The organism is Nodosilinea sp. FACHB-131 (assembly GCF_014695395.1).
Classification (GTDB): Bacteria; Cyanobacteriota; Cyanobacteriia; order Phormidesmidales; family Phormidesmidaceae; genus Nodosilinea.
Genome location: NZ_JACJOF010000021.1, coordinates 1 through 112,665, shown reverse-complemented (window position 1 = coordinate 112,665; position 112,665 = coordinate 1). Strand labels below are relative to the sequence as shown.

Here is a 112,665-nt window from a genome sequence, read left to right as displayed (position 1 = left end):
CGGGGTCGGCGAAATGGCCCTGCTCCCGGTCTAGCACCAGGGTATCGGTCTGCCAGCTCTCCCACAGTTGGCAGGCTACGTCTAGAAACTCATCGGCGCGATCGTAGCGCTGGTCGTGCTCCAGATGGGTTTTGACCCCGAAGTTTTGGGCCTCACCATCGTTCACTGAGGTGACGATGTTCCAGGCGACGCGGCCGTGGGTGAGGTGGTCGAGGGTGGCAAAGCTGCGGGCCACGCTGTAGGGGTGAGCATAGGTGGTGGAGACGGTGGCCCCCAGTCCCAGGTTCTGGGTGGTAGGGGCGATCGCCGCCAGCAGCGGTAGAGGATCTAGCCGCAGAGCATCCTGGTCGCCGTAGCGCACCCCCACCTCAAAGCTATGGCCGTAGCTCTCAGACACCGCCAGCCTATCAGCAAAAAACAGCAGGTCAAACTTACCCCGCTCCAACACCTGGGCAATTTGCTGATAGGCCTCGGGCCGCAGAAAGTCGAAGCGCGACTGGGGGTGCCGCCACAGCGCGTGGCTGTGGGCCACAGGCCCCGCAATCATAAATGCCGCTAGGTGGAGTTGGCGCATTGGTTCTTGACTCTGGAGTCCGGCTGAATTCCTAGGAATAAAAATCGGGGGTGGGCAGCTCCCGGTTCAGCGCCCAGTTGCCCACCGAGCGAATTTTGTAGTCGACCGGGTCGTGCAGGGTAAAGGTGCGGAGATTGCGCCAGTAGCGGTCAAAGCCGTAGTCGGCGCTAGTGGCCCGGGTGCCCATGACATCAAAGATTTTGTTGACCAGAGCTAGGCCGTTTTGGGTGACAAAGGCCTTGGCGGTAGCGATGGCCACGGCGCATTCGCCCCGTTCTTCGGCGGTGAGGGCATAGCCTTTTTCCCAGGCGGCCTGCACGAGCGCGGTGGCGCGATCGGTGAGCAGGGTGGCGGCTTCCAGGGCGATCGCCATTTCGCCGTAGTGTTGCAGGATGTAGGGGTCTTCGGTGGCCGATTCGACCTTAGACCCTGGCCAGGCTCGCGTCTGGCTGCGGGTGTAGGATCGCGCCGCCTCAAATGCCCCCTGGGCCACCCCCAGATAGATGTTGGTGAAGGTGATTTGGGTGAGACAGGAGCGAAAGGTGCGAAACACCTCATTGCCTGCGGGGGGTGCCAAAATTTCGTCGGCGTCCACCCACACGTTGGTAAAGCGAATGCTGCCGCTGTCGGTTTGCCGCTGGCCCATGTTGTTCCAGTCGCCCTGCACCTCAACCCCCTCGCGCTGGGTGGGCACGATCGCAATCCGAAAGCCCTCCACGCCGTCCTGCACGGTGCTGAGCGGAATCACATCGGAATCGACGGAGCCCGAGCAAAAGCTCTTGGTGCCGTTGATGCGAAAGCCTGCCCCATCGGGGGTAAGCGTCACCCGGCGATCGAGCGGGTTAAAGCCGTTGCACCAAAACCAGTTGTGCTGGGCGGTTTGGCTATAGTAATGGGCCGCCTGCTCGGGGTTGCCAAACACCTGGGGGGCCACCACTCCCAAATGCTGGTACGAAAACAGGTGGGCAATGGAGCTATCCACCTGGGCAAAGCGGCGGGTAATGCGCAGGGCGGTTTCCCAATCGGCCCCGAGGCCGCCGTACTGAGCTGGGATTACCAGCTTCAGTAGGTTGCTCTGGCGCAGGCGATCGCGCTCGGCCTGGGCGGTGCCCCCCTGGCGATCGCGCTCTACCGCCGTGGCGGCGAATTCATCGACCAGGGTGTCAACCCAGGCATCGATAGGGTGAGCGTTAGCTTGAATGTCGAGCTGAGGTGAGGTGAGCAGCGGCATAGATAAAGATGTTGAACAACAGACTCAATGTAGTGCCCGCCTAGACGGCCGTGAGCACAGCGGGGAGCGATCGCACCAGCCCGTCCAGCGAACTTTGCAGGCGCGCTCTTAGCTCTGGGTCGTTGAACTCAATGCCGCCCGTCTCTAACCGCTGAAACTGCGTATCGACCAGATACACGCCCTGGAGAATGTGGGTGGCACCGAGCACACCCAGCACCGGGTTGAGGGCGTAGTCGATCGCCAGCAGGTGCGCCAGGGTTCCTCCAGTAGCAATCGGCAAAACCGGCTTGCCCACCAGCGCCTTCTGGGGCAGTAGATCGAGAAAAGCCTTGAGAATGCCCGTGTAGGCGGCTTTGTAGACGGGGGTCGAAATAATTACGGCATCGGCGGCAACCACCTGGGCGGTAGCGGCATTGATCACCTCGCTGTCAAACCTGGCGTGCAGCAGCTCAGCGGCGGGCAGGTCGCGCACCAGCAAAATTTCTAGCTCAACCCCCTGATCCTGCAAAATCTTTTGGGCCTCCTCTAACACTGAGTAGGAGCGAGAAGGATGGGACGGGCTACCGGCGATCGCAACAATTTTCGTCATGGTTAAACCTCAGTAAAATTTGGACTTTGAACGTTAGAAGTTTGCCGAGCTAAAGATGACAGGTGAATGGGGGTTTAAGGTTCAAGGTTTAGGGTTTCAGGTTGGTGACCTGCCTTAAACCGGATACCTTGGGCTCTGAACCCTAAACCGCTAGAACTGTCTCATCTCCCTACCCCCCACCCCCTACTCCTTTACCCCCTTCACCGCTTCACCAAATCCAGTTCCGGCGTCAGATCTAGCTCCCCAATCAGCTGCTCCTTCAACCGCTGAAACTCCAGGCTGGTGCGGCGTCGGGGGCGGGGCAGCTCGATCGCCAGCTCGCGGTGGATGCGGCCTGGGTGGGGCCGCAGCACGATGATGCGATCGCTCAGCACCAGCGCCTCTTCGACGTCGTGGGTAACCAGCAGCAGGGTGGGATGGTCTTCCGCCCAAATATCCAGCAGGTGGTCTTGCAGCTGGGTGCGGGTAAAGGCATCGAGAGCGCTGAAGGGTTCATCGAGCAGCAGAATGCTGGGCTGGGTGACTAGGGCGCGGGCGATCGCCACCCGCTGCGCCATCCCCCCCGAAAGCTGCCGTGGCAGGGCCGTCGCAAAGTTGGTCAGATGCACCTTCTGCAACACCTGCTCCGTGCGCCACTGCTGCTCTAGCCGAGGCAAATCCTTGAGGCCAAACTGAATATTCTCAGCCACCGTCAGCCAGGGCATCAGCCGGGCCTCCTGAAAGATCAGCCCCACTTTGGGGTGCGGCGCGGTAATCACCTCCCCATCGATCAGCGCTGCTCCCAGGGTCGGAAACTCCAGCCCCGCGACAATCCGCAGCAGCGTACTTTTGCCGCACCCGCTGGTGCCCACCAGGCTGACCACTTCCCCCGGTTTGATCGCTAGATCAATGCCTTCTAGGGCTAGTAGGCCGTTGTCGAATTGCTTATGGACGTTCTCGATGTGGAGCATTGGGGGGTGGGCGGGTAGGCGGGTGGATGGGTGGATGGGTAGGCGGGTGGATGGGTAAGGGGGGAGTGAGTTGGGCAGTTGCCGGTTGAGGGACAACATTTGATGAAGGGCTAGATTCGTGGCCAGGTTGGCGCGCGATCGCAATCAGTTTGGACACATTTAGGAAAGCAGGGTGAAAACGTCAATAGCCGAACTATCCCGTAACTCCCTCACCCATCCACTCATCCACCCTCCCACTCCCCACCCCTCTACCCCGCACCATAGGAATCCTGCCAATACAGCAACCGCTGACTCACCGCCGACAACCCGGAATCGGTCAGCTTTCCGAGCAGCGCAAACAGCACAATGCTGGCGATGATCACGGCGGGGCGGCCGGTGGTTTGGCCGTCGATCAGCAGGTAGCCCAGTCCCTGGCTGGCTCCCATGAGTTCGGCGGCGACTACAAACATCCAGCCCAGCCCTAGCCCGTTGCGGAGCCCGACTAAGTAAGCCGGCAGCGTAGCGGGGAGGAATACCCGGCGGACGAGCTGTAGCTGGCTGAGGCGATAGATTTTGCCGACTTCTACCAGCTTGCGATCGACTCCCTGAATGCCGCTCATCAGGTTGAGGTAAACCGGGAAGAACACCCCCACCGCAATCAGCGTCACCTTCGAGCTTTCATAAATGCCCAGCCAGAGAATAAACAGCGGCACCCAAGCAATGGAGGGAATGTTGCGCAGGGCTTGCAGCAGCGGATCGAGGTAGGCATGGGCTGTGCGGGAGTAGCCAGTCAGCGCTCCCAGCACCGTCGCCACCAGGGTGCCAATGCCAAAGCCGAGCACGACTCGGTAAAGGGTAATGCCCACGTGGCGAAACAGCTCGCCGCTGCGAGCTATGACCAGGATGGTTTGCAACACCGTGGTTGGGGCAGGCAGCAGGTTGGGGGCCACGAGCCCAAGCCGAGAGAGCAGTTCCCAAGCCACCACTAGCGCGATCGGCAGTAGCCAGCCCTGGAGGGAGCGGGGGATGGCGCGGTGCGGTTTGGTCGAGCGGCGGGGGAGAGAGAGGGAGGACATAGGGTGGATGGGTGGGGAGTGGCAGGGTGGATGAGTGGGGGGTGATGGGGTAGCAATTTAAGTTTTGAATTTTGAATTTTAAGTTTTGAATTCGTGCTCTAAACCTGAAACTCAAAACTCAAAATTGAACGCTTAAAACTTTTTCTTCCCCTATCCACTCCTTACCCACTTTCTACCGAGTGAATCCCGGCTATGAGCTGCTGCCGTAGGCGGACAAACTCTGGCATGGTGCGCAGTTCAGTGGTGCTCATGTGATCGAGCACGTCGCGGAAGGGGTTAGGGATTTGCTGGACGATGCGGCCGGGGTGGGCGTGCATGACGACGATGCGGGTGGCCAAAATTAGGGCTTCTTCGACGTCGTGGGTGATGAAAAAGATGGTCTTTTGGGTTTGCTGCCAGATTTTGCGCAGGTGCAGCTGCATCGATTCACGGGTGAGGGCGTCGAGGGCACCGAAGGGTTCATCCATGAGCACAACGCGGGGGTTGGCGGCTAGGGTGCGGGCGATCGCGGCGCGCTGCTGCATCCCCCCAGAGAGCTGGTGGGGCAAGCGCTGGCTGGCATCGGAGAGCCCCACCAGGTCAAGATAGTGGGCCACTCGCTGTCTGAGCGTAAAGTCGGGTTCGCCCTGCATCTTGGGGCCAAAGCCCACGTTGTCGGCAATGGAGAGCCAGGGCAGCAGGTTGGGTCGCTGAAACACGACTCCCACTGCAGCATTAGGGGCACTGTGAGATTTGCCGTCGATGTAAACCGCCCCGGCGGTGGGGGGCTGGTAGCCCGCCAGCACCCGCAGCAGCGAGGTCTTGCCGCAGCCCGATGACCCTAGCACGCAGACAAAATCCCCGGCGACGAGGTCGAGGTTGATGCTTCGTAGGGCCTCGACCTGCTGAGCACCGTTGCCAAAATGTAGGTTAATATCCCGCAGAGCAACGACGACATCTTGGGACAAGGACGGGCTTTGACTAGTAGCTGGGCTGACGGTGCGGCTAGAGAACGACATGGTTGGTTGCCTTAGGACTTGAGTGTGTCGTTGCGCAGGTGTTGCTGAAAGGTGGTGATGTCGGCGGCCCGATCAATTGCCTTTTGCTTCACCAAAAAGTCGGCAGAATCTTTCAGCACATCGGCAAAGTCACCGGGCTGGTCGGGAGTGCCCAAAAACTTGGCATCGGCCTGCTCTGTGGAGGTGAGCCAGATGATGCCCTTGGAGCTGGCCAGCGATTCTTCCGGCGTCAGCCCCAGTTCTTTGGCTAGGGCCTCAGCCGCCTGATCGGGATTGGTGCGGTAAAACTCCACCGCTTCATCCAGCACGGCGATGTACTGGCGCAGCGCATCGGTATAGTTTTGGGCAAAGTCTTTGTGCACCAGGCCCACGTCGGCGGTGAGTACGCCGCGATCGGCCAAATCGGCGGAGGTGATGAGAACCTGGCCGCCATCGCTGACCAATCGGGTGAGGTGGGGCTCCCACACGTAGGCGGCATCGATGTCGCCCCGCTGCCAGGCGGCCACCAAATCCTGGGGCTGCAGGTCGAGCAGCGTGAGACTGGCCGAGTCAATGCCGTCTTGCTCCAGCAGAGCCAGCAGGCTGAAGTGGGTGGTAGAGCCAAAGGGTACCGCCACCTTCTTGCCCGCCAAATCCTTTGTGCTGGCGATGCCGTCGCGCACCGCTAGCGCCTCGGCATCGCCGATCACGTCGTGAATGAAATACACCTCGTAGGGCAACCCCTGGGAAATGCCAACGGCTACAGGCACCGACCCTGCCAGCCCAAAATCAATACCGTTAGCGGCAAAGGCGGTGTTGACATCCCGCCCCGAGTCAAAGCTGGAATACTGAACCTTGCTGCTGGGAAAGGCTTTTTCGGTCAGCCCCAGGGCCTTGGCTAACAGCTCAGCGTTGGGAATTACCTGGTAACCGATGCGAATTGTTGCCGGAGCCGCGACGCCGGAGCTACCCTCAGCATTCGCCGGATCAGCGGCGCTATCAGCCGGAGCCGTGGTAGTGGTGGGCGCGCAGCTTGCCGCAATCAGCGGCAGGCTAACACCGGCTAATCCGTAGAGAAAATGGCGTCGTTTGAGGGGCATGGCGTGTGTCCTTTTTGAGGGGTAGGGGGTGGATGGGTGAGGGGTAGGAGGGTGGATAGGTGAGGAGTAGGGGGTGGATGGGTGAGGAGCAGGGGAGTAAATTCAAAACTTAAAATTCAAAATTCAAAACTTACTCCCTACCCATCCACCCATCTACTCCCCACTCCCTACTCCCTACCCACCCAGGTCAGGTGCGATCGCATCACCCAGCGCAGCAGCCAGTCCAGCGCTACGGCAATGCCGCCCATGATGAAAATGCCGACAAAGATGACATCGCTGCGCAGGAATTTGCTGGCGTCGAGCACCATCCAGCCGATGCCAGAGACGGCAGCGACCATTTCGGCGGCGACCAGGGTGGTGTAGGCAAAGCCGATCGCCGTGCGCAGCCCGGTGAATAAATCTGGCAGCACCGAGGGAAAGATTACGTAGCGAAAGATTTGCCAGCGGTTGGCCCCCAGAGATTGGGAGCCGAGGATGCGATCGCGAGGCACTCGCTGCACTCCCGCCACCGCCGCGATGAACAGGGGCGCAAAGGCCGCTAAAAAGAGCAGAGCAATCTTCGAGGTATTCTCAATGCCCAGCCAGATTACCAGCAGGGTGTAGTAGGCCAGGGGCGGCAGGGGGCGATAGAACTCGATCAGCGGCTCAACTACGGCTCGCAGTTTGTCAAACGCTCCACAGGCCATACCCAGCGGCACCGCAATCAGCACCGCCAAAATCAGCGCTACCCCCAACCGATAGAGGCTTTCCCAAATGTGAAAGAGCAGCGGCACGCCTTTGTAGCCATTCACCACAATGTCCACAAAGGCTTTCAACACCGCCTCTGGGGTCGGCAAAAACAACGGACTCACCCAGCCCGCGTGGCTCGCCACCCACCACAACCCCAGCACCGTTGCCACCGAGGCCAGAGAAATCCAGCCGTCGCCAGCCAACCACCGCCGCCGAGTGGAGCGGGCTGAGGTGATTGAGGTTGGGGAGGCGGGGGAGATCATTGGGGTAGGGGGTGGATGGGTAAGGGGGTGGGGGAGAGAAGTGTTGAGTGTTTAGTTTTGAGTGCTTAATTCAAGGCATAAACTCAAAACTTTCTTCCTACCGGGCTGCAACTTTTTCGATAAACTGCGGGTCGACTAAGGAATCCACAACGGCATTCACGTCCGTGTTAGCGGGCACCACACCGCTCTTTTTCAGCACGTCTCCGGCGGCGGTGATGGTGTCTTTGTGGATGGTGCCAATCACGCTATTTGACAGGTCGGTGCGCTCGAGCTGTTTGGCGGCCACGTTTTTCTCTAGACCCGCGGCTTCGGCCAGAATTGATTCGAGTTCTGCCGGGTTTTCGAGCGACCACTGCCGGGCTTTTTCGTAGGTGGCTAGCACTCGTTCAACGTAGGCGGGGTGAGCGTTGGCAAACTCCTCCCGCACGTTGAGAAAGCCATAGGTGTTGAGGTCGGGGTTGCGGAAGAAGAGTTTAGAACCCTGCTCTAGCTCGGTTTTGGCCATGTGGGGGTCAAGGCCAGCCCAGGCATCGACATCGCCGCGCTCTAGGGCTGTTCTGCCGTCGGCGTGCTGCAGCTGCACGACTTCGATATCGCTCTCAGAGAGCCCGACCTGATCGAGGGCGCGCAGCAGGAAAATGTGGGGGTCGGTGCCCTTGGTGGCGGCCACCTTTTTGCCCTTCAAATCTTCGACTTTGCTGATGCCGGTATCGGCACGGGTGACTAGGGCCGTCCACTCGGGTTTGGAGTAGATATAGACTGACTTGATCGGGTTGCCGTTGGCTTTGCCCAGCAGGGCAGCGGCCCCGGCGGTAGAGCCAAAGTCAATGCTGCGGCTGTTGAGCAGTTCTAGAGCTTTGTTGCTGCCCTGGCTCTGCACCCATTCCACCTTGACGTTGTCTTTGGCCAGGTCTTCTTCTAGCCAGCCTTCGGCTTTGAGCACCAGACTGACGGGGTTGTAGTAGGCAAAATCGATTCGCACTACGCTGGGCGCGGCGGCAGCAGTAGTCCCTGAGCTGGCGGCGTCGCTGCTGGGGGAGGGTTGGGCGCAGCTATTCAGCACCGCTACACAAAAGGCGGTAGTGATGGCTAACATGCCTCGCAGCCACTGTCGCCTACCCACCCGGCTCAAGGGACGCTGTAGGGACAAAAACCGAAGGTTACGGAACCGAAGCATTGCTACACCTATACTGGGTCGAAACATGAAAGCGAAATTAGAAAATGCCAGGGCTGAAAAATAGCTAGATTTCCCGGCAGTACTTGCGGTACTTAGCGAAAGAGCTGGTCATACTCAGGGCCGACTTGCCAACCAAAAGCTTTGGTGAGTCGGTTAGAGAGGCCAAACTGGGCAGCAATTTCAGCGGCTTCGAGAATGGCGCGATCGCTCAACCCCACCGCCCTCAGCGGCTCTAGCTCCGATGGCGCCAGGTCGCGGGCGAGCTGGCTAATGGTCACCGCAAAGTCGGCCAGGGCTTGTTCACGTGGGGTCAGCTCTAACTCTTCGCGATTGGTCACCAGGTCGTCGGCAAAGGCGGCATCGCCGGTCACTTCTCGCAGCGCCGCCTTGTGGGTGGTGACGCAGGACTGGCAGTGGTTAGTGGCGGAGGAGACTACGGCAATAATTTCGCGCTCTTTGGCAGAGAGTTCGCCCTCGCCATACATCAGCTCTTTGTAATAGTTGAACCACAGCCGCAGGTGGTCAGGAATCAGCGAAAACCCTTTGAAGTAGGGATGCACCAGGCCAAGCTTTTGCCGCTGATCGGCAAAGATCGCCTGAATATCGGCGGGCAGGCTAGACTCATCGGGCACCTCTAGCCAGGAGGTCGGGTTCGCGAGAATTGGGGCGGGTGGGGTGAGGGATTGAGTCATGAGTTCTCTCCTGAAGGGGTGGGGAGTAGGGGGTAAGGGGTAAGGGTTAGGAATATTGGGTGGGGGTGGGGTAGACGCCGTTGAGGAACCAGTTGCCGGTGTCGCGCAGCTTGTAGTCGGCGGGGTCGTGAAGGGTGAAGGTGCGCAGGTCGCGCCAGTAGCGATCGAAGCCGTAGGCGGTGGCGGTGGCGCGGCTGCCGGTGACTTCAAAAATGCGGTTGGCGACCTCTAGCCCCACTTTGCTGGCAAAAGCTTTGGCGGCCCCGACTCGCACCGCTACTTCTCCCCGCTCCTCGTGGGTGAGGGCGTCGCCTTTGTCCCAGGCAGCCTGCACCTGCTGGGCGACGTTGGCGGCGAGCTGGTTGGCAGCCTCTAGCTGCACCCACAGGTCGCCGTAGTGGTGCAGAACGTAGGGGTCGAGGGTGATGCCGCTGACTCCAGAGGTAATCCAGGGGCGGCTTTTGGCCTGGGTATATTGGCGGGCGGCTGCAAGGGCGGCTTCGGCAATGCCCAGGTAGACGTGAGTTTTGCCAAGCTGGGCCACGGGGCCGGGCAGGGTGGCAAAGGCCCCTTCGGGATCGGGGGCGGGGCCATAGATTTCGTCGGGTGCCACCCATACGTTATTGAAACTGAGGCTGTTGCTGGCGGTGCGGCGCTGGCCAACATTGTCCCAGTCGTCTTGGATGGTAACGCCGTCGCGATCGCTCGGAATCGCCAAAAACAGAGGCAGCTCCACGCTGTCCTGCACCGCCGAAAATACCCAGCGCTCGGCGGCGGGAATGCCAGTGCCAAACCCCTTTTCGCCATTTAGCCGAAAGCCCTCGCCGTCGGGGGTGAGCTTGAGCCGCTCGTCACGGGTGTTGATGGCGTTGCCCCAAAACCACTGGTGCTGGGCGGTACCGCGATAGTCGCGCTCTTTTTGCGCCACGGTGCCCAGAGAGTGGGCCAGGGTGACGAGACCGATGTGGTTGACGTAGAGCTGGCCAATGGAGCCATCGGCCTTGGAGAGTTCTTTGACCACCTGATACAGGGTGACTAAATCGGCCCCGGCCCCGCCGTATTCCTGGGGCACAACCAGGGACAGCAGGCCGAGGTCTCGCAGGCGAGACACTTCGTGGGTGGGAATGCCGGCGGTGCGATCGCGCTCCACGGCACTGGCCGCTAGCTCCTGAGCCAGGGCCGCAGCGGTGGCGAGAATGCTGGATTGGTCGAGGCGTTCGAGGACGGGCATGGGGGTTAGGGGGTTAGGGGGTGGATGGGTAGGCGAGTAGGGGGTGGATGGGTAGGGGGTAGAGGGTGGATGGGTTAAGCGAGTAAGCAACTCATCCACTCATCTACTCATCCACCCATCCACTCCCCACCTAGCTGGCTGGAGCAGGCACCTTATCGTTGGCCATGATTTCGCCGAGCGGGCTGACGTAGCGGCTGGGGGCTGCTGTGGGCAGGTTCTCCAGGGGCAGTTTGGGGAATACGAGTTCGGCGAAGCGGTAGGCTTCTTCGAGGTGGGGGTAGCCGGAGAAGATGAAGGTGTCGATGCCCAGGTCGATGTATTCCTGCATGCGTTGGGCGACGGTGTCGGGGTCGCCGACTAGGGCGGTGCCGGCTCCGCCGCGCACCAGGCCGACGCCGGCCCAGAGGTTGGGGCTAATTTCGAGGCTGTCGCGGCGGCCGCCGTGGAGGGCGACCATGCGGCGCTGGCCTTCGGAGTCGGCGTGGGCCAGGGCTTTTTGGGCGGCGGCGATGGTGTCGTCATCCAGGTAGCGAATCAGGTCGTTGGCGGCATCCCAGGCTTGGGCGGTGGTTTCGCGCACGATGACGTGGAGGCGAATGCCGAAGCGCAGGGTGCGCCCGTGGGCTTCAGCCAGCTGGCGCACTTCGGCGATTTTTTCGGCCACCTGGGCGGGGGGTTCGCCCCAGGTGAGGTACAGGTCGACGTGCTTGGCGGCAATTTCTTTTGCGATCGGTGAGGAACCCCCGAAATACAGCGGCGGATAGGGGTCTTGCACCGGGGGAAACAGCAGCTTTGAACCTTTCACCGTCAGGTGCTTGCCCTCAAAATCCACCACCTGCTGCTGCATGACGCCGCGCCACACTTCGAGAAACTCATCGGTGAGTTCGTAGCGCCCCTGCTTGTCGAGGTGCAGGCCATCGGCGGCCAGCTCGTAGGGGTCGCCGCCGGTGACAACGTTGACCAGCAGTCGGCCCTTGGAGATGCGATCGAAGGTTGCGGCCATGCGGGCGGCCATGCCGGGGGAGCTGATGCCGGGGCGAATCGCCACCAAAAACTTCATGCGCTTAGTGACGGCAATCAGCGATGCGGCGGTAATCCAGGCGTCTTCGCAGGATTTGCCGGTGGGCAGCAGCGCCCCGGCGTAGCCCAACTGATCGATCGCACCGGCTAGCTGCTGTAGATAGTCGGCGGTGATGGCGCGACCCCCCACAGCGGTGCCCAGGTAGCGGCCATCGCCGTGGGTCGGTATAAACCAGTGAATGTCGAGGCTCATAGCAGTGAAAAACGCAGAGAGAACAACGAAGAGAAAAGACGTAGGAGAGAGTCAGAAGCGCATGCGCAGTGTTTGAGCTGTATCGGCCCTACGTCAAGCTTTAGTGCCTTGGTTAGGCATTACCTAGCCGTTCCAAATGACGGTGGATACATCAATTTCTTTGGGTATCAGCTGTAGGTCATAGAAGGTGTCAGCGATGTCTTGCTGGTAGGTCACCACCTCGTCGGTGATGGGCTGAATGCCGTAGCCGCGCCGACTTTCCACCAGATCCAGCACGTCGGTGGGAATCCCCAGCTCGTTGGACAAAAACTTAGAGACCTCAGCGGGGTTTTCTTTGGCAAAGGTGCTGATGGTTTCGGCCTCTTCTAAAACCGCCTTGAGTACGTCAGGCTGGCTATCAGCAAAGGATTTAGTGGCGAGGTAGAAGCCTCGATTCCGGGCGATGCCTTTGCCGTCGCGCAGAGTTCTGGCTCCCAACTGCTTTTCTGCTGCCCCCTGGAAGGGATCCCAGATCACCCAGGCATCGACGCTATTTTGCTCAAAGGCCGAGCGGGCATCGCCGGGGGGCAGGTAGGCCGTCTCGATGTCGCTGTACTGCAAACCCGCTTCTTCTAAGGCTTTGACCAGCAGGTAGTGGACGTTGGAACCCTTATTGAGGGCCACCTTTTTGCCCTTCAGCTCGGCGACGGTCTGAATCGGCGAGTCTTTCTGCACGAGGATGGCTTCGGCCAGCGAACCGACGTCTTCCCAGGCGACATAGACCAGGGGAGCGTCGGCAGCCTGGGCAAAGATCGGCGGGGTTTCACCCGTGTAGGCAACGTCAATGCTGCCCACGTTGAGGGCTTCGAGCATTTGGGGGCCAGCGGCAAACTCGTTCCAGGTGATGGGGAAGGCCTCGGCCTCAAAGCGCTTTTCGAGGAGTTTTTGGTTCTTGAGCAGGTTCAGCACGGTCGATGACTTTTGGTAGCCCACCCGTAGCTGCTTGGTGGCAGCGGGGGCAGCACCACCGGCACCGGCTTGGGTCGCCCCAGTCTGGGCTTGGGGTGTAGACTCGCTGCTGCAAGCTCCCACTGCACCGGCCAGGGCCATACCCCCTAAGAACAGGCTGCCCTGACGCAGAAATCGGCGGCGGGAAGCCAACCCTCGCAGCGTTGAGGGTTGCGCCTGGCTATGGGAGTGGTTATAGCGACGCACAATCTGCAAAGCTTTTTCAAACTCCGGCTTTTCAAAATTCATGAATGGGCTCAACTTTGGTGAATGGCGATGGGGAGTTAGGCGAGGAGGTTGGCAGCAGGGCGCTTTAGCCGGGCCGAGGCCGCTGAGCTGGGGGTCCAAATCACGTCTTGCACGCGCACCGCTTTGGGAATTAGCTCTAGCTCGTAGAAGGCGTCGGCAATGCGCTGCTGCTCTGCGATCGCCTCCGTCTGCACCGGGTCAAAGATCCAGCTGCGGCGGCGGGTGACCACATCTAAAATCTCCGGCTCTAGGCCGGTAATGGGAGCTAGCACCTCCACCACTTCGGCGGGGCTGTTGTCGGCCCACTGGGCAACTTCAGCGGTATCTTCGAGCAGGGCCACCAGCAGTGCTTCGTTGTCGGCCACGAAGGCTTTGGAGGCCAGGAAAAACTCTCGGTTAGGGGCTAGCCCTTCCCCGGTGGTCAGGGTGCGCGCCCCTGCCTGCTTTTCTGAAGCCGCGTAGAAGGGGTCCCAAATGCCCCAGGCATCGATGTTGTTTTGCTCAAAGGCAGAGCGGGCATCGGCGGGGGTGAGGTTCACCGGCTCAATGTCTGACCAGGCCAGCCCGGCTTTTTTCAGCGCCTGCACCACCAAAAAGTGACCGCTGGAGCCGCGCTGAAAGCCCACTTTTTTGCCCTTGAGATCGGCCAGGGTTTGCACCGGCGAATCGGCTTGCACCACAACGGCCGAGCTTTTGGGCCGGGGTGCACCGCTACCCACATAGAAAAAGGGCGTATCCGCCGCTTGGGCAAAAACCGGGGGGGCATCGCCGGTGCGGCCAATGTCGATGCTGCCCACGTTGAGAGCTTCCAGCAGGGGCGGCCCCGACTGAAACTCAATCCACTCGACGCGCGTACCAAAGGCCTTCAGCCGTTCCTCTAGTCCGCCCCGCGCTTTAATCAAAATAAATGGGTCAAACTTTTGGTGGCCAATGCGCAGCACCTTGGCCTTGGCGCTGGTGGCGGTGGCCTGGGGTTCAGTGCTGGTGGTGGGGTCGCTGCTACAGGCGGTGACCGCTGCACTCAGCCCCATGCCGCTGGCAAATAAATAGGCAAACGACTTTAGCGACTGTCGCCGAGTAAGCCCCCAAGCTGGGCGATGCTGTGCCATGGCTGTGCCTCCACAAATGATCCTTCCTGGCACAGACCTGACCTTGCAGCAATTGCTTAAGGTCGGTACTAAACCAGAAAACTACGGTAAGTCGGTAGAAATACCGCTGTTTGCTGGCGCAGTATGACATGCGGGTTAAATGAAGTTCAAGTAAACTCAGTTACAAATGAAATTTAAGTTCATTCAATATTTTGGTCAAGGGGTTGGACTGATGGGTACAGACCTTTAGGTGAAAGGCATGGTTGGCAAGAGGCTTATCGCGCTTGAGCTATGCCGAATGTGGATGTATTGCCGCCGTTGATTTAGTTAGGACACGTCACCTGTCCCAGCTAGTGAACGCATGCTATATCGGCGAGAAGCCGCGCGACTTCAGGAAGATGATTGAGGAGCATCCCGGCTCAAGGGGCAAGGTGAAGCGGTAAGCCGTCTTGAAAGACGAGCATTTCACCGGGCTGGATGGGAGTCCAGGCCTCGTTATCGGTGAGGGAGGTGGTGGCGATCACGGCGACGCGATCGCTGGGTGTGGTCAGCTCTTGAAAATCTACCGTAATGTCTTCGTCAATCAAGTGGGCCGCCGCAAAGGGGGCCTGGCGCACGATGTAGCAGAGCTTGGTGGAGCAGTGGGCAAAGCAGTGTTCGCCATCCGACAACAGATAGTTGAAAATGCCGTGGGGGGCGATCGCGGCCGTGATCTCTCGCAGGGCCAGGTACAGGTCTTGAATGGGGGGCTTGCGATCGGGGAACCGCTGCCGAATGTGGTTGAGCATGAGGCAAAAAGCCTGCTCGCTGTCAGTTTGCCCCACCGCGCGGTAGATGCCCTGGTGGTCAAAGGGCAGCGTCGGCAGGTCGCCGTTGTGGGCAAACACCCAGTAGCGCCCCCACAGTTCTCGCTTGAAGGGGTGGCAGTTTTCTAGCTTGACTGGCCCAATGGTGGCCTTACGAATGTGGGCGATCACATTCATCGATTTGATCGGGTATTGCCGAATGAAGGCGGCCACGGGCGATGAGCTAGACGGGTTGTCGTCGAGAAAAACGCGGCAGCCTAGGCCTTCAAAAAAGGCAATGCCCCAGCCGTCTTTGTGGTCGTCGGTTTTGCCCCCCCGCGCACAGAACCCCTCAAAGGAGAAGCAAATATCCGTGGGCACATTGCAATTCATCCCCAACAGCTGGCACATAATGACGTATCTTCACGAGTCTTTCAGTAGCTCTAAGGCTACCTCCGTTACCTCTGCGATCGATACATCATCGACAAACGATGCCCTGTGATGGCACTGACCTCCTGTGCAATTGACGCTGCAAACGGGGCAGTGTTGGTGGGGCTAATCGACCTGCTCCAGCAGCCGGTACTCTCTAATCAGCTGCCTAGCCAAGGTTTTGTAGCCCATTTGATCAAACAAAATCACGATCTTATCGCCCTCGTAGCGCATCACAGTACCCTCACCCCACGTTCGGTGAGCCACGCGACTATTCAGTGCGAAGGGCTGCCAGGCACCCTCGTCTTCGACCACGATGCCTGCCTGACAGTTGTCGCAAAAGCCGCAGGGCTGATCGCGCGTCTCCCCGAAATAGTTGAGCAAATATCCGCGGCGGCAGTCGCGCAGTTCAGCATAGCCGCGCATCATTTCTAGGCGCGATCGCACGTGGTTTTGATGCCGCTCTTGGGCCTCAACAGCAGCCTGAGAGGCTTCCTCCACGTCCGACAACTCACGGGCAACCACTTCACCCGTAGGTAGGGTCTCGACAGTATCCACCGCCTCTAAATGGCTGAGGGCAGCGGCCACCTTGGTTCGAGAAAGATTGGTTTTAGCCTGCAAATCCTGCCGCTTGATCGGGGCATCTTGCTCCTGAAGCACGGTGGCTACCTGGGTCACCTGCTCCACATCCACCTGGCCACCACTGGCCAAAAAGCGGCGAATATTTAAGTCGTCGGGGCAGTAGAACAGCAGCGCAAAGGCTTTTTCACCATCGCGCCCCGCCCGCCCAATCTCCTGGTAGTAGGAATCGACGGAATCGCTAATGTTGTGGTGAATCACAAAGCGCACATTGGGCTTGTCGATGCCCATGCCAAAGGCGGTAGTGGCGACCATGACCTCGGCCTCGTCGTTCATAAAAGCGGCCTGGGCCTGCTCGCGATCGCCAGCTTTCATGCCGGCGTGGTAGGCGATCGCGGCCACACCAGCTTCCTCCAGCGCCTCAGCTAGGGCCTCGGTGTTTTTGCGGGTGGCCGCATAGACAATGCCCGGTTTTTTAGCGCGCACCACCTGGTCGATTAAGGCTTCGGTCTTCTCGGCTTCGGTTTCAAAGCGCCGCACCTCTAGCCAAATGTTGGGTCGGTCAAACCCCTGCACCAGCACCTGAGCATCTCGCATGGCCAGGTGTTTGACAATTTCTTCTCGCACCGCCGGGGCAGCCGTAGCCGTCAGGGCCAATACCCTGGGGTGACCGAGGTCATCGATTATTGCGCCGAGTCTGAGGTAGTCGGGCCGAAAGTCGTGGCCCCACTCGCTAATGCAGTGAGCTTCGTCAACTACAAACAGCGAGGGCTTGGCCGCCCGTAAACGGTCTAGGGTTTCGGGATTGTTGAACTGTTCGGGGGCTAGAAAGATGAACTCTAGCTCGTCGTCGGCCAGCGACTCAAAGGCTGCCTCTCGTCGAGAGGCGCTCAGGGTAGAGTTGACCGCGGCGGCTTCGCCCACTTCCTGGTCGGCGATCGCGTCTACCTGGTCGCGCTGGAGCGCCACGAGGGGCGAGATCACGACGGTGCAGCCAGAAATCATTGCCCCCGCTAGCTGGTAGATGGCCGATTTACCCGACCCGGTGGGCATGACCGCTAAGACATCGTGCCCCTTAATCAGGGCGGCGATCGCCTCCTCTTGCCCCTCTCGCAGCTCTGCATAACCGAGCTTTGCCTGCGCTGTCTGACGAATCTTTTTCCTAGACACCGATTTTGATGGTTGAGCCATGCGGCTTGAAACCTGCTGGTAAAAATAGTTGAGCCGCTATTTAGCTAGCCATCGCCACTTCAAAGCTGCTGTTTTTAGCTTCTTTTGATCGAAGTGGCAACGGTCATAGAAGGCCTTGGTGCCTGTGTCAACCGCTAACGCGATTGCGATCCGCGTTGGGCTGAGATCACAGCGTTTTAGTCAATCTCGCCAATGGCCTTGCTGACATCAGCCGGGATTTCAAACTCTTCGTCAGACAGCCGGTCTAGGGTTGCGCAGACATTCTCATCGGCCCCCTGTTGCTTGGCATGGTCGACCACGTCTTGCTTGCTAGCGGGATAGTCTATCCCCTTCAAAAACTTCTGTACCTGGATCGGATTAACTTTAGCCATGTTTCCCTGTCTTTAAGTAGCAGCTGTCCTCAACCTAATGCCCGCTACGCTAGATTTTCCTCTGCCCCAGGTAGAACCTCCCCTCTGGCTATGGCATCGCTCGGCATAGATGGCAAAAGCAGGAATTATTAAGCGCGCCAGTGTCACCCAGGCGAAGCTGGGCAGGTCTGACGCGCCTGAATGCTGTCGGTTTCCTTTCAACTAGGACGCGACGGCCACCAGTCCGTTGTAGGCCGCAGAATCACCTTTGAGGGCGGTGCTGTGGGTTCCGCTGGGGCTGATGGGCAGGTCGCCAACCACGGTAACCCGCTGCACGCGGCGGGGGTAGTCGCCGTAGTCTGCGATCGCATAGTGCTGGGTGGCCCGGTTATCCCAAAAGGCGACATCGCCCAGTCGCCACTGCCAGCGCACGGTGTTTTCTGGGCGGGTAACGTAGCTTTGCAGAGTGCGCAGCAGATCCTCCGACTCGGCCTGAGAAAGCCCCTGAAAACGGCGCACAAACCCCCCGAGCACCAGCGATCGCTCCCCCGACTCGGGGTGAATGCGCACGACTGGGTGGCGAGTTTCAAACACCGTCGATTCAAATATCGCGCGGTTGTGCTTAAAAAAGTCAGATAGATTCGCGGCCCCAGTGCTGTAGTCGTAGGCGTTGCTGTGAATCGCCCAGAGCTGATCGGCCAAGGCGCGCAGCGGTGCAGGCAAATCTTGATAGGCGGTGACCGTATTGGCCCAAATGGTATCACCGCCCACAGGCGGCAATTCTACCGCCCGTAAAATTGAGCCCAGGGGTGGGCGATCGACGAAGGTGACATCGGTATGCCAGTAGTTGGCGTAGAGATGGTTTTGACCATAGTGCAGGTCGAGCACCTCGGGACGCTGCTCTAGGGGGGGCAGGGTTGGGTGGGCGGCGGTGAGGGGGCCAAACCGACGAGCAAAGGCGATTTGCCCCTCTGAGTCGAGCCGCTGCTGGTCGCGGAAGAAAATGACCTTGTGCTCTACTAGGGCCCGTCGCACGGCTTGAATGGTGTCGTCGTTGAGGGTCTCGCTGAGGTCCAGGCCAAAAATTTCAGCGCCAATGCGCCCGGCAATAGGACGCAGGTTGAGAGATAGAAAGCTCATAGCAAGGGGATTGTGAACAACTCGCCGCTAGCACCCACAGATTGAATTGGCCGGATTGGCCACGATCAGCGGTTACGGCGAACCGAGTATGCCACAGGCTATAGAGAACGTAAATTAAGTGAATTACAATTGCAAATAAACTACATTTTGCATAGGCTGCTCTATGTCATTCTCCAATTCTTCTCCTGCGATCGCCATCATTGGGGCTGGCTTTAGCGGGTCTCTGGTAGCGACTCACCTGCTCAAAACAGCCAACCGCCCCCTCGTTGTCAAACTGGTGGAGCGTCGTTCGGAGGTGGGCAAAGGGGTGGCCTACAGCACCACAACCAACGGCCACCTGTTGAATGTTTCGGCAGGGAAGATAAGTGCTTTTCCCGATGAACCAGGCCATCTGCTGCGCTGGCTCAACTACAACCGCAGCGCTTTGACCGGCTTTTTGCCCGAAGACTTTGACGCCAGCACCTTTATTCCCCGACAGGTTTTTGGCCTCTATATCCAATCCATTCTGGAGGAGGCCGAGGCGTCGGCCCCCAGCAATGTGCGGCTAGAGCGGGTAGAAGACGAGGCGGTGGCGATCGCGCCCCAGGGTCAAGGAGCGGTAGTGTCGTTGGCCAGTGGGCAAAGTTTTGCCGCCGACCGAGTGGTGCTGGCCATGGGCAATGCTCCGGCAGGGGTCGAAGCTGACGGCGGGCCCGCCTACCTGCGCCACGCCTGGGCGGCGAATGCCCTCGATGGCCTGGCCCCCGAGGCGCCGGTGCTGCTGGTGGGCACCGGGCTCACCATGGTGGATATGGTGGTGTCGCTGCGCGATCGCCGCCACCGTGGCCCCATCTACGCCCTGTCGCGGCGCGGGCTGGCCCCGTTGCCGCACCAGTCAACCAGGTCCTACCCAGCCTTTTTGACCCCCGATACCGCTCCGACCACCCTGCGCGGCCTGACCCAGCGGCTGCGGCGCGAGGTAGAAACGGCCCAGGCCTACGGCTACGACTGGCGATCGGTGATCGACTCGCTGCGCCCCATTACCCAGGAGCTTTGGCAGCAACTCCCCCGCCCTGAGCAGCGACGGTTTTTGCGCCACCTCAGCCCCTACTGGGATGTGCACCGCCACCGGATTGCGCCAACGATTGGCGAGATGCTCAAAACCCTGCAGCAATTTGGGCAGTTGACGATCGCCGCTGGGCGCATTCTGGGTTACCAAGCCATCCCTGACGGCGTGGCCGTTACCTTTCGTCGTCGCGGCTCTCAAGTGGAGGAGGCGCTCCAGGTGAGCCGCGTGGTCAACTGCACGGGGGTGCAGGCCGACTACCGGCGATCGCTCCAGCCCCTAATCACCAGCCTGCGCCAGCAGCAGCTCATTCGCCCCTGCGATCTGGGCTTGGGCATCGATACCACCGCCGACGGGGCTGTGCTCGATGCCCAGGGTCGTCGTTCTGCCCTGCTTTACACCCTCGGCACCCCCCGCAAGGGTCAGCTTTGGGAATCCATTGCCGTGCCGGAGCTGCGGGAGCAGGCTCAGCTGCTCGCCTCGACGGTGCTGCAATCGCTGCCGGTGCGGGTGCGTCCGCTGCCCACTCGGGTCTACGCCACTCCCCAACGCGTGGCCTTTGCCCAAGACTGCGGCGAACCTGCCCCGGTGCTGCCCCAGTCCACCCTGGTGTTTCGCCAGTTGTTTGACTCAGAGTCAAGCACCTACACCTATTTAATTGCCGATAGCCAAACCCAAGCAGCCGCCCTAGTCGATGCCGTGCTGGAGCGGAGCGATCGCGACCTGCAAATTCTCCAAGACCTGGGGTTGACCCTGCGCTACTGCCTCGAAACCCACATCCACGCCGACCACATTACGGGGGCGGGCAAGCTCAGGCAGCAGACCGGTTGTCAGGTATTAGTACCCCAAAACGCCGCCGCTCGCTCCGCTGACCACAGTTTGGCCGACGGTGAAATTCTCACCCTGGGGGCAGTGCGCATAGAGGCGATCGCTACCCCAGGGCACACCAATAATCACTTGGCCTACCTGGTCAACAACACCCACCTACTCACGGGCGATGCCCTGCTGATTCGCGGCTGTGGCCGCACTGACCTGCAGTCGGGCGATGCCGGTACCCTTTATGACACTGTGATTCAGCGGCTCTTTACCCTGCCCGACACCACCCTGGTCTACCCCGCCCACGACTACCAGGGCCGTACGGTTTCTACCATTGGCGAAGAGAGACGACTGAATCCCCGGTTTACCGATGGTCAAGGGCCAGCTGCGGGCTATCGCACCCGCGACCAGTTCATCACTCTGATGGCCCACCTGGGCCTGAGTTATCCCAAAAAGATCAATCAGGCCGTGCCCGCTAACGAGCACTGCGGCGATTTCATTCCTCCCAACGATCTAGAAACCAACTCAGATGCTCAGGCAGAACGCGATCAAACGGAGCAAAACCTGACCACCAATGCCGAAATTTTTGAGAGCTACTTCGCTATGTATATTTGAGCGCTGGGATAAAGCATCCAGACACAATGTCGAGGCTTGTAGCACCAACAACAATTGTTACCAAGCCTTACAAAGCACCCTATAGCTAGTAGGTAAAAGATCAATTAATTGTGATTGCAGAAACAAATAAATGACGATTTGGAGGATTTTTTGTAGTTGCAGAAACAACGGTGATCGCTAAATTTTTTGTAACAAAGTAACCTTCTAATTTGCTATATAAATAACTCAGGTTGGTTTTGCGAGCAGCCTTTGCTAATCAGAGTTGGCGAAGAGTTGCTGCGTTTATTTCACAGGCTTTGTCTGACAATCAATATAAGTGCAGGCTAAAGTCGGCACGCTAGGCTTTGCTGGGCATTTAGTATGCCTAATTTTGCACGAGCCTAGCTGAGACAGTTCAGTCATGGCCTTTGAGCGACGAAACCAATCCATTTACGTATTGATGAAATCAGTCTTTAGGAGACTCATGTTATGGCTTTTGATGTCTTTTCTAAGGTAGTTTCCCAAGCCGATAGCCGAGGTTCTTACCTTAGTGACGCTCAGGTTGATGCGTTGATTAACCTGGTCAAAGACGGCAATAAGCGCGTCGATGCTGTTAACCGCATTACCAGCAATTCGTCAGCCATTGTCGCGAGTGCCGCTCGCGAATTGTTTGCTGAGCAGCCTCAGCTCACTGCTCCCGGCGGCAACGCCTATACAAACCGGCGGGCAGCAGCCTGCCTGCGCGATTTAGAAATTATTTTGCGCTACGTAACCTACGCTATTTTCGCCGGTGATGCCAGCGTTCTAGAGGATCGCGCCCTCAATGGTCTGCGTGAAACCTACGTGGCTTTAGGTACCCCTGGCGCTTCGGTAGCAGCCGGCATCGAAAAACTCAAAGAAGCTTCCATTCGCATTGTTAGCGACCCCGCCAACATCACCCAGGGCGATTGCAGCTCGCTTGTTTCTGAATTGTCGGGATATTTTGATCGGGCGGCGGCGGCGGTAGTCTAGTGCTTCACCCAGCAAAAGTGACAGGTTACGGGCCAGGTTTTAGGTACAAAGCGTGAGGCATGCCATGAGCCTTAATCTTCTACACCTTTTGCCCCAGGCGCTCAAATCTAGCTTGCCACGATCAAATTCTGTTTTACCCCTTCACTTATTTACGTTTGAGGTAATCTTTCCATGACAAAAACACCCTTAACCGAGGCGATCAACACCGCTGATTCCCAGGGGCGGTTCTTGAGCAGTGCCGAGTTTCAGGTGGCCTTTGGCCGTTTTCGCCAGGCTGAAAATACCCTGGCGGCAGCTAAAACCTTAGCCAGCAAAGCCGATAGCCTAGCCCAGGCTGCTGCTAATGCGGTGTACCAAAAATTTCCCTACACCAACCAATTGCAGGGGCCGAACTACGCCGCTGACGATCGCGGCAAAGCCAAGTGCGTGCGCGACATCGGCTACTATCTGCGCATCATTAGCTATGGCCTGATCGTAGGTGGCACCGGCCCCATCGATGATTATCTGGTGGCTGGGCTAGCTGAAATCAACAGCACCTTTGAGCTATCGCCCAGCTGGTACATTGAGGCTTTGAAACACATCAAAGCCAATCACGGGCTCAGTGGCGACCCTGCCGTAGAGGTCAATACCTACATTGACTACGTCATTAATGCCCTCAGCTAGGGCATTAATTTAGGCGGCGGGCTCTCCTACCCAAACGCCTGTTTAACAACCAATCTAAATGCGTCAAACAATCATTTGTGTAGCATTCTGACCTGGCCCTGATCTTTATGGGTCTGCGGTCAAAGTCAGGTGCTACACAGGTGATTTTTTTGTTGGGTGGGGGTAGCAGATGCCCATGATTAACTCGAAGCTTCCCGGCCTGCTATAAACAATAAAGACGGCGATGGAGCTCGCCAAAACCGCCCTAGGCTATTGATGCTGAAAGGGCTGATGGCTCCTACTTATTCCGGCTTGGGGCGGAAGGGTAGGGGCTGTGGAGTCTTTGAACCAATGCCCCAGGCCACGTAACCGATTCAACCTGGGCGTGGCGACATGTTAGAAAGCGTGATCTGGATTTTGCTGATGGGCTTTTTCGTTGGGCAAATTGCTCGACGACTAAAGCTCCCCGCCCTGGTGGGTATGGTGCTGGCGGGTATTTTGCTTGGTCCCCAGCTGGGCAATGTGATTAGCCCGGAGGTGTTGGCCGCCGCAGACGGGCTGCGCACCATTGCCGTCATGGTGATTTTGATGAAGGCGGGGCTGGGCCTCGATTGCGAAAAGCTGGCCCAGCAGGGGTCGGTAGCGCTGCGGCTGGGTTTTTTGCCCGCCGCCTGTGAAGCGATCGCTATTGCTATCGCCGCTATGGGGCTATTTCACTTTGATTTTGCCACCGGGCTATTGCTGGGCTGCGTGCTGGGGGCCGAGTCACCGGCAGTGATTGTACCCGCCATGCTGCGGCTCAAGAGCCTGGGCTGGGGAGTCAAGAAAGGCATTCCCGACGCGATTTTGACGGGCAGCGCCCTCTCGAATGTGCTGCTGCTGCTGTTGTTTAGCCTGCTGCTGGCATTTCTGACCCAGAGCGCGATCGCGGTTACCCTACCCGGCGGTGTTATCCTGAGTCCGCTTCAGCTATTGCCGATGCAGATTGTTGCTCAGATTGCCGTGGGGGCATTGCTGGGGTGGCTGACGGCCCGCCTGCTGGTTTCGCTGCTGGCTCAGCAAAACTGGACTCAAAATGCGGTGCAGGATGCTCTGGTGGCAGCGAGCTTTGCCCTGTTGCTGGTGGTGATAGCAGGCGTTTTTCCAGTGTTTTCTGGCTACTTAGCGGTAGTGACCGCTGGATTTTTTCTAATTGAACTCGATGCCCCACTAGCGCGACGACTGCGGGGCGGCTTCGACAGCCTGTGGACGATCGCTGAAATCATCCTGTTTGTACTGCTCGGGGCGAGCATTCAGCTCAGCGTGCTGCAAGATACTCTGCTGGTCGGTCTGCTGGTGCTGGCGATTGGTATTCTCGTGGGGCGATCGCTGGGCTGGTATCTGTCTACCCTGGGCAGCAACTGGACCGGTCAGGAGCGGCTATTTTTGCTGCCGGCCAACTCGGCCAAGGCAACAGTGCAGGCGGCGATCGGCGCGATTCCGTTGGCTCAGGGCATCGAGGGCGGCGAGATCATTTTGGCGCTGTCGGCCCTCTCAATTTTGGTAACGGCTCCGCTGGGGGCCTGGGCGATTCCTATCTTTGCGCCCAAACTGCTGACTCGCGGTGAGGTCGACCCGACGAAGGTAGCGGTGGCCCGCGAGATTACCCTGCTGGCCGCGGTGGATACGTCGCCGCTGGCGATAGGGGTGCTGACCAAAGCTGCCGAACTCGCCCGCCGCAGCGATGCCGACGTGGTAGTGCTGCACGTGACGCGAGTTGACGATCCAGCGGCAGTGGAAGAACTGCGCCAGCGGACGAAGCAGTGTTTAGCCGACATTCGCCATCGGTTTATCACCACTTCAGGCCCAGTGCCGGAGGAGATCGTGCGGGTTGCCCAGGAGTGTGGCGCGGCTGAAATTGTCGTGGGCAAGCGCGGCGATCGCACCTTAGACAAAGTGCTGGTGGGGTCAGTTTCTCAAGCGGTGTTAGAGACCAGTCTGCTGCCGGTAGTTGTAGTTGCAGATGACGCCCTTGTACCGAATTAGCGTTGGAGTTTTCCTCCGAATTGGGTTCACCCCATAGAAAGATAACCCTACCGATCTCGGTCGTTACAGTGGGGCCAGACTCTCAAAAAAGCGAAATGTTGCCTCAGGATTGCCTATGAGAGGTCTGTAAGTTCTGGTGCCCGAATGAGTTCTCCCTAAATCACCTTGTAAGTGAGAAGTCGTCCCTAAATTTCTTCCCTTTTCACTGGCACTTGCGAATTTTCGTAGGGCAAGGAGCAACGGTTTTCTACACTCGATTGCCGCTCAGGGTTGGCTCAGAACGACGGCTAGCTGACTGGATAAAAACTTGGGTTCAGCGCAGGGTATACCGCCTTCGTAATCAATTCGTAACTAATCAAAAGGAGCAGCATCCATGACCATTACCCCCGATCAAATTCCCGCCCAACATCAAGAGCGCACCCCTGCTCTAGAGACAGAAATGGTGCCCAGACCGCAGTATGACGACCCTAACTATAAGGGCAGCGGCAAACTACAAGATAAAGTTGCCCTAATCACGGGCGGCGACAGCGGGATTGGCCGTTCCGTAGCGGTTCATTACGCTAAAGAAGGAGCCCATGTCGCTATTGTCTATCTTGATGAACACGACGACGCTAAAGAGACCCAGCGGGCTGTGGAAGACTACGGCCGCCGCTGCTTGCTAATTCCAGGTGATATTCGCGGCGAAGATTTTTGTCGTGAAGCCGTGCAGAAAACTATCGACGAGTTTGGCAAGCTTGATATTTTGGTCAACAATGCGGCGGTGCAATACCAAGAGCCCAGCCTTGACGAGATCGATGCGGCCCGACTGGGAGATGTTTTTGCCACTAACATCTTTTCCATGTTCTACTTTGCTAAAGCGGCTACTCCCCACATGAAGCCGGGCAGCTCGATCATTAACACTACGTCGGTCAATGCCTACAAAGGCAACCCTAGCCTGCTGAGCTATTCCACCACCAAGGGGGCGATTTTGGCCTTCACCCGCTCCCTGGCTACTCCTATGTTGGAAAAGGGCATTCGCGTCAACGGTGTTGCCCCCGGCCCAATCTGGACGCCGTTTATCCCCGACGCCTTTTCGGAGGATGATGTCGCCAATTTTGGCAAACAGGTACCGATGCAGCGGCCTGGACAACCCAAGGAAGTCGCGCCTAGCTTTGTCTTCTTGGCCTCTGAAGATGCGTCCTACATGGCGGGTCAGGTGCTGCACCCCAACGGCGGCGTCGTTGTTAACGGGTAAGGCAACGCCGGTAGCTAATCAAATTTAAGCCCTAGGGAGAGGCTGCGATCGCGGCCTCTCCCTTTATAGTGGCTTGGTTAACCGCTAGTACTCGACCAAACTGATTGTGACAGGCTTGGGCCGTATAGGGTTCCGGGTTTATGGTGTCGGGTTTAAGGCAGATCATAGACCTGAGACCTTGAACCTTAGACCCTCACTAACCTGTCACCTTGGGTTGGGCAGACTGCTGGGCTGGGTGAGAAATTGAGGCAAAAGCTATGGCTAATATTCCTGTTGAACCGGGTATCGACAGTACGCTAGGGCTGCTGCGCGACGGCTACAAGTTTATTGGCAACCGGTGCGATCGCATGGGAACCGATGTTTTCCAAACCCGGCTGCGGCTGCAAAAAACCATCTGCATGCGGGGCGCAGCGGCGGCGGAATTGTTTTACGACAACGACAAATTTTTTCGAAAAAAGGCTGCCCCTCCGCGGGTCAAAAAAACCCTCCTGGGCGAAGGCGGTGTGCAGAGTCTAGACGGAGCCAGCCACCGCCAGCGCAAACAGATCTTCATGGGGTTGATGACCCCTGAGCGACTACAGCAGCTCAGCGATCTCACTCTGCACCACTGTCGTCAGTACGCCCAGTCGTGGCAGCAGCAAGATCAGGTCGTGCTGTTTGAGCAAATCAATGAAATTCTCTGTCGGGCCGTCTGCGCCTGGTCGGGGGTGCCCCTCCCCGAAACTGACGTCGCTCGGCGCACCTTAGAACTGGCTGCCATAATTGACGGTGTGGGTGGCTTGGGGTTGAGATATTTGCGGGGTGTTCAAGCCCGCCAGCGGGTCGAAGCCTGGATCGCAGAGGTGATTGAGCAGGTGCGCTCTCAGCAGCTTCAGGTGCCTGAGCAGACGGCAACGGCAGCCTTTGCCCTCCACCGCGACGCCAACGGCAACCTATTGGACACCGCCGTTGCCGCAGTAGATTTGATCAATGTGCTACGACCTACCGTGGCCATTGGTCGCTACGTCGTTTTTGCCGCTTTAGCCCTGCACCAGCACCCTCACTGTTACTCAAAACTCAAAGACCAGGAGCCTAACTACACCACCCTATTCATCCAAGAAGTGCGGCGGTTTTACCCTTTCTTCCCCTTTGCAGCAGCGCGCACTTGTGAAGAGTTTGATTGGCAAGAGTATCACTTTCCTAAAAACACTTTGGTATTGCTAGACCTCTATGGCACCAACCACGATGCTAAGCACTGGCAAGAGCCCGAGCGGTTTTGGCCAGAACGGTTTAGCCAATGGCAAGAAAGTGCCTTTGACTTTATTCCTCAAGGGGGCGGAAACTATAACGAAAACCACCGCTGTGCGGGAGAATGGCTGACGATCCAGCTGATGGAGCAGGTTCTAAATTTCTTAGTCAATGAGCTTGAGTACGACGTGCCGCCGCAAAATTTAGAAGTCACATTGTCGAGACTGCCGACGCTGCCGGAAAGTGGCTTTGTGATGGAGAACGTCAGGGTCAGGGGCTAGGGGCGATCGCAAAGGGTAGGGGGCGATCGCTCCGTGCCCATAGCCTAAACTACCGCTTTCATAGTTCTAGACCTATTTATCTCTCTTCAGAGTGTTTCCAGCTCCACCAGAAGAGTGATTTTTTCCTGCGTGGCAAGAAATTATCATTGATGGTGTGATGGGCTTTAGTTATCTGTCTAAAGGACCATCTTGAGTTTTTCTTTTTGAAGGGATCGCTATGCAAGGCAATTGCTTAACAGCAATTCCCAGTTTTGTCGCTGAGCAACTGGATTATGATGCGCTTCAGCCTCGCTTTTCACTAATTGCTAAACCGCCGCTGCCCCAGATGCGAGTTTCTGTGATTGTGCCGGTTCGCAATGAAGCAGAAATGCTGCCCAAGACGCTGCAAGCCCTGGCAGATCAGATCGATTTTGAGGGCAATTGCCTAGACGCTAGAAGCTACGAAGTGATCGTCTTGGCCAACAACTGCACTGACGCTTCAGCGGCGATCGCCCGCCAGTTTGCCCAACAGCATCCCCAGTTTCAGCTGCATGTGGTGGAACAGACTCTGCCACCAGAGACAGCTCACATCGGGCAAGTGCGCCGCATGTTGATGGATGAAGCCCATCGACGGCTCAAAGGGCTGGGGCAGCGCCGCAGCATTATTGCCTCTACTGATGGCGACAGCCAGGTCGATCGCCAGTGGATTGCGGCCATGCGGTACGAAATTGCCCAAGGAGCTGACGCCGTGGGCGGACGCACGGTTACCCACAGAGCTGAACGGGCGGCGCTGGATCGGGCGACTAAAACCTCTTACCTGCGCTTTGTGGGGTATCGGTATCTGGTCAAGCAGCTCGAAGATTATCTCGATCCTGACCCCTTTGATCGGGCGCCCCGGCACTACCAGTTTTTCGGCGCTAACTTTGCGGTCACCCACGAGACGTACGCCTTAGCAGGGGGCATGCCCCTGGTGCCCACCTCTGAGGATGTGGCGTTTCACCAGGCAATCGTCAAAGTCGGGGCCAAGGTGCGCCACAGCATGTTGATGCGGGTGACTACCTCGGCGCGCCACAAGGGTCGGGCGGCTTTGGGCCTAGCCGATCGCCTCAGCCAGTTTCAGACCCTGGGGCAGCGACAGCAGTCTTTTTTGGTGGCATCGGCGGCCGAAGTCAGGGCAAAACTGTTGGTTCGGCGCGATCTGCGCCGCTGCTGGGTGCAGGCTACCAGTGGTCATCTGCGTGCGCTGGCACCCCAACGCTTGGCCCAGCTGGCGAACCGACTGACGGTGCCTCTAACCGAGCTCCACGAGGCGATTGAGCAGTCAGTAACCTTTGGGGAACTGGTGCAGCGGGTCGAGCATTGTCAGCAGACAATGGGCATGTGGCAACAGCAGTGGATGGCAGTGCCGATCGAAATGGCGATCGCCGATCTGCGTCTCTGTCTTCACCAGCAGCGCCAGCAGGCCCTAGCTACTGACGCTCGTAGAGGTCTAGGCGGTAGTCGGCCGTGCGCTGACTGAACACAGCGTTGAGCGGTGCGATCGCTGCAAAGTCTTGAAAAGCATTGTGCACATCGTCACCCCGCAGCGGGTAGCTGGGGGCGTCATGCAGCCAGTGCACCAGCAGCAAATGCCCACCGGGCTCCAGCGACTCGTAAATGCGCCGTTGGGCCCTGAGCAGATCGGCTTGGCACCAGTAGTAGCCCACCTCCGACAGCAAGACTAAATCAAAGCTGTTGTCGGGATACTCGTGGGGCACATTCATTAGCTGAAAGCGCACCTGGGGGAGGTGCTGGCAACGCTCTATGGCCCGCTTCTGAGCCAGGGCAGAAATCTCTACCGACAGCAGCGCATCGCAGCGGGGGGCCAGCTGCTCGGTGAGCACACCAATCGAGCCGCCAATTTCAAAGGCCGAGCTGTAGCGCGGTTTGGGCAGAGCCGCCAGGGTAGCGGCGTATTTAGCCGCTTCGTAGTCGCTGGTCTCAAACCGCCAGGGGTCGGGGTCGGCTTGGTAAAGAGCGTCAAAAAAATCGGCGGCGAGAGATTGCTCGGTCATGAAGTCTGCTCTAAATAAATTTCCCAGGGGTTAAGAAAGTTGGCAATCAGCTCAGGCAACAGGCGAAACCCGGTGGGGTCATCTGCAATCAGATCGGTCGTTTGGGAGCGGTAGCAGTGAATTGCCTGTCGCTTTAACTCAACCTGAGCGGACACATCGAGCCGCCGGGCCCGATAGCCCTCGGCTAGGGGCTGGCGCTGGCGGGGGTCCCAATCCCAAATGGGGTATTCGAGGCAGCGAGGCGGTTGGGGAAGGCTGGCGATCGCCCCCTGCATCAACTGCCAGCTAGCCCGATGGTCGCGGTGAGGGTCAAATTGATAGGGCACAAAAATTGTTTGGGGAGCTGTCTGGCGCAGATAGATTTGGCACAGCTCCAGGGCCGTTTGGGCGGCCGCTGTCGGAGGGCGATCGCTGGGGGGAGACAGATGGGGTACCTCCCCATCGGGCAAGTTCAAAAACATGACGCAGTCAGCAGTTACCTGAAGCAACGCCAGGGCGGCCAGGGTTTCGGCCTGACGCACCTGCCGCAGTCGTGGGGGCGGATACTGTTGCGATCGCGGATGGGAACGCGTGCCGTCGCTGATCACCAGCACATACACTGGGCAACCCCTGGCCCGCAGCTGGGCAATAGCACCGCCACAGCCCAGGGTTTCGTCGTCGGGGTGCGGGGCGACCACCAGCACTGGAGCGTTGAGGGCAGACGCTCGCAGCGGTAGGGCCGCTGCCGCAAAAGGCGATGGGATCGGTGAACAGTCTAGGCTCACCATAGGCGATCGGCGGGAGTCGTTTGCGCCAGAGCATAACCCCCTACCCCTGCTAAAGCCGCGTCAAAGGCGGGCTGCCGCAGGTATAGAGTCAAATCGCGGATTACCCGCTCCATTGCGTGGGGCGACAGCAGCCCTCGGGTGCCCACCGAGCGCTGGCACAGCTGCATGGTGTCCATACAAATTTGCTCGATGGCGGTGCGCATCATGTTGGCGTAGGCCACCAGCCGCGCCTGGTGAGGATGAGTTACATCGGGGGTGCCGCCAAACTGCACGTCGTAGTCAGCCAGGCGATCGGCGGCGCCACGCAGCCAGAGATTGCCGCTCTCCAGGGCGATCGCCATCTGGCCCAGGCGCTCTTGCTGATAGGGATGTTCGGTGCGCTGCCCACCCTGCAAGTACTGCCGCGTCAGGTCAAACAGCGCCTCAGCCCCACCCAGCTGCACTGCCGCAAAGCGCACCACGCCAGCAGTGAGCCACGGCTGCCGCAGATAATCACCCGGCTGGCCGATCAGCGACTCAGCCCCCAGCTCTACGCCGCTAAAGTCAATTTTGTAGCTGGCGGTGGCCCGCATGCCCATGGGCTGCCACCAGTCGCGATCGCAGCGCGTTTTCACCTCGTCCATAGGCACAATGCACATTTGCCACGACCCGTCGGGCAGCTTGCCGTTTACAAAGGGGCGCTCCACATAGCCGCCCCCCGAGCAAAATGTCTTGGCCCCTTCCAATCGGTAGCGGTTGGGGCCACTAGGCACTAGGTGCAGGCCCTCGGCATCTTCAGCATTCCAAACCCCAAACAGCCTGTACTGATCCCGCGCCTCTCGGCCATAGCGCTCGATTTGCTCCGCTGTGCCAAAAGTCTGAATCAGCTGTAGCGCATTGACATGGCCTTCGTATACCCGCCCGATCGCCAAGTTGCCCCGACCAATGTGCTTGAGCAGCCGCAGCAGATCGTGAGTCGTAGCAGCCTCAATGCCAAGGCCGCAGCCGCCTAAGGTTGGGCGCAGCGGGGCAGCCAAAAACCCTGCCCTGGCCAACTGCTCAAACTCGTCCGCCGGAAACGCCCCCGGCTGATCGACCGCTGCGGCTTGGGCCATAAAGTCGTCGGCCATCTGCACAGCCGATTGCAGCAGATCGGCGATCGCAGGCTTGGGCGCTAACGGCAGGGTTAAGAGTTCAGCAGTAATAGGAACACCTCCTGAGATAGGTATTGTGAATAAGTAGGACGTTTAGGGTCAGGACGCTTGACCTGACTCATCTTTAAGATATTGGGAATGCTCCTAAGAATGACAGATGCCTGATCTGCATCCCTCTACCCTTCGAGGTATTTGAAAGGTAGCGAAACCCTTGTACTGAGGGCCATCAGAACATGCACGGGGGTCGCTAAAAAACTGTTAACTCAATCACTAATAGCCTGAAATAGGCTGCTAAATTGACCCCAACAAATTCTGTAGAACGAACGAATCGAACTTCACAGACTGGTTCAACAATACACCAAAGTAACCCAAGCTGCCCTTAAAACAGCTTGAGTTACCGTGGATCGCGACTACAACCAGCGCTACAGCGCAGTCATTACCTTCAAAAATTCCTCAGCTAGGCACGATGTCGATGCACTTTTCTGACGAAACAGCACCCCGGCTAAGAAGTAGATTCTTTCTGAGAAAAATGCCTGACGGCGGCGTTGAAGTTCTGCAATGGTATTTCTAACCTTAGGCTCCGAACTGTAGTAGCCAAACTTTAGGGGGGTGACCATAAAATCGACCACATCATAACCAAGTTTCGTAGCGTGGTTAATCGTGTCAACGGGGTTTGAATAGGCTGAAATCATCAGCATCACCTGCTCACAGCCCAGCGTCAAGAGCTGATTAGTAATACCCGCTCCATCAGCACCACCGTGCAGGGACGGCATATACAACTGGTTGTCTGGAGCTGGCAGGTAAGGCGGATTTGCGATCAGGTAGCGCGCTTTTTCTGGAGAGCTACTAAAGAAGCAGGTGTTGTGAACTTGATAATAGGGTGCTAGACCATACTGCTCGATTCTAAGCTTTGCCAACTGATAAGAATCTGCATTTAGCTCATATCCTTGGATCGTTCCACTAAAAGCGCTTCTGAGCAAAGCTTGAATTACGGGGCTGCCGTCGCCGGAACCAAATTCAAAGATGGTGTCTGCTGAAGTGCTTTGAGATAGCACCATCTTTTCTAGACACTGAGCATAAAATTGAGATTCTTCTGGGCAGAAAAATACTTGGTTAGGAGACTTAACCTCGATCGCAGCATCAGAGGCTAACACAGTTTTATTCATGGCAAGAAAATAATGAGGTGAAGAGTAGATCGAAGCGTTAGGCTAGAGAAATTTTTGGCAAAGGAGCAGTTGCCTGTTTAATGCACCGAATAATTGCATCGCCAGCCCGGTCTCCAATGAATTTTTCTTGGGCATAGCCCAGCAAAATTTCCCAGGCATTGTCGGCGTACTGCTCCGCTAGGGGAAGCGCTACGTCTTGCAGCATCCACAAACCGTGGCGCTCATCTTCGCGAATATGCAATTCCCAGTACCCCGATGACTCTTCGCTGAGATTCAATCTCTGAGCCGCCATCAGATAGTCAGTGTAAATGGAGGGGCCAACAATCTCGAAGTAGGTGAGCCCACCGTTATAGCGTAGGAAATAGCGCTTGCATTCGGTCAGCAAAAAGTTGTGGTTAATGCTGGCCAGCAGTTGCCAAGGGGCGAGGTAAAAATACCCTTCTGCTTTGGTGTTCAGGCTCATTTCGGCCATCATTTTGGCAAAAAAGGTAGAGTGTTTGCGGGCCAAACGACCGTTGCCATACTCTTCCATCAAAACGCGGATCAGCATAGCCTGCACTTCGTTGCTCGCCCCGCCCAAGATGCGAGACATGCGGCTAGCTTCTACTAAACCGTCTAAGGAAGCGATCGCTAGCAAACGTCGATAGCCCTCTCGATCTAGATCTTCTCGCAGGAAGCGTCTGTTTTCGGTAACGGGTGGGTTTAGATCCGCCTCATACCAATCGCGCAGGGTCTGCTCTACATTCTGTTGCTGAAGAGATTTGACATCTATCTGCCCCAGTTCCCAGGCTTGCCAGACCGACTCGATGCGATCGCGCACCCACTGCAAATATAAAGAGCGCTCGTTCTTATAGTGAGATAAGTCGTCGTACCAAAAAAGATTGAGGCGATTAATTCGGTATAAAACGCGCTGCAAAAACCGATGGGCAGAGTCATTTCCAGGCTCAGAAGAATCCCCGTATGCCAGGGGAAGCGCTGCTGAAATCGCAGTTTCTAGCTCTTGGGTACAATCAGGGACTTGAGTAACCTGTTGATCAAGATTTTCCAGGCTTAGCAGCTGGATAAGCTGCTCTTCTGCCGCAACAAAGTTGAAATCTTCGACTGTTGAGGAGCCATGTCTTTCGTTTTCTATCCTCAAGTCGCGATTATTTATAACGGAAAACATGGATCTCCTTAGGAATCTCTTCTTGTAAACTAACTTTAACGATTAACTAAAAATAACTTATCCATCTCTAGGCAGAACCTCTGTTTCGTTCGGTTTGGTTCCTCCTTTGCATAACATGGAGGCGTTTTTCCTGCAAAATCCTTCTCTAAAATTGAGATATTATTTGTTCTTTATGCTAAAGCTTTGAGGGTTGAGACATTCTCAACCCTCAAAGCCCAGGAATTTAAACCCAAGAATACTTGGCAATTCAACCCTTGCCAGCCGAACCTCGCTATCCTCCCCTTATTAGTAAAGAAAAGACAAGTACTAAAAGGCCAACTTAATGCCTCACTCTTATCAATCGTCAGATTTTCTTAAAGTCCAGGCTAAGGTTTTGCGAGGAGCCTCCTTCAAAGCTTCAGTTAACGCCTCATTGGAGTCAAACTGGAGTTGCGATAGGTAGGAAGCATCAACCCTAACCGTAAACTTGTCGCAGGAAAATGGCCAGGGCGTGACGCACAAATCGCCGGAATCTAGCTCATAAATGCTGTAGCGACTACCGTCGGGGCCATTGGTGATTTCAAGCCAACGGCCGGCTGCGGGTATCTGGCGCTGGGACAAAATCAGTGATAGGCGATCGCACCATCGCATATAGGTATAGGCCTGTTCAGCGTCCTCTTTAGTGATCTCAAGCTCGGCCTGCCACTGGGCCTGGCGCTGGCGCTGTTCCTTTAAAAACTCCGCCATCTCTGGGTCCTCTTCTCCCTTAGCTTGGTTTAGAAAGCAAAGGTGCATAGAGATCAACATCGCTACCCAGCGGCCTTGATACAGCGCTTCATCGGCATGTTTTTTAAGTTTGTCAATGGGCGATTCTTTGTCGAGGGTGAAGTCTAGCGGTGCTCCCGCCTCGGTTAACTCGTTGCCCTCCCACTCTTTTTCGAGGTGGTCGTGGTGAGCGATCGCGGCAATGGTTTCGTAGAGGCGATAGGTTTTTTTGCTAAGGTCCCAATAACCGGCAATTTGAGCTGCTAAAAGTGCGTGGGCGCGGTGATAAATAATTTCCCAGCCATCGTTTTGAAGATTGACGATCATAGAGCTTGGTTTCGAAAAATTAAAGTGAGTATGGCTAGCGATGCCGAGAGTGTTGATGCAAAAAATAGCTGGGGCTAAGGTTCACCCATTCAGCAGATATCCAGACGGACCGTTGCAGGTTAACTCCGTCTGGATACTAGTTTTAATGACTTGCTTTGCAAAAGCTAGATTCTAGCTTTTGGGCTGGTTGGGAGCAAGGCGATCCACAGTGTTAGCGGCACCATTAACTGCGCCTCGAGCGTTTTCAGCGGCATTGTCAGCAGCGCGCTGGGTCGACTTACCAATATTTTTGACAGCTTCCTTAGCCGACTGACCGACGTCTTGAGCAGCGTCGCCGTACCGCTGAGGAATGGGCTTATCAATGTTTTCCTGAATCCGCTGCTCAGCTTGACGAATCATGCGATCGGCTTTGGCATCAGCCCCACTGGTATCCATATCGGTATCTTTATGAGGATACATACCCTCGTTGCTGGCCGTGGCTGGGTTGTTAGTGCTGCCAGAGCTGTTGCCGGTCGGCAAAGCGGCTTGAGCGGTGCCGCAGGCGGTTGTCGTCAGCACAACTAGGCCAGCTAAAAAGACAACTATCCACTGGCGCAAGGCGTTGGGATTGAAAATGCGTTTTAGGGTTTGCATAAGTAATGCTCCTTTGAAGAACTAAATTTGAACAGTTTGTAATTTTTAAGGAAAAGGCCATCAATAAAATCTTCCTTGACCTCTTAGCAGTGAGCCACAAGGTAATCCCTGCTGAGAGGCTGGTTCAAAAGCTTTGCCTGTGTAGCAAAAGATTGGAAAGCTACAATCAACACCCTTTGAACTAGCCTCTCAAATCGAGGAAGATCGGCCTGTTCGCAAATTTCAGCGAATCAAGCGGCCCTACATTTGGTTCTGTAGCGACTGCTTGGTTTCCTTAAAGCGCATGCCCAGCTGCTGCTGCTCTTCGCTCGACAGGTTCTTGCGAATGGCGGCGAACATGGTGCTTTCTTCTTGGCGGGTGTGGTCGCCAATCATAGCCTTGAGCTCCTTGAGCTTAGCCATAAACTCATCGCCGGTCGAAGGCATAGCTTTGAGTTCATTCAGAATGGTTTCTATTTCAGCCGTCTCGTCAAAGAGCTCTTGGGTATCGTCCCCATAGAACGGTTGCACGGCAGGGTAAACCACGGCTTCTTCGGCCTTGGCATGCACCACCAAGTCTTTATACAGTTGGCCAAACAAGGCTTTAATCTGGTCGGCGTTGTCTGCGTTTCTGATTTCGCTGATCAGGGTCCTGGCCTTCTGGTGATCCATGAAGATCAGATCCATGACATCGGCGGATTCTTTGTCGGAGGTTTGAGTAGTGGCACTGCCCACAACGCCAGTGGCGGCGGCAACCGCGTCTTGCACCCGAGCCCACAGGCCCTGCTTGGGCTCTTGACCGGTGAGCTCTAGGGTACCTAGATACTCAAGCATGCCCTTGAGCTGCTCCTGGTGGGCACGGTTCTCGAAGTTGACGGTGTTGAGGGGGGCGATCGCCGCCTCAATATCCTGGCCAACGACCTGAGCCGCTTTGTGAACCACCAGACCCGACATGACCTGGCCATGCTTCAGCAGCTCATGCTGGGCAATTTTCTCGTACATGCTCAACCTAGAGCTGGCGAGGGTGCTTTTTGCCTGGCTGACAAACTCTTGCACGGTGGGTTTGGGCTCAGCCTGGATACCGTACTGAGTAATAGCCGTTTCAACAATATCTAGATTTTTTTGGTCGTCTTCGAGCATGTCTTCCAGCCGCTTGCGCAGGTGGTCATCGCTGCACTGGCTGAGAAACTGCTGCTCGCTGTCAATAATCAAATTTTGGATAGCCCTGATATCGGCTAGCTTTTCTGCGATCGCAGTGCGCTTTTGATCATTAAGTGTAGCAGGCATTATGGAGGGGCTCCATCCGAGAAGTCGCTCACAGTCTAAGAGTTCTAATCCAAGGTGATATCTGCCGATAGGGCTGATTAGCTCTGAATTTTACTGGCGCTATCTATTCCTCTAGGCGCAGCTCTACATCCTCTTCAGACGGAATAGAGACAATCCTAAATTTAGCCAGAGTAGAGCTAGCCAAGAAAAAGTACCCAATTGCTTTATTTTGGCGGCTACATTTATAGAAAAAGCTGCCCTTGCCCCTGTTTTGTGGAGGTAAGAGCAGCTTTTGCTGCAATGAAATCTGCGAGCTAGTGGGTTACCGACACCTGGCTAACATCGACCTCACGGGTGCCATCTAGATGATTGGCGATATCCACAATGCGGTCTAAAGCCGCGCTATCTACCGAGCCAGCCAAGCAGAGGGCACTGCCGTGCTGGATCAGAGTTAGCGAGTCGATAGATGCTAGATCGGATTGCTGGTCAAGGGTTTGAGCCAGCCGGCGCACCAGCCCAAAGGAGTCGTATTCCCCTTCTAGGCCCATGCACTCAGGCGGCGGCGGCGGTGTGTGCATACCCGCCTTCTCTCGCAGTTCATCGTCGTAGGTGTTGGTGAGACCTGGGGTCATGGGGCTGTGCGATGAGGCCCCGTGGGCCGGGCCATCATCGCAGTGGTCAAAGTCGATTTTATTGTGCCAAGTCATAATTCAAAACAGGTTACTAAAGGATAATTAAGGTACTGCAACTGATCTGCCTAAGCTGATCATCGTTTGCTTCCGTAGCCTTGTCCTCAACCTTGTTTTCAATCGACACAAAACTCTTTCAATTGGGATAATTGAGAGTAGTTATTGACCTATACCAGCCACAGACTTAAACCGATCTTTCAACCAATTGCCAGCTTCTTTAAGGTTGTAAGATAAGGGTTCTTGCACACTGAGAAACACCCGAGCACAGTTACGCCCCGGCATACCCGAAATCGAGCCGCCTGGATGGGTACCTGCCCCGGTTAAAAACAGTCCCTCAATTGGGGTTTGGTAGTTAGCCAGCTCAGGTAGCGGACGGAAGAACACCATCTGATCGAGGGTCATGTCGATGTGATAGTGGTTGCCCTTGCGCACCCCGATGCGCTGGGTTAGCTCAGCCGGGCTTTCGACCCGTCGAGCGATGATCGACTGCTTGAGGTTGGGGGTGTAGTCGGCCAGCTTATCGAGCACGCGATCGGCAACCTTGTTCTTCAGCTCATCCGTCCAGCCAGTGCCGAATAGCCCGGTGCCTTCAGCGCCTTTGACTTCGTAGGGGGCGAAAAACTCAATCCACAGGGTGTGCTGGCCTGGAGGTGCCATCGTTGGATCCATCACGGTGGGAACCACCACGTACAGTGAGGGGTCGTGGTCAGGAATCAACCCCTGCATAGGCATGGTGTGGGCTGTTTCGACCTGGTTCACCGTGTCGGCAATTAATACGGAGCCAATCAGATACTCGTCCTGGTGATTGTAGGCCTCGAAGCGGGGCATTTCTGACAGGGCACAGTCAATTTTCAGAATGCCTTCGTTGTTGTTGACAATGCGGCGATCGAGCCGTTCGCTTAGTTCAGGGGCAAAGGACTGGGCATCGGCGGCGGGCACCAAGTCTTGAAAGACTCGCTGGGCATCGATATTTGAGATCACCCCTTTGGTGGCACGGTACTCTTGCCCATCGGCTACGCGCACTCCCTCAACCCGCCCTTCGGCGTTAATCAAAAGTCGCTCTACCGCTTGGTCACAGAGAATAGTGCCCCCGTGGTCTTCAACCATCCGTACCAGGGCCGAGACTAGGGCTCCTGTGCCGCCACGGGGTCGAGCTACCCCAGGGTTGTGGCGCAGCCCCATCATCATTGAGCCAATGGCCAGGGTTTTCTCAGAGGGTGGGCCTCCCAGTTCTGACGACAGTCGCGCCAGGGGAGCTTTAACCACTTCCGTATCAAACCATTCGTTGAGAATGTTTTCGGGGCTGGTGAGCATGGTGCGCACCAGATCCAGCGTCTTGTCTACGCCTCCCAAAATCGACAGCAGATCTTTGATGTTGTGCAGGCCGTAGTTGCCTAAGATGTCGACAATAGATTTTGGTGGTGCATTAAATATAGGAGTAATGGCCTGGGTCAGCTTATCCCAAAAAGCCATGTATTCTTTGTATTGCGCCGCGTCTCTCTCGCTGTAACGAGCAATTTCGGCGCAGGTTTTGTCAACCGAGCGGTGGGCCAAAAACGCCCTGCCGTCAGATTGAGGGCAATAGGTAATCGGGTCGCAAAAGAGATACTCTAACCCGTACTTCTCTAGCTCCAGCTCCTCAACAACCGGCCCTAAGTGGATGAACTCGTGGTCGATAGCGCAGAGGTTGAAATGAAAGCCAGGGGCTTCCTCTGGTAGGGCTTCTTCAGTGGTGGCGGCGCCACCGGGGATTGACCGTCGCTCTAGCAACAGGACACTATAGCCCGCTTTCAATAGGTAACCGGCACAAACCAAACCGTTGTGGCCTGCACCAATAAGAATGACATCAAACGTTTGCATAGGACGATCGCTCTCAATTATGCCCTGATGGTAAATAATCTGTTCCCGAGAAACGACCTGTCGTGAGGAATAGATTCGCTGGAAATAGCTCCTTTGGGCCTGCTTTAACCGATTTGTGCTGTGGCGTTAAGATAAGTTTTAAGTCATACTGTCCAGCAGAATTATTATGCCGCTGTTTCCTTAGGGTAACTCTAGGATTGGTGAAGGGTTCAGCTTATGCAACCTACATTTTTAGTTGTCGAAAACGAATAATTAACTCAAACCGTAGCGCTGGCCAAACAGTTAGGGTACGGGAGGTGATCAAAGTGGCGACGGCTGTGGATTACTAAGAAAGACAATTATTTTTCGCTGCCAGAGATGCGATCGCCCTAACTAAGAAAAGTCTAGGTCTCTTTACAGCTAGCACAAATACAATAAACCCCCTTCTCCATGTGAATAGGAGAAGGGGGACTAGGCAGTTAACTGATTCGAAGCAAACGAAGCTGCTCTTTAGCTGGCCGACATTGTTTTTGTGAGGTGCTGGCGAATTTCTTGAATTTGCTCTGCTTCGGTCTGCTTAAGCCGATTAAACAGCTCAACGCATTCCTCAGAGTTGGCTTCGCGAGCATCTTGAATGTACTTGTCGTAGGCGTGTAGAGCCTCGGCTTTGCTTTGCATAACGGTCAGCCAGTCGTACTCTAAGTTGCTGACAACTTGCTGAGATTGGGTTCCGGTAGTCATGGTAAATTACCTCCGAGTTCCTGTATTTACTGTGACTTGATTCAGAGCTTGCTCCCTCTCTCAAAAGAGAGTTTGTGCTCAAGTCGATGGATCAACCTCGACGAGGGGAATTAGCGGTCGGTAGATCGGTTGATTCTGAATCAGAACTGCTGGGGATATAGTCTTCGGCTGAGGACGATGCACCAGACCCACCAGAGCCATTTGGCCCCTCGCCAGCGGCAGCGTTGCGCGCTTCTTGCTGCATCAGTTCTGGGTTCTGATGAATAGCAGCGGTTCTAGCGCCTGGATTGTCAGCAACTTCCTCTAGCAGTTTATTCTGTTCGCTTTCTTTGTCGTCGACGTTTGCCATCAGTTCGTTTTCTTCGCTTTCGTTATCGTTTGCCATGGGCTTCGTTCCTTAGGTAGTTAACAATGTAGAGCCGTGACCAGGGCCACTGAATTGGTCTATTGCTTGGCACTGGCCTACTAAATTTTCTCGTTCACTTACGCGGCGGTGCTAAAGGGTTTGAGAACAACCTTGATGCAGTTGTCTTCTTTGTCGCGAAAGATTTTGTAGGCGCGGGGAGCCTCTTCGAGGGGCAGGCGGTGGGTAATTACGAAGGAAGGATCAATCTCTCCCTTTTGCACTCGCTCTAGCAGCGGCTTGAGGTACTTGTGGACATGGGTTTGACCCGATCGCATCGTTAGCCCCTTGTTGACAAAGGCACCCATCGGCATTTTGTCGATAAACCCACCGTAGACGCCAGGGACCGAGACCTTGCCCCCCTTGCGACAGGCGGCGATCGCCTGCCGTAGCACCTGAGGGCGATCGCTTTCTAGACGCACCGCCTGTTTGACGGTGTCGTAGAGCGCCATCGGGCCGGTGCCGTGGGCCTCCATGCCGACGGAGTCAATGCAGCTGTCGGGCCCCCGACCGCCGGTCATTTCTTTCAGGGCTTCGCCAGGATCAATCTCTTCGTAGTTGAGAATTTCTGCTCCACCGGCTTGGGCTAGGGCCAAGCGCTCAGGCACACGGTCGATGGCAATCACTCGCTCAGCGCCAAGCATAAAGGCGCTGCGAATGGCAAACTGCCCTACGGGGCCACAGCCCCAAACGGCCACGGTGTCGCCAGGCTGAATGTCGCAGTTTTCGGCCGCCATATAACCGGTGGGGAAGATGTCAGTGAGAAACAGTACCTGCTCATCGGTGAGCCCATCGGGCACTTTTAACGGGCCAACATCGGCAAAGGGCACCCGCACGTATTCGGCCTGGCCTCCGGCATAGCCCCCCATCAGGTGAGAGTAGCCAAACAAACCCGCTGGCGAGTGGCCGTAAAATTTCTCGGCCATCCACGCGTTGGGGTTAGAGTTGTCGCACAGCGACCACAGATCTTGGTTACAGAAAAAGCAGCTGCCGCAGGAGATGGTAAAGGGCACCACCACGCGATCGCCCTGCTTGAGGTTAGTGACCCCTGGCCCGGTTTCGACCACTTCCCCCATGAACTCGTGGCCCAAAATATCCCCCGATTGCATGGTGGGAATAAAGCCATCGTAGAGGTGCAGGTCAGACCCGCAGATTGCCGTAGAGGTGATCTTAATGATGGCGTCACGCGGATTCAAAATAGTTGGGTCAGGCACAGTGTCTACCCGAACATCGTGGGTGCCATGCCAGCAAACTGCTTTCATCAAACTTCTCCTGAGGTAGTTGTGTTGAGCGGATCTCGGCCGACAGCCCCCAACAGTGCCGCCTCACCCGGGGTTGGGGAAAGCCATGCTTTGAGGGCTTGGTAAGTCAACAGGATTTCAATCCTAGTTTGGGCCTAGTTGGGGTAGCGGTCTAGGGTTGGATTTCTCTCGGGCTGAACATTGCTGCGAGGTACATTGGCGGACGACTTCTCTGAAGACGACCCCGACAACAGATTTTTGAGCCGCTCAACAATACCGACCTTTGACTTAGCAGGCGGCTGGACGTTTTTGCCCTGGCGATCGAGGGCAGTTAGATCAACACCGCCCTGAAAGTTTTCGTTGCTGATTGGGTTGTGACTCGGACGCACGGCGCTAGTGTCACCGGCGCCGGTTCTGGGCGCATTGGCCGCCTGAGCACTGGGCACATAGAGACTCACTGACCCTAGCCAAAGGGCGATCGCTAGGGCAGCCAACGCCACCCGCCGACCGAGCCGAGCCTTGCCAACAGTGGTTTTAGCAAACGAGAGCAGAGTAGAGAGAGAATAAAACAATGAATTCATGGCAATACGTCTAAGAACATCGGCAGGTCAGAATTAGGCTCCCTTTGGTTGGCCCTCAGTGGTGGCGATTTCTCCGGTTTCCATCAGCTGCTTAAAGCGGCTGAGGTCGTCGCCAATCTGCTGTTCGGGTTCTTCGCCAAAGAGCTTGGCGATCGCAGCGGCCATAGCGCCGCCCGGCAGCTCATACTCCATGACCACTTTGACTTCGGTGCCGCGATTGCCGGTAGCGGGTTGAAACCGCACAAACCCGGAGTGGTTAACTTCGGCATCGTCGGTCGAGGTCCAGGCAATCAGGCGATCGGGCTGGTCATCCACAATCACCGCATCCCATTCGATACTCTGATCGAGGGGGGCATTAGCTACCCAGTGGGAATGCTGGGCGTCTTGGACCTGCACAGACTTGACATGACGCATGAACTTGGGCAGATTGTCGAACTGCCGCCAAAAGCTGTAGAGCTCTGATGCCGGACGATTGATTGTGACGGTTTTCTCAACCAGGATGGCCTTTTCAATGCCAACGGCTTCGCCAACCTGCTTGATCGTGCTTTTCTTCTGAACACCCTGATAGGCTAAGCTGCCACCGGCAGCGGCCATCAAGATTCCCCGCAGCGATCGCTGCTGCAAGCCGCCAAGCACCAGAGCGCCGCCGCTAATGATTGACGCCCACCGCTCTAACTTACCTGCCTCCGTATCTTTTGACGGTTGCGTGCTAACGGAATCTTCCACTTCGATAACCTCTGGACAGAAATGCTGTGTTTACGGGCTGGATACCCAGCCCGCTCGACGGTCAGTGGCCGTAGCTCGAAGCCATCGAGCAAGCTAGGGTCTAGATGCTAGAGCTGAGACGAGCGATCGGTGCTGAGCTCAGAGCCCGTGCCATCGCGCAGGAAGGCAGGGGTTTTCTTGTCGAAGTAGTTGTTGATGAAGGTGTTCACCGCCGATAGCACCAGCGGGCCTACCAGAAAGCCAATGATGCCGCTGATGTAGAAGCCGGGCACCACTAAAGACGCCAACCACAGACAGAGGCCGTTGAGAACCAGGGAGGATGCCCCAAAGGTAACGGCATTGATGGGCATGGTCAGGGTTTGCAGTGTCGGCTTGAGAAAAGCGTTGATCACACCGACCGAAGCCGCCGCGATCGCCGCTGCGGTTAGGGTGTTGATAGTCACCCCAGGCACAACTAGATCCACGACCAGCAGGCTAAGGGCCGTTGCCAAGCCAGATAAAAGAATGCTCCACATAGTGTCATCTCCTGAAAAACTACAAGCTTTGTGTAAGTGAAGTTTTGCCAGGCCAGATTAAAGCGGTTAGCAGCCTCAAAAAAGCCAGGGCAACTGCAAATGGTCTAATTTGCTTCGCTTAATTCCACGGTAAAAACCTATGCCGACATGTGTGTCTACTATTGGATAGATAAGCCAAAAATATGTGCCGATGTTTTTTTAGTGGCTCAGAGATTTTGCTAGCAACGAAAACCAGAAATTGAATAGTTTGCCTAGAATCCCCTGAGCGAGAAGTCAGACTAGACGCCAAAAATTTTCGACCACGGCAGGAAAAGAAGACGAGATTGGTAAGCTATGTCTTTTGACGTAGACACCTTACCGCCGCCGGGAGATATGAAATTGAGCAAGGTTATGTAAACTCCAGAGTTAAGCGGTGAAATGCGCTAGCAATGATGCGATCGCCCTCCAAGGCCGGTCTCCGACCATCGCTTGGCGCCCTCATCCATAAATTTTGATTGGAGTAAACCTATGTTGATATCGTTAGCAATTGGAATGGTGGTGATCGGTTTAGGGTTAGCCCTAATGCTGGTGCGTCTCCCCAAAGTTGGGCAGTCCAGTCTTATAGCCATGGCCTGTTTGGCTGTCATGCTGGTTGGCTTTACCCAGCCTGCTTTCGCTGGTGCGGTTAACGGTGCTGCGTTGACCGACGAGCAAAAGGACCTTAACGAGACGCTTCAGTCCACACCCAACGACAGTCAATATGAGGGCATCGAGTATGCCGATGTCAAAGGTACTCCCCTGGGCGATCAGGACATCACTGACCGAGTGGAGAGCAAGGTTCCTGACACCATCAAAATTAGTGTCTCCAATGGCTCGGTACGACTATCGGGTAAGGTGAAGAGCCGCGACACGGCCCGAGCCATCATTGAAGATGTCAAGTCTATTCCTGGTGTCCACGAGGTTTCCTACGATATAGGCCTCAAGGAAATAACCCAGTAAACGACTGGTAAAAGCTTATTTAATCGGCGGCACACCGCCGATTTTTTTTGTACATAAACCAATTAAGAATTTTGCTGTTCTCATTGATTGATTCCCAAAATTCGGCGATCTCGTCCAATAACGTATAGAGTAAACTTAGAAGGATATGAAGTAGCTTAAGAAATTTTTCGGTTACAGACATAATTATTTGAGACCAATTAATGCCCAGTGAAGTTAAGCCTTTAAGCATAAACTCTACCTACGTTGTGTTGGATGGTAGCGGCAATGCTGTGCCAGTGTCGGTAAGCGACACCTTTTATGAAGAACTCAACCGCACTTTTGGAGACTTTAAAGATAAACGGCTCGTCTCTCAATTTAACTTTGACAGCGATTGGGGCACCTGGGAAATGCATCCCGCTGGGGAAGAATTTGTCTGCCTGCTCTCGGGCCAGGTTGACCTTATCCTGGATCAGAATGGGGTTGAAAATAGGCTAGCGCTAGAAACCCCAGGTTCTTACGTGATCGTGCCCAAAGGCATTTGGCACACGGCTAGAGTTCACCAGCCCAGTTCTGTGCTGTTTATTACCCCCGGTGAAGGAACCCAAAACCGACCCGTTCAGTAGCGTGAGGGCTGTCATTGACAGCCCTCACGCTACGGCTTTTTCTAAAAGGCTAGGCGGCGCGATCGCAGTTAATCATCCATGGCGTACCAAACTGATCAACTACCATGCCAAACCGGGCTGCCCAAAAGGTTTCCTGAATAGGCATCTTAATGGTGCCGTTCTCGGCCAGGGATGCAAAGACATGCTCGGCCTTGTCTGGATCTTCAATGGCAATCAAGACAGACGTACCTTTAGGCTCTTCAAAGTACTCCGGCATACTGTCGCCCCCCATAAGTTCTTGATCGCCCAAAATCAACTGAGCGTGCATAATCTTGTCGCGCCACTCTTCAGGCACTTGGTCAGCCATCGGCGATTCTCCATAGGTCATTTTGTCGCCGACTTTGCCGCCCAAGACCTGTTCGTAGAACGCAAATGCAGCCTCACAATTGCCATTAAAGCTGAGGTAAGAATATAGTTTCATGACGCCCTCCTAGGGCTAAGGAATTAGAGATCAATCGAAGCTGGATTCTATGGTTGAGGTGAGAAAAATCTAGCAGTACAAGAAACCGAGGGTGTGTAACTCAGGTTTGGTGAGTCGTGTGAGTTGATGACACACCCTATAGACACCTACTGAGGGACGGCGCTGGGTTCCATGTATATCAGCTCCCAAATGTGACCATCTAAATCTTGAAAGCCGTGGGCATACATAAACCCATGATCTTGGGGGTCGTTATAGGTTGAGCCACCGCTATTGACGGCTTTGCTCACCAAGCTATCGACCTCTTCGCGGCTATCGCAGGACAGGCACACCAAAACTTCGGTGCTCTTGGTAGCGTCGCAGATGGGGTTAGGCGTAAAGGTTTTGAACTTATCGTTGGTTAAAAGCATGACGTAAATGTCATCGCTGACAATCATGCAAGTAGCGGTTTCGTCGGTAAACTCAGAATTGAACTTGAAGCCAAGCTGGCTAAAGAAGTCAACCGATTGGTCGAGATTTTTGATTGGCAGGTTGACAAAAATTTTGCGGCCCATGGTGGGTTTCCTTAAGAGTTTTAGGAGGCTTAAACTGTGACTGTCTCCAGGCGTAAAGCGGGGCGATAACAACTCTACCCGGCGCAGCCCGCAGTCGGATTGAAGGGCAATGAGCAGTGCTCATGCAGGATCTGCCATTCACCCTGCCGCTTTTGATAGGCCGCAGTAACGCGCATCCACATCTCTGCCGCTGGATGACCGGGCTCAATGCCGGTAAAGCGAAACACCCAGTGGGCCAGGGCTAGATCGCCGCTGACGGCAACGTTGAGATCTTTAGTTTCAATCCCTGAGATTTCTGGCATGCAGGGCATGCAGGCTTCCCACATGGCGCGAATGGCAGCACTGCCGTTGAGCTGAAGCGGTGGCTTCACATCAAAAAGAACGGCATCTGGGCTGTAGCACGCCATAATTTGCTCGAGGTTTTTGGCGGTGATGGCACTGGTTTGGTTGGCAATTAGCTGACGAATTTGGGCTTCGTCACGGGTAATAGTGCTAGTGCTAGTCATAGGAATGTCTCCAAATATTGATTGGGAGTGGGAGCCAGCTAAACCTGCTGGTTCCCTGCTTCATCAACTAGTCGAATAGGAGGCGGTGAGATCGACAGGTAGAGCCACTTTTTTTGAGAAAAAACTGAAAAAATCTGCCTTTATTGACCAGGTGGCAGGCCGGTCAACTCTACTAATGGGCGAATTTCTACAGTGCCTTTGTGCGCAGCAGGAATGCGGCCAGCGATCGCGATCGCATCGTCCAAATCTTCTGCCTCAATCAAAAAATAACCGCCGAGCTGTTCTCGGGTTTCGGCAAAGGGACCGTCGGTCACCAAGCGCTTGCCGTCGCGCATCCGCACACTGGTGGCTGTGGCCACCGATTGCAGGGGTGATGCCCCCAAATACTGGCCCTTGGCTTGAAGATCCTGAGTCAGTTTGACCGAGTCCTGGTAGCAGCGCTCCTGCTCGCCTTCAGCCCAGACGTTTTCGTCGCTGTAAATCAGCAGCATATATTTCATGGTTTAGCTCCCAAGGTTGACGGCTTGCGATCGGCGGCGTTGCTCAACACAAGTATGATTTACCCGAGCCCCAATTCTGGGAGGATACAGAGTCTCCAAGTTTCCCAGAATTGGGGGATTTTGAGGGCCATGCAGAGTGCCAAGGTTTTGCCGGTTCATCCCTTGATTTAGGCCCGCCAATCGACTACTGCCGCCAGTAGTGGGCAGTCATAAACTGATGCCAATTCCCCTCTGTGAGAATCTGCGATGTCATAATCCGGTGGTCATCGCTGACAAATTCAATGATGTCTTTGTACGGAGCCATCGAGTTTTGACTAAAATCAGGCCCTTCAGTTTCTAGGGTGAGCGTCTGCTTAGCCTCATCTAGAGAGCCGTTATAAACCCACATGTGGGTCATCATAGAACCGACAAAGGTGCCGAGATAGCGCTGAGTTTCGGGGTCGTAACCCAGGGTCATGAGGGTATTGCCGGTGCCACCATCGGGCATTTCGCCTTCGCCTTCGGCTATAACCCAAATCCCGCCCAGGGTGCGAACCACCTCCGTACCGCGAGTCTTTGAAGGGGGCTGATCTGGCCCCATGCTGCATTCACATTCGCTGACCCATTTGCCAACTAGCCGGTCGAGCCACTGGTGTTCTGCTTGAGGTTCAATGTGCATAATGTCTCTCCAATTTTTTTGTACAAGGTTGAAGTAGTCAGTGGGTTGGAAATAGGTTTGGGCGAACTGGCGTTGACCTTGTTTCCACCCGTTGGTCAAAGGCGTTAGCCATAGGTCGGTCGCTGCGGCCAGCCCGCTGGCGAATCCTCAAAGTCCTGCTGCCTCCCGTAGGGGGTGAGATCGAGCAGGCTGTAGGCATCGGTCAGGCTTTCGCAGCCGCGAGCATAGGTTGAGTAGGTGTGAAAAACTTCGTCGTCGATGCGAAAGAACACGCTCATGCCGTGGCTTTCGCCCTGCATAAAGTGCTGTTCCTGCTCCTCTTGGTCGCGGTAGTTGTAATGCACCGGGGCTACCGCTGCATCTAGGGTGACGTGAAAATCGTAGTTAAAGTCGCTGTCAAAGGACGAAAACCAGGGCAGAGTCCAGCCTTGGCGGGCTTTGTATTGCTCAAGCTTGGCCAACGGAGCGCGGGATATGAGCACGAAGGTGGTGTCGCGATCGCCCAGCAGACTCAGATCGCCCAGGGCATTAACTAGGCCGGTGCAGCCCGTGCAGCCGTTCTCCCACTCGGGGTCAAACATAAAGTGGTAGACCAGCAGCTGGTGGCGACCTTCAAACAGATCGAGCAGGCTGGTCTCACCATTGGGGCCCTCAAATGTGTAGGTTTTCTCCAGCTTGACCATGGGCAGACGGCGGCGCTTGGCATTGACGCGATCGCGCTGTTGAGTCAGGGCTTTTTCGTCCGCTAAAAGCGCTTTTCGTTCCGCCAGCCAGATGTCGACCGACACTACGGGCGGATGGGCAAGAGTGGTGGTAGTCATAGGGATTTCTCCTTAGTGTTCAATCGAGAATTCCTAGTTGGTAGATTGGGTTAGAGCGCTAGCGGAACCCAACGGCGGTGGGCTTTGTTGGGTTGCACTGCGTTTCACCCAACCTACGTAAGCTGGATTTGCGCTCAGTGCAGGTTGGTTTGGAGGGTTTGGCTTTGGTTAACCTGGGCGTTAATCTCTTCATCCGCTGGACGAATCTCAAAGGGGCCGTTGCGCACTCCGGGATGGCGTGACATCAGCTGGATGGCGTGGTTGAGATCGCGGGCCTCCAGCATCAAGATGCCGCCGATCTGCTCCTTGGTTTCGGCAAAGGGGCCATCGGTAACGACAACCTGGCCGTTCTGGTACCGCAGCGTCGCCGCGTTGCGAACGCTTTGCAGTGCTTCTCCACCGAGAAAGTGGCCGCCCCGCCGCAGTTCGTCATCGTAGGCAAAACAGTCGGCCATCAGACTCGCCTGTTCGGTCTCAGAAAGCCCGTCCCACTGCGTTTCGTCAAAATAGCCTAGGCAGATAAATTTCATGATTGCCTCCAAAATTTAGGTCTGAGGCCAAAGCCTGTCTGCGTCTCCCGTTTTGTAGGGTTGCATCGCTTGCACCCTGGGCTTGGCAGCAAGGTGATTGACTGTGAGTTTGGCCTGAATTTGTCACCTTTGTGGATTAGTCGTTTGGCTGGAGGGCAGATCGACAGGATCGCAAAAGTTTTTTCTAATTTTTTTTGGGATGTCTGGCTACGGCGCTAAATCGACTATTCAATAGAGGGGTTAATGACCGAAGATTAGGGATTAGACGGATTTCTGTTCCTATTTGGCAACGCTAGTCAGACCAGCTCGCGCAGGCGGCTTTCGAGAAACCGGCGCTCGGGTTCTTGCTTGACTAGATCGAGCGCTCGCTGATAAGACGCCTTCGCTTCAGCGGTTTCTCCCAACTGGCGGCACAGGTCGGCTCGGGCCGCATGGGCCAGGTGATAGTGGGCTAGATCGCCCTCGGCGAGAATCTCATCTAGCAGGTGCAGGCCGGCCTGAGGGCCATCGCGCATCGCCACGGCTACGGCTCGGTTGAGGTGGACGACGGGGGTCGGTTCGATCTGGGCCAGCAGGCTGTATAACCCAACAATCTGAGCCCAGTCTGTTGCAGCTGGGTCGGGAGCTTCGGCATGGACGGCGGCGATCGCCGCCTGAATCCCGTATGGCCCTACTTGCGCTGAGGATAGGGCCTGCTGCACCAGCGATCGCCCTTCGGCAATCTGCTCCTGGTTCCACAGCTCGCGATTTTGATCGCTTAAAAGAATCAGATCGCCCGTGGTGGAGGTGCGGGCCTGACGCCGCGACTCTTGCAGCAGCATCAACGCTAGCAGCCCCATCACCTCGGGGTCGGGCAACAGTTCTAGCACCAGTCGCCCCAGCCGAATCGCCTCACCTGAGAGGTCGGCCCGCGTCAGCGATGGGCCAGAGGAGGCCGCATACCCCTCGTTGAACACGAGATAGATCACCTGCATGACGGTGTCTAAGCGATCGGGCAGGTCCTCCAGGGCGGGCACCTGGTAGGGAATACCCGCCGCACGAATTTTGGCCTTGGCCCGCACGATGCGCTGGGCCAGGGTGGGTGGGGCCAGCAAAAAGGCGCTGGCAATTTCTTCAGTCTTGAGGCCGCAGACCTCGCGCAGGGTGAGGGCTACCTGGGCCTCTTGGGGCAGGGCCGGGTGGCAGCAGGTGAAAATCAGCCGCAGGCGATCGTCCTCAAGATCGTCGTCGGGCAAGTCGGGCTGGGCATCGAGCTGCTGGGCCAGCTCGGCCAACGACGCGTCAAAGCGAGTGCGACGGCGCAGGTTGTCGATCGCCTTAAATCGACCCACTGACACCAGCCACGGCCTTGGCTTAGCGGGCACCCCATCCCGCGGCCACTGCGCCATCGCCACAGCGAAGGCATCGTGCAGCGCTTCTTCAGCCAGGTCAAAATCCCCCAATAGGCGAATCAGCGTGGCAAAAACCCGACGTGACTCAGTTCGGTAAATGGCATCTACCTGCCTCTGCATCTGGAGGGATTCGTTCATGGTTGCGCTCCTGCCAGCAAAGTCGGTTGTCTAAATTCATTTTAATGTAGTGCAATTGTACTGCTGTCTGACTGATTTGATCGATAATTTTAGTCACTCAGCAGTCAAAAAAGCCTGACTCAGTTGCCATCTTGCTTCAGAGCATTGCCCTGTATACTCTTTGGGCAAATGGGTGTTGGAGTCAAAATGAATTTCATTTGAAAATGTTTTGAAATTGAGCTATGCTCCAGAGATGAATTTTTAGGAATGGTTCTGGAGCTGCCCCTTAGCCCTTTGCTAGCTGGGCGGCTCGCTTGGAGCATAGGCTAATCCTCAGCAGGGCTAGTCAAAACCTAGGGCCTGCAATCTTTTCCTAAAGGCATCTGCAGCTCGGATTTTCACAAATCCTCACATAGGAGTCACTCAATGTTGGGACAACTGGATAGTTTAGCGGGTCTGCCAGACTTGCCGGTGGCTGCTCGGTTGCAGGGCCTTTCGTTGGAGCAGCTACGGCGGCTGCCGGTGTCTGGGTCTAGCCATTTTGCCCGGCGCGGCTATTTGCCCGCTGCCAGCGATCGCCTCTGGCTGATTAAAGCAGGGGCGGTGCGCACCCTCACCTACTTAGAAGACGGCACTGCGATCGCCCTGGGCCTGTGGAGTGCAGGCGACGTCGTGGGGAAATTTCTCTCCAATGCGGAGCCCTATTTAATTGAAGCCGTCAACGATGTTGAGGCAGTTTGCATTTCCCTAGCTGACTGGCAACCACCAGTGGACGTGATCACCAGTTACCTAAAGCACGCCGAGGCGCTGATGGTGGTGCGCACCCACCGCCGAGCCGAAGCCGTCCTGCTTGGGCTGTTGCAGTGGTTGGCCAATCGCTTTGGGCTACAGCTTGAGCGCGGCTGCTTAATTGACCTCAAGATCACCCATCAAGACCTAGCCGACTTTAGCGGCCTCAGCCGAGTGACGGTGACACGGCTGCTGCGCCAGTTTGAAGAGCAAGGGCTGATCTACCGGCGATCGCGCCAGTTGATCCTGGCTGAATCTAGTGACCACTGGCACTACGAAATTTAGCCAGGGTAAGAGCACGAGGCGTTGCTGAATTGAGGCATAAATGTGGGTCAGGGCAAACGGCTGTTTGCCCCTACGAGAGATGTTGCGGTTTTGATTCATACCTGTATACAGCAATGCCGAACACGATCGGCGAGCTTGGCACTGTTATGGCGACAGGCGGGGTACAGGGTTTTGCGACCTAATCCACAAGGCATAAAATCGAAATTCAATCACGATCTAATCGCAGATTGAATCGAACTGCTGTAGACTTTAGCCTAGGCTGGTCAGGTTTGGCCCGCCAGCTTTGCTGCCTGTTCTAACTCTCTACCGCGTTAATGACTCAGTCTTCTCAAGCAATTGACAACTCGACCACGGGCGATCGCTCCCAAGAAACCATCGCGCCTGCCCCCAGCCCCACCCCACCTCCAAGGTCTGGCTCTCGCACCCGCGATCACTTGGCCAACGAGCGCACCTACCTGGCCTGGATGCGTACTGCAATCGCCCTAATCGGCTTCGGCGTTCTGATTGCTCGCCTACGCTACCTAGTCTCGCCCGATGTGCCCGGCACTGGCCAGGGCTGGCTGGTGGGGCTAGGTTTATCCTCTATTGGCTTGGTGACCGTATTGCTGTCAACCTGGCACTACTTTGCGGTACTCAAAGCCATTGAGAGCAACACCTACGAACCCAACAGCCGCTGGGTCATTCTCTTTAGTCTGGTGGTCACGCTGCTGGGGGCGGGAGTGCTGTACGTGCTGTTTTCAGCGCCAGCGACGGTGAAAGGATTTCCGATGATGTAGGGGTAAGGGGTAAGGAGTAGGGGGCAAGGTTGCTGATTTGAAGCGCGACTTCGAAATTCAAAACTAACTGACCTCCTTACCCATCCACTCCCTACCCATCCACCCATCCACCCCCTACCCACTTACCTCAGGAGTCCGTCACCCTTGGTCGATCTCAGCAACACCGGCGATCGCGCCGCTAGGCCAGTCACTGCTTCCCCATGGGGGAGTGGGGCTACCCTAGCGGCCTGGGTTTTGCTAGCGCTGCTGGGGTTGGCTTTGGTAGCCAGCTTTTGGGTGGTCATTCCTGCCGGCGAGCGCGGCGTGTGGATGCGCTTTGGCCAGGTGCAGGAGGAAATTCTGGCTGAGGGGCTGCACTTTTTGCTGCCCCTAGTCGATTCGGTAGAGACCCTCAGCACGCGGGTGCAAAAGCAGGAAATCGCCACCGAAGCGGCGTCAAAAGACTTGCAGGATGTGTTTAGTGATGTGGCTCTCAACTGGCACATTCTGCCCGACAAGGCCAACGTGGTGTATCGGCAAATTGGTGATGAGCCTGCGGTAGTGCGCTCCATCGTCAACCCCGCCATCGAAGAGGTGATCAAGGCTGTCATGGCCCACTACACCGCCGAAGAGGTGATCACCCAGCGCGACCAGGTGAAGGCCGAGGTAGATGCAGGGCTGCGATCGCGCCTGACTCCCTATAACCTGGCCGTTGACGATGTATCACTCACTACCATTCATTTTTCGCAGCAGTTTCGCGAGGCGGTAGAGGCCAAGCAAATTGCCGTGCAAGAGGCCAAACAGGCAGAATTTGTTGCTAAAAAAGCTCTGCGCCAGGCCGAAATCGAAGTCAATTTAGCTAGGGGAACCGCCGAAGCTCACCAAATTTTGATGGAAACTTTGACACCCAGCGTGCTGAGGTATGAAGCCTTACAAAAGTGGGACGGGCGACTGCCTATGATTAGCGGAGAAGGAACGAGCACCGTGATTGAATTGGATGATTTGCTGCCAAGTAAAGAGTAGTAAAGAATATTTTGGGCTCTCAGTTTTGAATGCTGAGTCCTCTTCGTATGATAGACACTCAAAACTCAACCTTCAAAACTCAACGCTAGAATCTTTCTCCCCACCTCTTCTACCCCAAAATACTTAAACCAGCACCTTCTCTGGCTCCACCAAAACCTCTTCGAAGGCTTTAGAAATGCGGGTGCGAAATCGCTTTTGATGGCGCAGCAAGATCACCGGCTGAGTCATCTCATAGGTGTGTTGAGGCGCGTCAGTATCATTGACAATTTCGATCGCTTTGAGGGTGCCGAGTTTTAGCTCTGATCGCACGATCGATCGAGGCAGAGCTGCTGCCCCAATGCCCCCTTCGACTACGGCTTTAATCATTTCGCTGGTGGTGAGAATAAGCGCTATTTCTAAGGTGCTGGGGTCAACACCCCAACCCTGAAGCGATCGCTCAAACATATAGCGAGAGCCCGATCCAGGCTCCCGCATAATCCAGGCCGTATCGGTAATTTCGGCGAGAGAAACGCGATCGCGCCCAAACCAGGCGTGGCTTTGGCCGACCACAATAGCCACCACATCTTGACCAATCATCGATACCGACAGATTTTGGCTGAGGGAAGCCTTTACCTCTCCGGTGACTAGCCCTAGGTCAAACAAACCGCTCACGGTGCCGCTGACAATTTCCTCTGCATTGGCAATGGTGCAATGGATTGAAATGCCGGGGTACTGCTGCTTGAAGTGGCTAATTTTATGGGGTAGCCAGTAGTTGCCCACGGTAAGGCTACTACCAACCTTTAGGCCACCCCGCTGAAGATCGTTTAGCTCGCGCAAACCCTGGGCGGTTAGCTCCACCTGATCGAGAATTTTTTGGGCCTCAATCTGAAGCATTTCGCCAGCGTCAGTCAGCTCAATATGTCTACCAATGCGGTGAAATAGCTTTACCCCATACTCTTCTTCCAAGGTTTGAATAGATGCACTCACCGCAGGCTGAGTAATGTAGAGGGAGTCTGCCGCTCGGGTAAAGTGCAAATGTTCGGCCACTGCCAAAAAAACCCTGAGTTGCTCAAGCTTCATAGGAGCTAATTTTGTGATGGCTAAACAGTCAAAAAAACCTGCTCAATTATTGCATAAATTCTATTTATCAAACTCACAAAAAAGAGTGTTTGCTTCCCCTGTTTATCCAACTTAAGGTAAGGGTCAATTGGCAAAGTTTGTTGACTCCCTTGACGAGGTGCTGCGATCGTGACCGACTTACTGACCATCCTGGGGCGTAGCTCCATGGCGTTTGCCGCCACCAACCTCGACGACATCGTCATTTTGATGCTGTTTTTCTCCCAGGTCGGGGTAGCCCTAAGCAAGCGCCACATTGTGGCGGGGCAGTACGTGGGTTTTGCGGGCCTCGTAACTCTGAGTCTGCCGGGATTTTTCGGCAGTTTGCTCTTTCCCCGGCCCTGGATTGGACTGCTGGGGGTCGTCCCCATCGTCATTGGTCTGAGCCACCTGCTGTCGGTTGTACCCGACGAAGCAAGTGGTGAAGATACCGGAGAGGTGCTGCTAGCGCCCACCAGCGGCGGGTCTAGCTGGCTGTCGCCCCAGACCACTAGCGTGGCGGCCATTACCCTGGCCAACGGCGGCGATAACGTGGGTATCTATATGCCTATGTTTGCCAGCAGCGACGGCCTGGGGCTGGGAGTAATGCTGGCGGTGTTTTTTGGGCTGGTGGGGGTGTGGTGCTTTGTGGCTTACCAACTGACCCAGGTGGAAGCGATCGCGGCTTTACTCACCCGCTACGGCTCTCAGGTTGTGCCCTTTGTGCTGATGGCTCTGGGTGGGCTGATCTTGGTCGATAGTCACACCCTGGAGTACCGGGGGTTGACGGCTTTGGCCCTCACCCTGGTCGGCATCTGCGTGATTCATCTGCTGCGGACGGCGGTGCAGCTCTCTGCGGCGGTTGCCGCGGGTGAACCGATGCCCGCCGCCCAGAGAATGGACGGGTAGCGTTTTTGCCCCTATGCCCTCGCTCCTGCAAATTCTAACTCAGGCCACAGTTCACACCGTGATTCCGGCGGGACTCGCATTTGTAGCCACCAACCTAGACGACTTTGTCCTACTTATGGTGTTCTTTTCTCAGGTGCCCAGCCGCTTCTCCCACCCCCAAATTTTTTGGGGTCGCTACCTTGGCTTTGCTGCCCTGGTTGTCCTTAGCCTGCCCGGTTTCTTTGGCGGTCTGGTGCTACCTAAAGCCTACGTGGGACTGCTGGGCCTAGTGCCCATTGCCATTGGCCTCAGGCAGCTGCTCAAACGAGAAGACGATGCTCCAGGGCAGTTTGTGCTTCCCGAGCTGCCCCTGCTAAATGGCCAGGTAGCGGCGATCGCAGGCATTACCCTGGCCAACGGCGGCGACAACATCGGCATCTATGTGTCGCTGTTTGCGGGCCAAACCTGGGCCGAGCTGGGCCTTACCCTGCTGGTGTTTGGGGTGCTGGTCGCCCTCTGGTATTGGCTGGCTCGGGGGTTTGTTGGCCAGCCTGGGGTCCGCGATCGCCTGACCGCCGTTGGTCACCGGCTGATGCCCCTGGTGTTGATTGGTCTGGGCCTATTTATCTTGGTCGACAGCGGCACCTACCGCTTGATCGGCCTCTAGCTTTCACTCTAAAAGGAGACTTTCCTATGATTCGCACAATCAAAAATGCTCTGAGCTTTCTACTGTTTGCCGGAATTTTGCTGGTGCTTGTCGGCGTGGCCCGCCCAGCCTTTGCTGACCCCATTGCCCAAAAAAGCTCTCAATACGCTGAAATCACCCAGGCGCTCACCGATCTGCAACAGCTTCAATCCAACCCCGAGGCTGACCTTGAAGCGGCAGGGTATACGGCGGACTCGCTCACCCAAAAACTCTCTGATCTGCGCTTTCAAAAGTACATTCAGGACACCAGCGAAGACTGGGGCATTTGCAGCAACACCACGGCCAGCACTGTCGGCGTCTACGGCTATGACCCCGACCACAAAAACGCCACCCCTGAAATTGCCTACCTGGGCGCAGGCCAAACCACCGACGACGACTGGGCCTGTACTGGCGTGTTTCTGCCCAGCGATGCTTCAGTAACCGGCATTGACCTAGGCGGTGAGGGGGCGATCGCCTCCCTCGTCGACGGCACCCGTCTCACCATCAGCGAAAACCCCATCACTGGTGCGATCGAGTTTGATGCCCCGATCTACAAGGTGCTGAAAGCGGCCGACACCACCCTACCTCTGCCCGAATTCACCCTGGCCGATGTAGCAACCCAGGTGGCGACAGCTCCGGTCGACTAAGTAACAGGAGGTGGGGAGTAGGGGGTGGAGAGTGGGAAGTTCAAAATTTTGCCTTTCTAATTTTGAATTTTGCATTCCCCCTACCCCCTTAAACCCCCTACCCCTCACCCGTCTGTTTACCTCTCCCGCCTGTTTTTCTCCCTCCCCCGGGCGGGAAAACTAAGCATAAATAAACCTATAAAAAGCAGGCCTACAATGAAAATTCCTCTCCCTCCTAAGCGCCCCAAACAGGCTGTCGACTGGCAGCCTATTCTCAACCAAATGCACCTGGCCGATGGGCAAAAATTGCCCGTTTACCCCGGCGATCTCAAGGCAGCGCTGCTAGACCACGCGGGTATGACCCACCACCCCAAGGGAGAGGCAACCTTTCAGCTGGCCCGAGAAATTGCCCGCCTCACCACCTGCTGCGATCCAGAAATCACCTACTGGTTTTCGCGCCTAGTCGAGCTAATAGATGATGGTGTTGGGTGAGTTCTGTAGATTGCGGGATTGCAGTGGATGGCCAAAATTTGGCTGTCGTAACTAAGGGGCCGTAGGGACCTTCAAATCGATCGGTAGTTCCTTAGAGCAACGTTCACAGGCCCTTACCGCCGCAGTAATTATCGAAGTAATTACGCCCTTTTGATGCCTCTTGTCTAAGGTGTTCACATTATCAGCCGCTCTTCCCTAGGGAGCACTACAACGGGAGCAGACCAGGGTTCAGGTCAATAGACAGGCGGTCGAAAGACACTGGTCAGGCAGGGTGTTACGCTGAAAAGCCGTTCATCAGCGCCTCAACGCCAGCATGCTCGACCTGTTGCTCATGGCCAGCTTAGGATTTTTAGGCAGTTTTGGCCACTGCCTGGGCATGTGCGGCCCCATCACCGTCGCCTTTTCGCTGTCTCAGCCAGATACCGAGCGCGATCGCTGGCAGCAGATTGGGTTTCACCTGCTGCTCAACCTGGGGCGGCTGGTGAGCTACGCCCTAGTGGGCCTGATGATTGGGGCGCTGGGGTCGGTGCTCGTGGCCAGTGGGCAAATGGCCGGCATCGGCAGCCCCCTGCGGCGAGGGGTGGCCCTGGTGACCGGGCTGCTGCTGATCTGGTTTGGGCTAGCCCAAATTAGCCCTGGCCAGGTGCCCCAAGTGCCGCTGCTCAACCCCATGGCCCAGGCGAGCTGGCACAGTCGGCTGAGTCGTGCCATGCAGGCTCTTTCTCTCAACCCCCAGCGGTGGACGCCGCTGCTGCTCGGGTTAGCCTGGGGGCTGATGCCCTGCGGGTTTTTGTACGCAGCGCAGTTGAAGGCCGCAGAGACCACCAACCTCTGGCGGGGCGGGGCCACCATGCTGGCCTTTGGGATGGGCACCCTGCCGATGATGCTTGGGGTCGGCGTATCGACGGCCTGGGTCAGCAGCGATCGCCGAGGGCAGCTGTTTCGCCTGGGCGGTTGGATTACTCTCCTAATTGGCATTCTGACCTTGCTGCGGGGCAGCGACATGATCGACTTCACCGGCCACGGGGCGCTGGTGTTGCTGCTGCTGGCGCTGATCGCTCGTCCCCTCAGCCGGCTCTGGCCAGCTTTACTCATCTATCGTCGCACTCTGGGAGTGGGAGCCTTTGTGCTCTCTATAGCCCATGTCGCCCACATGGTCACCATGGGGTGGAATCCGGCCGCTTTGCCGTTTCTCCTGCCGACTCTGCAACTGGGCGGCTGGACGGGCATTGTTGCTCTGGGACTGATGGTGCCCCTGGCCCTAACCAGCTTCAATCGGGCGCAAACTCGCTTGGGCCACGGCTGGCGACGGCTCCATTTGCTCAGCCTTCCCATTTTTGTGTTAGCGGTGACCCATACGCTGCTTTTGGGTTCGAGCTATTTGGGCGGGTTTGAGCGCTCTACCCGCCACTGGTTAGCAGCCGTGGCCCTGGTGTTGCTGGCGTTATTGGCGCTGCTATTGCGCTGGCGGCGGATTTGGGCGCTGTTGTCTCTGGAGAAGTACTATGCGCCCGCCAAGTCTTAGCCTGATGGCCGGGTTATTGATCGGCAGCCTGGCCGTGCTGCCTGCCCAGGCCCACAAGACCGAAGTGTCGGGTGATGTCGCAGGCACCTGGCACCTGGAACCCAACCACAGCCCCAAAGCCGGAGAACCAGCGCGAGTGTGGGTGGCCCTCACTCAACAGGGGGGACGGGTCATTTCTTTAGAGCAGTGTGACTGCACCCTGGCCGTCTATGCCACCAACCAGCCCGATGCCGCTCCGGTTGTGCAGCCCACCCTGCAAGCTATGTCGCCCGAGCGCTTTCAGAACATTCCTGGGGCCGACATCACGTTTCCTGCCCTGGGCGAATACCGCATGGTGCTTACCGGTCGCCCCCGAGCCGATGCTACCTTTACCCCTTTTGAACTCAGCTATACCACCGTTGTCGCCGGGGGTGCCCGTAGCATTACCCCAACACCAGCCCCAGATCAGGAGGCTGCGCCTGAAGTGCGCCGTTCCCCTGTTTGGATTGTCAGCGGGGTAGGCGGGATAGTTGTTGCGATCGCAGCCCTAGCAGCATTCAACAAAGGGAAATCGCTGCGTTGATCGTTCTAAATGATTCGGTACAGGATTCTAATGGGGCTGTTGAGGTTGTCTTTCCGCTAGCGATTGACCAGCGCCCAACGCTGCCGAAAGGCCACAACTTGCTCATTTAGAGTCTCCATATCAATCAAAAAAGCGTCATGACCGTGGGGAGAATAGAGCCAGCTGAGCTGGGCTTGGGGCATCAGTTCAGCTAATTCTTGCTGCTCAGCAGGGCAGTAGAGCAGGTCGGAGTCGATGGACACTACTAAGGTGGGCTGGTGAATGCTGCCTAGGGCAGTTCGGTAGCGGCGATCGGCATCCTGCCCCGGATACACTGCCCCGACATCGTGGCGATCCATGGCGTGGGTGAGGGCAACATAGGTGTTGGCGTCGAAGCGCTCCACGAGCCTGTGGCCCTGGTGATGGAGATATTGGGTGACAGCGTAGGGTGTGTGGGAGTGAGAGGGGGAGGATTGGGTCGGTGGGTTGCGGCCAAAGCGGTGGTGGAAGCTGGCCCAGGAGCGATAGGTGCTCATGGCAATCATGCGCGCCACAGCCAGGCCCTGGGCCGGCGGGTTGTCGGGAGAGTAGTGGCCATCCTGCCAGAGGGGGTCGGTGTAGATAGCCTGACGCTGGGCTTCGCTCAAGCCAATGCACCAGGGAGAATGGCGGCCAGGAGCGGCAATGACGGCAAGGCTGCCCACGCGATCGCCATACTGCAAGCCCCACTCCAAGGACTGCATGCCGCCGAGGGAACCGCCTATGACTAAGCGTAAAGACTTTACCCCTAACCCTTCCAGCAGCTTGGCCTGCACATGCACCATATCCCGCACGGTGATGGCGGGAAAGGTGGCACCATAGGGCTGCCCTGTAGCTGGGTCAAGGCTGGTGGGGCCAGTGGTGCCGTAGCAACTGCCCAAAATATTGCTGCAAACCACAAAGTCTTGGGTTGGGTCGAGGGTGCGCCCCGGCCCCAGCAGCGGTTGCCACCAGTCATCGACATCGGCGGTGCCGGTGAGGGCATGGCAGACTAGTACGGCATTGTCGGCGCGATCGCTCAGCTCTCCCCAAGTGCGATAGGCCACCTGCACCTGGGGAAGGATGCCGCCCAGCTCTAGCTCTAGGGGATCGGGTAGGTGGTAGAGCTGGGTGTGGGGTGAGACCAGGTGAAGGTAGGACATGGGGGTGAGGGGTAAGGGGTGGATGGGTAGATGGGATGTAGACGCAGCTTGACTTCCCGTACCTCCTACTCCATTACTCCATGACTCCCCTACTCCCCACTCCCCTTACAGCGCTGCAAACGCCTGGACAAAGTCTTCCTTAATGTCCTCGATGTGCTCAATGCCGACTGACACGCGCACCAGGTCGGGGGCAACTCCGGCTGACTGTTGTTCCGTTTCGTTGAGCTGCTGGTGCGTGGTGCTGGCGGGGTGAATGACCAGGGTTTTGGCATCGCCGACATTGGCAAGGTGGCTGGCGAGTTTGACTTGGTTGATAAATTTGCGGCCCGCTTCCAATCCACCTTTAATGCCGAAATTGAGTACGCCGCCGAAGCCGTTGTGCAGGTACTTAGTGGCGCGATCGTGGTAGGGGTGCTCAGGTAGGCCCAAATAGTTGACCCACTCCACCTGGGGCTGGTCTTTCAGCCAGTGGGCCAGGGCTAAGGCGTTGCTGGCGTGGCGATCGACTCGCAGAGACAACGTTTCCAGCCCTTGCAGCAGCAAAAAAGCGTTAAAGGGGCTGAGGGCCGGACCCAAGTCCCGCAGCCCTTCGACCCGCGCTCGAATGATGAAGGCGATATTCCCAAAGGGGCCATCGGGGCCAAAGGTATCGGAGAAATTGAGCCCGTGGTAGCCCGGCGATGGCTCGGTGAACAGGGGAAACTTGCCATTGCGCCAGTCAAATTTACCCGAGTCAACAATCACGCCGCCAATGGAGGTGCCGTGGCCGCCAATCCACTTGGTGGCGCTTTGCACCACAATGTCGGCTCCGTGATCGATAGGTCGCACCAGGTAGCCCACCGCCCCAAAGGTGTTATCGACAATGAGCGGAATGCCGCTTTCATGGGCCACATGGGCCAGGGCAGCAAAGTCCGGCACGTTAAACTGCGGATTGCCGATGCTCTCCACATAGAGCGCCTTGGTGTTCTCATCGATCGCCTGTCGAAACGACTCTGCATCGTCGCCCTCCACGAACTTCACCCCAATGCCCAGGCGCGGCAGCGTCACCTTGAGCTGGTTGTAGGTGCCGCCGTAGAGGTAGCTGGTAGAGACAATGTTGTCCCCCGCTTGAGCCAGGGTCGTGAGGGCAAGAAACTGGGCCGCCTGGCCGCTGGCCGTAGCCAACGCCGCTGCCCCACCTTCTAACGCCGCGACGCGCTTTTCAAACACATCGGTGGTGGGGTTCATGATGCGGGTGTAGATGTTGCCAAACTCCTGCAGGGCAAACAGGCGTGCCCCATGGTCGGCATCGTCGAAGGTGTAGGAGGTGGTTTGGTAAATGGGCACCGCGCGGGCGTTGGTGCCAGGGGCGGGTTCCTGGCCGGCGTGCACTTGTAGGGTTTCGTAGCGGTGAGGCATGGGGGTAAGGGGTGGATGGGTGGGAGGGTAGGGGGTGGATGGGTGAGGGTAGGTAGTAGAAACTAGTGAAAGTTTTGTTCGCGGAGCGTCTCCGCAGGAGAAATGCTTAGTTTTGAGTTGTGAGTTCGTTTGGGGTAGTAAAAATTCAAAATTCAAAACTCAACATTCGAAACTGGCTACTCCTTACTTCTCACTCTCGTCAGACGCTGATCAATTCACCTCGCAGAGCTGACAGATCGGCGACCTGATTGGGCGGCAGATTGTTAAACAGCACGGTGCTGAGATAGCGTTCACCGTTGCTGGGCTGAACGGCGACGATGAGTTTGCCAGCGTTTTCGGGACGCTGCCCAACCTGAATGGCGGCGGCTAAGGCAGCGCCGGCAGAAATGCCGGAGAGGATGCCTTCTTCTCGGGCCAGGCGGCGGCCGTAGCTGACGGCGGTTTCGCTGTCGATCTGAATCACTTCGTCAATTAGGTCAACGTTCAGCACTTCGGGGATAAAGCCTGCGCCAATGCCCTGGATTTTGTGGGGGCCAGGGGTACCGCCAGAGAGTATGTGGCTTTCGACGGGTTCCACAGCAATCGCTTGGAACCCCGGCTTGCGCTGCTTTAGCACCTCGGCTACGCCGGTAATGGTGCCGCCGGTGCCGACTCCGGCAATCAAAATATCGATCGCCCCCTCGGTATCGGCCCACAGTTCCTCAGCGGTGGTTTCACGATGAATCTTGGGGTTGGCCGGGTTGCGGAACTGCTGAAGCATATGGGCATCGGGCAAAAATTCGACAATTTCTGCGGCCCGTCGAATGGCTCCGACCATGCCCTGGCTGCCGGGGGTCAACTCTAGCTGGGCACCGTAGGCTTGCAGCATCGCCCGCCGCTCTAGGCTCATGGTGTCGGGCATAGTCAAAATGAGCCGGTAGCCCTTGGCGGCGGCAACCAGGGCCAGGGCAATGCCGGTGTTACCAGAGGTAGGTTCTACCAGAATCGTGGACTCTGGGTTGATCAGTCCCGCATCTTCGGCCGCCTGAATCATGCTGGCCCCGATGCGGTCTTTGACGGAGGCGGCGGGGTTGAAGCTCTCTAGTTTGAAGACAATGTGAGCCACGGCTCCCTCAGACTGAGGAATGCGGTTGAGGCGCACCATGGGGGTGTGGCCGATGAGTTCGGTGATGTTGTTGGCGATGGGCATGGGATGAAGGGTAGGGGGTGGATGGGTGAGGGGTAGGGGGTGGATGGGTGAAGGGCTTTGCAGTCTTCAGGGCCAAGGATCTTCTACTCTCTACCCCTACTCCCCACTGTCTAACAAAGATCCGTTATTGCCACAGACTCAGTCGCGTTTTGGTGGCGTTGTGTAGATAAACCAGCAGCAAACTACCCAGCAACAGCGGCGCAATTAGGGCGATTATGAAATAGCCACGACCGCGGCTCCAGCGGTTTTTTAGGGGTTTAGGTAGAGAGTGGTTGGCAAAGGAAGTGGCGGGGGAGGAGGGCTGGATTTCAGCCTGGTTAAGAGAGAAGGAAGTCATGGCAAAAAATGGAGAGAGAAGAGAACAGCGGAAAACTTGACTAGCGAAGATGCGGAGTAGGCTTGAGACCAAGGGTTGAGCCGATCGCTCTAGGGTTCCCCCTTTGGTATTTGGGTTTGCTGTACTCCGCAGAGAGCCCCAGGTTGGGGGCGAAGAAAAACTTGAAACGGTCTATGCTCCGACGGTGCTGACTAGTAATGCCAGCCGTCGCCATCGGGGTTGCCTTTGCCCTGAATGACGAGGGGATATTTTTGCAGCTGACTGAGCCAGCACTGCACCGCATTGAGCGGGCCAGATAGCTCAACTTCTAGGGCCGTGGACTGGGCCGAACTGCTGATCGAAAGCGTAGTCGGCTGCCCGTTCAACGCAATGGCTCGCACCACAACCCGACAGCTTTCGGCCAGATCTTCGAGCAGCGTTTTAACGGAGAGCTGGGGAGAACCGTAAATTCTGAGCCTGAGCTGAGTCTGGGTGGTTGTCATGGTGCGTAAACCAATAGAAACAACGGGTGAACGTTTGGAGGACTAAAGGTTAGTCATCTTGGGAGAAAAACGATGGGTGAGCGCGCCGGTCAGTTGGCGTAGGTGACGGTGCATCGGCGGAACGCTTTTTTGATGAGGACGACGAGCGCCCCAAGCGCACGGCGATCGGCCGTTTGGCCTGCTTGACCCCGCTGAGCACCAGCAGCATGGCTACAGTGCCCACCACGGCAAGTTGCCAATAGCCCAGGCCAATCGCGGTGCCGAGGGCTGCCGTGGCCCAAATCGCCGCCGCCGAGGTCAGTCCCTTAACTTTGCCCCGGTGGGACTGCTGCAAAATTAGCCCCGCTCCAATGAAGCCCACCCCGGTAGCAATGCCCTGGATGGTGCGGCTGAGGGCGTTCACGGAGGAGTAGTCTTGGGGGAGCTGAATGGGCAGCAGAATAAACAGCGTTGCTCCCAAGCTAATCACCATGTGGGTGCGAACCCCGGCAGAGCGGTTAGTGCCGGTCCACTGACGCTCGAAGCCAATCAGCCCGCCGATGACAACGGAAAGCCCGACCCGAAAGATCAGGTTGAGCCAGTCGTTGGCCTCAATGTAGCCAGCCTGAATCGCCAAAATAATTGCCCCCGCCACTGCATACACCGAAAACCCGGTAGGTTTACCGGTGATTAGTTTGTGTTTGACAACTATGGCATGCCATCGAATAGTTTTCAATCCGATTGCAAACATTTTTGGTTTCATGTACGATTCGGGATGCGTTTGCCTCTGTCGAGAGCGGTTCGATACGCTCTGATTAAGCGCACCAAGCATTTGCCCGGTCTTCATCCCATTGCCTGGAGGCATTCTATGAGTCGCTTCTCGTCATCTTCAGAGGGCAGTTTGCCGATTTCGATACCCCATCTGCAGGAGGTCGCCTGGTCTTTTGCGGCGGGAGCCCTAGGTGGTTTGGCCAATAGCGTGACCGTGTGGCTGTTTGGTCTGTTGGGTATTACCGCCCTGCTGGGGGTGGCGATCGCCCCTGAATGGACTCCGGCCTGGCTGTATCACCGCATTGTGTGGGGCGGTCTATGGGGGCTGTTGCTGCCGTTTTTTGCTCGGTCTCGCGGTAGTCGGCTTACCCAGGGATTGTTGATTGGTCTGCTACCTGCGATCGCCCAGCTCTTCATCGTCTTCCCCATCCAGACCCCCCACGGGGTGCTGGGGCTAGGGCTGGGCGGTCTGACCCCGGCCTTTGTGGTGCTGTTTAATGTGGTCTGGGGCGTGGTGGCGGTGGCCTTTTACCGGTTGCTGACCGATGCCGACGCTCGACAGTTGAGAGGATAGGTCATGACAGATAATATTCCCCCTGTGAATCAGGACTACAGCAGTGCTGGGCAGCTTTCCCCGGAGCAAATTCAAGCGTTGGCTGAGCAAGGCTTTCAGGCAGTGCTGAATGTGCGATCGCCCGCCGAACCCGACAGCCTGGCCGATGAAGCCGATCACGCCGCCGCCGCTGGCCTGGGCTATGCCCAAGCTCCCGTTAGCCCCACTGTCCCAGACGGCGAAGCTCTAACCGCGGCCCTGGCCGCTTTAGATGCTCTGCCGAAGCCCGTATTAGTTCACTGTCGAGGCGGGGGACGGGCTACAGCAGTGGCCTTAGCTGCGATCGCCACCCAGGAGCAGCTCTCTCGCGACGCGTTTTTGGAGCAGGCCGCGGCCCACGGGCTGGGGCCAGAGCAGCCGCAGATTCAGCAGTTTTTGCGCGACTACTATGGCGCCCCCGTGCCTGACCAGCAGGAGGTCGGGTAGATGGTGGTTGCCAACGGTCAGACTCTGACCCAGCCGCTCAAGGTCCTTGTTTTGGGCGGCGACGGATTTTGTGGCTGGCCCACAGCCCTGCATTTGTCGAACCTGGGTCACGAGGTCGTCATTCTTGACAACCTCTCCCGGCGCAACATTGACAACGAGCTAGAAGTCAACTCCCTCACCCCGATCGCTCCCCTCGGCGTGCGGCTGGCCACCTGGAAAGCCCTGACCGGGCACGACATTCCCTTTCATCGAGTCGATATCGCCCAGGACTACGACCAGCTCCTCGGCCTGATTCAGCAGTATCGCCCCGATGCCGTCGTACACTTCGCCGAGCAGCGGGCCGCCCCCTACTCGATGAAATCGCCCCGCCACAAGCGCTACACCGTCGACAACAACCTCAACGCCACTCACAACCTGCTCTGCGCCATCGTCGAATCGGGGCTCGACATCCACGTCACCCACCTTGGCACCATGGGGGTCTACGGCTACGGCACGGCGGGCATGAAAATTCCTGAGGGCTATCTGGATGTGGAAATTCCCACCGAAAGCGGGGAGCGCATCGCCCAGCGGATTCTCTACCCAGCCAATCCGGGCAGTGTCTACCACATGACCAAAACCCAGGATCAGCTGTTCTTTTTCTACTACAACAAAAACGACGGCGTGCGGGTCACCGACCTGCACCAGGGCGTGGTCTGGGGCACCCACACCCGCGAAACCCGCCTCGACGAGCAGTTGATCAACCGCTTTGACTACGACGGCGACTACGGCACCGTGCTGAATCGCTTTCTCATGCAGGCGGCGATCGGCTACCCCCTCACCGTCCACGGTACCGGCGGCCAAACCCGCGCCTTTATCCACATTCAAGATACCGTGCGCTGCATTCAGCTGGCGCTCGAAAACCCGCCCAGCCCCGGGGAACCGGTGAAAATCTTTAACCAGATGACCGAAACCCATCGGGTTCGCAACCTGGCCCAGCTGGTCAGCGACATCACCGGAGCCGAAATCACCTACCTCGACAACCCCCGTAAAGAAGCCGCCGAAAACGACCTCTTCGTTGAAAACCGCTGCTTCCTCGAACTGGGCCTGGAGCCCATCACCCTCAGTAAAGGGCTGCTGCTGGAAGTGACCGAAGTGGCGCAGAAGTATGCGGAGCGGTGCGATCGCAGCAAAATCCCCTCTACGTCGAAGTGGGTGAAGGGGTAGATGGGTGGATGGGTGGATGAGTCGATGGGTGAAAACCAAGACTCAAACCTGATCCAAATCCACTCTCCTACCCTCTACCCATCCACCCCCTTACCCATCCACCCCCTACCCCCTACCCCCCATGTCCCAAACTCTCCAAGCTGTACTCAACGCCAACGATGCCTACGCCGCCGACTTTGGCGACAAAGGCAATCTGCCCCTGCCCCCCGGTCGGCGCTTTGCGGTGCTTACCTGCATGGATGCCCGCCTGGATCCGGCTAAATTCGCTGGGCTGAGCGAGGGCGATGCCCACGTGATTCGCAATGCCGGGGGACGGGCCAGTGACGATGCCATTCGTTCCCTGGTGATTTCCTACAAACTGCTGGGGACTCGCGAGTGGTTTGTCATTCACCACAGCGACTGCGGCATGGAAACCTTCACCGATGCCGTAATTCGCGGGCTGCTGGCCAACAGCCTCGAAACCGCTAAGGTCGATGCCGACGGTTGGCACGATGTGGGCCAGGGGCCGGGCTCCAGTGCGGGCGACTTCATTAGCTGGCTCACCATCGCTGACCAGACCAAAAGCGTGGCGGAAGATGTGGCCCGCATTCGCAACCACCCGCTGGTGCCCGCAAATATCCCCATCTACGGCTATATCTACGACGTGAAGACGGGGCGGCTGGTGGAGGTGCCGGAGGCGACGGCGGTGGGGGCAGGGGGCGGGGAGTAGATGGGTAAGGGGTAGGGGGTGGATGGGTGGGGAGGGAGTCTCAGCTTCAAAGTCTGATTCCCAAGCCTTTACCCCTTTGTATTGACAATTGATGAACAAATAAGGAGACACGTTCAATGCTTAAGCAACTACAGCGCTGGAAAATTCAGCTGGTCGCCTTTTTGGCGGCGGTTTTAGCCGTGGCCGCTTTGCCGGGGCTGGTGCAGCCTGGAGCAGCGGCAACGACCATAGATTTCGTTACCCCTCAGTGGGTGGCGCAGCATTCTCGGGATGCAAGCCTGCGCATTCTCGACGTGCGCACTAACCCGCTGGACTACATCAGCAGCCACATTCCCGGGGCGGTAAATATTGCTGAGAACACTTTCCGGGGCCCCAATGGTCGCTTGCCGGTGCAGTTTTGGGAGCAGCAAAAGATTGAAGCGCTGTTTCAAGAAGCCGGAGTTAACAACGACAGCCAGGTGGTGATCTACTCCGAAGGCAACAGTATTTTGGGTAGCACTCAGGTGGCCTACCTGCTGGAGCGGGGCAGCTTTGCCGGTCGGGTTTCGGTGCTGGATGGCGGGTTCAAAGCCTATAAGGATGCTGGCCTGCCAGTGACAAAGGAATTCCCTGAATATGACAAAGGCAACTTCACCCTGACCGATAACAGCGATATTCGCGTGTCGCTCGACGAGGTGCGATCGATTGTGCGTGACCGTAGCGCCCGCGTTACCTTCATTGACCCGCGCCCGCCCGCGCTGTTTGCTGGTGAAGAGGATCTGTTCATTCGCAATGGCCACATTCCGGGAGCCAAAAACCTTCCCTGGCCCAGCTTTACTGCGGGCGAAGACAATTTCCACCAGCTCAAGTCCCTGGATGAGATTCGCGCGCTGCTGGCTCGCCGAGAAATTGCCCCCGAAGATGACATTGTCGTAACCTGCAGCACCGGGCGCGAAGCGTCGCTTCAGTATGTGGTGCTGAAGCATCTGCTGGGTTATTCCAACGTGCGGTTGTATGAAGGGGCTTGGACGGAGTATTCGGCCCAGACTGACTTGCCCGTTGCCACCGGGCGCGACCCGAATGTTTAATTGCCCTAATCGGTTGTAATATCGGTGGCCTTTGGCGGTTGTCTGTGGCAACGGCCAGGGCCACTTAACTTTGAAGGAGCCTATTGTTTTATGCTGTTACGCCTGTTGCTGGTCGCCAGCGTTCTTACCCCGCTCAGCCTGGTGGGGCATAGTTTTTGGTCAGTTACCCACGGGGCTGCTAGTAGCGATACTGTAGACCCGGTTGCCTCCTGCGCCCCCACCCAGCCTGAGGACGAGGACGAGGAGGCTGACGAAGACGAAGAAGATGGCAAGAAGCCGCGCCGCCCCACTCGGGGGCGGTTCTCTTAATTTTTTAACCTGGCGCTGACTATGACCCCTATTGTTGACCTGACTGGCCAGCAGGCACCCCGATCGCAGTCACTGTGGCTCTATTTGCTGCTGGCCGTTGTGGCGGCGATCGCTGCCGGTTTAATTAGCTTTGGCTGGCGGCAGAGCCTACTATTTCTGATTGGCACCCTGTTTGGCCTCACCCTTTACCACGCCAGTTTCGGCTTTGCGTCGTCCTATCGGCGGCTGATGGTGCAGGGCGACGGCCAGGGGGTATTGGCGCAGGTGGTGATGCTGGCGCTGGCGACGGTGCTGTTTGCGCCCATCTTGATAGGCGGGCTAGGCCGGGGATCGCTGGCTCCGGTTGCGCTGCAGGGGGCGATCGGGGCGCTGGTGTTTGGGGTGGGCATGCAATTGGGCAGCGGCTGCGCCTGCGGCACGCTCTACACCATTGGCGGCGGCAGCTCAATGATGCTGTTTACCCTGCTGACCTTTGGCATTGGGTCGTTTTTGGGCACGTTGACCAACGGCTTTTGGCAGGGGTTGCCCCAGACTGAGCCCGTGGCGCTGGTGGCGTGGGGCTGGGCAGGAGTTGCCCTGCAACTGGTGCTGCTGGTGCTGCTGGGGGTTGGCCTCTGGTACTGGCAGCGGCGGCAGGGTCATGCAACCCTGCCGCTGAAACCGCCGCCAAGCTGGCGATCGCTGCTCTACGGGCCCTGGTCGTTGGTTGCCGGAGGGGTCGTGCTGGCCCTGCTGAATACGCTGACTCTGCTGCTGGCCGGTCGACCCTGGGGCGTGACCTGGGGGTTTACTCTCTGGACGGCTAAGCTGGCTACCCTGCTGGGCTGGAATCCGGCTAGCAGCGAGTTTTGGAGCCAGGAGGCGATCGCTGAGGTGCTACAAGCCAATGTCTTTGCCGATATCACCTCCGTGATGAATGTTGGCATTGTGCTGGGGGCGGCGATCGCCGCCGCGATCGCCGGGCAGCTCACGGTGCGGCAGCCCCCCTCGCGGCTGGCGGTGCTGGCGGCTTTAATCGGCGGCTTGATGATGGGCTACGGTGCCTGGTTGGCCTTTGGGTGCAATGTCGGCGCATACTTCAGCGGCATTGCTTCCACCAGTCTGCACGGCTGGCTGTGGATCGTCTTTGCGCTGCTTGGCACTCTGCTGGGGGTCAGGCTCAGGCCATTGTTTCGACTCTCTAATTAGTTGGGCTGACCTCTCGCCGCCGTAATGCTTCACCCTGCAGCGGCATTAATTTAGCTAGGGACAGGCCCCAGGATTCCTCAAGAGTCTTGGGGCTTTGCCGATCTACAGAGCTACTCCAGCACCGAGATTTCGGTCACAATCACCATCTAAAACAGAACGTGAAAGCCTTGGCAGGCAAAGTTGTCGTTGAAGATGCGTTAGTAGTGCTGGATTTGAGAGCCGGTAGCAATCGGGCAGCCTACTGTTGTAACAGGACATTGATGAGAAGGTCATTCCGCTCTCTAACTTTTGGCTGTGTCATCTATCAAACAGCTTTAGTAAAGTGGCTTTGCAGAGAGAGGTCACCCAATGCTGAACTTTTTGAAGCGCATTGCACCCGCGATCGGACTGGTCTTTCTCTCACCCATGATTGGGGAATTCCTACTAGGGAATCTAGCAATTGATGCTCTGCTAGACGGGCTATTTGCTGTGCCACTATACGGCGGTGGAGCGCTGTTGATTCGTGAAGTGACTCGACATGCCAAACGAAGCTGGATAACCATGATCTTGCTTGGCCTAGCGTATGCTGTGGTTGAAGAAGGACTCGTCACTCAAAGTCTATTCAACCCCTCGTTTGTTGGCCTGAACCTGCTGGACATTGCCTATATTCCCTCAATTGGCATGGGGGCATGGTGGACACTGTATGTTTTGACCTTACACACGGTTTGGAGTACGAGTGTAGCGATCGCACTGATTGAAGCATTAGTTCCCTATAGAAGAACGACACCCTGGTTAGGCAAATTCGGTTTAGCACTCACAACTCTTTTATTTCTCTTTGGTGCCGCGATCATCGGTTTTGGCATTTATACCCAGGAGGGGTTTTTAGCCTCTCCTCCACAACTGATTGGAACCGTGATCGCGATCGTCGTTCTGATTGCTCTTGCCTTTAGCGTTCGTTTGCCTCAGAGATCGCAGGTTACGAGAAAAACACCTCGTCCGAGGACTGTGGGTCTGGTTTCACTGCTCTCGTCAAGCTTGTTCATGGCGCTCAGTTTGGTCATTGATATCGTACCTGGCTGGGCGATTGTTGGAATTTACCTTGCGCTCTATGCCTTGATCATCAAATTCGTTTCTCGGTGGTCGCGATCAAAAAGGTGGGGAGATGCTCATCGGCTCGCACTCGCGGGTGGAGCATTGTTGACCTACGCTTGGTATGGGTTCCCACAACCCCCGACTGCTGGTTCTAAAGGCACTGTGGATTTGATTGGTAATGGAATCTTTGCGATGGGCGCGATTGTTCTGCTTGCGATCGCGAATCGTACTGTGCGTCAATCGAATTTTGAGAAGCGGTTAGAAGAATGAAGATTGGTAGTGCGACACAATAGTTTGGAAGAAATGCCCGCAGTGCAAGACCTGGTTAATCTCGAAGAGCAAGGATGGCAAGCCCTATGAACGGGAACGAAAACCAGCAAAAGGTTTTACAGCTCCGTTCTCCGTGATGGTGAAGTCGTGCTCTTTCCAGGTGGGATGATAGGAATGGAGATAGCATAGTCGAGGCTTGAAGAATTTGTTGTGGGGCTCAAGCTATGACTTGAGGCATGATTTAGAAGTTATTTGTAGGACAAGCGTAAACGCTGTGAGTTTGGAGAATGACTAGATGCTATGGCTTGTTGTGCCCCTTGGGGTGGTGATTGGAATAGTTGGGGTTGGCGCAATTTATCAAGCACTTGCCGCAAGTCGCGATCGCCGAAGGTTCCTGCCACCCGGCAAAGTAGTTCAAATCAATGGTAAAAACTGGCACTACCAAATGACGGGGGAAGGCCGCCCGACAGTCATTGTGGATGGTGGAACTGGAGGTACTCACCTGGATTGGCAATCAGTACAGCCTGAAATCGCCAAGTTTACGAGAATCTTAACCTACGATCGCGCTGGCTATGGCTGGAGTGATGTAAGTTCAGAACCGCGTACCGCTGAGCAAGCCGTTAGTGAGTTGCGACAGCTTTTAGCAGAGGTTGAAATTGAACCCCCCTATGTCTTAGTAGGAATGTCTTCAAGCGGCTTATCCACTCGCTTATTTGCCTATCACTACCCCGAAGAGGTGGCTGGAATGGTGTTAGTGGATGTCGCCCACGAGCGGATGTATGAAGATGCACCAGTTGAATGGGTTGAACTGAACAAACGACTCGAACGACTGTTAACGTACATAGTGCCGATTCTGGGGCGTACTGGTCTGCTTCGTCTGCTCATCGCCTTTGATTCTTTGCCAATGGCGGCTGGTTTATTCCAAAAGTTCCCACCTTCAATGCGGTCTCTTGCTAAAGCACTCTATTCTCAGACCCAGTTTGGCAAGACTTTTGCTCAAGAATCGGCTGCGGTACCAGTCAGCATGCAACAAGTTGAACAGGTAAGGCAGACAAAATCGTTTCCTGATATTCCTCTCATTGTTCTATCGGCTGGAAAACCAGATTTTGATATAACCGAAGAGGTAGTTAAGAAATTGCAAGTATTACATGCAGATCTAGCCAATGAGTCGCCCCAAGGTGTTCACATTATTGCTCATGAAAGTGGGCATGCAATCCAACTCGACAAGCCAGAAATAGTCATTGATGCAATTCGTCAAGCTGTTGAAAAAGTGCGTTGCAGTAGCAACATATAACGTATAACAACTATAGAAAAGCGTGCACTAACTAAGCCTTATAAAGTTTTGAAAAATTGGTCACCGTGGATTTAGTATTATGATTAATTTACTTATGCCCCTAGCAGCTGTAACAATGTGTTCAGCACCTGTTGCAGTAGAATTAGATGTTTTTTCGGGCCGACCTAATCCTGTTTGGAATCTAAGCGAGGCTCAATGTGCTGAAGTTGAACAGCACATAGACCAATTACCTGAAGTCGCAGACGAATCTCTGCAATCTCTACCTGCGCTTGGTTATCGAGGCTTAATCATCCACTATGAAAATCAGCAAGGGGTGAGGGACTTTATCAGGATTTATAGAGGTGTTTCTCAATCGGAAGAGATACAGCTTCAAGATCCAGACCGGAAACTTGAGAAGTGGCTGATTAGTACAGGGCAAGATTTGGTTGACTCAAATATGCAAGAGTATCTCCAAACCGAGCTTGCTCAATAGCCAGTGGGGTGGACAGCGCCTAAGAAAACTTCAGTTTGGGGTTAAGGAAAAGAGGGGCTTTGTAAGTTGAGATCAATCAAAGGATTTACTAGGCTCCCCTTATACTGCCGCCAGCAGTTTGAGCCAAAATAGCATCGCATGCTACTCAGTGAAGGCATGCGGCACCGTCACGAAGACTTGTTTCAAAGCCTCTATGAAAGCTCTTTTTCTAGGGCAGAATTAAGAGCAGAACTAGCCGAAAGTAAGTTGCAGCACAACAGAGTCGGAGAAAAGTCGCATGCAAAGATACTTGGCTGCACTGGCGATTATACTTTTAATTGGAATGGTGTTGCTCAGAGTTTTTCCACTGAGAAAGGCAGGAACAGAAGCGTTGCATTTTGCGAATACAGACAAAACAGACTTCTTGATTCCGCCGTTCGCTCTTTTCTACTTCTATACTGTGTTTGCTGCTGCCTTCAATCTCCCTCTTGTCAGCGGTCAGACATTCTTCTCTTCTCAAGCGATTGCTTGGGTTGGAGTGCTTCTATGTCTCGCGAGCTTGTTTTTTCTGCTTCTCAGTCTCGTTTATTTCGGTAAGAGTTTTCGCATTGGCATTGACGTTGAGCACCCTGACGAACTTATAACAATGGGCGTATTTGCTCTCAGCCGTAATCCCATTTATGTAGCGTTTGCTTTGGTCTTAATCGGACAATTCTTAGTATTTCCCAATTGGATTTTGCTGGTCTATCTCGTTGCTGGTATTTGGTTGCTTCATCGTCAAGTGTTACGCGAAGAAGAATTTCTGATAGAACACTATGGTCAAGAATACATAGCTTATTGCAATCGAGTAAGAAGGTACTTTTGAGTACTCGCAAGAAGCAATGACTACAACGCCCACAAGCGGGCTAACAAGGCGCTGAACCCGACTACAGCTTGGGTTTCCCGCAGCGGGTGAGCTGGTTGGTGGCAGCCATTGTGCATACTACCGTAGTCTCTACAGTCCTCTTTTTTGGGGCATTAGTAGTGGCAGTAGTGGATAAACTATAGAAAGTTGATTAGTGCTGTTCGTTATAACTATTTTGACCGCCTAACTTTACAGAAGACGCAGCATGGACAAATTCACCGGCGGTTGCCTGTGCGGCAACGTCCAAATTGTAGCAACGGGACGCCCATACCGAGTTGGACTTTGTCACTGCCTCGACTGCCGCAAGCATCATGGGGCTCTTTTTCACGCTTCCGCGATTTTCCCTCAAGATGCGGTAGCGATCGCTGGCGAAACCCGCGACTACGGCGGGCGGTTTTTTTGTCCTCGCTGCGGTTCGTCGGTTTTTGCCCGCACCGCAGACGAAATCGAAGTGTACCTAGGCTCCTTGGATGCCCCCAACCAATTAACGCCAACCTACGAAAACTGGATCATCCGGCGCGAATCCTGGCTGCCGCCGTTTCCGCTGACGAGACAATATGAACGCGATCGCGACCCCACCAGTCGCTTTGAGGAGTAAATCGCACAACCAGATTTCCAGCTCCAAAAGTCACAGCGCGACTTCCTGCGACACTACGCCGACATCTATCGGTGTGAGATTGAAGCAGCCATTCGTGAGAACGAGGCTGCTTGATTGTGTGCAGTTTTATGTTGACCACATGGGTATTGTTGTGTGCTCTAAAACTTAGATTGGGATGCTTACGCCAGCCAAATTCATCGTGCCCTGAGCGACCAAAACAACATTTTAGGTCAGCTTCTGCGTGTTACTACGTAGCTATATCGCATTCAAAAATCTCAAGTCTGCTTTGCAAAAATGACTCGTTCGGGTACTGTCAACGGGTCAAATTACTGCAATAAAACTCTTGTCCAGCAGGGGTTTCAGCCTTTTTGTTGCATTCATAAATTCAATTTATCGATTCCACAAAAAAGAGCGTTTGCTCTTATTTTTTGCTCCCCGTAAATTGGGGGTGTTCTTCCTTCAGGGGTTACACATGGACTGGATTGTGCCGACTGTGATGCTTGGTGTTGCCACTGCTACCGCTACCACCTTCGACGACAACATCTACCTGACGATGTTTTTCAGCAAAACCAACCGCACCTTTCGGCCGCGTCACATTGTGGTGGGCGAGTTTGTCGGCTTTACCGGGCTGGTAGGCATTAGCCTGATTGGCTATTTTGCCGGGCTGATGATTCCCCACATTTGGATTGGTCTACTGGGCTTTTTGCCCATCGCCATCGGCGTCAACGCTCTGCTCAGCCGCCAAACCATGGCAGAAGACGAGCCCGTAGATGTGTCGGTGGCCAACCCCACCCACCCCCACTACCGCAAGGTGCGCCGCCAGTCGCTGTGGCACACCCTGCGCGACCCTCAGACCTATCGGGTGTCGGCGGTTACTTTAGCCAACGGCGGCAACAACATCGCGATCTACATTCCCCTGTTTGCTAGCAGCACTCTGCCTCGCCTCAGCATTATTTTGGCGGTGTGCTACGCGGCGATTGGCCTGTGGCTAACCTTGTCCTATAGCCTGATTCGCCAGCCCCAGGCAGCCTTTGTGATGGCCAACTACGTGCGGCGCGCGTTTCCCTTTGTGCTGATCTGGCTGGGCTCTTCGATTGTGCTCGAAAACGGCAGCTATCAGCTGCTCTATGCCCTGGCTCCGGGGTTGTAGTGTAGCAGGGTTTAAGAGTGAAGGAGTGGATGGGTAGATGGGTGGATGAGTTGCTGAGGGTGGTTATGAGAAATCGACAGGACCGGTATTTTCAGCGAGGGTGCCGCGATCGCAACACGGACCTGCTGCCCCAAAGCACCAACGCTGACTATTGGAAGGGCGATCGCTCAGGCAGGTTGATAGGGCTAGATGAGGTGGTGCGCTACTTTCCCACCGTTGAAGCATTTTTAGCTTGGCGATCGCAGACAGTAAATGGGTGAGTAGCGCCCGCTAGCGGTGCTGAATGGACTGCTCCTCGGCTTCAGGCTCTAACCCTGGCAGCAGTGGTAGCCAGCGAAACATAGCCTGATGCAGGCTCAGTGCCCAGGCGGCAGCCAGCAGCCAGCCCCCCAAAATATCGCTCGGAAAATGTACCCCCAGATAAACCCGGCTCGCTCCAATGCAGAGCGCAAACAGACCGCCCAACCCCAACAGCCAGGGGCGCTTAGAACTATCCCAGTTGAGCAAGATCAGGGCCAGCACAAAGGTCATCGAGTAGGTGGCGTGGCCGCTCGGAAAGCTAAAGTCGGTGTGGGGCGGAATGCCCTCCCAGAGGGCGGGGCGCACTCGATGCCAGAGCACCTTAGCAACCTGGTTAAGCTCGGCGCTGCCCGCCATCACCAAGGCCAGGTAGCTGGCCGGTTGCCAGCGGCGATGCCAGAGGCCCAGAGCTATCAACCCCAGGGAAGCGGGCAGCACGCCCCATTGGGTGCCCAACTTGGTAGCGATCGCCACGCCTCGATTTAGCTCTGGGGTAGCGTAGCGATGCAGGCGCAGCAAAAAGGCCGCATCCCAAGCGGGCAGAGTGGGGTAAGCCGCCACCAGTAGCCCTAGGCCAATCAAAATCACCAGGGCCAGCAGCGGTAAAATGACTCCCAGCCAGAGGGAGCTGGGGGCTGACGAGCGAGCAGAATGTTCCATTTGACTAAAGATTAAATTAGGCCGAAATCCAGGTCATGAGCCAATCGGGCAACACAGCCTCAAGATTGGTGAGCAGGTCACCCGTGAGAAAATCGGGCACATCGAGGATGTGCAGCTGGAGCAGCACCACAATCGCCAGGGTATACAGCGTCGAGGTGATCAGGCCGTTGCGCAGCGAGTGACTGCTGCCCTGGCCCTCTTTTTGCAGCGCAGTGACCGCCCCCTGCTGCATGAGCATAAAGCCAACGACATTGGTCAGCCAGTAGCCTAGCCCAGTCATGGGCACCAGCGTGCCGGGAAACGGGCGGCTGACCAGGTAGCCAAAGCCCAGGGCCAGGGGCAGATTAATCACCAGATCGTTCCACCAGCACAGGGGTGAGAGCAGGTAGCCGACCACTACCAGACTGCCGCCCCACAGCCGTCGCAGCCAAGGGGCCGTCGATTGGGCGTCATCCACCACAGGGGAGCTGTCGGCGGCGGCAGCAAGTTCTAACGCGGTGTTGGAATCTAACTCGGTATCGGACTGAAGGAGTGCCAAGGGGTTCATCCTAACTATGGGGGTTAACGTTGGGCGGCGGAGCAAAACTACGATCGCAGGGTAGCCACCAGTCGGCGGGGCTGGCGCAGCAGATCTAGGGCATCAAGAATGCTGGTAGAGACAACATCAGCTGAGATCAGGGTTTCAGCTGCGCCCCCTTCCCGCTGCACCAGGGCAATTCCCAGGGCGGCAGCTTTAAGCATTTGGCGATCGTTGCGGCCATTGCCGATCGCCACCACCCGCTCGGTGCCTAGATCGGCGACGTAGGCCAGTTTGGTCTCGGCCTGATTTTCCACAGGGGTAATGGTCAGGCTGAGCGGCAGGTCCGCCAGTTCGCCCTGGGCCAGCCCAAAGGTGTCGGCGGTGATGATGTGAATCTGCAACGCCTCAGAGAGCGCGGCGAGGGTGTCGCCCGCCTGGGGGATAAGACGACCGTCTGTAGCCAGGGTGCCGTTGTAGTCCAAGACGAGATGGGCTAGCTGGAGGTGGCGAAAGCCGGGGATGGGGATGTCGATCATGGGCTTACAACAGTCTCAGGGCAAGGGCAATAACGGCAACGACATAGATGCGGCGAAGCCAGCAGTTAGGCAGGTGCAGCACCACCCGTCCTCCCAAAAACGCACCCGAGAACATCACCACACCTAACAGCAAACCCAGACCAAAATCCACTAGCCCCAGGTAGATAAATACCAGGGTGGCCACCAGAGACGAAAAGATGTTGACCAGCTTGCTGGTGGCGATCGCCTCGATAAAACTGTGGCCGAAGCAGCCCACAAAGGCAGCGGTGAGCAGGGTGACATAGCCGCCGCTAAATAGCCCGCCGTAGATGGCCAACAGAAAGGCGGCCAAGTACCCGATCGCAGTTCCCAGGTCAGAACGTTTGGCCAGGCTGGGCTCAAGGCCGCGATCGCCCATCGTCAAAGAAACTCCAACGACAACCAGCATAGAGGCGGCGATGAAGGGCGACAGGGCGCTGGTGGGCAGCCGCTGCAGCAGCATCGCCCCTAGGGCAGACCCCACCAGGGTGAGGCCAATCAGTCCCGGAGCGCGGCGGCTGTCGAGTTTGCTCTGGCCGACAAAGGGGAGGGTGGCGCCGATGCTCATCAAGGTCAGGGCAGCCATGTTGGTGGCGATCGCCACCTGCGGCTCTACCCCCGCCTGTAGCAGCGCGGGCACCGTAATCAGCGATGTGCTGCCGGTCACCATGCTGATGGCGCTGGTGAGAAAAAACACTCCCACCAAGAGCACTAGCACCGTTGGGGAAAGCCCTAGCTCAACCGAGCCAAGCCTGAGCTGACCTGCGATCGAAACCTCAACCATGCCAAATCCGCCCAAACTACTAAAAACCCATCGGATTACCGGTGTTTCCCCAAAAACTATGCCACAGTTTCAGGACACTTTCAATATTTTTGAGATTCAGCCAGATTTACCAGCTGTTTTGTTCAACGCTCTCTCCGCGGTTGTTCCAAAGGCTCTGCCCTACGCAGCAAAAGACACGACTTTCAAAAGCGTCCTTTAGTGATGACTTGAGAAAAACTTTTGCCGATAGACAGTTTTGCAGCAACAGCACCGCTTTATTAGATGAAGTGTAAACCGACAGCGATTGCCTAGCTCCGCCAGTGCAAATACCTAATTTATGCCTGGGGATATATGACTAAAGAGTTTCGCCATTTCAAGCTAGAACTAGCTGAAAAACAATGGGGCAGGCTTGGTTAGAGGTTTTTGCGTGGGGGCTGTAGGCTAGAAGCAGCTTGCGATCGCCCTAAATGCTTCGTACCGTTAGGCTGCTATGAACGTTCGGCCTTATTTGCGTCCTAAAAACTACGGCATAGCGGTTTTGAGCGTGACGATGGCGCTCCTGCTGATGGGGTTACTGAATCCGGTAGCCAACATGGCTACGACCCCATTTTTACTGTTTTTTGGATCGGTGGTGATAGCCGCAATGTGGGGCGGTGTTGCCTCCGGGTTTCTAGCAACAGGGTTAGCGGCCTTACTCAGCAACTATTTTTTTATGACCCCGAATAGTGGCTTGAGCTTAGATGCTCCAGCCATTATTCGGACCCTAGTATTTGTTACCCAAGGCGTTGTCTTTAGCCTGCTGTGTGGCTCGTTGCGATCGGCCCGCTATCGCTTAGAGCACAGCTCTCTACAGCTGCAAGAAAGCGAGTCTTCTCTGCGCCACACCAATCAGTGGGTGACAGCTATTTTAGAAAGTATTACCGACGGCTTTTATGCCGTTGATTTGCAGTGGCGGTTTGTGTACATTAATCCCCAGGCTCAGTACCTGTTTAATCGTCCCCTAGATGCATTGCTGGGACAATCAATTTGGGAGGTGATGCCAAATTTAGAGGGCAGTGCCATGGGGGAATCATTTCGGCGAGCGATGGTAACTCGACAGCCGCTGATCGTTGAAATCCCAGGGGTGCTGCACTCCGATCGCCTGTTTGAAATGCACATTAACCCCCTGGTAAACGGGCTGGCCATCTATTTTCGAGACGTCACCGATCGCAGAAATAACCAGCGCCAGCTCTATCAGCAAATGCAAATGCTCGACCTGGCCAACGACAGCATTATTATTCAAGACCTCGACACGGCCACCATTACCTACTGGAACCAGGGAGCAGCGCGCCGCTATGGCTGGTCGGCGGCAGAGGCGATCGGGCAATCGACTACAGAACTGCTCAAGACCGTTTTACCAGAACCCATGGAGGCGATTCGCGAGGCCATTTTGCAGGAGGGCTACTGGACGGGGGAGCTGGTGCAAACCACCCGCGACGGCCAATCAATTATTACCAACAGCCGCTGGACGCTTCAGACTAATCCGGCGAACGAACCCGACGCTGTCTTAGAAATCAGCTCTGATGTAACCGAGCAAAAGCAGGTGGAGGAAGCCCTGCGCAAGAGCGAACTGCACTTTCGCACCCTGGCTAACTCCATGCCGCAGATGTTTTGGACGGCGCTGCCCGGTGGCCAGCTGGAGTACTGTAACCAACGCTGGTATGACTATACGGGGCTGACCCCAGCTCAAAGTTTTGCCCATGGCTGGCTGGCAGTGCTGCACCCCGACGACCGCGATCGCAGCCAGAGCGCCTGGGACGAGGCGCTGCAAAAGGGGCTGCCGCTGACCCTAGAGGTTCGGCCGCAGCGAGCCGCCGATGGTCAATATCGCTGGCACCTGGTGCGGGCCTTTCCCCTGCGGGATGAGCGGGGAGAGGTGCTGCGATGGTTTGGCTCATTGACCGATATTCACGACCAGAAAATGGCGCTGGTGGAGCGCGATCGCGCCCTGGAGCAAGAGCGCCTCGCCCGCGAAGAGGCTGAGGCGGCCAACCGGATTAAAGACGAATTTTTGGCGATGCTCTCCCATGAGCTGCGCACGCCGCTGAACCCGATTTTGGGCTGGGTCTCGCTGCTGCGATCGCGCCCCCTCGACGAGCCCACCCGCAACCGCGCCCTTGAAACCATTGAGCGCAACGCCAAAGTTCAGGCCGAGCTGATCGAAGATCTGCTCGATGTGTCGCGGATTTTGCGCGGCAAGCTACCGCTCAACATTCAATCGGTGGTGCTGCCTGACGTGGTGCGGGCCGCCCTGGAGACCGTGCAGCTCTCGGCTCAGGCCAAGGCGATTACCCTAGTCACCGAGTTTGCCCCCGACCTGGGGGCGGTGGCAGGCGACCACAACCGCCTTCAGCAGATCGTGTGGAACCTGCTCTCCAATGCGATTAAGTTCACCCCCAAGGGCGGTACAGTCACCATCAGACTGCGCCAGGCTGACAACTACGCCGTCGTCGAAGTGGCCGACACCGGCCAGGGAATCAGCGTCGATTTCTTGCCCCACGTGTTTGAGCGCTTTCGCCAGGCCGACAGCAGCAGCACTCGGGCCTTTGGTGGGCTGGGGCTGGGGCTAGCGATCGTGCGCTATCTGACGGAGCAGCACGGCGGCGAGGCGTCGGTGACTAGCCCAGGCCTGGGGCAGGGGTCAACGTTTACGGTGCGACTGCCCTTGCAGCTCGCTATATCCTCCCCCTCTCCGGAACTCGCCACCCCTGGCATGGGCAGCTTGACCGGGCGGCAAGTTCTGGTTGTAGACGATGATCTCGATTCGCTGCACCTGTTGACGGCCCTGCTGGAAGACTACGGCATGGAGGTGCTAATTGCTGAATCTGCCGAGGTGGGCCTGCACCTGGTCGAGCAGCACCATCCCGATCTGCTAATTAGCGACATCGGCATGCCCGAGAAGGATGGCATTATGCTGATTCAGGCCCTGCGCCAGCGGCCAGCGGCAGAGGGAGGTTTGACCCCGGCGATCGCTCTGACCGCCTACGTCGATGGACAAACGCGCGATCGCGCGATCGCCGCCGGGTTTCAGCGCCACTTGAGTAAACCCCTCGACCTAGATCAGCTGGATCAGGCCCTGGCAGAGCTGCTCTGCGGTAGCGGCTAGGCGCACCTCTGTTTCAACCGCCCTCCTAACTTTATCTAAGGAATAACCCATGAGAATTTTGATGGTTTTGACCTCCCATGACCAACTGGGAGACACCGGCAAAAAAACCGGCTTCTGGCTAGAAGAATTTGCGGCCCCCTACTATGTGTTTAAAGATGCTGGGGCCGACATTACCCTAGCCTCGCCTCGGGGTGGCCAACCTCCGCTAGACCCCAAAAGCGACGCCCCCGATGCCCAAACTGAGGCCACCGCTCGCTTTAGCCAAGACTCCGACGCCCAGAAGGCTCTAGCCAAGACCGCCGTGCTGGCGACGCTGTCAGCCGCCGACTACGACGCTGTGTTCTACCCCGGTGGCCACGGGCCGCTGTGGGATCTCGCCGCCGACACCCATTCCATTGCTTTGATTGAGGCCTTCTATGGGGCAAATAAGCCTGTAGCCGCCGTGTGCCATGCCCCCGGGGTGCTGCGCCATGCCAAAGCGCCCGTCTCCTAATCACCGGGCAAAATCCGGCCTCCTCCGAGGCGGCGGCTCAAGCTCTGCTGCAAGCGCTGAGCGTCGCTCGGTAGGGGAGGGGTTGGGGGTGCGATCGGGTGTCAGGTGCAGGGTTTCGGGTGTAGGGTTTGAGGTGCAATTGGTACCCGATCGCCAAGTACACTGGGCTATTCCCTCAGGGGCTAAGCCATGATGGAGCGGTGGCGTTGCTGAACTGAGGCACGAATTTGGGTAGGGGCAAACGACCGTTTGCCTCTGCGAGGACTGCTGAATTTATGAACGAGCCTGAGTGAGTTCGACCACGGCCTGCACCAGTTTTTCGAGATCGAGGGGTTTGCTGAGGTGGCGTTGATAGCCGCTGGCCAAGGACTGCTGCTGATCTTCGTCGCGGGCATAGGCGGTGAGGGCGATCGCCGGAATGTTTCCCCCCTGGTCGGGGGGCAGAGCGCGCACCCGGCGAATTAGCTTGTAGCCGTCCATATCGGGCATGCCGATGTCGCTGATCAGCACGTCGGCGTGCAGGGTTCTAATGGTGGCGAGGGCTTCGCTAGCCGAGCCAGCGGTAATCACGTTGGCCCCGTACTGCTCCAGCAGCACCGTCAAAAACTCGCGCGTGTCGGCCGAGTCATCGACAGAAAACACCCGAATGCCGCTCAGATCGAGGGCTGCTTTGGGCAGGGCAGCGGCGGGGTCGGTGCTAGCCTCCACCGACAGCTGAGGGAGCCGAACGCTGAAGGTGGCCCCCTGCCCCTCGCCAGGGCTGCGGGCCGTAATGGTGCCCCCATGGATGTCGACTAGCTGGCGCACGATCGCTAACCCCAGCCCCAGTCCCCCATGCTTGCGAGTGATGGAAACATCTTCCTGCCGAAAAGACTCAAACAAGTGGGGCAAAAACTCTGGGCTAATGCCAATGCCTGTGTCGCTGACGCTAATCTCGGCCTGGTCATCGACAGATTGCAGCGTGACGGTGACCTGCCCACCGCTGGGGGTAAATTTGACGGCATTGGAGAGCAGGTTGCAGACGATTTGCTGAAGCCGCGCGGTATCGCCCGCGACTTGAATCGTCGGCTCTAGGTCGAGCTTGAGGGCAATGGTTTTAGCCGCTGCCGAGGCCTTCACCGTCTCCACGGCCGCTTCGACAACGCCAGCCAGGTAGACCGGCACCGGGTGAAGGTGCAGCTTGCCACGCAAAATTTTGGCCAGATCGAGCAGATCGTCGACCAGCTGGGTTTGGAGCAGGGCATTGCGCTCAATGGTGGCTAGGGCCTGGGCGGTTTTAGCCGCATCAAAGCTGCGGGTTTGTAGCAGCTTGGCCCAGCCCAGAATGGGGTTGAGGGGCGATCGCAACTCGTGGGAGAGCACCGCCAAAAACTGATCCTTGAGCCGGTTGGCCTGCTCGGCCTCTTCGCGGGCGAAGCGCTCGCGCTGGAGCAACTGCTCGCGCTCGTACTCGCTCTGTTTGAGCGCGGTAATTTCGGCAAAGCAGGCGATCGCGCCCCGCACCCCACCATTGGAAGCATAGAGCGGCACCGCCTTACCGTAGATGGTGCGCACCGTGCCGTCGGGGTAAACAAACTCGATTTCGTCGGTGACTTCCTGCCCGGTGCGAATGGCTTTTTGCATCGGCATGTCCTGGGGCAGCAGTTCTTGCCCCTGCCTGTACTGCTTAAACGGCAGCGTGCCGCCGCCAGCCCAGGAGGTGCCAGCGGGTAGCGATCCTGGTTCCGCCTGCATGAGCTGATGAGCCATGCGGTTGGCGGTCATTTGGCGGCACTCGACATCGTGGGCAATCCAGATGGCGGCGGGGGCAGTTTCCATCAGAGCGGCCAGTTCTTCGGCCTGGGTGCGGGCAATGGCTTCGCTGCCGATCAGGGCTTGTTCAAAGCGCTTTTGCTCAGTGACGTTGATGGCGATGCCCGTCATGCGGATCGGGTTGCCCGCTGCGTCGTAGAAGGTTTGCCCCCTGACCATGATCCAGCGTCGACCATCCTGGGGGTGGGCAATGCGAAAACTGGTCTTCAGGTTTTTGCCCCGCTCAATCGCCTCACGGACTTTTTGCTCAACATGGGGGCGATCGAGCGGTAAAATGCAGGCCAACCAGTTGTCGTAGGAGGGCTTCACCGTCAGGGCTAAGCCGTAGAGATGATAGTACTCCTCCGACCACGTGACATCGTTGGCGACCATGTCCCAATCCCACAGACCGGCCTCAGCGCCCTGCTGGGCCAGGCGCAGCTGCTCTTCGCTCTTGCGCAGGGCGCCCTCCGTCGAGGGGCAATGGGTAGCCTGGCCGGTGATAAACGCCCCGCCGACTTGGCCGGCCTCATCCCAAATGGGGCTACAGGCCCAGTGATACAGGACGGCATCTTGAATAAAGTCGAAGGACTGCGATCGCCCAGTAGCAAACACCTGCTCAGTAACGCTGACTGCCGTTCCCCAGCCATCGATGGCGGCTAGGGGCTGTCCCTGGGTATTAACGGCGGGCAGTAAAGTGGCGCAGGCTGAGTTGTGCAGTAAGACGCGATCGCAGCCCCAAACGCAAGCCATCGGCGTCTCGGCGCTGAGCACAATGCCTAGAGTTGTCTTGAGGGCGGAGGACCAGGTGGTGAAGTCGCCCAGCGAGGTCTGTGACCAATCGCGCGATTGTAGCAGCGTTGCCAGTGGGGCTGGGCCAGCAAAAACAGCTTGGGTAGTTCCCTGAAGGGACATTCTATTCTCCCGTAACGCCTGATGTACCCTAGCGCCAGCAGCCCTCACCCTTAGAGGAATATAGCTGCTCTGCAATGCTATGTGGCAGCGGCGAATCACTAATTGGCTAAACCAGCTTCCTGGATGGTCTGACTGACCCAAGCCCCGGCTCAACCAAAACTCTGACTGACCCAAAGAACTGAACTGATTCTAGGCCTGTCTCGTTAGCTATAGTTTTGAGACTACAGCTATGACTGATGATCAGTCTTTTTATAGAAAGGGTGATCTATCTTAGGGTAGAAACCTTTTTTACTTTTAATTACGTTGATCACTTTAGATCACTCAATATTGGCCTCCATTGAAGCCAGTTAGGCAAACAAAACGTTAAAAACATTTGCTACAAGCACTCAACTCAAATGTGATGTCAACTACAGCCGCTATCTTTACGTAGAGGTTTGTGATTGATCCAATTATTTAAAAGCGGTTAAAAGGCATTTGTGGTCACTTTTGTTATTGAACGGTCTTTTATGCCTTTGTTAAGAAAAAATCTATTCAGACTAAGAACTTCTTTTTATATCACCTTCAAATTCAAAGGAAATCAAGGAATTTGAGGGCATTTCGTCTTTATTCTAAGTTGCAGCACTTTTGAGAAAACTCCCAACACATTAAATTAGCGGTGGTTTGTCCAACCGTCCGGGCTGGTGCGCCAAAGCTTATACTCAGTGTTCATCCAACGTTAAATTTAAGCTACTTAACAATGCAATGTTAAGCATTAGAAATTTTTTTAGAAACGAATAGCATTATAGAAATCTGTTTCTTTAGTGGCTCAGGAAATATGACAAACGGCAGAGTAGCAGCCGTTAGACGTATATCCTGGGGTCGATGTTGAGTCTGTAGCAGTGCCCTAGGGTTGTATTGCTATAGCTGAAAACACCGCAGACCTTACCTCAGGCTCTGTCAAAGGGCTGATTATAGAAGGTCTGCGATCGCGCCCACAGCGATTTCAGCTTTCAATATCGGTTAAACAACTAAGTTGAAAGGATGATGACAATGGAACACGTTCTACGTCGCCTAAATCGTAACCTGGCTCGAATTTCTATGGTGGTGGTGGCCTCGCTGTTTTTGCTATTGGGGATAGCTAACCCGGCTATGGCCTTTGGCAACTCCAGCAGCAGCCCCTCTGACGGCACCACTCAAATGAACAAACTCCAGGAAACGTCAGAGCGTGCCCTTAGCGCTGAACCCCGAGACCAGAAAGAAGTTCAGCGCAAAGCCCAGCGAGGCCCCAACGAAGTGCAGGGCGATGCTGACCTGCACACCATGAACTCCCCCGCAGATTCTCAGTCTTCCACCACCGTGCAAGACCAGATCGAAAACGTGTTAGAGAAAATTACCCCCGGTAACTAGACCGTGTCGGTACCAGCGATGTCTTGAGCTGCAATCTGATGCCTCGAATCCCTCTCCTTGGAAAAAGGAGAGGGATTTTTTAAGGCTTAGTGACCTGAGAAATGCTCCGAAAACACGCTAGCCCCTCAGTTGGCGAAGCCTATGGAACCTGTAGTATGAGGCTTTGAAAGGCTTAGCGCATCAGATAAAAAGGTGGGGGATTACATCACACCCGCATTGAGCACCATCAGGATGGCTGAACAATTCTCAAAAAACGCGTTGGTTGTCTGCCTCAGCTAGCCTGGTGGTTGTCAACAATGTCTTGGCAAAGACGCTGGAGATTTGAGTGAGACCCAGCCGCTAGAGCTGGCTGAGCTACCCGGCGATAGCTGCGTTGAGCTTCCTTAGAGCGCCCCAAACGCTGTAAGGTAACGCCACGAAATAGCCATGCTTGGCTGTGGTCGGGGTTGAGCCAGAGGGCACGGTTGCAGCAGGCGAGCGCGTCCTCTAGGCGATTGAGCCAAATCAGCACCACGGCTTTTTGCACTAGCAAGCGAGTGGTGGCAAACCCAGCAAGGGTTTGAGCCTGCTCTAAGCTGGCCAGGGCATCTTCGTAGCGATTGAGGCAAGTGAGCGCCTCGGCTCTGTTGTGCCAGCTTTCGACATCATGGGGTTGTAGGGCTAGGGCTTGCTCAAACAGCTCAAGGGCATCCTCAAAGCGGCCCATCTCTAAACGAATCTTGCCAAGTTCACACTGGCCCATGGCAACGGTTTCGTCGTCGCAGGGAGGTAGAGCCCTGGGGATGGTGGCCAGAGACCGGCCTTGAGATGGCGTTGCACTGGATCGAAGGCCAATGGGTGAGATTTGGCGATCGCGAACCATAGTTTCCATAGCATCTGTCCTTTTCCTAAAGGGAATCGGTGCATTTGCAGTCACGGTAGTTAGCGGTTGTGGCGATTTTGTGTCGGTGGCGTCTCAGTCACGTCTCAGCGCGATGCTCCGGTTAGATTTAGCTCTTTTGTCATAGTCTTGGCACAGCAATGACACACGGCAAATTTACTCTGAACACCATTGTTAGTGAGGAGGTAAACGATGGATTTGGAACTGTCCTGCAAGCGGTATCAGCTCGAGATTCCCCACGGCATTTGGCAAGAATTTTTTGCCCAGCTCACCGATGAGCATCGAGGACGGTTGGTTACCTTAAAGCAATTAGATAAAGAACTGGGCGACTTTAACGTGCTGTATCAGAAGCCGCTGTTTTCGATCACCTACGACCAGCCCGACCACAGCAACGACCTGATGGTCACGGTCAACCGCTTTTTGGGCACCCGCGAGGCTGTCTATGCCCACCGCATTGTGTCTCCCCAAGCCGTCAGCATCATTACCGACGAAGACGGAGCAATTCAGTCATGCACCATCACCGATGACGATTACGCCCAAACCGTGATTAGTTTTCAGTTCCAGTGGCTGAGCCCATCTGGAGGGTTTTAAGACAAAGGTTTAACTGACGTTTTTGAGAAGGGGTGCTCGATCGGGCACCCCTTTAGTTTTTTGGGCAGTTCACCCGGCAATAGTTGAAGGAATTCTGCGAGGGAACTGGATATCTATTGATCCCCTGTCCCCTCATGGAAGGGACAGGGGAAATAGACAGTGCTACCTAGCGGTTGACGGTGCTCATGTCGGCGTAGCGATCGCCCACGGCTGCACCCTGGGGGGCAACGGCGTTGATGCGATCGAGTTCGGTCTGGGACAGCTCAATCTCCACCGCCGCCACGTTCTCTTCGAGATACTTGCGGCGCTTGGTGCCGGGGATGGGCACCATGTCGTCGCCTTGAGCGAGCAGCCAGGCCAGGGCAAGCTGGGCTGGGGCCACGCCTTTTTCCTGGGCGATCGCCTTCACCTGGTCAACTAGGGCCAGGTTCTTGGCAAAGTTCTCGCCCTGAAAGCGGGGGGCGTGGCGACGGTAGTCGTCGGGGGCAAAGTCGTCGGGGCTTTGGAAGGCACCGGTCAAAAACCCGCGTCCCAAGGGGCTATAGGGCACAAAGCCAATGCCCAGCTCGCGCACCGTCGGCAGAATCTCGTCCTCTGGCTCCCGGCTCCAGAGGGAGTATTCCGTTTGCAGCGCGCTGATCGGGTGCACGGCGTGGGCGCGGCGAATGGTGGCCGGGGCCGCCTCTGACAGGCCCAGGTAGCGCACTTTACCCGCCTGCACCAGCTCAGCCATCGCCCCAATGGTGTCTTCGATGGGTACTGTGGGGTCTACCCGGTGCTGATAGTAGAGGTCAATCACCTCGACCCCCAGCCGTCTGAGCGAGTCGTCGCAGCACTGCTTGACGTAGTCGGGCTTGCCGCTAACGCCGCCCCAGCCGCCCTCGGCGGTGCGTACATTGCCAAACTTGGTGGCCAGCACCACCTGGTCGCGGCGGTCTTTGATGGCACGACCCACCAGCTCTTCGTTGGTGAAAGGCCCATACATGTCGGCGGTGTCGAGCAGGGTGACGCCTAGCTCTAGGGCGCGGTGCAGAGTGGCGATCGCCTCGGCTTCATCGCGATCGCCGTAAAACTCTGACATGCCCATGCAGCCGAGCCCAATGGCAGAGACTTCCAGTTGACCTAACTTACGGGTTTTCATGGTTTAACTCCTAATTGGCGTGTTTCGTCTAACGATCGTTCTTCCCTAAGCCCCAATCTTGGGGGTTGGGATGCTCAAATTTCCGCAGCACAGATCTATTGGATCGGCTGCCAGAGGTGAAACTTGAAGGCTTTGACCAGTTGTGTGACTGGCGAACTGGCGAAGCTCTGCTCGGCTGTCGCCCTATCTATTGCGGGCTTGACCGCCAGGCTTATGCGTCAGGCAGAGCGGGTCTGTTCTGATGGGGTAAGTGAGTCATGAATGTTTGCCTCTAGTTCTGAGTAGTGCTGAATTTTCCAGTCAATGACGGCCAGGTTGTCTTGAAGCTGCTGTATTTGGGCCAGCACGGCTTCACGGTGAGATTCCAGGATTTGCCGCCGGCTGTGGAACCCAGAGTCGGGCTGCGATCGCACCAGCTCTGCATACTCCTGCATTTGACGAATGGGCATACCCGTCAGCCGCAGCTTGTTTAAAAACTCGATCCAGCGGAGGTCGTTGGCTGAGTAGCGCCGATGGCCGCTAGTGGAGCGACCAATGGGCGCAATCAGGTGGCAGCGCTCGTAATAGCGCAAGGTGTAAACGCTGAGCCCAGTGGCGGCGGCGACCTGCTGAATGGTGAGTTCCTGTTCCATATCTGCACGTTAGAGGTTAGAGCGCACTCTAAGTCAAGCAGAATTTTTTAGATCTGTCTGGTTTGACCTAGAACGAGGTGCTTGCCCTAAGAAGTTCCCTTGGAAACTGCTAATTCGTTAGAGCAAAGCCATTTGCTCTAACTGTGTGCCCGTGGGGGAGCGAAAGTGTTGAGTTCGCATTCAGTATTAGACTTTAACCGCGGGCTGCAACTAGCCCAGGCTCATTCGTTTTTCTCCGCATGGCAGAACCCATCACCACCCTGACCGACTACGCGATCGCCTTAGAATGCCTGTTGCTGGCGGGTCGACTGCTCTTGCAGGGCGGTGTGCAACGGCTCTGGGCAGTGGCCTTTGGCAGCGTCAGCGGTGCGGCGCTGCTGGGTGGTATCTACCACGGGTTTGCCCACCAGATGTCTCTACTTCAGCGGATTTGGCTCTGGCAGGGCATGGGTATCGCGGTGGCGATCGCCAGTTTCTTCACCGTTGTGGCAGTGGCGGTGACCCTGCGCCGGAGCAGTCGCTTGGCCCTACTCGCCCTGGCGACGGCAAAGCTTGCTCTGGCGATCGCCGTGGGATTCACCCTGTGGGGCTTCGCTCTGCGGATAGTCGATTATCTCAGCGCGTTGATTATTGTGTTGCTGGTGCAATCGCTTCACCCCTGCTCTGACCCTGCCGCACCAACTTGGATGCTGGCGGCGATCGCCCTCTCTGGGCTGGGGGCGATCGGGCTGCTAATTCCCTGGCCTGGGGTCAGCCCCCTGGTGGTCTACCACCTGGTGCAAATGGTGGCGCTGTTCTGCATTTACCGCAGCGCTATCGCTACGCACCCGGTCAATGCCGGTGCTTCTAGCTAGAGCTGGGTTAGGGGTTGGGGGGTAGCGGCAACAGCTGAGCGGGTAGAACCGGTGGCGATCGAGCCACCCAGAGTTTTGAGCACATCTAAAAAGGCGTAGATGGCGGGAGTGTGCAGGGCACCCTTTAAGACAGCAGCCCCAATAATGCGCTTGAGGGGCACCGGCAGCGCAAACACCTGTACCTGAGGCGGAATCGGCTCAGCGGCCAGCCGGGGCAAAATGGTGGCTCCCAACCCCTGAGCTACTAGGTTGACAATGGTGGTGTCGGTTTCGACTTCAGAGACCACGTTGAGCGGGTAGCCGTGGGCCTGCACATGCTCGTAGACATCGCGCATCATAATGCGATCGGCGGGGGGCATAATCAGCGGGTACTGAGCCAGCTCGGCCCAGGTTAGCTGCGGCCCAGCGAGCTTAAAGCCGGGCGGGAATAGGGCTACGTAGGCATTTTCTAGAATCTCTTGGGTATCGAAATCGGCGGCGGCAGGCAATAGCGTAAAGCCAATGTCAGCGCGGCCCTCTCGCAGGGCGCGTTCGACCTGGAGGTAGTTGTCGTGCTCGCTGAGGTTGACGGCAATTTTGGGGTGGCGGTGCTTAAACTGAGCGATCGCATTGGGCAGCAGATGAATGGCAATGCTGCGAAAGGAGGCGATGCGCACCTGGCCCCCTTGCAGGCCTCGCGCCAGCTCTGCTTCGCGGGCAATGGCGTCGGCCTGCTGCAAAATGGTGCGGGCGTGGCCCACGATGCGATCGCCCACCGGAGTCAGCCGCGCCCCATGCCGCCCGCGAGAAAATAGCACCACCCCTAAATGATCTTCTAAAGCCGAAATGCTGTGGCTCACCGCCGACTGCGACATGTCGAGGTTGAGCGCGGCCTCGCTAAAGGTTTCATGCTCCACCACGGCCACTAAAATCCGCAGCTGAGACAGTTTCATCTGATTTTGGTGGTTATCCCTCATCTCAGCCCAAATCTAAAGACTATGGTCAGACCCCACGAGACTACAGCAGGTTAGCGGCTAAAACCGCTCGCAGGCGACATCAGGCCGAGCCAGTCGTTGTGCTGAGTGGGTAGTCGCAAGCGGCCCTGCAAAGAAATGGAGAGATATAGCTGTGTAGTAGGTGATTCATTCTCCCTAAACCCCCTTCTCTACCCACTGACTATGGCCATGTCTCCCCCACAGCCGATGTTGAAGCAAGGACGGCGGGTTTAGGGTAAGGCGAAGATATTAGATGTGGATGGTTATATGGTTTCTAGAACAACTCAAATCACTGAAGACTCCACTAATGATCTGTTTCAACGCTACGATGCGCTGTCTGTAGACGACAAACTGGCATTGCTTTACTACATCTATGAGGCAATGGGAAGCTCTATTACTCCAGCAGCACCCGAAGCCGCTGATCCTGAATTGGCTGAGCCGCTAATCAGAGAGCTATATGACCTGTCGGAAGAAGATCAGCTTGAGGCCATGCGCAGTGTGGCACGAGGCGAGCACAGCGATCTTTCTGAGCGCTACGGTGCTCTGAGCGCCAACAACCAACTGCTGGTGTGGTACGGCTGGGCCGAAGCCATGGGCAAGCAAATTGTAGATATGCCCAGCGACTACCAAGCCGATGGCGATGTCAGCAAAATTCTCTCTGACATCAAGGGCATGGAGTTCCAATCACAGATTTCGCTGCTGCGGGAAGCTGCTACCCAAATGGGCTTCACTAGCGTCACTGCTCCCCCTCCCCTAGCCGAAACCGGCGTCACCGATAGCTTGTAGAAACAATGCGGCCCCGACATCTTTAGAGATGCCGGGGCCGTGAACGTAAAGCCCTGTTTCACGCCACTACCGGTGGTTTTCGAGCTGGTCACGCGCTAAGAAGTAGCTGTTTGCGCGGTTGCCAATTTGTAATCCTGATTCGGACCAAGCGATCGCCCCCCACTGCTCTACTGCCTCGGCATGGGTTTTGACTGTGCCAAGCTGACCACAATCGTGGATGTAGCTGGTGCCACGCCCAATGTTGTCGCGCCCAATGTAGACTTTAGCCCTGACAGCATAACCGCTGCTCCGGGGCTCCAGATATACCAGGGCACCGTAGAAGGCATCTCCATACTTGCCATCGCCCCAGCTCATGGCAACAACTTGGTTAATTTCCACGGTCTCTGAAGTATTAGCCAGAGCTAGACCCAAGACAAACCCGATTATCAGCGCTACAGCGACACTGCAAAAGAGCGGTAGAAAGCGTCTCACGGCGGGTTGGCCTCGGCATTAAATTTCTCTCCGCTCAGGCAGCCTCGGCCTCGGCCTCTAGCCCAGCAATGTAGCCGTCGATCGAGTGGTCGCTAAAGCGGCGGCTGAGCACCTGCCAGGTCCAGCGAGAGCCTAGCTGGATAGCTTTTTCCACATGGTCATAGCCCTGCCAGCTGCGGGGAATGCGGGTGACAATATCCCAGCCGTAAACAAAGCGGTAGCTGTTGGGAATGCGGCCGTTATACGACTCGACCATGGCGCGGTTGCCCACTCGCGGAGCACCAAAGGTGTAGACCTCAAAGCTGAGATCGCGCTTGGTGCCCAGATTGTACTGAATGTCGAGGGCAGCGATGGTGGCGAGCGCCCCACCCAGGCTGTGACCGGTGACAATGACCTGCTGCCCTACAAACTTATCCATGGCCTCTAGCAGTTGCTGACGCACAGCGAAGTAGGCCGTCATGAATCCCTGGTGAAACTTCACCTCGGTGTTGCCGTCCCCGTAGGGATAGACCTGCTGGCGGAACTGAACGTTGTTCATCCAGTCAATAGATTTGTCAGAGCCGCGAAAGACAATAAAGAGGCGATCGCTGGTCATCTCATTCAAAATCGACACCTGGGTGTCGGTAAAACCGTTGTCCTGGCTTTCCACAAACACTGGTTCAATGTCGGGATAGCCCGAAAACCGCAGGCCGCTAAAGTCACGGTAGACCTCCTGGCACAGGCGAGCGCATTTAAGAGCAACGGCGTAGTCGACCATTGGGCATTCCTCCAAAAAGGCTTGAATTTTTCCTGAAAACTGTCAGAAGAGTAGCTGACCCTGCTGTGGCCTAGGGCGTAGGCACTGACCACCAGGCCAGGGCATAGGGTTGAGTGGGTTCGCTGTGGGCCTGCTGCTGATAGACAACTCTCAGTTTGTACCGACCCGTCTCCGGAATTTGATAAAAAATGTGTTCGATGCTGTCAACCTCGCTCACTGAAGACCACACACTCTTGGTGATGTCGTCTTCGTCAGCGGGCATGAGGTAGACATCGAGGTTATTAAGCCCCTTGTCGTTAAAGCCCTCGCCGAGATCGTAGAGGCCGTTGCGGTTGGCATCGACCAACTCTACCACCCGCTCCCAGGCCAAGGTGGCCGACAAAAAGCTGCCCGCCTGGAGGGCGTCGGCAAATTCGTAGTCGTGGACGGTGGCGGGCCGAGCCTCCAGCTCAGCAAAGTTCCAGCCGATGGCGGGAATGGCCTGGTCAGGGCCAGCAGCACCGGGAGCCAGCTGCTGGTAGGCGCGGTAGGCGTTGAGGTGACCAGTCCCCAATTCGCTGTGGAGCGGGATTTTGGGGTCTCGGTAGGCATCAGACTCCAGCCAGGAGCGGTTGCCATCATCCACTAGGGTGCGGCTCATGCCCAGGCGCAGACCGTCGCCGCTGTCTTTAATTTTGTCAGCGGAGTTGAGCAGCACGGCTTTCATCACCATGGGGTGACGGGCATCTAAAGACCAGTTGGGCGACCCGGCGCGAAACTGGCGATCGACAAACTGTTGCAGCAGGGCAATGGTGCCCACTACGTGGGGCGAGGCAAAGCTGGTGCCGCTAGAGCGTCGCACCTGCCCGTCGGGGTCGATCAGCTCAATGTCGCTGCCGGGAGCGACCAGGGTGATTGAGCGACGGGGGCCTTCGTTGGTTTCGGGGGCGGCGCGGCGCGATCGCATCGTGGGTTCGCTGCCCAAGTTAGAGTAGTCGATTTTGTTGAACTGGCCGTTGACCTGGCGCGAGTAGGCAATGTTAAGGCCGTTAAAGTTGTCGGTGGGAATGGGAATGCCGCCACCGCCCTGGTTGCCCGCAATCACGTATAGAGCACCGTGCACCCGAGATGACCAGTCGATGCACTGGGTGAGCAGGGCATTGCCGTCGAGCACTGCATTGGGGCGCGGGTCGCGGCCCAGGGGTTCGCCAAAGCTAAAATTGATGGCTCGCACATCACCACCGTTCTGCGAGGCCACTGACTGGGAGGCGAGGCATTCTTCGGGCTGGGCGCTGCGATCTTCTAAGGGCCCCACCGCTCCCGAATACAGCATCGCCGCAGGGGCGACTCCCACCCGCAGCTTGTCTTGGCTGATCATGACGCTGGCTACATTGGCGGCGTGGCCATCGACATACTCATCGGCTACGGCCCAGCCGTCGAGCACCAGCACGCGCCGCACCATTACGGGCAGGGTTTCTGAGGCCACCTTGTCGAGGCCAAACTGGCTGGGGCGGCCAATTTCAACCTGGCCAATGGCAATCTTTTCGCCGGTTAGATTGTAGGGGGCGTCGTGCAGCCGCCGAGCGTCAATGCCCTCGGGGCCAACGGATTCGGTGAGGGCCAGCACCGGCAAGGCCAGGGGCACCAGAGCGCCAATTCCCCCCAGCCAGAGCAGCGTCTTCAGACGGGACTTTAGCCCTTGGTGCTGCGTCATCCCCTTACCCCACTTAGCCATAGCCCTACCCTGCTGCAAATATCTCTGGGCAAACTCTATCGCAAAGGCCCCGGCCTCGGGATGAAAACCGCTGAATCTATCTATTTCTTCAGAAATCCTCCGGTTGTTTGCTCTGGCTCTGAGGATGGGGGTGCCACCACCTGAACCTTGACTTGGGCTCGGGTCAGCAGTCGACTCAGGCGCAGAGCCTGGTGGCGGTAGAGGGGCAGCGGTAGGGTACCGGGTAGCTGAGCCATAAACTCGCGGGCCTCGCCTAAGCGGTAACCTGCCACGCGAGCGATTTCGGCGGCACCGTCAAACAGAGCATCGGCAGTGAGGGCCTGACTAAGGTGAATATGCCAGGTGCGGGGTGCCATCTGGTGCTGCTCAATGCGGCGCAGACCGCTGATCGTGGCCAGCACCACCAGGCGATCGCCTGGCTGCAATCGAGCATCGTCGGAGGGCATAATTTTGCCGGGCTGGCTCTGGGGCTGATGCCACAGGGGAACAACGCCATAGCCATAGGCCACCTCTGACAACAGCCTGTCAACCAGGGTGTCCTCGGATTCGATCTGGTACTGGGTGATCAGCACCGTTTGCTCGTAGAGCCGAAAGAGGCCAATTACCTGCTCACCGAAGGCAGCTCCGGCAAAGGCTTCGGCCGATAGGGCTGAGGCACAGAGCACTTGAGCAAAGGGAAAGATCTGGGCGACGCGATCGGTAAACTGCTGGTCGTAGGTACGAATGATGGCCCGACAGTGGGGGTTGAGTCGGTGGGCTAAAAGCCCCATCTCCAGGTTTTGAATTTCGTCTTCGCTGACGGCCACCACGCTTTTAGCGGTAGCTAGGTTGGCCTTGTTTAGGGCAGCGGTGACATCGCCGGTCAGCAGCGGCACTTTGGGCAGCAGGTCGGCATCTAGGCCATGGGAAGAAATACCCAGAACGGGCTGGTTGAGTTCTTGAAGGGCAGCTAGCACCTGACGCCCGACTCGCCCCAGCCAGATCACCACCACATGATCTTTTTCGGGTACGGGGGGGCGGCGCTCCATAAACTCAAATCGCAGGGTGAGCAGCTTCTCGGTCAGCAGGGCATAAAGTACCCCAACAAAGGCGGCTCCGGCTACCGTCAGCAGCACCCCAAAAGCTTGCAGCAGGCGCGAATGATCAAACTTTTCCAGGGCGGTATAGACATCGCCATAGCCCCCAAACAGGGTAATAAAGGTGTACAAAAATGCTTGAAACAGGGGAATGTCATCAGGAGAATTGATGTCTAAGAGCAGGGTGCCAACTAGGCAGAGGGTTAGCACGGTAACGCCACAGAGAATGGCTACTTGCCGCAGCTGATGCCCAGAGCTGGCTTGCCAAATGCTGAGCCAGTCTTGCCTGAGGGCCGACCAGCTACCCCGGCGGGCGATCGCCCGTCTCAGGCCCTTAAACGCCTCCTGGCGCAGGGGTTTAGCAGTTTCACCCTGGAGCGATGGCCCTTGGGGGCCGGTCCTTGACCAGCGCAACTGAGCACCACACTCGACCAAGACGACTTCATCGTCGGCGCGCAGCAGGGTGTCGGGCAGCCAGGTGTAGAACAGCGTGGAGGGGCTGGCTGCCACCCGCGCCGGATCTGGAGTGAGGGGTGTGTGGCAGAGCACCCGGCGATGGCCGGTCTCTAGCTCGTGGATCTGGCGGCGATCGCACCATCTGTGCCCGGGTTCTAGCCGCTGCTTCACTACCTGAAAGCGGTGGCCGTCGAGGCTAAAGTAGCCGATCAGTTCTTCCCCAAAGGCCCCCAACGCAAAGGCTGGTGCTGCCAACTGCGTGGGCTCAAAGGCAACAAAGTTCTTGAGCTGCTGTCTCATCAAGTTGTTGAGGTTTTGCTTGTCTGAGCGCATGACGATTCGTACCCGTGGGTTCAGCACCCGCGCCGTCAGCGCCGCCTCTAAATTGACTCGCTCATCCTGGGTAACCAGCAGCACTGCTCGGCACTGGCGAATACCTGCTTTCTCCAGCACTGCTGCAGAGCGGCAGTCTCCCATCTCCAAGTGGTCAATTAAATCCCGTAGGTGGGGAACCTCCCACTGGTCGGGCAGGGTGTTGTTGATGGCATGCACCGGCACCCCAAAACTCTTGAGATTGGCCACGCAGTTTTGGCCCAGGCTGCCCAACCCGCACACCAAAAAGCCCTCGTTGGCCAGGGGCGGCGAAGACTTCGGCGGTTGAGGAACTGCGTCGAGCACAGGGAGAGCAGAGAAGTAGAATGCCGCTATTGTAGGCGGGAGAATTGGGCAGTGGCTCCTTCGCAGACAAGTTTGCGGTAAACACAGGTCAAATGGTGAGCACTATCTCAATGCAAAACGAAATATCTTAAGCTGACCTACCGCAGAGCCGTACTTTGGGCCTGCAATGCCAAACTGCTGTGCCACATTGGCGATCTGAGCCCTCAGATCGCCAAACTGCTGTGCCACATTGGCGATCTGAGGATGCAGATTGCTTTGCAACGCTGCGCGAACGTAAACCGCTGTGCCACTTTGCTCAATTATGGTGTTTAGAGGCCGGGCGCCTTAGCCTATAGCTCAATTTGGGCCAAAGCTAGCGCGGCCCCGGCCTCGTTGATCAGTAGAGCTACTCCTCTATAAATAGGGTTTTAGTCAGAATCACCATCCACGGCATGTCTGGGGAGGCTGCGCCCACGACCCCGCCCGGCGGCACGGGAATGGGGTCGCTCCAGTCGTTGGGGTCGGCGTAGCCGTGGGCATGGAGAATTTTGATGGTGCGGTCTATGGCGGCCAGGCTGCCGTAGAGCAGGTGACGCACTTTCTCGGGGTGAGTTTGGGGGTTGCTGCGCGAAGACGGCGGCAGATTAGACGCGCCGCAATTATCGGGTTCGAGATATTCAAACATCGGTTCTGTTTCCTTGACGTAGGGTTGCAAGAAACAGAACGCGAAAACCCCAGCCACCCGCAGCTTGAGGTGCAAACTGGGGGGCTAGGGTACCATGAGCCTAGCCTCGCAATCTGCCTTAGAGATTTGCGGGGTTAGCTGTCGGTTGGTGCTGGTACCACCTTCCGGCAGCGCTAAAGTTTCCGAGTTCTGTGTGGTCACCGCTCTGCTGAACGGCTTAACGTAAAACACTACTGATACAAAAGCTCCCCGTCAACCGTATTAACGATAGTTGCTAAAGGCAGGATCAACTATCCAACGGACTTTTCACCCCCAGTCCACCTCGATTTAGAACATGGGTATAAATCATGGTGGTCTTGACATCTTTGTGGCCCAATAGCTCTTGCACCGTGCGAATGTCGTAGCCATTTTGCAGCAGATGGGTTGCAAAGCTGTGGCGAAACGTATGGCAAGATACACGCCTTTGAATATCAGCAGCTCGAACGGCTTGTTTAACCGCCTTTTGCAATCCACTTTCGTGAAAATGATGGCGACGGCAAATGCCCATGCGCGGATCGATGGAGCGACGCTCTGCGGGGAATACATATTGCCAAACCCATTCCCGATCAGCATTAGGATGTTTACGTTCGAGGGCATAGGGCAAATAAACCGACCCATAGCCTTGGGCTAAATCTTGCTGGTGCAGTTACCGAATTCCTTGAATGTGGTGGTTTAAGGGCTCAATCAGCGCACCTGGCAGCATCGTCACTCGGCTTTCTCGCCCTTTAGCATCTCGAATGATGAGCTGACGCTGACCAAAATCAACGTCTTTGATCCGTAACTTCAAGCCTTCAGTCAGCCGTAGCCCACTACCGTAAAGCAGTTTAGCCACTAGTTGGTAGACTCCAGATAGGTTGTTGAGCACAACGCTGACCTCGCTGGGCGTCAACACCGTGGGCAGATATCGAGTAGGCCGAGCCCGGACGGCATTCAAGTTCCAGTCTGTATCTTGCTGATAAACCTCTCGATACAAAAATATTAAGGCGCTGAGCGCTTGATTTTGGGTGGATGGTGCGACCTTTTGCTCAACCGCAAGGTGAGTTAAAAACGCTTCTAGTTCAGCAGCACCCATTTCCCTAGGTGGCCTCATCTGATGAAACGCTATGAAGCGCTTGATCCAGTGGATATAACTTTTCTCGGTTTCATATGAGTAGTGCCTGACCCGGAGCACCTGGCGAACTTGATCAAAAAGCTTGGGGGTAGATGCCACGGCAACGTTTGTACGGAGAACAGTATTGTAATAAATAGTACATGCTTACGCACCTCTGGCTTTGTGAAGTTATACGGAAAATTTCTGGGTAACTACCCCTAGCAAGGATAATATGCGGCAATTATCCGTATAACTGCCTTCAGAAGGTGAATTATACGGAAACTGTCGGTATAACTGCCCTCTCTAATGCAGTTATACGGAAACTGTCGGCATAATAAGTTGTTAGCCCGCAAAAAGGTACCCTCATGGGTCATTCTCTTGATATTGAAATTGCTGAATAATGTTGAAATCGCGTTAGCCATTAGCGAAGGAGCTAAGCTATGTCTCAGTGGAGCGGTTACACTCAGCTAGGCAATGAAGTTATCAAATACCCTCCGTCTGCCGTGTCTTGGGGACTTAATCGTATTGATGTCTTTGTAGTAGGTACTGATAATAGACTCTATACCAAATCATGGAATGGAACTAAGTGGAGTAGTTACACTCAACTGGGCAATGAGCTTATCTCCAGTAGGGAGGCTGTTGTGTCTTGGGTGTCTGCCGTATCTTGGGGACCTAATCGCATTGATGTCTTCGTGATAGGAACTGATAGCAGACTTTACACCAAATCATGGGATGGAACTAAGTGGAGTGGTTACACTCAACTGGGCAATGAAGCTGTTATTGAAGTGCCGTCTGCCGTATCTTGGGGACCTAATCGCATTGATGTCTTCGTGATAGGAACTGATAGCAGACTTTACACCAAATCATGGGATGGAACTAAGTGGAGTGGTTACACTCAACTGAGCGATGAAGCTATTGTTGTTGGATCGGTGTCTGCCGTATCTTGGGGACCTAATCGTATTGACATCTTCATGATAGGAGAAACAGATCGTAGACTTTACACCAAATCATGGGATGGAACTAAGTGGAGTAGTTACACTCAACTAGGTAATGAATCTGTCGCTAGTACGTCTGCTGTGTCTTGGGGACCCAATCGCATCGACGTCTTCGTAGTGGGAGCTGATGGCAGACTTTATACCAAATCATGGGACGGAACTAAGTGGAGTGGTTACGCTCAACTAGGTAGTGAAGTTATTGGTCTACCGTCTGCTGTGTCTTGGGGACCTAACCGTATTGATGTTTTCGTGACAGGAACGGACAATAAGCTTTATACAAAGTTCTGGGACGGAACTAAGTGGAGCGGTTACATTAAACTAGGCGATGAGCCTTTGGGCAGTGCGCTGTTATCTGCCGTGTCTTGGGGACCTAACCGTATCGACCTCTTTGTACAAGGAAGCGACGGTAAGCTTTACACTAAATCTGGTGAAATCAGTGTTCCTCAGAATTATGTTGCTCAGATTGTGATTGATGAAATTAGAGCGGATTGGACAACGGAAAGAGGAACGTTGAACAATCGTGATGAAGCCTACTTCGTTCTTACCGGAGGTACCGGGTCAAACACCGGATATCGTCCAGTTAATGGCGGTAAAATTGCACCTCCACCTCCTGAAGATTATTTTCAATTCTGGAACGAAACGGTTATCAATAATATTAGGCTAGCAGAGCTTTCTCTTAACGCTGGAGAGTCAGCATTCGTAACAGTTGTGCTGCGGGAGCAAGACAACGCTCAACTACCTGCCATTAAAGAAGCTGCTATTGCTGCTGCTGCTGGCATTGCAGCCTATTTTGGTGCACCCACCGCAGGTGTCGCTATGGAGAAAGCCAAGAGTGCAGCAATGCAGTTTTATGAATCCTTAAAGCAAGACGGGCATCAAAACATTGGTAGCTTCAGTGTAAGGGTTGTCTACAGAGATGGACAACGTAAAGTAGAGTGGGTTTCTGGTTCTGCTACAGAACTAGTGCATCAGGATGGTTCCACTGCTTTGTTCAAGGCTACTGATAGCGATGCTCAGTACATCATGCGCGTAAGTGTGAAGTAGCACGATCGCGGTCTAACAATTCGGGTGCAGCGGATTGACTGAAACCACTTGGGTGTGATGAAAAGGTATCGACAACCGCTGACCCGAACCGTTAGAAGAAAATTTTGCTCTAAGTCTAGAACTTTAGTTCCAGGGTTTTTAGAAGACGTCTTATACCCCCAACCGCTGCAAACGATACAGACTCGAATACAACCCCTCCCGTGCCAGCAGCTCGTCGTGGCTGCCCTGCTCCACCAGCTCGCCATGCTTGAGCACCAGAATGCGATCGACATGGCGGATAGTGGAAAGGCGGTGGGCAATAATAATCGCCGTGCGCCCCTCTAACAGGCGCTCCAGCGCCTCTTGAATCATCGCCTCGGTGCCCACATCCAGGTTGGCCGTGGCCTCATCCAGCACCAAAATTCCCGGGTCGCGAATCGCCGCTCGGGCAAAGGCTAGCAGCTGCTTTTGCCCCCCTGAGAGATTCGTGCCCCGCTCCCGCAGCTCAGTGTCGTAGCCCTGGGGCAGATCTTCAATCAGGCCGTGAATATTGGTCTTTTTCGCTGCCTCAATCACCGCCTCTAAGGGATATTCCTCCCCCAGGGTAATGTTGCTCTTTACATCCCCCGCAAAAAGAAAGCCATCCTGCAAAATTACCGCCATGCGCCGCCGCAGCTCCGCCTGGGGCAAAGCGCGAATATCAACCCCATCCAGCAAAATTGCCCCCTGGTTGATGTCGTAGAGCCGACACAGCAGCCGAATGATCGAACTTTTCCCCGCTCCCGTCGGCCCCACCAGGGCTACCTTTTCACCAGGGCGAATGGTAAAGGTGAGGTCTTTGAGCACGTGCTCATCGGCCTTGTAGCCGAAGGTGACGTGGTCGAAGCGGATTTCGGAGGCCTTGGAGGGGTAGGGGGTGGGTGGGTGGGTGGGTGGGTGGGTGGATGGGTGAGGGGGTGACGAGGATGGGGAAGATGAGGAGGTGGGAGAGTAGGTTGTGGGGAAGTTGGTTGAGTAGTCGTTCTCAGCTATTGATTCCTTCACTCCGTTACCGTTGTCGCCAAGCCTCATTGCCGCTTTCCTAGCTCCCCTTGCTTCCCTACCTTCCTCATCTCCCTTACCTTCCCCATCTCCGCTTACCTTCTCCGGGTCGCGGATTTCCACCGGCACGGTAAACAGGTCGGTGATGCGCTCCACGGCGGTGAGGCCGGCCTGGATGGCGGTAAACTTGTCGGCAAACTGACGCAAGGGGTCGAAAAGGCGCTGGGCAAAGAGAATAAAGGTGGCCAGGGTGCCGAAGGTGAGGGCGTTTTGCATCACCAGCAGGCCGCCGAGCCAGAGCACGCCGCCGATCGCTACCAGTGAGATCCACTCCAGCGTCGATGACACCGCTGAGTCGTAGAAAATGGTTTTATCGACGGCGGTGATGTATTTCTGGTTGGTGTGGCGAAACATTTCGGCGTTGTAGCGCTCGCGCCGAAATAGCTGCACCACGTTGATGCCTGCCACATTTTCTTGCAGGGTAGCGTTGAGTTCTGAAAGATGCTCGCGGGATTTGTAGTTGGCTTTGCGAAACTGCTGCTGAAAGTAAATAATCAGCCAGGTGACGGGCACTAGCAGGGCCAGCAGCATGAGGGCCAGCTGCCACTGCATAGTAAACATCACCACGATCAGCACCAGCATCGAAACTACGTCGGTGATGATGCCCACCGCCCCAGTCGAGAATACGTCGCCCAGGGCATCGACGTCGCTGGTGATGCGGGTAATCAGCTTGCCCACGGGGGTGCGATCAAAGAAGCGCACCGCTAGCGAGGTGACGTGGGTAAACAGGTCAGTGCGAATGTCGGCAGTAATATTCTGGCCTACGGCCTGCACTAGGTAGCTCTGAAAGCCGTCCAGCAGCAGGCGAATCAGGACGGTGACGACCAGCAGCCCCACCAGCAAATTGAGCCCGCCCTGAAGGGTCGCACCCTCCAAAAAAAACATGACCGGCTCTTGGCGAATCAGAGAGATAGCCTGACCAATCAGTACCGGCTGGAGGGCGTTGGCCAGTGACAGGGGCACCAGCAACACCAGCGGCATCACCAGGGCATTGCGGTGCTTATAAATGTAGGGCCACATGCGCAGAAACAGCCGCCAGTCGCTGTCGGGGCGGCGGGTGGTGTCGTCGCTGGGGAGGGTGGGGGTAGCGGTCATGGAGGTGATGCAAATGTTGACGCAGCCTCCAGTTTAGGTCTGAATCGAGGTAAGTGGCAGAGCCATACCCCCGACTCACCGACCCCGCACCCATCCAGCTAATTGCCGCAGCTCAGCACCGTAGCATCGGGATTTTCTGTGGTGGCTTGCTGCATTTGGGTAGGGTTGGGTCTGCCGTAGGTGCTGAGGGTCTGCACATCTTCGGGGGAGGGGATCGCTGCGGCAACCTCCTGACCCAGGTCGCTGACGTAGATCACCTGGTCGATGGTGAGCTGCCGCTGCTCCTGTTCGGCGTAGAGGCTGGCGTAGCGATCGCTCACCCGTTCCTGCCACTGGGCCGGGGCGCAGTAGCTGCGATCGATGATCACCGTCACCGCTGGGCCGGAAAGAAATTCGCGCAGACCCAGCCCCAGGCCAGCAAAGGCCAACCAGCCCGAGCCGATGGTGAGAATCAGTCGTTGATTGGGGTTACGCATAGGGGCGGGAAGACGGGGGATTGCGGTGGCAGTTCAAAATTGTCAATTCAAAGTTAAAAATTGGTGATTCTAAATTTTTAACTTTGAATTTTGAATTCTAAAGATTCACCTGGAACAGATCCTTGAACAGGGTTTGCACGTTGTCAGGGGTGCCCTGCTGCACGGTGGACTCGCGCAGGGATGCGATCGCCTCCAATTCCCCCTGATTCACCTCACCGTAGGCAATGGGGTAGAAGCGCACATCGCTGTAGGCAAGAATGTCTTGAACGGCGTCAAAGGTATAGCCCCGGTTGACCTCACCATCGCTAAGCAGCAGTAGGTAGTAGCGTCCGTTAGGGTCTTTTTCTTTTTGGGCCAGCAGGTCGGCTAGGCCCACCATGGCCCCGTCGTACATGGCTGTCGCACCATCGGCCCGCAAACTGTCAACGGTGGCCAAAAACTTTTGGTGCTGAAGCTGATCAAAAGGAGCTAGGGGCAGTCGGCGACTGGGCGCATCGGCAAAGGTGACGACGCTGACGTAGTTGCCTGAGTTAATCTGCTCAGCGGCAACCCGTAAACCATCCTTAAGAGCCTGAATCCGCTCCCCTTCCATGGAGCCGCTGGTGTCGATCACTAGAGCCATATAGACGGTGCGGCCCCCATCTTTGCGGAGTTTCCAGTTTGACTGGGCGGCCAGCAGGGTTTCCCCGTTGGGGAAGGGGGGCACCTGCTTGGCCTTCAGGTAGTCGGTTTCAACAAAGCCCTGCTGCTGGGCCAGGGTCTGCATTTCGGCCGACTGGGCAAACTGGGCAAACCGCTGTAGGGCCGCCACCTGCTGGGGCGTGTTCCAACCAAAGCCGACTAAAGGATTGTTGTGGGGCACGCCAAAGGGCACAAACTCGGTGTCGCTAAAGCCGGGCACCTCGCGCAGGGCCAGGTAGTTTTGGTATTCCAGCGGAAAGGCTTGCAGATTGCTCTGGTCGCGCAGGAATAGCTCCTGCAAGTCGAGGGTGGTGGGCGTGGTGATCAGCACCTGCTGCTGAAACTGGTCAAAGACCGAGTTGACCTGGGGAGTTTGCAGCTCGGCTACGGTGAGCGGTCCGCCATTGTCCTGGTGCCCAGCGGCCCGCCAGTACAGCGTGTAGAGCAGGTTGAGCGCAGTGGAGCTGCTGTAGGGGTTGGGGTAGGCTACGGTGACTTCGCCCGAGGCGATCGCATTCAGCAGCCGGTCAAAGCTGACGGTGCCGTTTTCAGCCAAACTATCGTAGACGGGCTTGGGCAGCACCCAACCAGCGGTGTTAGGCACCAGGCGGGCGGCCACAGGCACGGTGCTCACCCCCTGGCTCTGCACCATCGCCACCCAGAGATCGTTAGATGGGCTATAGCCCTGGGGCTTGACGGCTCCGGCCCCTAGCAGCCGAGCGGCGGTACCCGAAGCCACCTGGCGCACTCCCACCTGAATCACTTCCCCAGAAGGCAGGGTCTCTTTGCGCTGGTTAAAGGCTTCGGCAACTTCCACCAGCCAGCGCTCGTTTTGGCGATCAACGTTGGCCTTTTCAGAGGAACTATAGATCTCTATGTAGGCGGTATTGTTGCCGCCCGGTTGGGCCGCGTGCAGCGGAAAGGTGTTGACATCAGGCAGGGGATCGACGATCTGGTCGGTGGTGTAGCGACTGGCCACCTCATTAGGGATCAGCTCTTCGCCAACGGTGATCTTGGGCAAGACCGACTGCTCTAGGGCCTGCCGAGCGCTCTCCACAGAATCAACTTTGGGAGTGCCATTGAAAGCGTCTGGTGTGCAGTTCCACAGCAGCACGGCGCAGAGGCTGATGAGAAACGGAATGAGGGGGAGGCGGCGCATTTTTGGGAGTGGATGAGTGGATGGGTGAGGGGTAGGGGGTGGGGAAGTAGATACAGGACAAATTGCGTGTTTTCCTGAAGGTTTTTGTAGATTGGGGGCTACGCGGAATCTTGGTTGTCTTGGAGAATGGTTTTGTTGGCCTCAATCAAGGATTGGAGGCTGTGGGGTAGGGTGCTGTCGCCAGCGGTGTCGAGGGTGGAGAGGGCAACCTGGTCTTGGAGCTGTTGCAGTTGGGAGTGGGTGGCCTGGAGGCGATCGCGGCTGGCGGCCAAGCGCTGCTGGGCCATCTGTTGATAGGCTGGGGTTTCGATCTGGTCAAGCACGGCTAGGCCGTCGGCCACCTGGCCTGAGAGATCGAGCACGGTGTGCAGGGCTTCGAGCAGTTCCACTTGCAGAAGGGGGTCGCGATCGTAGATGCGGGCAGCAAAGCATTGCGATTCGGTAGACCAGGCTTGCACTTCGCGCCAAGCTTTTTGGGCTTTTGGCGGCACCCGTTGCTCCAGAGTACCCAACTGGCTGGCAAAGGTTTGGGCGTCGAGCAGATCGCCGCTGTTGGCCGTCGCTTTGCTGGGGCGAAAGCCCGCCGCCCAACTGCTCACCATGGCCGCCGCCACTCCGGAGCCCGCCAGCACAGCTATGGGTTTTGGCCCCGCCAAAACTATCATCAAGGCATACCCCAGGGCGGTGCCCCCCAGCAATAAATAGGTTTGGGGCTGCCCCCACAAGGTCGATCGGCGCATACCCATAGCCTGCTGAACCCCTTTAATTAACGCTACTGTAGCCTACGGCACCGTCAGCGTCCCCCCTAGGGCATTGATGGCGTCAGACAGCTGGGGTTCGGCGGCACTGGTGGCCGCCACCAGCAGCAGAAATGCTTCTTCGCCGCGCTGGCGGGCAAAGATTTTGCCGGTAATGGGTTGAGGCGGGGCGGCTCCCTGGCTGAGGCGGCCCGTCCAGTTAATGCGAATGCCGCCGCCGGGGATGGGCTGCACGTCGTCACCTGCCACAAAGCCCTCCCCCGCCCCAAAGGTACTTTCGGCTGCCGCCACTAGGGCCGCTTCAGGTGTCTGGGCCGTAGGCAGGGGGGTCACCGCTACGGTGTAGGCTAAACTGCCATCCGCAGCTTGAAATAGCGGACTGCCACCTGCCGAACTGACGCTGTAGCCGTCTAAAATGCCGATCTGAAACCGGCCCTGGGGGTCTTCAAAATTGCCGTTGACCATAGGCAGGGCCGGTGCCAGGGCTGGCAGTGGGGCGTTGGTTTGGGCAAGCGCATCCCGATCACTAATCCCGCCGCTAAGGTGCATTTCCTGGGTCAGCACGATACTCACGACCAGGGCGATCGCCGCGATCGCTAGCCCCCTAAACCGCCGAAACAGCTGCCCCATGGTGGAATCCTCGTTATCTAACCGCCAAGCATAGCAACTCTGTCGACCGAGAACTCTCTCTATTAAAGAAGTTAATCTTGGGTGCTCCCTAAGCGACCCCATTTGCCCCAGGGACAGGCGTTGCCGCAGAGCACCCCAGAAGAAAAGAGGACAACTCACCCCCTACCCATCCACCCTCTACCCGCCTACTCACCTACCCATCTACTCTCCAAAATACGCTTCCACACAGCGCACAAACATCTCCACCCCCAACCCCAGGGCCGTTTCATCAAAGTCGAAGCGGGGGTGATGGTGGGGATAGGCCAGCGCCTTGTCGGCATTGGCTGAGCCTAAAAAGAAGTAGCACCCCGGCACTTCCTGCAAGAAAAAGGCCATGTCTTCGCCGCCCATGGTGTGACAGTCGGGCACGACCCCTGCTGGGGTTTCTACCACTGCCAAAGCCACCGATCGCACCAGATCCGCCATGCCCGCATCGTTGATCACGGGTGGATAAAGTGCTCTGTAGTCGAAGCTGTAGCTGGCTCCGTGGGCCTGACAAACGCCCGCAATGATCTGCTCCATGCGGGGGGCAAAGTAGTCGGCGTAGACGGAGTCGAAGTAACGCACCGTGCCGCTGAGGGTAGCCGTGTCGGCAATCACGTTCTGAGCCTTGCCGGCGTGAAACCGACCCACGGTGACCACCGCCGATTTGGTGGGGTCAATGTTGCGGGCCACAATAGTTTGCAGCGCATTGACAATCTGCGACCCCACCACGATGGAATCAACCGTTTGGTGAGGCAGCGCGCCGTGGCCGCCCTTACCCTGCACCGTGCAGGTAAAGAATTCTGACGCCGCCATCAGTGCCCCGGTGCGCACGCCCACGGTGCCTAAGGGCAAGTTATTCCAGAGGTGAAGGCCAATTATGGCTTCCACGTCGGGGTTCTTCAGCACTCCCGCTTCAATCATGGGTTTGGCACCCCCCGGCCCCTCTTCGGCAGGCTGAAAGATAATTTTGACAGTGCCCGCAAAGTCGCGGTGGGTGGAGAGATAGTAGGCGGTGCCCAGGGCAATCGCCACGTGGCCGTCGTGTCCGCAGGCGTGCATCACCCCGTCGTGCTGTGAGCAGTAGGGCACGGCGTTCTCTTCTTGAATGGGTAGGGCATCCATATCGGCGCGAATGCCCAGCACCGGGCCGGAACGGGTGCCCTCAATCACCGCTGCCACGCCGGTTTGAGCGATGTTGCGTTGGTAGTCAATGCCCCACTCGCTGAGCTTTTCGCAGATGAAATCGGCGGTCAGCCACTCTTTAAACCCCAGCTCGGGCCGCTGGTGCAGACCGCGTCGCCAGGTGACCAACTGATCTTGCAAAGCTTGAATGGTTGGGCGAATGCGATCGCGGTTGACGGGCAGCGGCGGGGCAGTGGTGGCAAACATAGCGCAACAATAGAGAAATGGGGTTTAGCAAGCCTCTCCTGCGGGCGAGAAGCACTTCTATCAGCATAAACCAGTCGCCTTGGCCCCCTGGGGCTGCCACAGACAAGACCCGGCCCAGCATTTGCAGTTTAATAGGAGGTGTTCAACCCGCACCCATGCTCACATCTATGACCCTCCAGGAATTACAAGATCAGGTTCTGCAACTCTCTGTCGAGGACCGTTGGCAGCTCGTGAATACGGTTTTAGCCTCGCTGCAAAAAGAAACCCACTGCGCTCTGATGGAACCTGACCCTGCCTTTCCAGACATTGCCTTTCGCTCTGATGCTGAGAATAGCTGGGTGCCCGTGGTACATGGCACCAGCATTCATGTGCGAACCGTGGTGATGGCGGCAACTGAGTGGGAATGGTCAACGGAGCAGATTGCCGAAGAGTATGGTCTTTCTGAAGATCAGGTGAAGGCGGCGCTGGTCTTTTATCAGGCCCACGGCGATGAGGCAGCTGTAGCCGTCACTGAGCAGATACCCACGCAAGTGCCCGAGCAGGTAGTCGAGAAACCGATCGAAGCAGCAAAAGCCTAACCTCACCCTACCCCTTTCTACAGAGCCCTCCCAAATCGGAGCAGCGTTAAACTGTCAATAACGCAGTTACAAAAGTTAACCAATGCTTCCCGATTTGATGGGTGCCACCCGAGACTACTGGCGCAAGCTAGACGAGGTCGAAGCCGCCTACCAGCGCAACGAGCTGACCATTAAAGAGGTTGATGCCGAAGTTAAGGCGCTGATGGTTGAGCTGGGCCAAACCCGGCGACAGCTGCTGCGCGACTCGTGGGCGATCGCGCAAACCTTTATCAATCAGCAGGGCGAGGCACTAGCAGGGGTAGCGGCGCTAGGCGTGCTGGCCTACGTATGGCTGGTGGCTAGTGGGCAGGCTTAATAAGCTCTATTGGTGCTTAGAGTGAGGGTGTTTTCTCGTCTGGGCAGCGAAGGCGTTTGCGCTCGGAGTTATAAAAAATATACCTGGCCTTCGTTCTACATCTGAATTGTTGGCTTAAGCAAGCGTTTCTTTGCCACCTAAGCAAACAATTTACGCTATTTCAAACGGACTTGAAGTAGTTAAATATCGGTTTCTAGGATATTCATTTGTCCAAAATGACTCGGCTTCATTTGCGCCACACTACTACGACTACCTACTTGCCTTTTAGGAGATATACGCCCTGATGCATAATCAGGCAGCAGAACTAATTGTTGTGTTTTGGATGGTCGAACAATGTCTCTGTTGGTTAGCTGAGAGGAGCCTATGTACTTACCATCTCGCTCAATTTCCCACAAGCCATCTAGCATTCCTTGATGAATTACGCTCATACAATCTTCACGAGTAGCCGGATGAAAATCAACCGTTCCTTCATATATTTGTTTAAAGGCTAAATTGTTAGTTTTATGTAGAAATCTATCTAGCTGCTCTGTAAGTCTATCTCTACAAGCTTGATTATTTCTTGTGTTTATGTCTAGCAACTTTAAGTTGCTGCTAAAATCCTCAATTGTCCGATATCCAAGACCGAAAACTCCATAATGAAACTGGTAGTCTAGATTATTATATAGCCATAAGTTTCTGCGCATTACGCTGACCGCAGTAGGCTGATTTGACAAATGTATTAGGTAGTAATAAACTGTATCTCTATTTTTCATGAAAGCAAATGTCCAGGCAAATCTAGGGTTGCTCTGCTTTCTGTAAAGCTCTAAAGCTGCATTCTGTGACAAAGTCTGGCGCTGAAGATTTGGCAAGTTGTCATAGTCGGCACAAAATGAATAAGCTTCACCTAAGTTGTATTGTCTTAAATAGCTTTCACCTCTTCCATTCTTAAAAGCTTGCACGATTGGCCTTACAAAAGCATCATTTTGCATGTGATTAAGCAAAACCTCTGATCTGCCAAGAGAAAGGATTGCCTTAGACATTCCCGGCAGATCGACGCTACCGAATGGATCAAGAAAGAAGAAAGAATATCCGCCACGAGACTTGATCCACTGTAAGCATTCGCCCAAGTGGTCCTCAAAATGCCCTGATTTAACTTGAATGATTCCAGAGTCTAGCAAATGACCATATCCATGATCCCTAATTTGCTGCTTGAGACAATCTGTATGTTCTTTTCGCCTATCAACAAATAAATAAGCAATATCCAGTTTCTGGTAGGGTTTACGTTCCTGAACTGATTTCCAACCACTCTCGATGGCCCTAATTATGCGGATTGGCGAGCCCTCCCATGTGGAATTGCCATCCCTATAGATACCACCCCCACAAAAGCCGTCTACCAGGGTAACTTGCTGTGCCCCAAAACGACAGTTCCCAGTAATTGTTGCCACCCAGTCGCTTAAGTAGCTTTCAAGTAATTGATGCTTAACCTTAGTATGTGGCTCAATAGAAGGAAACTGGCCATCAGTCGTCCAAACAACTTTGGAACTGCGCTTGTACTTCTGCCAATCTTCCATGTCTATGAGTCCCTTGCTTACTAGGGCTGAGTAATATTTTTAACCATGCACAGTAATCCTAGCAATTTCTACGCATAGTGGCAACACTCTGTCAAGAAGTAAATCTGTACGCTATATACAGCTTTAGACACAATTTGGCTGACGATGCTTGATTGATTGGATCCCTGATATTTGTTTTATCTAAAGATTACAACTACTCCAGTGTTCCATCAGTTATGATTAGATAAAGTTCAAATGTACTAAAATGGCTTCTGTCTCCGGCACTGAGACGATCTTGTCTCCCTTGCAAAGAAGCGGACTCAACAAAAAGGGACTATGTGACTATGTGGTCAATGTAGCTTCTGGTTGTTTGCATGGGTGTACTTTTTGCTATGTCCCTTCCACGCCCACAATACGTACCCGTCAGGAGCACTTTCGCACTAGCGGAGTAAATGATCCTCAAATGGACTGGGGAGATTATCTTCTGTTAAGAGACAAGTTGCCAGAAAAGTTAGAGGAGCAACTTAACAGAAAGCGTACTTGGAAAGAAACTGAAGCAGGTAAAGGAGTCGTACTTCTTTGCTCTGGCACTGATCCTTATCAAAATAATAGAGTTGCTAAAATAACTCGTCAGTCGGTAAAAATACTTCTCAAGAGTCAGAAGCGAATCAGAATTTTGACTAGAAGTCCCTTATGGTTAAAAGATTTGGACGTTCTTATGGATAGGAACGTTACCATAGGCATGAGTCTGCCACACTTAGATGATCAGCTAAGTCGTCAAATTGAACCGCATGCGCCTTTGCCATCCGATAGGCTTAAAGCTTTATACATGGGTAAAAAGTCTGGGTGCAGGCTTTATGTAGCCATTGCTCCTACAGTTCCCCAGATGGGTAAGAAAGACTTTTTAGAGTATTTAGGCAAAATACTTCCTCTGGAACCGGAGGTTATTTTCTGGGAACCTATCAATGCTAGGGGTTCAAATGGGAAAAGAATGCTGTCTGCGGGGCTATCTTTTGCAGCTTCGGTAATGAGTCATAAAGATTGGGCTGAAAACTTTCTTAAGCAATGGAATGCAATAGAGGAGGCTGCTGCAGAATTAGGTTGTCTAGACATTCTGCATATTTGGCCCGACCCTGCTTTAAATAAGTATATAAGCTCGGATAGACTTGAAACTTGGTTTTATCGACCGACTGTTGAAGTTTGGTAAAAACATTCATGAGCTTTTGAGGGCACCTCGATAGAAAACCAAATGTTTTGAGGGGTTCACCTACAGTTATTGCTATGAAGTGTCACCTAGATATAAACGAACAAACTTATCCGCGGCTTCCGGGTCGATCTGCTTGAGAGCTTCCTTAATCTCAAAAATCACATCTCCTGCTGGGTCGCGTTGCTCATGTACCCAACGGTTCACGCTAGGGCGCGGCACACCCATAGTCACCGCCAGCTTGTTCTGGCTGATGCCATAAATTTCTAAAACTTGCTTTAAAGCCTTGCCCACACGCGCCATCCCCCGATTGTGTCAGAGGGATTTGACGGCGTAAATGTAACCAATCTGGTACGATGCGTGACATACTGAATAGTATAGCTACAGCCATGTGAGTTAGGACGTAAGCTATAAGCAGAGACATTTTCCTCCAAGTGCTATGCCCAAACCCTACAGCCTCGATTTGAGGCAAAAGGTCATCGACGCCAT

At 56.0% G+C, this 112,665-nt stretch carries 113 protein-coding genes, 2 pseudogenes and 1 riboswitch (1 of these 116 only partly in view); of the genes and pseudogenes, 43 read left to right on the top strand and 72 right to left on the bottom strand.

All coding sequences use genetic code 11. The features are described from left to right. The 18 genes from H6F75_RS13250 to H6F75_RS13165 all read right to left on the bottom strand — a co-directional run. Positions 1-574, bottom strand: partial view of an LLM class flavin-dependent oxidoreductase gene (locus H6F75_RS13250; protein ID WP_190752946.1) — the start only. Its footprint begins 806 nt before the window's first position; only the first 574 of its 1,380 coding nucleotides appear in the window; the start codon lies at positions 572-574; its stop codon lies off the left edge, out of view. A 31-nt stretch (positions 575-605) separates the two neighbouring features. Then, positions 606-1,805: an acyl-CoA dehydrogenase family protein gene (locus H6F75_RS13245; protein WP_190752945.1), complete on the bottom strand. Its 1,200-nt coding sequence runs from the start codon at positions 1,803-1,805 to the stop codon at positions 606-608. 40 nt (positions 1,806-1,845) lie between these two features. After that, entirely contained in the window at positions 1,846-2,394 is a 549-nt protein-coding gene (gene ssuE, locus H6F75_RS13240) for an NADPH-dependent FMN reductase (RefSeq protein WP_190752944.1), read from the bottom strand. Between the two features lie 200 nt (positions 2,395-2,594). Beyond that, positions 2,595-3,443: an ABC transporter ATP-binding protein gene (locus tag H6F75_RS13235; RefSeq protein ID WP_242019972.1), complete on the bottom strand. Its 849-nt coding sequence runs from the start codon at positions 3,441-3,443 to the stop codon at positions 2,595-2,597. Between the two features lie 149 nt (positions 3,444-3,592). Continuing rightward, a complete protein-coding gene (locus H6F75_RS13230) occupies positions 3,593-4,399 on the bottom strand; it encodes an ABC transporter permease (RefSeq protein ID WP_190752943.1) in 807 nt (268 codons plus the stop codon). Between the two features lie 161 nt (positions 4,400-4,560). After that, positions 4,561-5,397: an ABC transporter ATP-binding protein gene (locus tag H6F75_RS13225; protein WP_190752942.1), complete on the bottom strand. Its 837-nt coding sequence runs from the start codon at positions 5,395-5,397 to the stop codon at positions 4,561-4,563. Positions 5,398-5,408: 11 nt separating this feature from the next. Continuing rightward, positions 5,409-6,476, bottom strand: coding sequence for an ABC transporter substrate-binding protein (locus H6F75_RS13220; protein ID WP_190752941.1), 1,068 nt, complete (start codon positions 6,474-6,476; stop codon positions 5,409-5,411). A gap of 167 nt (positions 6,477-6,643) precedes the next feature. Continuing rightward, positions 6,644-7,468: an ABC transporter permease subunit gene (locus tag H6F75_RS13215; protein ID WP_190752940.1), complete on the bottom strand. Its 825-nt coding sequence runs from the start codon at positions 7,466-7,468 to the stop codon at positions 6,644-6,646. A 97-nt stretch (positions 7,469-7,565) separates the two neighbouring features. Then, positions 7,566-8,645, bottom strand: coding sequence for an aliphatic sulfonate ABC transporter substrate-binding protein (locus H6F75_RS13210; RefSeq protein WP_242019970.1), 1,080 nt, complete (start codon positions 8,643-8,645; stop codon positions 7,566-7,568). A gap of 92 nt (positions 8,646-8,737) precedes the next feature. After that, positions 8,738-9,337 (bottom strand): peroxidase-related enzyme, encoded by a 600-nt coding sequence (locus tag H6F75_RS13205; protein WP_190752939.1) that lies wholly within the window; start codon positions 9,335-9,337, stop codon positions 8,738-8,740. Between the two features lie 46 nt (positions 9,338-9,383). After that, a complete protein-coding gene (locus tag H6F75_RS13200) occupies positions 9,384-10,568 on the bottom strand; it encodes an acyl-CoA dehydrogenase family protein (protein ID WP_190752938.1) in 1,185 nt (394 codons plus the stop codon). A 130-nt stretch (positions 10,569-10,698) separates the two neighbouring features. Further along, positions 10,699-11,841: an FMNH2-dependent alkanesulfonate monooxygenase gene (ssuD, locus tag H6F75_RS13195; RefSeq protein WP_190752937.1), complete on the bottom strand. Its 1,143-nt coding sequence runs from the start codon at positions 11,839-11,841 to the stop codon at positions 10,699-10,701. Positions 11,842-11,964: 123 nt separating this feature from the next. Continuing rightward, positions 11,965-13,077 carry a sulfonate ABC transporter substrate-binding protein gene (locus tag H6F75_RS13190; RefSeq protein WP_190752936.1) on the bottom strand — a complete coding sequence of 371 codons (1,113 nt, stop codon included), beginning with the start codon at positions 13,075-13,077 and terminating at the stop codon, positions 11,965-11,967. Between the two features lie 35 nt (positions 13,078-13,112). After that, positions 13,113-14,186 (bottom strand): sulfonate ABC transporter substrate-binding protein, encoded by a 1,074-nt coding sequence (locus H6F75_RS13185; protein ID WP_190752935.1) that lies wholly within the window; start codon positions 14,184-14,186, stop codon positions 13,113-13,115. Positions 14,187-14,584: 398 nt separating this feature from the next. Further along, positions 14,585-15,361, bottom strand: coding sequence for a class II glutamine amidotransferase (locus H6F75_RS13180; RefSeq protein WP_190752934.1), 777 nt, complete (start codon positions 15,359-15,361; stop codon positions 14,585-14,587). Positions 15,362-15,505: 144 nt separating this feature from the next. Next, positions 15,506-17,149: a RecQ family ATP-dependent DNA helicase gene (locus tag H6F75_RS13175; protein ID WP_190752933.1), complete on the bottom strand. Its 1,644-nt coding sequence runs from the start codon at positions 17,147-17,149 to the stop codon at positions 15,506-15,508. 176 nt (positions 17,150-17,325) lie between these two features. Then, positions 17,326-17,520: a DUF2795 domain-containing protein gene (locus H6F75_RS13170; protein ID WP_190752932.1), complete on the bottom strand. Its 195-nt coding sequence runs from the start codon at positions 17,518-17,520 to the stop codon at positions 17,326-17,328. A gap of 201 nt (positions 17,521-17,721) precedes the next feature. Next, complete coding sequence (locus H6F75_RS13165; RefSeq protein ID WP_190752931.1) at positions 17,722-18,639, bottom strand: TauD/TfdA family dioxygenase; 918 nt, start codon at positions 18,637-18,639, stop codon at positions 17,722-17,724. 163 nt (positions 18,640-18,802) lie between these two features. Here H6F75_RS13165 and H6F75_RS28790 point away from each other — a divergent pair, with 163 nt between their 5' ends. The 7 genes from H6F75_RS28790 (at position 18,803) to H6F75_RS13130 (ending at position 29,012) form a co-directional block, all read left to right on the top strand. Beyond that, positions 18,803-21,115 carry an FAD/NAD(P)-binding protein gene (locus H6F75_RS28790; protein ID WP_190752930.1) on the top strand — a complete coding sequence of 771 codons (2,313 nt, stop codon included), beginning with the start codon at positions 18,803-18,805 and terminating at the stop codon, positions 21,113-21,115. A gap of 468 nt (positions 21,116-21,583) precedes the next feature. After that, on the top strand, positions 21,584-22,105 hold the full coding sequence (locus H6F75_RS13155) for a phycocyanin subunit beta (RefSeq protein WP_190752929.1): 522 nt from the start codon (positions 21,584-21,586) through the stop codon (positions 22,103-22,105). A gap of 171 nt (positions 22,106-22,276) precedes the next feature. Continuing rightward, complete coding sequence (gene cpcA, locus H6F75_RS13150) at positions 22,277-22,768, top strand: phycocyanin subunit alpha (RefSeq protein WP_190752928.1); 492 nt, start codon at positions 22,277-22,279, stop codon at positions 22,766-22,768. 210 nt (positions 22,769-22,978) lie between these two features. Further along, positions 22,979-23,055: riboswitch (Fluoride riboswitch) on the top strand. A gap of 85 nt (positions 23,056-23,140) precedes the next feature. Beyond that, entirely contained in the window at positions 23,141-24,772 is a 1,632-nt protein-coding gene (locus tag H6F75_RS13145; RefSeq protein WP_190752927.1) for a cation:proton antiporter, read from the top strand. Positions 24,773-25,145: 373 nt separating this feature from the next. Then, entirely contained in the window at positions 25,146-26,006 is an 861-nt protein-coding gene (locus tag H6F75_RS13140; protein ID WP_190752926.1) for an SDR family oxidoreductase, read from the top strand. A 257-nt stretch (positions 26,007-26,263) separates the two neighbouring features. Then, positions 26,264-27,514 carry a cytochrome P450 gene (locus H6F75_RS13135; RefSeq protein WP_190752925.1) on the top strand — a complete coding sequence of 417 codons (1,251 nt, stop codon included), beginning with the start codon at positions 26,264-26,266 and terminating at the stop codon, positions 27,512-27,514. A 217-nt stretch (positions 27,515-27,731) separates the two neighbouring features. Continuing rightward, positions 27,732-29,012 carry a glycosyltransferase gene (locus H6F75_RS13130; protein WP_190752924.1) on the top strand — a complete coding sequence of 427 codons (1,281 nt, stop codon included), beginning with the start codon at positions 27,732-27,734 and terminating at the stop codon, positions 29,010-29,012. Here H6F75_RS13130 and H6F75_RS13125 read toward each other — a convergent pair. From H6F75_RS13125 to H6F75_RS13050, 16 genes are all read right to left on the bottom strand, one after another. Next, positions 28,963-29,547 carry an SAM-dependent methyltransferase gene (locus tag H6F75_RS13125; protein ID WP_190752923.1) on the bottom strand — a complete coding sequence of 195 codons (585 nt, stop codon included), beginning with the start codon at positions 29,545-29,547 and terminating at the stop codon, positions 28,963-28,965. The two genes, H6F75_RS13130 and H6F75_RS13125, sit on opposite strands and share 50 nt — an antisense overlap. Beyond that, positions 29,544-30,314 (bottom strand): PIG-L deacetylase family protein, encoded by a 771-nt coding sequence (locus H6F75_RS13120; RefSeq protein ID WP_190752922.1) that lies wholly within the window; start codon positions 30,312-30,314, stop codon positions 29,544-29,546. Before H6F75_RS13120 ends, H6F75_RS13125 begins: the two co-directional genes overlap by 4 nt. After that, on the bottom strand, positions 30,308-31,441 hold the full coding sequence (locus H6F75_RS13115) for an acyl-CoA dehydrogenase family protein (RefSeq protein ID WP_277874263.1): 1,134 nt from the start codon (positions 31,439-31,441) through the stop codon (positions 30,308-30,310). The genes H6F75_RS13120 and H6F75_RS13115 overlap by 7 nt, the downstream gene beginning before the upstream one ends. Before the next feature lie 428 nt (positions 31,442-31,869). Then, positions 31,870-32,613: an SAM-dependent methyltransferase gene (locus H6F75_RS13110; protein WP_190752921.1), complete on the bottom strand. Its 744-nt coding sequence runs from the start codon at positions 32,611-32,613 to the stop codon at positions 31,870-31,872. Between the two features lie 37 nt (positions 32,614-32,650). After that, positions 32,651-33,778 carry an iron-containing redox enzyme family protein gene (locus H6F75_RS13105; protein WP_190752920.1) on the bottom strand — a complete coding sequence of 376 codons (1,128 nt, stop codon included), beginning with the start codon at positions 33,776-33,778 and terminating at the stop codon, positions 32,651-32,653. Between the two features lie 336 nt (positions 33,779-34,114). Further along, on the bottom strand, positions 34,115-34,849 hold the full coding sequence (locus H6F75_RS13100) for a DUF3891 family protein (protein WP_190752919.1): 735 nt from the start codon (positions 34,847-34,849) through the stop codon (positions 34,115-34,117). Positions 34,850-35,020: 171 nt separating this feature from the next. After that, positions 35,021-35,482: a hypothetical protein gene (locus H6F75_RS13095; protein ID WP_190752918.1), complete on the bottom strand. Its 462-nt coding sequence runs from the start codon at positions 35,480-35,482 to the stop codon at positions 35,021-35,023. A 240-nt stretch (positions 35,483-35,722) separates the two neighbouring features. Then, entirely contained in the window at positions 35,723-36,748 is a 1,026-nt protein-coding gene (locus tag H6F75_RS13090; RefSeq protein ID WP_190752917.1) for a hemerythrin domain-containing protein, read from the bottom strand. A gap of 293 nt (positions 36,749-37,041) precedes the next feature. Further along, on the bottom strand, positions 37,042-37,434 hold the full coding sequence (locus tag H6F75_RS13085; RefSeq protein WP_190752916.1) for a BON domain-containing protein: 393 nt from the start codon (positions 37,432-37,434) through the stop codon (positions 37,042-37,044). Positions 37,435-37,575: 141 nt separating this feature from the next. Further along, positions 37,576-39,276 carry a beta-carotene ketolase CrtO gene (gene crtO / locus H6F75_RS13080; RefSeq protein WP_190752915.1) on the bottom strand — a complete coding sequence of 567 codons (1,701 nt, stop codon included), beginning with the start codon at positions 39,274-39,276 and terminating at the stop codon, positions 37,576-37,578. A gap of 489 nt (positions 39,277-39,765) precedes the next feature. Next, entirely contained in the window at positions 39,766-39,996 is a 231-nt protein-coding gene (locus H6F75_RS13075) for a hypothetical protein (RefSeq protein WP_190520408.1), read from the bottom strand. A gap of 91 nt (positions 39,997-40,087) precedes the next feature. After that, the gene (locus H6F75_RS13070; RefSeq protein WP_199303920.1) at positions 40,088-40,381 is read right to left on the bottom strand and encodes a hypothetical protein; all 294 of its coding nucleotides are present in this window, start codon (positions 40,379-40,381) and stop codon (positions 40,088-40,090) included. Positions 40,382-40,479: 98 nt separating this feature from the next. Then, complete coding sequence (locus H6F75_RS13065; protein WP_190752914.1) at positions 40,480-41,661, bottom strand: zinc-dependent alcohol dehydrogenase; 1,182 nt, start codon at positions 41,659-41,661, stop codon at positions 40,480-40,482. Between the two features lie 134 nt (positions 41,662-41,795). Beyond that, positions 41,796-42,221, bottom strand: a complete 426-nt coding sequence (locus H6F75_RS13060) for a hypothetical protein (protein ID WP_190752913.1) — start codon at positions 42,219-42,221, stop codon at positions 41,796-41,798. A gap of 33 nt (positions 42,222-42,254) precedes the next feature. Continuing rightward, complete coding sequence (locus H6F75_RS13055; protein ID WP_190752912.1) at positions 42,255-42,947, bottom strand: SRPBCC family protein; 693 nt, start codon at positions 42,945-42,947, stop codon at positions 42,255-42,257. A 107-nt stretch (positions 42,948-43,054) separates the two neighbouring features. Next, positions 43,055-43,462, bottom strand: coding sequence for a phage holin family protein (locus H6F75_RS13050; RefSeq protein WP_190752911.1), 408 nt, complete (start codon positions 43,460-43,462; stop codon positions 43,055-43,057). Between the two features lie 507 nt (positions 43,463-43,969). Here H6F75_RS13050 and H6F75_RS13045 point away from each other — a divergent pair. Together H6F75_RS13045 and H6F75_RS13040 are read left to right on the top strand one after the other, a co-directional pair. Then, positions 43,970-44,440, top strand: a complete 471-nt coding sequence (locus H6F75_RS13045; protein WP_190752910.1) for a BON domain-containing protein — start codon at positions 43,970-43,972, stop codon at positions 44,438-44,440. A gap of 200 nt (positions 44,441-44,640) precedes the next feature. Then, positions 44,641-45,042 (top strand): WxcM-like domain-containing protein, encoded by a 402-nt coding sequence (locus tag H6F75_RS13040; RefSeq protein WP_190752909.1) that lies wholly within the window; start codon positions 44,641-44,643, stop codon positions 45,040-45,042. 49 nt (positions 45,043-45,091) lie between these two features. Here H6F75_RS13040 and H6F75_RS13035 read toward each other — a convergent pair whose 3' ends face one another. From H6F75_RS13035 to H6F75_RS13000, 8 genes are all read right to left on the bottom strand, one after another. Then, positions 45,092-45,502 (bottom strand): VOC family protein, encoded by a 411-nt coding sequence (locus tag H6F75_RS13035; protein ID WP_190752908.1) that lies wholly within the window; start codon positions 45,500-45,502, stop codon positions 45,092-45,094. A gap of 146 nt (positions 45,503-45,648) precedes the next feature. After that, positions 45,649-46,053 carry a VOC family protein gene (locus H6F75_RS13030; protein ID WP_190752907.1) on the bottom strand — a complete coding sequence of 135 codons (405 nt, stop codon included), beginning with the start codon at positions 46,051-46,053 and terminating at the stop codon, positions 45,649-45,651. A 74-nt stretch (positions 46,054-46,127) separates the two neighbouring features. Then, positions 46,128-46,559 (bottom strand): SgcJ/EcaC family oxidoreductase, encoded by a 432-nt coding sequence (locus H6F75_RS13025; RefSeq protein ID WP_190752906.1) that lies wholly within the window; start codon positions 46,557-46,559, stop codon positions 46,128-46,130. A 140-nt stretch (positions 46,560-46,699) separates the two neighbouring features. Beyond that, the gene (locus H6F75_RS13020) at positions 46,700-47,059 is read right to left on the bottom strand and encodes a YciI family protein (RefSeq protein ID WP_190752905.1); all 360 of its coding nucleotides are present in this window, start codon (positions 47,057-47,059) and stop codon (positions 46,700-46,702) included. A gap of 184 nt (positions 47,060-47,243) precedes the next feature. Then, positions 47,244-47,717, bottom strand: a complete 474-nt coding sequence (locus H6F75_RS13015; RefSeq protein ID WP_190752904.1) for a DUF1579 domain-containing protein — start codon at positions 47,715-47,717, stop codon at positions 47,244-47,246. A 104-nt stretch (positions 47,718-47,821) separates the two neighbouring features. Further along, positions 47,822-48,538: a DUF899 domain-containing protein gene (locus tag H6F75_RS13010; protein ID WP_190752903.1), complete on the bottom strand. Its 717-nt coding sequence runs from the start codon at positions 48,536-48,538 to the stop codon at positions 47,822-47,824. Between the two features lie 134 nt (positions 48,539-48,672). After that, positions 48,673-49,068 carry a YciI family protein gene (locus H6F75_RS13005; RefSeq protein ID WP_190752902.1) on the bottom strand — a complete coding sequence of 132 codons (396 nt, stop codon included), beginning with the start codon at positions 49,066-49,068 and terminating at the stop codon, positions 48,673-48,675. Positions 49,069-49,364: 296 nt separating this feature from the next. Beyond that, positions 49,365-50,597 (bottom strand): RNA polymerase sigma factor, encoded by a 1,233-nt coding sequence (locus tag H6F75_RS13000; RefSeq protein WP_190752901.1) that lies wholly within the window; start codon positions 50,595-50,597, stop codon positions 49,365-49,367. A 405-nt stretch (positions 50,598-51,002) separates the two neighbouring features. Between H6F75_RS13000 and H6F75_RS12995 the strand changes: the two genes are divergently transcribed. From H6F75_RS12995 to H6F75_RS12985, 3 genes are all read left to right on the top strand, one after another. Continuing rightward, entirely contained in the window at positions 51,003-51,650 is a 648-nt protein-coding gene (locus H6F75_RS12995; RefSeq protein ID WP_190752900.1) for a Crp/Fnr family transcriptional regulator, read from the top strand. 314 nt (positions 51,651-51,964) lie between these two features. Beyond that, positions 51,965-52,426, top strand: coding sequence for a DUF202 domain-containing protein (locus tag H6F75_RS12990; protein ID WP_190752899.1), 462 nt, complete (start codon positions 51,965-51,967; stop codon positions 52,424-52,426). 144 nt (positions 52,427-52,570) lie between these two features. Next, a complete protein-coding gene (locus H6F75_RS12985; protein WP_190752898.1) occupies positions 52,571-53,428 on the top strand; it encodes a prohibitin family protein in 858 nt (285 codons plus the stop codon). 123 nt (positions 53,429-53,551) lie between these two features. Here the strand turns inward: H6F75_RS12985 and H6F75_RS12980 are convergent, their stop codons facing one another. Beyond that, positions 53,552-54,487 carry a LysR family transcriptional regulator gene (locus H6F75_RS12980; protein WP_190752897.1) on the bottom strand — a complete coding sequence of 312 codons (936 nt, stop codon included), beginning with the start codon at positions 54,485-54,487 and terminating at the stop codon, positions 53,552-53,554. Between the two features lie 168 nt (positions 54,488-54,655). Between H6F75_RS12980 and H6F75_RS12975 the strand changes: the two genes are divergently transcribed. The 6 genes from H6F75_RS12975 to H6F75_RS12950 all read left to right on the top strand — a co-directional run bounded on the left by H6F75_RS12975 (position 54,656) and on the right by H6F75_RS12950 (position 59,280). Beyond that, the gene (locus H6F75_RS12975) at positions 54,656-55,411 is read left to right on the top strand and encodes a cadmium resistance transporter (RefSeq protein ID WP_347710647.1); all 756 of its coding nucleotides are present in this window, start codon (positions 54,656-54,658) and stop codon (positions 55,409-55,411) included. Between the two features lie 13 nt (positions 55,412-55,424). Further along, a complete protein-coding gene (locus tag H6F75_RS12970; protein WP_190752896.1) occupies positions 55,425-56,057 on the top strand; it encodes a cadmium resistance transporter in 633 nt (210 codons plus the stop codon). A gap of 26 nt (positions 56,058-56,083) precedes the next feature. Continuing rightward, a complete protein-coding gene (locus H6F75_RS12965) occupies positions 56,084-56,722 on the top strand; it encodes a hypothetical protein (protein WP_190752895.1) in 639 nt (212 codons plus the stop codon). A gap of 195 nt (positions 56,723-56,917) precedes the next feature. Continuing rightward, positions 56,918-57,193: a hypothetical protein gene (locus tag H6F75_RS12960; protein WP_199303919.1), complete on the top strand. Its 276-nt coding sequence runs from the start codon at positions 56,918-56,920 to the stop codon at positions 57,191-57,193. Between the two features lie 313 nt (positions 57,194-57,506). Next, on the top strand, positions 57,507-58,718 hold the full coding sequence (locus H6F75_RS12955) for a sulfite exporter TauE/SafE family protein (protein WP_190752894.1): 1,212 nt from the start codon (positions 57,507-57,509) through the stop codon (positions 58,716-58,718). Further along, positions 58,699-59,280 (top strand): hypothetical protein, encoded by a 582-nt coding sequence (locus H6F75_RS12950; protein WP_190752893.1) that lies wholly within the window; start codon positions 58,699-58,701, stop codon positions 59,278-59,280. Before H6F75_RS12955 ends, H6F75_RS12950 begins: the two co-directional genes overlap by 20 nt. Before the next feature lie 56 nt (positions 59,281-59,336). Here H6F75_RS12950 and metX read toward each other — a convergent pair whose 3' ends face one another. The 6 genes from metX to H6F75_RS12920 form a co-directional block, all read right to left on the bottom strand. Continuing rightward, entirely contained in the window at positions 59,337-60,440 is a 1,104-nt protein-coding gene (metX, locus tag H6F75_RS12945; RefSeq protein ID WP_190752892.1) for a homoserine O-acetyltransferase, read from the bottom strand. Between the two features lie 105 nt (positions 60,441-60,545). Next, the gene (locus tag H6F75_RS12940) at positions 60,546-61,838 is read right to left on the bottom strand and encodes an O-acetylhomoserine aminocarboxypropyltransferase/cysteine synthase (protein WP_190752891.1); all 1,293 of its coding nucleotides are present in this window, start codon (positions 61,836-61,838) and stop codon (positions 60,546-60,548) included. A 199-nt stretch (positions 61,839-62,037) separates the two neighbouring features. Continuing rightward, a complete protein-coding gene (gene cysK, locus H6F75_RS12935; RefSeq protein ID WP_190752890.1) occupies positions 62,038-63,027 on the bottom strand; it encodes a cysteine synthase A in 990 nt (329 codons plus the stop codon). 124 nt (positions 63,028-63,151) lie between these two features. Further along, complete coding sequence (locus H6F75_RS12930; protein WP_190752888.1) at positions 63,152-63,364, bottom strand: hypothetical protein; 213 nt, start codon at positions 63,362-63,364, stop codon at positions 63,152-63,154. 191 nt (positions 63,365-63,555) lie between these two features. Beyond that, on the bottom strand, positions 63,556-63,846 hold the full coding sequence (locus H6F75_RS12925; RefSeq protein ID WP_073610927.1) for a hypothetical protein: 291 nt from the start codon (positions 63,844-63,846) through the stop codon (positions 63,556-63,558). Between the two features lie 49 nt (positions 63,847-63,895). After that, positions 63,896-64,576 carry an MgtC/SapB family protein gene (locus H6F75_RS12920; protein ID WP_190752870.1) on the bottom strand — a complete coding sequence of 227 codons (681 nt, stop codon included), beginning with the start codon at positions 64,574-64,576 and terminating at the stop codon, positions 63,896-63,898. Between the two features lie 117 nt (positions 64,577-64,693). Between H6F75_RS12920 and H6F75_RS12915 the strand changes: the two genes are divergently transcribed. The 14 genes from H6F75_RS12915 to H6F75_RS12850 all read left to right on the top strand — a co-directional run bounded on the left by H6F75_RS12915 (position 64,694) and on the right by H6F75_RS12850 (position 76,109). Further along, positions 64,694-65,170 (top strand): hypothetical protein, encoded by a 477-nt coding sequence (locus tag H6F75_RS12915; RefSeq protein ID WP_199303918.1) that lies wholly within the window; start codon positions 64,694-64,696, stop codon positions 65,168-65,170. Positions 65,171-65,173: 3 nt separating this feature from the next. Further along, positions 65,174-65,635, top strand: a complete 462-nt coding sequence (locus H6F75_RS12910; RefSeq protein WP_190752868.1) for a sulfur transferase domain-containing protein — start codon at positions 65,174-65,176, stop codon at positions 65,633-65,635. Next, the gene (locus H6F75_RS12905; RefSeq protein ID WP_190752866.1) at positions 65,636-66,838 is read left to right on the top strand and encodes an NAD-dependent epimerase/dehydratase family protein; all 1,203 of its coding nucleotides are present in this window, start codon (positions 65,636-65,638) and stop codon (positions 66,836-66,838) included. It begins immediately after the preceding gene. Between the two features lie 121 nt (positions 66,839-66,959). Continuing rightward, a complete protein-coding gene (locus tag H6F75_RS12900; protein ID WP_190752864.1) occupies positions 66,960-67,547 on the top strand; it encodes a carbonic anhydrase in 588 nt (195 codons plus the stop codon). A 116-nt stretch (positions 67,548-67,663) separates the two neighbouring features. After that, positions 67,664-68,614: a sulfurtransferase gene (locus tag H6F75_RS12895; RefSeq protein ID WP_190752862.1), complete on the top strand. Its 951-nt coding sequence runs from the start codon at positions 67,664-67,666 to the stop codon at positions 68,612-68,614. A 90-nt stretch (positions 68,615-68,704) separates the two neighbouring features. After that, on the top strand, positions 68,705-68,923 hold the full coding sequence (locus tag H6F75_RS12890) for a hypothetical protein (protein WP_190752860.1): 219 nt from the start codon (positions 68,705-68,707) through the stop codon (positions 68,921-68,923). 21 nt (positions 68,924-68,944) lie between these two features. Next, on the top strand, positions 68,945-70,111 hold the full coding sequence (locus H6F75_RS12885; RefSeq protein WP_190752857.1) for a YeeE/YedE family protein: 1,167 nt from the start codon (positions 68,945-68,947) through the stop codon (positions 70,109-70,111). Positions 70,112-70,459: 348 nt separating this feature from the next. Further along, positions 70,460-71,452, top strand: a complete 993-nt coding sequence (locus H6F75_RS12880) for a hypothetical protein (protein ID WP_190752856.1) — start codon at positions 70,460-70,462, stop codon at positions 71,450-71,452. Positions 71,453-71,747: 295 nt separating this feature from the next. Beyond that, a complete protein-coding gene (locus H6F75_RS12875; RefSeq protein ID WP_190752854.1) occupies positions 71,748-72,746 on the top strand; it encodes an alpha/beta hydrolase in 999 nt (332 codons plus the stop codon). 79 nt (positions 72,747-72,825) lie between these two features. Beyond that, positions 72,826-73,218: a hypothetical protein gene (locus H6F75_RS12870; RefSeq protein ID WP_190752852.1), complete on the top strand. Its 393-nt coding sequence runs from the start codon at positions 72,826-72,828 to the stop codon at positions 73,216-73,218. Between the two features lie 277 nt (positions 73,219-73,495). Next, on the top strand, positions 73,496-74,062 hold the full coding sequence (locus H6F75_RS12865) for an isoprenylcysteine carboxylmethyltransferase family protein (RefSeq protein ID WP_190752850.1): 567 nt from the start codon (positions 73,496-73,498) through the stop codon (positions 74,060-74,062). Positions 74,063-74,306: 244 nt separating this feature from the next. After that, on the top strand, positions 74,307-74,699 hold the full coding sequence (locus H6F75_RS12860; protein WP_190752848.1) for a GFA family protein: 393 nt from the start codon (positions 74,307-74,309) through the stop codon (positions 74,697-74,699). Between the two features lie 472 nt (positions 74,700-75,171). Continuing rightward, the gene (locus H6F75_RS12855) at positions 75,172-75,849 is read left to right on the top strand and encodes a cadmium resistance transporter (RefSeq protein ID WP_190752846.1); all 678 of its coding nucleotides are present in this window, start codon (positions 75,172-75,174) and stop codon (positions 75,847-75,849) included. 65 nt (positions 75,850-75,914) lie between these two features. Then, positions 75,915-76,109, top strand: coding sequence for a hypothetical protein (locus H6F75_RS12850; protein WP_190752844.1), 195 nt, complete (start codon positions 75,915-75,917; stop codon positions 76,107-76,109). Between the two features lie 10 nt (positions 76,110-76,119). Here the strand turns inward: H6F75_RS12850 and H6F75_RS12845 are convergent, their stop codons facing one another. Genes H6F75_RS12845 through H6F75_RS12830 form a run of 4 tightly spaced genes read right to left on the bottom strand, consistent with a single transcriptional unit; the run spans position 76,120 to position 78,667 of the window. Then, positions 76,120-76,809 (bottom strand): phosphatase PAP2 family protein, encoded by a 690-nt coding sequence (locus tag H6F75_RS12845; protein WP_190752842.1) that lies wholly within the window; start codon positions 76,807-76,809, stop codon positions 76,120-76,122. 16 nt (positions 76,810-76,825) lie between these two features. Beyond that, on the bottom strand, positions 76,826-77,347 hold the full coding sequence (locus H6F75_RS12840; RefSeq protein ID WP_242019962.1) for a hypothetical protein: 522 nt from the start codon (positions 77,345-77,347) through the stop codon (positions 76,826-76,828). A 47-nt stretch (positions 77,348-77,394) separates the two neighbouring features. After that, positions 77,395-77,865 carry an HAD hydrolase family protein gene (locus tag H6F75_RS12835; protein ID WP_190752840.1) on the bottom strand — a complete coding sequence of 157 codons (471 nt, stop codon included), beginning with the start codon at positions 77,863-77,865 and terminating at the stop codon, positions 77,395-77,397. Positions 77,866-77,869: 4 nt separating this feature from the next. Continuing rightward, positions 77,870-78,667, bottom strand: a complete 798-nt coding sequence (locus tag H6F75_RS12830; RefSeq protein ID WP_190752838.1) for a sulfite exporter TauE/SafE family protein — start codon at positions 78,665-78,667, stop codon at positions 77,870-77,872. Between H6F75_RS12830 and H6F75_RS12825 the strand changes: the two genes are divergently transcribed. The 3 genes and pseudogenes from H6F75_RS12825 (at position 78,666) to H6F75_RS12815 (ending at position 82,358) form a co-directional block, all read left to right on the top strand. Continuing rightward, complete coding sequence (locus tag H6F75_RS12825; RefSeq protein WP_190752836.1) at positions 78,666-78,866, top strand: hypothetical protein; 201 nt, start codon at positions 78,666-78,668, stop codon at positions 78,864-78,866. The two genes, H6F75_RS12830 and H6F75_RS12825, sit on opposite strands and share 2 nt — an antisense overlap. A gap of 270 nt (positions 78,867-79,136) precedes the next feature. Further along, complete coding sequence (locus H6F75_RS12820; protein WP_190752834.1) at positions 79,137-81,791, top strand: PAS domain-containing protein; 2,655 nt, start codon at positions 79,137-79,139, stop codon at positions 81,789-81,791. Between the two features lie 49 nt (positions 81,792-81,840). Further along, positions 81,841-82,358: pseudogene (locus tag H6F75_RS12815) on the top strand (type 1 glutamine amidotransferase domain-containing protein). A gap of 199 nt (positions 82,359-82,557) precedes the next feature. On the opposite strand, the gene H6F75_RS12810 reads toward H6F75_RS12815, so the two are convergent. After that, positions 82,558-84,990 (bottom strand): ATP-binding protein, encoded by a 2,433-nt coding sequence (locus tag H6F75_RS12810; protein ID WP_190752832.1) that lies wholly within the window; start codon positions 84,988-84,990, stop codon positions 82,558-82,560. A gap of 1,029 nt (positions 84,991-86,019) precedes the next feature. Between H6F75_RS12810 and H6F75_RS12805 the strand changes: the two genes are divergently transcribed. Next, positions 86,020-86,376 (top strand): hypothetical protein, encoded by a 357-nt coding sequence (locus H6F75_RS12805; protein ID WP_190752830.1) that lies wholly within the window; start codon positions 86,020-86,022, stop codon positions 86,374-86,376. A gap of 271 nt (positions 86,377-86,647) precedes the next feature. Here H6F75_RS12805 and H6F75_RS12800 read toward each other — a convergent pair whose 3' ends face one another. After that, a complete protein-coding gene (locus H6F75_RS12800; protein WP_190752827.1) occupies positions 86,648-87,247 on the bottom strand; it encodes a tetratricopeptide repeat protein in 600 nt (199 codons plus the stop codon). A 201-nt stretch (positions 87,248-87,448) separates the two neighbouring features. Between H6F75_RS12800 and H6F75_RS12795 the strand changes: the two genes are divergently transcribed. After that, positions 87,449-87,847 carry a DUF5335 family protein gene (locus tag H6F75_RS12795; protein ID WP_190752825.1) on the top strand — a complete coding sequence of 133 codons (399 nt, stop codon included), beginning with the start codon at positions 87,449-87,451 and terminating at the stop codon, positions 87,845-87,847. A 166-nt stretch (positions 87,848-88,013) separates the two neighbouring features. On the opposite strand, the gene H6F75_RS12790 is transcribed toward H6F75_RS12795, so the two are convergent. Beyond that, positions 88,014-88,988, bottom strand: coding sequence for an aldo/keto reductase (locus tag H6F75_RS12790; protein ID WP_190752823.1), 975 nt, complete (start codon positions 88,986-88,988; stop codon positions 88,014-88,016). Positions 88,989-89,206: 218 nt separating this feature from the next. Continuing rightward, positions 89,207-89,620 carry a MerR family transcriptional regulator gene (locus H6F75_RS12785; protein WP_190752821.1) on the bottom strand — a complete coding sequence of 138 codons (414 nt, stop codon included), beginning with the start codon at positions 89,618-89,620 and terminating at the stop codon, positions 89,207-89,209. Between the two features lie 239 nt (positions 89,621-89,859). Here H6F75_RS12785 and H6F75_RS12780 point away from each other — a divergent pair, with 239 nt between their 5' ends. Continuing rightward, positions 89,860-90,474, top strand: a complete 615-nt coding sequence (locus H6F75_RS12780; protein ID WP_190752819.1) for a hypothetical protein — start codon at positions 89,860-89,862, stop codon at positions 90,472-90,474. Here the strand turns inward: H6F75_RS12780 and H6F75_RS12775 are convergent. Beyond that, on the bottom strand, positions 90,471-91,406 hold the full coding sequence (locus tag H6F75_RS12775) for a LysR family transcriptional regulator (protein WP_190752817.1): 936 nt from the start codon (positions 91,404-91,406) through the stop codon (positions 90,471-90,473). The two genes, H6F75_RS12780 and H6F75_RS12775, sit on opposite strands and share 4 nt — an antisense overlap. 309 nt (positions 91,407-91,715) lie before the next feature. Here H6F75_RS12775 and H6F75_RS12770 point away from each other — a divergent pair, with 309 nt between their 5' ends. Next, positions 91,716-92,234 (top strand): orange carotenoid protein N-terminal domain-containing protein, encoded by a 519-nt coding sequence (locus H6F75_RS12770; RefSeq protein WP_190752815.1) that lies wholly within the window; start codon positions 91,716-91,718, stop codon positions 92,232-92,234. Between the two features lie 66 nt (positions 92,235-92,300). Here the strand turns inward: H6F75_RS12770 and H6F75_RS12765 are convergent, their stop codons facing one another. From H6F75_RS12765 to H6F75_RS28120, 6 genes and pseudogenes are all read right to left on the bottom strand, one after another. Further along, positions 92,301-92,705 (bottom strand): hypothetical protein, encoded by a 405-nt coding sequence (locus H6F75_RS12765; RefSeq protein ID WP_190752814.1) that lies wholly within the window; start codon positions 92,703-92,705, stop codon positions 92,301-92,303. Between the two features lie 34 nt (positions 92,706-92,739). Then, the gene (locus H6F75_RS12760; RefSeq protein ID WP_190752812.1) at positions 92,740-93,462 is read right to left on the bottom strand and encodes a lipase family protein; all 723 of its coding nucleotides are present in this window, start codon (positions 93,460-93,462) and stop codon (positions 92,740-92,742) included. 70 nt (positions 93,463-93,532) lie between these two features. Next, positions 93,533-95,176 carry a S8 family serine peptidase gene (locus H6F75_RS12755; protein ID WP_242019959.1) on the bottom strand — a complete coding sequence of 548 codons (1,644 nt, stop codon included), beginning with the start codon at positions 95,174-95,176 and terminating at the stop codon, positions 93,533-93,535. Between the two features lie 80 nt (positions 95,177-95,256). Beyond that, positions 95,257-97,386, bottom strand: coding sequence for an NAD-binding protein (locus H6F75_RS12750; protein ID WP_190752810.1), 2,130 nt, complete (start codon positions 97,384-97,386; stop codon positions 95,257-95,259). Between the two features lie 385 nt (positions 97,387-97,771). Continuing rightward, on the bottom strand, positions 97,772-98,050 hold the full coding sequence (locus H6F75_RS12745; protein ID WP_190752801.1) for a hypothetical protein: 279 nt from the start codon (positions 98,048-98,050) through the stop codon (positions 97,772-97,774). Positions 98,051-98,336: 286 nt separating this feature from the next. Next, a pseudogene (locus tag H6F75_RS28120) lies at positions 98,337-99,299 on the bottom strand (integron integrase). Positions 99,300-99,619: 320 nt separating this feature from the next. Here H6F75_RS28120 and H6F75_RS12730 point away from each other — a divergent pair. After that, entirely contained in the window at positions 99,620-101,218 is a 1,599-nt protein-coding gene (locus H6F75_RS12730; RefSeq protein WP_190752797.1) for a hypothetical protein, read from the top strand. A gap of 150 nt (positions 101,219-101,368) precedes the next feature. Here H6F75_RS12730 and H6F75_RS12725 read toward each other — a convergent pair whose 3' ends face one another. The 6 genes from H6F75_RS12725 to H6F75_RS12700 form a co-directional block, all read right to left on the bottom strand. After that, positions 101,369-103,393 carry an ABC transporter ATP-binding protein gene (locus tag H6F75_RS12725; protein ID WP_190752795.1) on the bottom strand — a complete coding sequence of 675 codons (2,025 nt, stop codon included), beginning with the start codon at positions 103,391-103,393 and terminating at the stop codon, positions 101,369-101,371. Between the two features lie 98 nt (positions 103,394-103,491). Further along, positions 103,492-103,869 carry a hypothetical protein gene (locus H6F75_RS12720; protein ID WP_190752786.1) on the bottom strand — a complete coding sequence of 126 codons (378 nt, stop codon included), beginning with the start codon at positions 103,867-103,869 and terminating at the stop codon, positions 103,492-103,494. Positions 103,870-103,966: 97 nt separating this feature from the next. Then, positions 103,967-105,709, bottom strand: a complete 1,743-nt coding sequence (locus H6F75_RS12715) for a VWA domain-containing protein (RefSeq protein WP_190752785.1) — start codon at positions 105,707-105,709, stop codon at positions 103,967-103,969. Positions 105,710-105,807: 98 nt separating this feature from the next. Next, positions 105,808-106,449: a hypothetical protein gene (locus H6F75_RS12710; protein WP_190752784.1), complete on the bottom strand. Its 642-nt coding sequence runs from the start codon at positions 106,447-106,449 to the stop codon at positions 105,808-105,810. 42 nt (positions 106,450-106,491) lie between these two features. Beyond that, positions 106,492-107,097: a hypothetical protein gene (locus H6F75_RS12705; RefSeq protein ID WP_190752783.1), complete on the bottom strand. Its 606-nt coding sequence runs from the start codon at positions 107,095-107,097 to the stop codon at positions 106,492-106,494. 201 nt (positions 107,098-107,298) lie between these two features. Next, positions 107,299-108,510, bottom strand: a complete 1,212-nt coding sequence (locus tag H6F75_RS12700; RefSeq protein WP_190752782.1) for a M20 family metallopeptidase — start codon at positions 108,508-108,510, stop codon at positions 107,299-107,301. A 155-nt stretch (positions 108,511-108,665) separates the two neighbouring features. Here H6F75_RS12700 and H6F75_RS12695 point away from each other — a divergent pair, with 155 nt between their 5' ends. Both H6F75_RS12695 and H6F75_RS12690 read left to right on the top strand, forming a co-directional pair. Then, positions 108,666-109,088: a DUF433 domain-containing protein gene (locus tag H6F75_RS12695; protein WP_190752781.1), complete on the top strand. Its 423-nt coding sequence runs from the start codon at positions 108,666-108,668 to the stop codon at positions 109,086-109,088. A gap of 82 nt (positions 109,089-109,170) precedes the next feature. Further along, positions 109,171-109,443 (top strand): hypothetical protein, encoded by a 273-nt coding sequence (locus tag H6F75_RS12690; protein ID WP_190752780.1) that lies wholly within the window; start codon positions 109,171-109,173, stop codon positions 109,441-109,443. Positions 109,444-109,622: 179 nt separating this feature from the next. On the opposite strand, the gene tcmP is transcribed toward H6F75_RS12690, so the two are convergent. Continuing rightward, a complete protein-coding gene (gene tcmP / locus H6F75_RS12685) occupies positions 109,623-110,993 on the bottom strand; it encodes a three-Cys-motif partner protein TcmP (protein WP_190752778.1) in 1,371 nt (456 codons plus the stop codon). Between the two features lie 244 nt (positions 110,994-111,237). Here tcmP and H6F75_RS12680 point away from each other — a divergent pair, with 244 nt between their 5' ends. After that, complete coding sequence (locus H6F75_RS12680; RefSeq protein WP_190752776.1) at positions 111,238-112,179, top strand: radical SAM protein; 942 nt, start codon at positions 111,238-111,240, stop codon at positions 112,177-112,179. 72 nt (positions 112,180-112,251) lie between these two features. On the opposite strand, the gene H6F75_RS12675 is transcribed toward H6F75_RS12680, so the two are convergent. Beyond that, positions 112,252-112,479 carry a helix-turn-helix transcriptional regulator gene (locus H6F75_RS12675; RefSeq protein ID WP_190752773.1) on the bottom strand — a complete coding sequence of 76 codons (228 nt, stop codon included), beginning with the start codon at positions 112,477-112,479 and terminating at the stop codon, positions 112,252-112,254. Positions 112,480-112,665 lie beyond the last annotated feature (186 nt).

Coding starts and splice junctions, on each gene's coding strand:
- H6F75_RS13245 (WP_190752945.1), bottom strand. CDS start 1,805: ATGCCGCTGCTCACCTCACCTCAGCTCGACATTCAAGCTAACGCTCAC.
- ssuE (WP_190752944.1), bottom strand. CDS start 2,394: ATGACGAAAATTGTTGCGATCGCCGGTAGCCCGTCCCATCCTTCTCGC.
- H6F75_RS13235 (WP_242019972.1), bottom strand. CDS start 3,443: ATGTTGTCCCTCAACCGGCAACTGCCCAACTCACTCCCCCCTTACCCA.
- H6F75_RS13230 (WP_190752943.1), bottom strand. CDS start 4,399: ATGTCCTCCCTCTCTCTCCCCCGCCGCTCGACCAAACCGCACCGCGCC.
- H6F75_RS13225 (WP_190752942.1), bottom strand. CDS start 5,397: ATGTCGTTCTCTAGCCGCACCGTCAGCCCAGCTACTAGTCAAAGCCCG.
- H6F75_RS13220 (WP_190752941.1), bottom strand. CDS start 6,476: ATGCCCCTCAAACGACGCCATTTTCTCTACGGATTAGCCGGTGTTAGC.
- H6F75_RS13215 (WP_190752940.1), bottom strand. CDS start 7,468: ATGATCTCCCCCGCCTCCCCAACCTCAATCACCTCAGCCCGCTCCACT.
- H6F75_RS13210 (WP_242019970.1), bottom strand. CDS start 8,645: ATGCTTCGGTTCCGTAACCTTCGGTTTTTGTCCCTACAGCGTCCCTTG.
- H6F75_RS13205 (WP_190752939.1), bottom strand. CDS start 9,337: ATGACTCAATCCCTCACCCCACCCGCCCCAATTCTCGCGAACCCGACC.
- H6F75_RS13200 (WP_190752938.1), bottom strand. CDS start 10,568: ATGCCCGTCCTCGAACGCCTCGACCAATCCAGCATTCTCGCCACCGCT.
- ssuD (WP_190752937.1), bottom strand. CDS start 11,841: ATGAGCCTCGACATTCACTGGTTTATACCGACCCACGGCGATGGCCGC.
- H6F75_RS13190 (WP_190752936.1), bottom strand. CDS start 13,077: ATGAATTTTGAAAAGCCGGAGTTTGAAAAAGCTTTGCAGATTGTGCGT.
- H6F75_RS13185 (WP_190752935.1), bottom strand. CDS start 14,186: ATGGCACAGCATCGCCCAGCTTGGGGGCTTACTCGGCGACAGTCGCTA.
- H6F75_RS13180 (WP_190752934.1), bottom strand. CDS start 15,361: ATGTGCCAGCTGTTGGGGATGAATTGCAATGTGCCCACGGATATTTGC.
- H6F75_RS13175 (WP_190752933.1), bottom strand. CDS start 17,149: ATGGCTCAACCATCAAAATCGGTGTCTAGGAAAAAGATTCGTCAGACA.
- H6F75_RS13170 (WP_190752932.1), bottom strand. CDS start 17,520: ATGGCTAAAGTTAATCCGATCCAGGTACAGAAGTTTTTGAAGGGGATA.
- H6F75_RS13165 (WP_190752931.1), bottom strand. CDS start 18,639: ATGAGCTTTCTATCTCTCAACCTGCGTCCTATTGCCGGGCGCATTGGC.
- H6F75_RS28790 (WP_190752930.1), top strand. CDS start 18,803: ATGTCATTCTCCAATTCTTCTCCTGCGATCGCCATCATTGGGGCTGGC.
- H6F75_RS13155 (WP_190752929.1), top strand. CDS start 21,584: ATGGCTTTTGATGTCTTTTCTAAGGTAGTTTCCCAAGCCGATAGCCGA.
- cpcA (WP_190752928.1), top strand. CDS start 22,277: ATGACAAAAACACCCTTAACCGAGGCGATCAACACCGCTGATTCCCAG.
- H6F75_RS13145 (WP_190752927.1), top strand. CDS start 23,141: ATGTTAGAAAGCGTGATCTGGATTTTGCTGATGGGCTTTTTCGTTGGG.
- H6F75_RS13140 (WP_190752926.1), top strand. CDS start 25,146: ATGACCATTACCCCCGATCAAATTCCCGCCCAACATCAAGAGCGCACC.
- H6F75_RS13135 (WP_190752925.1), top strand. CDS start 26,264: ATGGCTAATATTCCTGTTGAACCGGGTATCGACAGTACGCTAGGGCTG.
- H6F75_RS13130 (WP_190752924.1), top strand. CDS start 27,732: ATGCAAGGCAATTGCTTAACAGCAATTCCCAGTTTTGTCGCTGAGCAA.
- H6F75_RS13125 (WP_190752923.1), bottom strand. CDS start 29,547: ATGACCGAGCAATCTCTCGCCGCCGATTTTTTTGACGCTCTTTACCAA.
- H6F75_RS13120 (WP_190752922.1), bottom strand. CDS start 30,314: ATGGTGAGCCTAGACTGTTCACCGATCCCATCGCCTTTTGCGGCAGCG.
- H6F75_RS13110 (WP_190752921.1), bottom strand. CDS start 32,613: ATGAATAAAACTGTGTTAGCCTCTGATGCTGCGATCGAGGTTAAGTCT.
- H6F75_RS13105 (WP_190752920.1), bottom strand. CDS start 33,778: ATGTTTTCCGTTATAAATAATCGCGACTTGAGGATAGAAAACGAAAGA.
- H6F75_RS13100 (WP_190752919.1), bottom strand. CDS start 34,849: ATGATCGTCAATCTTCAAAACGATGGCTGGGAAATTATTTATCACCGC.
- H6F75_RS13095 (WP_190752918.1), bottom strand. CDS start 35,482: ATGCAAACCCTAAAACGCATTTTCAATCCCAACGCCTTGCGCCAGTGG.
- H6F75_RS13090 (WP_190752917.1), bottom strand. CDS start 36,748: ATGCCTGCTACACTTAATGATCAAAAGCGCACTGCGATCGCAGAAAAG.
- H6F75_RS13085 (WP_190752916.1), bottom strand. CDS start 37,434: ATGACTTGGCACAATAAAATCGACTTTGACCACTGCGATGATGGCCCG.
- crtO (WP_190752915.1), bottom strand. CDS start 39,276: ATGCAAACGTTTGATGTCATTCTTATTGGTGCAGGCCACAACGGTTTG.
- H6F75_RS13075 (WP_190520408.1), bottom strand. CDS start 39,996: ATGACTACCGGAACCCAATCTCAGCAAGTTGTCAGCAACTTAGAGTAC.
- H6F75_RS13070 (WP_199303920.1), bottom strand. CDS start 40,381: ATGGCAAACGATAACGAAAGCGAAGAAAACGAACTGATGGCAAACGTC.
- H6F75_RS13065 (WP_190752914.1), bottom strand. CDS start 41,661: ATGAAAGCAGTTTGCTGGCATGGCACCCACGATGTTCGGGTAGACACT.
- H6F75_RS13060 (WP_190752913.1), bottom strand. CDS start 42,221: ATGAATTCATTGTTTTATTCTCTCTCTACTCTGCTCTCGTTTGCTAAA.
- H6F75_RS13050 (WP_190752911.1), bottom strand. CDS start 43,462: ATGTGGAGCATTCTTTTATCTGGCTTGGCAACGGCCCTTAGCCTGCTG.
- H6F75_RS13045 (WP_190752910.1), top strand. CDS start 43,970: ATGTTGATATCGTTAGCAATTGGAATGGTGGTGATCGGTTTAGGGTTA.
- H6F75_RS13040 (WP_190752909.1), top strand. CDS start 44,641: ATGCCCAGTGAAGTTAAGCCTTTAAGCATAAACTCTACCTACGTTGTG.
- H6F75_RS13035 (WP_190752908.1), bottom strand. CDS start 45,502: ATGAAACTATATTCTTACCTCAGCTTTAATGGCAATTGTGAGGCTGCA.
- H6F75_RS13030 (WP_190752907.1), bottom strand. CDS start 46,053: ATGGGCCGCAAAATTTTTGTCAACCTGCCAATCAAAAATCTCGACCAA.
- H6F75_RS13025 (WP_190752906.1), bottom strand. CDS start 46,559: ATGACTAGCACTAGCACTATTACCCGTGACGAAGCCCAAATTCGTCAG.
- H6F75_RS13020 (WP_190752905.1), bottom strand. CDS start 47,059: ATGAAATATATGCTGCTGATTTACAGCGACGAAAACGTCTGGGCTGAA.
- H6F75_RS13015 (WP_190752904.1), bottom strand. CDS start 47,717: ATGCACATTGAACCTCAAGCAGAACACCAGTGGCTCGACCGGCTAGTT.
- H6F75_RS13010 (WP_190752903.1), bottom strand. CDS start 48,538: ATGACTACCACCACTCTTGCCCATCCGCCCGTAGTGTCGGTCGACATC.
- H6F75_RS13005 (WP_190752902.1), bottom strand. CDS start 49,068: ATGAAATTTATCTGCCTAGGCTATTTTGACGAAACGCAGTGGGACGGG.
- H6F75_RS13000 (WP_190752901.1), bottom strand. CDS start 50,597: ATGAACGAATCCCTCCAGATGCAGAGGCAGGTAGATGCCATTTACCGA.
- H6F75_RS12995 (WP_190752900.1), top strand. CDS start 51,003: ATGTTGGGACAACTGGATAGTTTAGCGGGTCTGCCAGACTTGCCGGTG.
- H6F75_RS12990 (WP_190752899.1), top strand. CDS start 51,965: ATGACTCAGTCTTCTCAAGCAATTGACAACTCGACCACGGGCGATCGC.
- H6F75_RS12980 (WP_190752897.1), bottom strand. CDS start 54,487: ATGAAGCTTGAGCAACTCAGGGTTTTTTTGGCAGTGGCCGAACATTTG.
- H6F75_RS12970 (WP_190752896.1), top strand. CDS start 55,425: ATGCCCTCGCTCCTGCAAATTCTAACTCAGGCCACAGTTCACACCGTG.
- H6F75_RS12965 (WP_190752895.1), top strand. CDS start 56,084: ATGATTCGCACAATCAAAAATGCTCTGAGCTTTCTACTGTTTGCCGGA.
- H6F75_RS12960 (WP_199303919.1), top strand. CDS start 56,918: ATGAAAATTCCTCTCCCTCCTAAGCGCCCCAAACAGGCTGTCGACTGG.
- H6F75_RS12955 (WP_190752894.1), top strand. CDS start 57,507: ATGCTCGACCTGTTGCTCATGGCCAGCTTAGGATTTTTAGGCAGTTTT.
- H6F75_RS12950 (WP_190752893.1), top strand. CDS start 58,699: ATGCGCCCGCCAAGTCTTAGCCTGATGGCCGGGTTATTGATCGGCAGC.
- metX (WP_190752892.1), bottom strand. CDS start 60,440: ATGTCCTACCTTCACCTGGTCTCACCCCACACCCAGCTCTACCACCTA.
- H6F75_RS12940 (WP_190752891.1), bottom strand. CDS start 61,838: ATGCCTCACCGCTACGAAACCCTACAAGTGCACGCCGGCCAGGAACCC.
- cysK (WP_190752890.1), bottom strand. CDS start 63,027: ATGCCCATCGCCAACAACATCACCGAACTCATCGGCCACACCCCCATG.
- H6F75_RS12930 (WP_190752888.1), bottom strand. CDS start 63,364: ATGACTTCCTTCTCTCTTAACCAGGCTGAAATCCAGCCCTCCTCCCCC.
- H6F75_RS12925 (WP_073610927.1), bottom strand. CDS start 63,846: ATGACAACCACCCAGACTCAGCTCAGGCTCAGAATTTACGGTTCTCCC.
- H6F75_RS12920 (WP_190752870.1), bottom strand. CDS start 64,576: ATGTTTGCAATCGGATTGAAAACTATTCGATGGCATGCCATAGTTGTC.
- H6F75_RS12915 (WP_199303918.1), top strand. CDS start 64,694: ATGAGTCGCTTCTCGTCATCTTCAGAGGGCAGTTTGCCGATTTCGATA.
- H6F75_RS12910 (WP_190752868.1), top strand. CDS start 65,174: ATGACAGATAATATTCCCCCTGTGAATCAGGACTACAGCAGTGCTGGG.
- H6F75_RS12905 (WP_190752866.1), top strand. CDS start 65,636: ATGGTGGTTGCCAACGGTCAGACTCTGACCCAGCCGCTCAAGGTCCTT.
- H6F75_RS12900 (WP_190752864.1), top strand. CDS start 66,960: ATGTCCCAAACTCTCCAAGCTGTACTCAACGCCAACGATGCCTACGCC.
- H6F75_RS12895 (WP_190752862.1), top strand. CDS start 67,664: ATGCTTAAGCAACTACAGCGCTGGAAAATTCAGCTGGTCGCCTTTTTG.
- H6F75_RS12890 (WP_190752860.1), top strand. CDS start 68,705: ATGCTGTTACGCCTGTTGCTGGTCGCCAGCGTTCTTACCCCGCTCAGC.
- H6F75_RS12885 (WP_190752857.1), top strand. CDS start 68,945: ATGACCCCTATTGTTGACCTGACTGGCCAGCAGGCACCCCGATCGCAG.
- H6F75_RS12880 (WP_190752856.1), top strand. CDS start 70,460: ATGCTGAACTTTTTGAAGCGCATTGCACCCGCGATCGGACTGGTCTTT.
- H6F75_RS12875 (WP_190752854.1), top strand. CDS start 71,748: ATGCTATGGCTTGTTGTGCCCCTTGGGGTGGTGATTGGAATAGTTGGG.
- H6F75_RS12870 (WP_190752852.1), top strand. CDS start 72,826: ATGATTAATTTACTTATGCCCCTAGCAGCTGTAACAATGTGTTCAGCA.
- H6F75_RS12865 (WP_190752850.1), top strand. CDS start 73,496: ATGCAAAGATACTTGGCTGCACTGGCGATTATACTTTTAATTGGAATG.
- H6F75_RS12860 (WP_190752848.1), top strand. CDS start 74,307: ATGGACAAATTCACCGGCGGTTGCCTGTGCGGCAACGTCCAAATTGTA.
- H6F75_RS12855 (WP_190752846.1), top strand. CDS start 75,172: ATGGACTGGATTGTGCCGACTGTGATGCTTGGTGTTGCCACTGCTACC.
- H6F75_RS12850 (WP_190752844.1), top strand. CDS start 75,915: ATGAGAAATCGACAGGACCGGTATTTTCAGCGAGGGTGCCGCGATCGC.
- H6F75_RS12845 (WP_190752842.1), bottom strand. CDS start 76,809: ATGGAACATTCTGCTCGCTCGTCAGCCCCCAGCTCCCTCTGGCTGGGA.
- H6F75_RS12835 (WP_190752840.1), bottom strand. CDS start 77,865: ATGATCGACATCCCCATCCCCGGCTTTCGCCACCTCCAGCTAGCCCAT.
- H6F75_RS12825 (WP_190752836.1), top strand. CDS start 78,666: ATGCCAAATCCGCCCAAACTACTAAAAACCCATCGGATTACCGGTGTT.
- H6F75_RS12830 (WP_190752838.1), bottom strand. CDS start 78,667: ATGGTTGAGGTTTCGATCGCAGGTCAGCTCAGGCTTGGCTCGGTTGAG.
- H6F75_RS12820 (WP_190752834.1), top strand. CDS start 79,137: ATGAACGTTCGGCCTTATTTGCGTCCTAAAAACTACGGCATAGCGGTT.
- H6F75_RS12810 (WP_190752832.1), bottom strand. CDS start 84,990: ATGTCCCTTCAGGGAACTACCCAAGCTGTTTTTGCTGGCCCAGCCCCA.
- H6F75_RS12805 (WP_190752830.1), top strand. CDS start 86,020: ATGGAACACGTTCTACGTCGCCTAAATCGTAACCTGGCTCGAATTTCT.
- H6F75_RS12800 (WP_190752827.1), bottom strand. CDS start 87,247: ATGGAAACTATGGTTCGCGATCGCCAAATCTCACCCATTGGCCTTCGA.
- H6F75_RS12795 (WP_190752825.1), top strand. CDS start 87,449: ATGGATTTGGAACTGTCCTGCAAGCGGTATCAGCTCGAGATTCCCCAC.
- H6F75_RS12790 (WP_190752823.1), bottom strand. CDS start 88,988: ATGAAAACCCGTAAGTTAGGTCAACTGGAAGTCTCTGCCATTGGGCTC.
- H6F75_RS12785 (WP_190752821.1), bottom strand. CDS start 89,620: ATGGAACAGGAACTCACCATTCAGCAGGTCGCCGCCGCCACTGGGCTC.
- H6F75_RS12780 (WP_190752819.1), top strand. CDS start 89,860: ATGGCAGAACCCATCACCACCCTGACCGACTACGCGATCGCCTTAGAA.
- H6F75_RS12775 (WP_190752817.1), bottom strand. CDS start 91,406: ATGAAACTGTCTCAGCTGCGGATTTTAGTGGCCGTGGTGGAGCATGAA.
- H6F75_RS12770 (WP_190752815.1), top strand. CDS start 91,716: ATGGTTTCTAGAACAACTCAAATCACTGAAGACTCCACTAATGATCTG.
- H6F75_RS12760 (WP_190752812.1), bottom strand. CDS start 93,462: ATGGTCGACTACGCCGTTGCTCTTAAATGCGCTCGCCTGTGCCAGGAG.
- H6F75_RS12755 (WP_242019959.1), bottom strand. CDS start 95,176: ATGGCTAAGTGGGGTAAGGGGATGACGCAGCACCAAGGGCTAAAGTCC.
- H6F75_RS12745 (WP_190752801.1), bottom strand. CDS start 98,050: ATGTTTGAATATCTCGAACCCGATAATTGCGGCGCGTCTAATCTGCCG.
- H6F75_RS12730 (WP_190752797.1), top strand. CDS start 99,620: ATGTCTCAGTGGAGCGGTTACACTCAGCTAGGCAATGAAGTTATCAAA.
- H6F75_RS12725 (WP_190752795.1), bottom strand. CDS start 103,393: ATGACCGCTACCCCCACCCTCCCCAGCGACGACACCACCCGCCGCCCC.
- H6F75_RS12720 (WP_190752786.1), bottom strand. CDS start 103,869: ATGCGTAACCCCAATCAACGACTGATTCTCACCATCGGCTCGGGCTGG.
- H6F75_RS12715 (WP_190752785.1), bottom strand. CDS start 105,709: ATGCGCCGCCTCCCCCTCATTCCGTTTCTCATCAGCCTCTGCGCCGTG.
- H6F75_RS12710 (WP_190752784.1), bottom strand. CDS start 106,449: ATGCGCCGATCGACCTTGTGGGGGCAGCCCCAAACCTATTTATTGCTG.
- H6F75_RS12705 (WP_190752783.1), bottom strand. CDS start 107,097: ATGGGGCAGCTGTTTCGGCGGTTTAGGGGGCTAGCGATCGCGGCGATC.
- H6F75_RS12700 (WP_190752782.1), bottom strand. CDS start 108,510: ATGTTTGCCACCACTGCCCCGCCGCTGCCCGTCAACCGCGATCGCATT.
- H6F75_RS12695 (WP_190752781.1), top strand. CDS start 108,666: ATGCTCACATCTATGACCCTCCAGGAATTACAAGATCAGGTTCTGCAA.
- H6F75_RS12690 (WP_190752780.1), top strand. CDS start 109,171: ATGCTTCCCGATTTGATGGGTGCCACCCGAGACTACTGGCGCAAGCTA.
- tcmP (WP_190752778.1), bottom strand. CDS start 110,993: ATGGAAGATTGGCAGAAGTACAAGCGCAGTTCCAAAGTTGTTTGGACG.
- H6F75_RS12680 (WP_190752776.1), top strand. CDS start 111,238: ATGGCTTCTGTCTCCGGCACTGAGACGATCTTGTCTCCCTTGCAAAGA.
- H6F75_RS12675 (WP_190752773.1), bottom strand. CDS start 112,479: ATGGCGCGTGTGGGCAAGGCTTTAAAGCAAGTTTTAGAAATTTATGGC.